Below are 95438 nucleotides of genomic sequence, written 5' to 3' on the forward strand. Positions count from 1 at the left end.
CAGGGCGTGGTCATTGCCCAACTCGGCGGCCGCCGAGGCACGATGACCAGGATGGTGAATCACGGGAGCGGCCGCGTCCGCATGGACTTCGAGATTCCCACCCGCGGCCTGATTGGATTCCGCTCGCAGTTCATGACCGATACGCGCGGCACGGGCATCCTGAACCACCTGTTCCACGGCTGGCGGCCGTGGTATGGCCCCATCCCTGCGCGGCAGACCGGCGCGCTGGTGTCCGATCGGGCCGGCCAGGCCACCTCCTACGCCATCTACAATCTGCAGCAACGCGGCGAGATCTTCATCGAGCCGGCGACCCCGGTCTACGAAGGCATGGTGATCGGCGAAAACGCCCGCTCCAACGATCTCGACGTCAATGTCACCAAAGAAAAGAAGCAGACCAACATGCGGGCGTCAACCGCGGACGAGGCCATCCGGCTGGTGCCGCCCCGCGTCCTCGGCCTGGAGCAGGCCATCGAGTTCATCAACGACGACGAACTGGTTGAAGTGACGCCGAAGTCCATCCGCGTGCGCAAGCGGATCCTGGCGGCCAACATGCGTCCCAAGATCAGGTCTTGACGACCAGGAACGGGCCAACGGAGCTCGCGAAGAGAATCGACAGCCAGGGAATCCACCACAGCTGGTAGTTTCCATGGTCGACCGGGCCAAGCAGCGTGGTCCCCATCGTGACGACGACGATGAGCAGGGCTCGCCCGCGAAGATCCGGCTTCGCCCCCCACCTGACCAACGCGACCGAGCTGAACAACGCGGCCAGTCCGACCGTGGCGGCCGTCCGCCACCAGTTCGGATGTTCGAAGAGCCAGCTGGTGGAATCCGCCGGACGCGAGAGGTTGAAGAGCAGCACATTACTGATCAGATCGCCGGGCGCCCACAGCAGGTACGCCAGCGACGGCAGACAGCCGCAGATGAACCCCGACCAGTAGCGGCGTCCCGGGCCCGGGCGCCAGGGAGGCGCGGCCGGGGCGATGATTGCCGCAACCGCCGCCGCCGGGACGAGTTTGGCGGACAACGACAGGCCGACCAGCAACCCCGCCAGCCAGGCTCGCCGGTCCGTCACAAGAAATGCCACAAGGAGCGGCACGACGGCCGCGTAGTCGGTCACGCCGGGAGTGAACATCTGCCGTGGCACCAGTGACAGCCACAGATAGAGGATCAGGCCGAACGACGCCGCCAGCGAACCTGCCAGGATGCGAGCCGCCGCGAAGATCAGGACGGCCGTCGCAATGTGCAGGCAGGCGTTGATGACAATCACCCCCCGCGCGCTGTCCAGCAACGCCGCGGGCGCGAACGCCACCGCCATCATCGGCAGGTACTTGAAACCGTCGTAGTTCCTGCCCTGTTCGGCGCTCTCCGCGCGCGGATCCACCGGAGTCGAATACGGATTGCGGCCGGACGCCATCACCCGCGCGGCGGCCATGGTCGTCAGCGGAATGTCATTCAAGTGCGGGGCTTTGAACCGCGTGACGCCGAGTTCCACCTGGGTTCGCAGCGCGGGCAGACACGCGGCGCCCACGAGGATCGCCGCAACGAGGCCGATCGCCGGTCGGGTCGATCCTGTTCGCCGGCGTGTGCGTCCCGCGATCGCGGCAAAGGTCATCGTGAGGACCAGGAGCGCCACGGTCACGAGCGCGCGACGGTCGCCGGCGCCCCAGCTGGCATCCTCGATGACGGAGATGAGGAACCAGGTTCCAACGAGCATCGCGATCGCGAACACCCAGGAGGCGACTCTGACGGCACGCCTCGCCACAACAGCTTGTCCAACTCCTGGTCCCATCGGCGGCCATTGTGTGGTGAACGTCCCCGCCCTTGTCAAGCCGCACCGACAGCAAGCTATACTCTGTAAGCTTCGCGACAGCTCGCGTGGCCACCACTGAAAGGCGCATCGTTCGAGCATGAGGGCCGTAGCCGAAGACCGCATAAACGCACCCGTGCCGTGGTGGGCCACGTGTCTGGACCTGCTCACCGTCGCGCTGTGCGTGGTCGGCGTCATGTTGGCGACCAGCGGCGGCCTCCGCTTCCGGCTGGGCCCCGCGATCGTGTCGATACGATCGCCATGGCGCCTCTTCTTGTGGGCCGCCGGCGTCGCGGTGCTTCGCCACCTGTTGTTTCGCAAACAGCCGTTGCCAGTCCTGATCTGGACGGCGATTCGCCGCGCCGCGCACTCGGCTTTCCAATGGCGGCCTCCGAACCCGCGGACTCTGTGGGTTCGGTTCGTCGGTCTCAGCCGTTCATCCGCGGTGAGGGGAGCCGTTTTCCCCTTCGTCGCGAGCCGGGGCGCCGTCCTGCTGGCCGGCTACCTGGCGGTGGTTGCCATCGGCTATCCAATCGATCGCGAACGGCCGCGCCTCGCGTCGAACGAGGCCGTCAACGTGATGGCGAAATGGGACGCCGAGTGGTACCTCGGAATCGCGTCCGAAGGGTATCAGTGGGATGGAACGCTGCGTCATCAAATGCGGTTCGCGTTCTTTCCGGGATACCCGATGGCGTCTCGGGCGGTCGGCTGGGCGGTCGGCGACGTCGCGACCGGTGCCGCGCTCGTCTCGCTGGCATCGTTCTTCGGCGCGCTCGTCTACCTGTTCCGCCTGGCCCGCGAGGAACTCGGCGCCGAGCAGGCTGAAACTGCGCTGCTGCTGCTGGCCTTCTCGCCCTTCGCCGTGTTCTACAGCGCCATCTACACCGAGTCGCTGTACCTGCTTGCGACGGTCGGCGCGTTCTATCACTTCCGCCGATCTGAGTGGGCCAAATCGTCGGCGTGGGGTCTGGTGGCAGGGCTGACGAGGCCAAACGGGTTTCTGCTGACGGCGATCCTCCTGACTTCTGCGGCCCTCAGTGCATTCAAAGCGCGGCGCGCGTCCCGCGCTTTGGGCGCCGCCCCGGCACCACCGGCGCGTCTGGAACTCCAGCCTCGCGCGTGGGCGCCACCCGCAGCCGGCGTGCTCGCGGCATTGATGCCCCTTGCCGGGATGGGCGCGTACTCGGCGTTCGCGTACTCCCTGACCGGAGATCCATTGACGTGGCTTCGGCTCCACGAGATGTGGGGACGGGGAAAGACGGGCGTGTGGGACCTATTGGTGACGCACTATGACTGGGTCACCCAGTTCGGCCTGCAGGGGTACGTGACGTCCATGCCGATCGACTTCATCAACACCGTCGCCGCGCTCCTCGCGCTGGCGGCGGTCTGGCCCGTCGCCCGGAAGCTGGGAGTGGTCTACGGCGTATTCATTCTCGTCAACGTTGCCGCGCCACTGTCGTCGGGCACGACGTTATCGCTGGCGCGACTGACCTCGACCTTGTTTCCGGTGTTCCTCTGGCTCGCCACCCTGATCCCCGCGAAGCATCGATCGTCGTGGATTGCGGCATTCGCCGTGCTTCAGGGTTTTTCGGCGGTGATGTTCTACACGTGGCGCCGGCTCTATTGAAGGGGCAGCACAGATTACCCATCAGGTCTCCGCGCTTCGGCGCTGGCTCGGATCTTCGGCAGGCCTCACGGTGGCCGCAGCCTTTGCCGTTTCCCGGGCCGGACTCCTGTTCTGGTATGCTCCGCATCCCAGCGATATTCGCATCTACTTCGGCTGGATCGTGCAGGCGGCTGCCGGGCGGACGGCGTTCGTGGACTTTCCGATCGAGTACCCGCCGTTGGCCTGGTGGGTGATGCAGGTGCCGGGGACCGTTGATCGGCTGGCCTATTACTTCCGCTTTCGTGCGCTCATGGCGACAGCCGACATCGTGTCGTTTGCGCTCCTCGCCTGGATCGTGTCGAGAAGGCGGCCATCGCTTCTGACGCCCTTCGCGTGCCTCTACATCGGCGTCACACTGATCCTCGCACATGAGCTGTACGACAGGCTGGATATGGGCGTGCTGCTCTTCGCGGCGACGGCGCTGGCGGCCTGGCTCGTGGCCCGTCCCGGGAACGAGGTCGTCGGCACGTCCGAGGTGGCACGGGCTCAGGGTGCGGCGGACACCTCGAACCACGAAGGTCTGAATGTTCGGAAGGCCACGAGTCCGGACGCGAGCTGGTGGCTTGCGGGTGCGTACGTGGCCATCGGACTGGGAACCGCCTACAAGCTGTTCCCGGCAGTCGTGGCGCCCCTCTTCGTGATGAGCGAACTGCTCACGCGCACCCGATTCCGATCGGTCGTCCTGCGCGTCGCACTGTTCCTGGCCGTGGCCGTTGGGCCGGCGGCCCTGGTCTACTGGCGCGTCGGCAGCCCCGCATTCACGTTCCTCGGCTACCACGGCGCCCGGGGCCTCGAGATTGGGTCGACATGGGCAAGCGTCATGTGGCTGCTCTCGCTGGCGGGTTACCCAGCCGGCGTCGTGATCCGTTTCGGCTCGTGGGAGCTTGCCGGTGAGGCGGAAGCCGCGGTCATGGGGGCGGCATCGCTGTCCATGGTTCTCGTGCCGTTCCTGTTCGCCGCGTGGGCGCTCGTGCTCCGCGGGCGCTTCGATGGAGAACGATCGTATGCACAGGCGACCCTGGCGCTGGCCGGCGTCGTGGTCGTGTCCAAGGTCTTCTCGCCTCAGTTCCTGCTCTGGGCCATTCCAGTGATGGCGCTCGCCGCGGTGGAAGCCTGCGCCACGACGCGCCGCTTCTTCGCCGTGGGTGCGTGGCTCCTGGTCTGTGCGGCTCTGACGCTGCTGGTCTACGAGGGAGGCGGGAGTGCGGAGCTCAACATCATGAGCACGTGGGTCATGGTTGCGTTGCTCGCGCGAAACGTGATGTACGTCTCGCTGTGGGTCTGCCTGGTGGGCGCGCTCGTCAAGCGTGACTGGGGCCGGCGCCCCGCGTAATCGTGCCGGTCACCCGCGTCACCTATGGCTTCGGGATCATCCAGGGAAACAGGTACGCCTGAGCCAGCACGATCAACCCCATGATCACGGCCAGCGCCAGGCTGTGCCAGAACACGGCGCGCAACAAGGTGCCCTCCTGTCCGGGCTGCCCGGTGGCCGCCCCAGCGACGACAATTGTCTGCGCGTCGATCATCTTGCCCATCACACCGCCTGTGCTGTTGGCCGTGGCGATCAAGACGGGATTCAGGCCGAGTTGTTCGGCCGTGATTCGCTGCAGGCTGCCGAACAGCACGTTCGAGCTCGTATCGGAACCGGTGAGCGCCACTCCCAGCCAGCCGAGCATCGCGGCGAAGAACGGGTACATCACGCCGGTCCCCGTAAACGACAGCCCGAGCGTTGCGTCGGTGCCTCCGTACCTCGTCACGAAACCAAGGGCCATCATCAGGCTGATCGTGAGCAACGACCGCCGCATCTGCTTGATCGTGTCGCGAGCGACCTTGACGACGGTCCGTCTCGGAATGCGCAGCAGCCATGCGGTCGCCAGCGCCGCCAGTGCGATGCCGCTGCCAGTGGCCGACAGCCAGTTACCCGTGAACACCGCCGGTTCGGCGTGGCGTTGCTGGTATGCGGCGTCGTTGATTCGCGCGGTCTCGACTGGGGACGGCACGACCGGGTATTCCCTGAAGACACGCCTGTGCAATCCAGGCACATCGAGTTGGGGCGCGAGCCATCGCGACACCGAAACAGCCGCTCGATCTCCCGGCGACCAGGATCCGGTGGTAAGCATCCGTTTGACGGGGGTCAAGCCCCAGATCGTGACGAATACACTCAGCAGGATCCACGGCAGCCACGCGCGAACCAGCAGACGACGGGGAATGGGCTCGACGCGACTCGCGTCGGCGGCCCCTGCGTGATCACGTGGTTGCCATTTCACGCACAAGAGACCCACGCAGGCGATCGAGACCAGCCCGCCGGCGATGTCCACCAGTTCGGGGCCGACGCAGTTGCTCCAGACAAACTGCACGACCGCGAAACTGCCGCCGCACACCAGGACAGCGGGCCACACGCTGCGTAGCCCGCGCCACCCGCTCATTACAACGACCAGCCACGCCGGAATCAGCACCGAGACAAGCGGAAGCTGGCGGCCGGCCATCGCGCCGAGTGTGAACGCCGGCAGTCCAGTGACCGACGCCAGCGTGAGGATCGGCGTGCCGATGGCGCCAAATGCTACGGGCGCGGTATTGGCGATCAGCGAGAGCGTGGCGGCGTGGTACGGCGTGAACCCCAGGCCCATCAACAATGCCGCCGAGATGGCCACCGGCGTGCCGAATCCGGACGCGCCTTCGATGAACGCACCAAACGAGAAAGCCACCAGCAGCGCCTGGATGCGACGATCAGACGATAACCGGGCGACCGACTGTTTCACGACGGCAAACGTCCCTGACGTCACCGACAGGTTGTAGAGGAAGATGGCGGCGACAACGATCCAGCCGATCGGGAACAGTCCGTAGGCCGCCCCGTAAAGCGTCGTCTCGACGGCGATGCGGACCGGCATCCCGAACAGGCCCACCGAGACGACGAGCGCCGATCCGAGCCCCAGCAACGCCGCGCGATGGGCCGGCCATTTCATCAGCCCAAGCGTCGCCAGCAGCAAGACGATGGGCAGGGCCGCGGCGATTGTGCTGAGCCATGCCTGTCCGAACGGGTCGTACACCTGAACCCAGGCCATGCCGGTTGTCCTCCCTCGCCGCGATCGGCGGCGGGTATGCCGCGCGGCCAAGACGATACCTCATTGGCGGGCGGGTTGCTCCCCTCGTTTCTCCTTGACAGGATCCGAGGTCTGCGGGATGCTGCGAATTGGCCCCTGCAGCGGGCGAGTGTCTTCACCGCTGTCGGCGGTTCGGCCCCTCGGTCCGGTTTCAAGGACAGGTTTCACCCTACACGCGTGCCGTCGACTTCCCGGGTGCGGTTTTAGAGGACCAGGGTCAGGCGAGGCTTACAGTCCGTCAGGAATGGGACCACTTCTTCGATGACAGGCGTGACTTATGCCAATACATGGACATCTTCCCAAGGCCATTCCGGCCGACCAACTCCTCGCCAGCGCGCGGGCTGCGATGGCGGCTGTCGAACCACCACCGGGGTGTGACATGGACGCCGTGCGCCCCGCGCCGGCATCCCTGGTCAGTCACTGGCCCGCGTGGGTGACACGCGCCGGAGCCCTCGTCGGCGACGGTGTGTACTGCCTGTGGTGTCAGCCGCATCCCGATCCGCGTGAGACGTTTCCCTCGCAGTTGATCTTGAATGTGCCCGCCGGGCGGTACATGGTGGACGTGCTGGACGTGTCGCGAGCGGCGTGGACATCGAGCGAATCGGCCGCCGGCAAGCCGCTCGTGGCTGGTTTGCCGTACACTGCCGGCGACCTGCTTGTGTGGATTCGGCTGGTTGAGCGGGCCGCCCAGACCGAGCACGCCGTGATCGTCGAACCGGAACCCGTCGCGACGGGTTGATCGCAGGCCGAACGCGGTAATCGCGTCGTTCGCCGTCCCCGTACCGCTTCAGCCACAACCGAGACCGCGGGGCTGCGTGTATGCTGGTGGCCGACACTTGGTCCAGCGATCAACGTTGTGGAGGCGCCTCGCGATGGACACCAATATTTGGAACGACATCGTTGTCCCGGGCATTCCCATTGTCGACAAGATTCTGCGCCCGATCATCGTGTACCTGTTTCTCATCGTCGGGCTTCGGCTGGCGGGCAAGCGCGAGCTGGCGCAACTGAATCCGTTCGACCTGGTCGTGCTCCTGACCATCTCGAACACCGTCCAGAACGCCATCATCGGCGCCGACAACAGCGTGGTCGGCGGCCTGATCGGCGCGTCGACGCTGCTGGTGGTGAACTATCTGGTCGTCCGGTGGACGTTCCGTCATCCGCGACTTGAGCGCCTGGTCGAAGGCACTCCGACTGCGCTCATCCAGGATGGGGTGGTGGACACGCAGGCGATGGAACGGGAACTCATCACGGTGGATGAACTCACGTCCGCCGCCCACAAGCAGGGCTACCTGTCGCTCGAAGACGTGGATCGGGGCGTGCTTGAGCCCGGCGGGTCGGTCACCTTCTCGCCCCGGACAGCCACGACGCGGGTTCGCCGTCACGATGAACTCCTGGCCAAGCTCGATACACTGCACCGCCTCGTCGAAGACCTGCGCCGCGAGATCGCGGCGAGGCCCGCTACGGCGCCGTAAGCAGATCGATGACGCGGCTGATGGCCCGCCGGCACACGCGGCAGAATCCGACCTTGTCCCGCGTGAACATGATGCAGTCCGCCTCGGGCCGGTACAGGCCCTTCGGCTCGTAGGCGGCGCCTTCGAACGCCCCGACCTTGCCCGAGAACTTCATCGACGACAGGAACTTCGTGTCCCACGTTTCCAGCGCGAGAAAGAGCGTGTCCATCTCGGTCTCTGGCGCACTCGTCGCGCGCAGCCGGCGCCGCTCGGCCTGGTACTCGATCTCGTGCTTCTCGTAGGCACCTTTTTCCCATGGCGTCGGCAGCGGCGTGCCCGCCTCGACCAGGTCCTTCCACTTCAGCGCGGCGGGATTGTGCAGGGCCGTGATGTTTGGTTCCCACGGCTCGATCTTCTCGGCGGACCCCGTTTCGAATGCCACGTCAGACGTGTAGTACTCGTCGCCGAGGCCGGCAAAGTGGTGGCCGAACTCGTGCACGAAGATGTAGTCCGCCGAGCCCGAGTCGACCGCCACCGTCGCGTGATCGTTGAAGATGCCGCCGCCCCCGTAGTAGCGGTTGTTGATGAGGATCTCCACCGCATCGTACGGCGCCGCCGACGCGATGTCGCGCCACGCCCGGTTGTCCATGGTCAACGCGTACCGTTCGCTGTCGAAGATGTTGTAGGACGTGCCAAGCGGCGTGCGCCGCGCCGTCCCCGTGCGCGGGTTATGGATGCCGCTCTCGGTCGTCGGCACCGCCAGCGCGCGCACGTTGAAGTCGCTGCGACGGCTCTTGTACGGTTCGACGGTGAACATCGTCTCGGCCAGACGCCGGGCGTCGGCAATGAACTTCGGCATCTCGGCTTCCGTGTAGCCGTCGCCGAGCAGCAGCAGGTCAACTTTCGTGGCGGCGGGGCCGTTTTCCCACAACGTCACGACCTTGCCCATCGGCGCGAGGCGCGCCCTGTTGACGAGTCGCGAGTCCGGATCGACCAGCGTCGACCACAACTCGTGGAACGCGTTCAGGCGATCCCGCTTCTTCAGCACGACCTGCACTGGGTGTTTCGGCCACGGGAACCGCAGGGATTCCTGAAACGTCCCGTAGCTGTCTTTGGCATCGCCGGTGGTTTCCCACTCGCCGAAGATCGAGGCGAATCCCCGCGAGTAGATCACCTGGTTGGTGTCGCGGTCGATGACCTCGAAGAGGTAGTTGCCGAGGTTGGTGTCGTCGACGAGCCGCGTCCGGTTTCCGGGCCAGGCGCCGTCATTCAATATGCGGTCGAGCGCCACAATCTCGGTGCCGCGCCCGCCGCTGTGGAAGTAGTCCAGGCGCATCGTGTCGACCGTGAACCACGCGTCGAACGGGGAGGCCGACTGCACGCGCCCGGCCGGGGCGAGCGTGATGAAGACGCAGGCGGCAAGAGCGACGGCGATGCGGCGCATAATAGGCTCCTTACGCGGGGCGGGAACCGAACCGACGAACCGCAGTATACCGCCCGCCCCGTCGAATGTCTGGCGACAGACCAAACCGAAAGCGGTGCGCCGGTGTCTAAAGCCCGAGTAGCGCGTAGTGTGTCTCAGCCTCCGCGAGGATCCGAATGACCCGAGCCGCCCTGTGTGCGCTGTCGCTATGGCTGCTATTTTGCATGACGCTCCTTCCGTCCAGCGCTGAGGCCCAGGTTCCGCCCCCCGGATCTCCGCCTCCCGCGGCGCCGCCTGCGGTGCGAGACGTCGATGGCCGCGTCAAGGTGTTCATCGACTGCAGCGGGTTCTGGGATTGCGACTCCGAGTACTTCCGGACGAACCTGACCTACATCGATCACGTTCGTGACCGAACGGTCGCCGACGTGCACATCCTGATCACTGGCCAGAGCACCGGCTCGGGCGGCAACCAGGTGACGCTGGCCTTCATTGGCCTTGGTCCCTTTGCGCGGGTGGACGATCGTCTCCGTTATGTGTCGCCGCCGGACAGCACGAGCGACGCGATTCGATCGGGCCTGGTCCAGAAGATCAAGCTCGGCCTGATGCGATACGTGGCCCACTCGTCGGCCGCCGATTCGCTGACCGTCGGCGCGACCGCATCCGCGAAGGGCGGCCTGGCGAAGAAGCCCACCGACGACGCCTGGAACTTCTGGGTGATGCGGGTATCGTTCAACGGGAGCGTGTACGGCGAGGAATCGTCGAACAGCCAGTCGTACTCGGGCAGCGCTTCGGCCAATCGCACGACCGAGGCCTGGAAGGTGAGTCTCTCGTCCAGCGCCTCGTACCGGCAAAGCAGCTACGACCTCGATGAAGGGGAGACCTACAAGAGTGTGACGCGCAGTTCCAACATCGGCGCTCTCGTGGTGAAAAGCCTCGGACCGCGTTGGTCGGCTGGCGGACGGGCGTCGCTGCAATCGTCGACGTACACCAACCAGAAGCGGGTCGTCAGCGCGGCGCCTGCGATTGAGTACAACTTCTTCCCGTATGCCGAATCGACCCGGCGCATCATGACGCTGCAGTACTCGCTCGGGGTGACGTCGTTCGCCTACGAGGAGATCACCCTCTACGACAAAGTGTCGGAGACACTGCCCAATCACAAGCTCAGCCTGAACATCGAGGCACGCCAGCCGTGGGGGCAGGTGAGCTTTCAGCTGGACGGATCACAGTACTTGTCACAGCTGGACAAGTACCGGCTCGAAGCGTATGGCGGTGTGTCCCTGCGGCTGGGCAAGGGTCTGTCGTTCAATATCAACAGCTGGTCGTCGTTTCTTCGGGACCAGCTCTACCTGCCCAAAGGTGAGGCAACAACCGAGGAGATTCTGGTGCGCCAACGCCAGCTGGCGACGTCGTTCCAATACTCGGTGTACTTCGGGATTTCCTACACCTTCGGATCGATCTACAACAACGTCGTCAATCCACGCTTTGGCGGCAACTACTGACGGGCGCGCCGCCTGCGGGGAACCGGGCCTTCACAGGGTATGATCTCCAGGAGAGGGGACATGCTCGGACGAAAGACCAGCGGCTCGGTCGTGTGTACATCGTGCGGCAACCTGGTGGGCGTCAGCGACGCGGTTTGCTACAACTGCGGACGCCGGAACCCCGGATTGTGGGGCTACGCGCCGCTACTGAGGCGGCTGGGCAACGATCTCGGATTCGTGCCGCTCGTCATCTGGGGATCGAGCGGCCTCTACGTCGCGATGCTGCTCATGTCGGGGCCGAACATCCGGATGGGCGGGCTGTTCTCGTTCCTCTCGCCGAGTTCCACGGCGCTCTTCCTGTTCGGGGAGAGTGGCGGCCTTCCGGTGTTCGGAGCGGGACGCTGGTGGACCGTGCTCAGCGCCGGGTGGCTCCACGCCGGCCTCCTCCACATCCTGTTCAACATGCTATGGGTGAGGCAGCTCGGACCCGCGTGCGCCGAGATGTACGGCGCGGGCCGCATGGTAATCATCTACACGATCGCAGGCGCTGTTGGTTTTGCCGCGAGTTCCTGCGCGTGGGTCGTGCTCGGAGGCATCCCGATCCTGGGCGGCGCGGGATTTACCGTCGGAGCCTCAGCACCCATCTTTGGCCTGCTCGGTGCGCTCATGTACTACGGCCGCCGATCGGGCAGCAGCCTGATCCACGGCGAGGCGCTGCGGTACGCGTTGATGCTCGGGGTGTTTGGATTCATCATGCCCGGCATCGACAACTGGGCGCATGCCGGCGGGTTTGCCGGCGGCTACCTGATGGGGAAGATCCTCGACCCTCTCAAGCCGGAGCGTCTCGACCACATGCTCATCGCCGTCGGCTGTGTCCTGGCCACCCTCGCGGCGATCATCGCCTCGATCCTGCACGGGCTGCCGCCCTTCGGGGGAGGGTAGCAGAGCATGGTGATGTCGTCGGCGGAACGACGGTTTCCTCCGCGGCCCCGCGCAGCCGGCTTCGGCAAACGCCTCCCGAACCTCGCTCTACTTCACGTTCCCCAGAATCGCCAGCAGGAAGTTCCAGTACTTCTCCACCGTATCGATGTAGATCTTCTCGTCGGGCGAGTGCACGCCTTCGAGCGTCGGCCCGAACGACACCATGTCCATACCCGGGTACTTCTCGCCGATGATGCCGCACTCGAGCCCGGCGTGGATGGCCTTGACGGCCGGCTCCTTGCCGGAGAGCTGCTTGTAGGTGGCGATGGCGGTCTTGAGGATGGCCGAGTCCAGATTCGGCTTCCAGCCCGGATAACCGTCCGACCCTGAGACCGTCGCGCCTCCCATTTCGAAGACCGCCCGGACGCTGTCGGCGATCTCGACAATCTCCGATGCCACGGAGCTGCGCTGGCTGGTCGCCAGCGTGACAGTCTTCTTGCCGGTCGTGATGACGGCGACGTTGGTCGAGGTCTCCACCAGCCCGGGGATATCGGCGCTCATCTTGATCACGCCGTGCGGCAGGCCCGCGATGACCTGCGTCAGCTTCTTCTGGAGACTCTTCTTGAACACCTTGCCGCGGGCCTTGATCACGGCGGCCGTGATCTCGAGACCCGGCTCAACCGTCGCCAGTTCGGCGCGGCACGTCGCGTTCAACTCCGCGACGATGGCGTTGGCGTCGGCAAGCCTGGCTTTCGGCACGAACAGCAGCGCGACCGCATCACGCGGAATCGCATTGCGCTTGTTACCGCCGTCGATGCGCGCCAGGCGGCCGCCGACCGCACCGAGCCTCATGACGACCCGGTTCAGGATCTTGAGCGCATTGCCGCGGCCCTTGTCGATCTCGAGGCCGGAGTGGCCTCCGCGCAGACCGCCGATCTTCACTTCGAGCGCCACCGACCCGGCCGGCGCCGCGTCGGTCTCGAGCGTCCATGTGCCGGCGGAATCCTTGCCGCCCGAGCACCCGACGTAGACCGCCCCCTCCTCTTCGGAGTCGAGGTTCATCAGCGTCTTGCTCTTCAGGAATCCGGGCTGGAGGTTGTTCGCGCCATTGAGGCCCATTTCCTCATCGATCGTGAAGAGGAACTCGAGCGGGCCGTGCACCAGCGTCTTGTCTTCCATGATCGCCAGGTTCGTGGCGACGGCGACCCCGTTGTCTGCGCCGAGCGTGGTGCCATCGGCCATCATCGTGTTGCCCTTGCGCACGAGCGTGATGGGATCCTTCGCGAAGTCGTGGACCTTGTCGGGCCGCTTCTCGCCCACCATGTCGAGATGGCCCTGCAGGCAGATCATCGGCACGCCAGCCCGTCCTGCCGATGCCGACTTGCGGACGACGACGTTGCCGACGCTGTCCTGCTGACAGTCGAGCCCGAGCTTCTTGGCCGTATTGAACACAAATGCCGCCGCCGCCGCTTCATCTGTGGAACAACGGGGGATCTTCGCGAGTTCAGCAAACCACTTCCAGAGGCCGGCCGGTTTCAGTCCATCGATAGCATTAGACATCTGAGGCTCCTTTGCCTGCGGGGCTTTGGAAACTGTAGCACAGCCGCCTTCGCTGCCGCTGGCAGCTTCGGCGCCCCAGGGGCGTCCTCGCGTCTGTCATCGAGTAGAATCCGCCTATGATCATCTCGTCCGCGCTTCATTCCGCTGCCCTCATCGCCGTCCGTGACTGCATGGGCGTTCGCTCAGGCGAGCGCGTCCTGGTCGTCACCGACGCCCCGCTCAGGACTATTGGCTACGCCATGTTCGAGGCTGCCCGGGAGCTCACCAGCGAGGTGCTCCTCATCGAGATGACGCCGCGCCAGAGCAACGGCGCCGAACCGCCCGCGGAAGTGGCGGCCCTGATGACGCAGGTGGACGTCGTGCTCTGTCCGACCTCCAAGTCGCTGACGCACACCGATTCGCGCCGCGCCGCCAGCGCAAAGGGTGTGCGCGTCGCGACACTCCCGGGCGTCACCGAAGAGGTGATGGTCCGCTGCATGAACGCGGACTACAAGGAGATTGCCGCCCGCACGATTCGCATCTGCGATCTGATGCGCCAGACAAAGGTCGTCCGCGTGACCGCGCCGGCCGGAACCGACGTGACGCTGCCGATCGAGGGCCGTGAGGCCCACGCCAGCTCGGGCCTGTTCCGCGAGAAGGGCCTCTGGGGGAACCTGCCGACCGGCGAGGCCTACCTTGCGCCCGTCGAAGGCCTCTCACGCGGCATCGTCGTGGTGGACGGGTCGATGGCGAGCGTCGGCATGGTTGACGAGCCCATCCGCATCACGGTGAAGGATGGATTCGCCACCGACATCACCGGAGGCGCCTCGGCGCGGCGGCTGGTCGAGTTGCTCGAGCCGCACGGAAAGGATGCCCGCACAGTGGCCGAATTCGGCGTCGGCACAAACGACCGCGCGATCCTCACGGGCGTGATTCTCGAAGACGAGAAGGTGATGGGCACGATCCACATCGCCTTTGGCGACAACAAATCGATGGGGGGGAGCGTCCGCGTCGCGAGCCACCTCGATGGATTGATCAAGCAGCCGACCGTCTGGTTCGACGATCACAAGGTGATGGAGGGGGGACGGCTGTTGGTGTGAGGAAAGTAGACCGTAGACAGTAGTCGGTAGACGGTCGGTAGACAGGATTCGAGGGGATCTGCGGGGACGCGGAGGAACCGTCGTTCTGACGGAACCACGGAGGATATAATTCCCCCGCCCCTCACGCGGGGCGTGTTTGGAGGTCTGCATGAATCACGACGAGAAGGACAAGGAGGCGTCGCCGACAACCGGCGTCAGCCGTCGCGGCTTCATCGCGTCGGTGGGAACCGGTGCTATCGGTGCCGCCGCCGCCGTCACGATCGCCTCGGCTGCGCCGGCCGAGCCGCCCCCGATAACCGAGATCCCCGCTGGTGAGGTCAGCACGATCGCCCTCACCGTCAACGGTCGCCGCCACAAGATGCTGGTCGAGCCGCGATGGTCGCTGCTGTTCGTGCTGCGCGACCAACTCGGCCTCACTGGCACAAAGGTGGGCTGCGAGCGCGGCGAATGCGGCGCGTGCACGGTGCTGATCGACGGCAAGGCCCGGTACGCCTGCATGACGCTCGCCGTTGAAGCCGACGGGCACGACATCACGACGATTGAAGGCGTGATGAAGGGCGAGGAACTGGGCACGACGCAACAGGCGTTTGCCGACGAAGACGCGTTCCAGTGCGGGTATTGCACGCCGGGCCAGGTGATGGCCGCCGAGGGCCTCCTGCGCGTCAACCCGTCACCCACGATCGACGACATCCGCCAGGGGATGGCCGGCAACATCTGCCGCTGTGGCGCGTACGCGCATATCTTCAAGGCGGTCGCGAAGGCGGCCGACCTGAAACAGCAGGGGAGGTGAGCCATGAAGCTCGATGACACCTACTACTGGGACGGGCCGCTCCCCGAAACGCAGGCACCCGCGTCGCCCCCGGAGCCCTGGGGCGAGACCAAGGTTGTCGGCAAGCCGATCGTCCGGATTGACGCGTTCGACCGCGTGAGCGGCAAGGCCGTCTTTCCGTCGGACGTCGTGCTCCCGGACATGCTGCACGCCGCGATCCTGTCGTGTCCGCACGCCCACGCGATGGTCAAGACCGTCGACACGAGCGACGCCGAGAAGATGCCGGGCGTCCAGAGCATCCTCAAGGATGGGGTGGCGGGAACCAACATCCCGTGGTTCAGCGGCGGCGGAGGGTTCGCGAGCCGGTTGTTCGATTCGCATGCCCGATACCAGGGCGACGAGATCGCCGCCGTCGCCGCCGACACGATCTACCAGGCATGGGACGCGATTCGCGCCATCAAGGTCGACTACGACGTACTCAAGCATGTGACCAGCGTCGAGGACGCGCTGAAGCCGGATGCACCGGCGGTTCGCGAAGGCGGCAACAAACCCCAGGCTCCCGCGGCGTACCAGCGGGGCGACGTGGCGGCTGCCTTCAAGACGGCCGACGTAGTGGTCGAGTACTCGTTCAGCACCCCGTATGAACTGCACAACCCGATGGAGCTGCACGGCTGCGTGGCGAAGTGGGATGGGCACCACCTCACGATTTGGGAATCGACGCAAGGGGTCTACGCGGTCCAGGCCACGATGGCGCGAGCGCTGGGTCTGCCGTTGGCCAATGTGCGGGCGATCGGCCACTACATGGGCGGCGGATTTGGCGGCAAGCTCGACGCGGGCAAGTACAGCGTGATGGCGGCACTGCTCGCCCGGAAGACCCGGCGGCCGGTCCGGCTCTTCGTCACGCGGGAGCAGGAATGCCAGTCGATGGGTAACAGACCCGGCAACACCATCACGCTCAAGGTGGGCGCGAAGAAGGACGGCACTCTCGTCGCCTTCCAGTCGTCGGTTGTCGGATCGGGCGGGGCGTATTCGGGCAGCGGCACGGGCGGCGTCGACTTCGTCATCCGTGAACTCTACAAGTGCTCGAATGTCCGCTGCGAGAACCAGAGCGTCTACACGAATGCCGGGCCGCAGCGGGCGTTTCGCGGGCCGGGGCATCCGCAGGGGGCGTGGGCGTTGGAGATTGCCATCGATGCGCTCGCCGCGAAGCTCGGGATGGATCCGCTGGAGCTGCGCCGGAAGAACTTCACGTCCTTCAGCCAGTCGCGCGATGGGAATCCGCCGTACACCTCCAACGGCCTGGTGCGCTGCTACGACGAAGGCGCCAGGGCGTTCGGGTGGACGGAGGCGCGGGCGCGCGTGCCACAGACCGGCCACATCAAGCGCGGCGTCGGCGTGGCAGCCGGCATGTGGCAGGGCGGGAATGGCGGGCCGCCGTCGACGGCGATCGTCAAGCTCTTCTCCGATGGCAGCGCCAATCTGAACCTGGGTGCGAGCGACAATGGGTGCGGCACCAAGACATGGGGTGCCCAGATCCTGGCCGAAGAACTGGGCGTGCCCGTCGATCGCATCTCGATCGAGCATGCCGACACGGGCACCACGCAGTTCGCGACGCCGAGCGGCGGCAGCAAGACCGTGCCCACCGAGTCGCCGGCCATCCGCGCCGCGGCGCTCGATGTGAAGCAGCAGTTGCTGGCGATGGCGGCCGATCATCTCAAACTGCCCGCATCGGATCTCGAATTGCGAGGCGGTGAAGTCGTGTCGAAGAGTGATTCGTCGAAGAAGGCCGCCCTCGGTCAGATTCCGGCGTTCAGAAGCCGATCGCTGCTGGTGGGCGTCGGCTATCGGGGACCCAATCCCCCCGGCAAGGCGATCAATCCCTTCGCGGTCCAGTTTGCCGAGGTCGAGGTCAACACCAAGACGGGCGAGATCAAGGTCCTGCGTTTCCTGGCGGCTCACGACAGCGGCCGCGTCATGAACCTGAAGACGTTCCAGAACCAGGTGTTCGGGGGCGTGACGATGGGGATTGGATTCGCGCTCACTGAAGACCGGGTGATGGATCACAAGCAACTTGGCCGGATGCTGTCGGCCAACCTGCACGATTACAAGTTGCCGACAGCGCTCGATGCGCCGGCCGATAAGACCATCGTCGTCGTCGATCCGCACGACACCGAGTGCAATTCGACGGGAGCGAAGGGCGTCGGCGAGCCTGCCACGATTCCAACGGCGGCCGCGGTGGCCAATGCCGTGTTTCACGCGACAGGCCTTCGGCTGACCGAGGCACCGATGAATCCGTCGCGCGTGCTTCAGGCGCTCGCGGCTCTGAAACCGGCCTCAAAGGGCCAGAAGGGAGGAGAGTGATGCTCCGGTCCTTTGCCTACGTTCGGGCCACGTCGCTCTCCGACGCGTTCAAGCAGCTCGACGGCCCTGCCGCTCGAGTCCATGCCGGAGGCACCGACCTGCTGGGATGCCTGCGCGACAACGTGATGACCGCACAGAAGGTCGTGAGCATCGGCGCCATCGCCGATCTTCGCGGCATTGGCCCTGCGGCTGATGGCGGTTTGAGGATCGGCGCGCTGACGACGATCGCCGAACTGGCGGCGCATCCCGTCATCAAGCAGAAGTACGCCGCACTGGCTCGGGCGGCATCCGTCGTCGCGAGTCCTCAACTGCGGAACCAGGGCACGCTCGGCGGAAATCTCTGCCAGCGGCCGCGCTGCTGGTATTTCCGCGGCGATTACCATTGCACGCGGAAAGGTGGAGACACCTGCTACGCGATCGGCGGCGAGAACCAGTACCACGCCATCTTTGGTGGCGGTGCGTGCTGGATGGTCCATCCGTCCGACACGGCGCCGGCGCTCATCGCGCTGGATGCCAGGGTCCGCATCGCCGGGGCAAAGGGCTCGCGTGTCGTCGCGCTGGAGAAGTTCTACGTCCTGCCCGACGACAACGTGCAGAAGGAAACCGTGCTCGAGCCGGGCGAGATCGTGGCCGAGGTGCTGCTCCCACCCGTTGATCCGGCGATGATGAGTTCGTACCGAAAGGTGCGGGCCCGCGGGTCGTGGGATTTCGCGATGGCGGGATTCGCGCTTGCCATCTCGATCAAGGCCGGCAAAGTCGATCGCGTGCGCGCCGTGCTGTCGGGCGTGGCCCCTACGCCATGGCGATCGCCGAACATCGAACAGGCGCTGCTGCAGAAGAATCTGGATCAGGCGACGATCGCCAAGGCGGGCGCCGCCGCCATCGTCGGCGCCAAACCGCTGGAGCATAACTCGTACAAACTCCAGATGGTGCGGGGCGTCGTGGAGGAGGTGTTGGGGGCGGTCGCCGGGAGCCAGCCGTCGGCGACACGTCGGGATTAGGGGGCCGTGTAGCGCGACTGGCGTCTGCCCTGGGATCGCCGGGCTCCCCGACTTCGCTCGTTGAGCTTCGTCGAGGTCTCGCCGTAGCGCGGAGCGCGGAGGCGGACAGCCCGGCCCGCGTCTTGGCCACGTTGGAACGTGGCGATCGAAGGGGAGTCGTGTAGGGGCACGGCATGCCGTGCCCGCACCTTCGCCGTCACGCCGCGACGAGGGCCCGTATCCAATCGACGATCCGGTCCTGGATTGCGGCGTAGACCGCGTCCTGCGGAATGCCCGACCGCTTCGGAACGTCGAACGAGTGGCCGCCCTGGTCGACTGCGTAGATCTCGCAGGGGGCCGGCAGGACGTTTACGAATGTCTGCAGCTCCGCCGGCGTGCCGAACGCGTCTTTCGCACCCTGCACGAAAAGCATCGGATGCGTGATGGCCGGCAGGTGCGATACCCGCACCTGCTGTGCCCGCCCGGGAGGATGCAGCGGGTAACCCAGTAGAACCAGTCCGCGCAACCGTGTCGGCCAGGTCGACGCCGATCCGGCGTCGATGGCCAGCGAGGCCGCCAGGTGGGTGGCCATCCGCCCGCCGAGCGACTTGCCGCCGATGAACAGCGGCCGCCGCCCCAGCCGACGATCGCCCGAGACGTCCGCGAGCACGGCCCGGTAGCACTCCTCGAGCACCGGTTGCGGGTCCGGCAGCTTCCTGCCTCGCTCAGTGAATGGGAAGTTGAACGTGACAACATCGAGCCCGCGGGCTGCCAGGCCGCTGGCAAAGCCAACCATGAAATCGCTGGATTGATGGCTTCCCGCACCATGCGCCAGCACGAGCGTCGCGAGTGCCTGGGTTCCTGCCAGATAGGCCAGCGCCGTCACGCTGGTTCCGCCCGCCGCGAGGATGCTGCGCGTCTCGGTCATGCCCGTCCCCTTGAGTCTCTTGTGACAGGCAGCATACGCTATCTACGCGAAACGAATCGCGGGGGCCGAGCAATCTGGGCGAATCCTGAATCGCAAACCCCGAATCCCGAGAAGGTGAACTCCCGGGTTCGGTGGCGCTAAGTTACTGAAGAAGAGGGTCTTAATGGCGGCGCAGTATATCTACACGATGAAGGGGCTGGGGAAAGTCTACCCGCCAGACCAGACGGTTCTGAAAGACATCTGGCTGTCATTTCTGCCGGGCGCAAAGATCGGCGTGCTGGGCCTGAACGGCGCAGGCAAGAGCACCATCCTGAAGATCATGGCGGGCATCGAGAAGGACTTTCTCGGCGAAGCCTTTCGGGCCGAAGGCACGACGGTCGGCTACCTGGAGCAGGAGCCGCGACTGGATCCTGCCAAGACGGTGCTGGGCAACGTAGAGGAGGGCGCAGCCGAAACCAAAGCCCTGCTGGCCCGTTACGACGAGATCAACGGCCGGCTTGGAGAAAACCTGAGTCCCGAGGAGATGGACAAGGTGCTCGAAGAGCAGGGGCGCCTGCAGGACACTATCGACGCGGTCGGCGCCTGGGATCTCGATTCGAAGCTCGAACTGGCGATGGACGCCCTGCGTCTGCCGCCGGCCGACGCAGATGTCACGACGTTGTCAGGCGGCGAACGCCGTCGCGTGGCACTCTGCCGTCTGTTGCTGCAATCGCCAGACCTGCTGCTGCTCGACGAGCCGACCAATCACCTCGACGCGGAATCGGTGGCGTGGCTCGAACAGTTTCTCCAAGCCTACGCCGGCACGGTCGTCGCCGTGACGCACGACCGGTACTTCCTCGACAACGCCGCCGGCTGGATTCTTGAACTCGACCGCGGCGCCGGCATCCCGTGGGAGGGCAACTACTCCTCGTGGCTTGAACAGAAAGAGAAGCGTCTCGAAGTCGAGGAACGGCAGGAAGCGCGGCGGCAGCGCACGCTGCAACGCGAACTCGAGTGGATTCGGATGTCGCCGCGCGCCCGGCAGGCCAAGGGCAAGGCGCGGCTGAACGCGTACGAGGCGATGCTCACCGAGGAAGGGCAGCAGCGCATCGATCGCGCTGAGATCTACATTCCGCCAGGGCCCCGCCTCGGCGATATCGTCGTCGAGGCGCGCGGCCTGCGAAAGGGCTACGGCGACCTCGTGCTGATGGAGGGCATGGACTTCACGCTGCCGCGCGGCGGCATCGTTGGCGTCATCGGGCCCAACGGCGCGGGCAAGACGACGCTGTTCAGGATGATTACCGGTCAGGAACAGCCCGACGCCGGCACGCTACGGATTGGGGAGACGGTGCAGGTCGGATACGTCGACCAGTCCCGCGACGCGCTCGACCCGAACAAGAGCGTCTGGGAAGAGATTTCCGAGGGCCGCGACGAGGTCCTGCTCGGTAAGCGCGAGGTGGCATCGCGCGCCTACGTCTCGTGGTTCAACTTCAAGAGCCGCGATCAGCAGCGCAAAGTCGGCACGCTCTCGGGCGGCGAGCGCAATCGCGTGCACCTGGCGAAGCTGCTGAAGAAGGGCTGCAACCTGCTGCTGCTCGACGAGCCGACCAACGACCTCGACGTCGACACTTTGCGTGCGCTCGAGGACGCCATCCTCGCGTTCGCCGGCTGCGTCGTCGTCATCAGCCACGACCGGTGGTTTCTCGATCGCATCAGCACGCACATGCTGGCCTTCGAGGGCGACAGCAAGGTCGTGTGGTTCGAAGGCAACTACCAGGATTATGAAGTTGACCGCCATCGCCGGCTTGGCGCCGAGGCCGACCGGCCGCATCGGATCAAGTACAGGAAGATGACAAGGTGATGCCAGGGGTGGGCCCCCGTGCCCCCCCCTGACACCGGGGCAACCACAGGGGGTTGCCTCTACGGTAGACCCTCGGCGATGGGTAGGGGCGCGATTCATCGCGCCCGGCATATAATCCTTCAGCACTGGGCACTCATCACGCATCATTCATCCCCGAGAGGTTCCTTATGCGACGACCTGCAGTTCTTGTCACCGGCGCCAGCGGCGAAATCGGCCATGGGCTGATTGCCCGCCTGGCCGCGGGCGGCTCGACCACCATCATCACGCTTGACGTCCGGGCGCTCGACGCGTCGCTCGGCAAACTGGTGCATCGCGAGGTCATCGGATCGATCACCGACAACGCGGCGCTCGATCGGATCCTCGCCGAGTTCGACATCGACCACGTCTACCATCTGGCGGCCTACCCCTCGACGCGGCGCGCGTTCACGCCCGTCACCGCCCACCGGGTCAATGTCGAAGGCACGATGAACCTGCTCGAATTCGCCCAGAAGCAGAGCGAATCGCACGGGCGCCCGGTCGTCTTCCTGTACCCTTCGTCGATTGCCGCTTACGGGATGCCAGACCTTGAGACCAAGGCCAAGGCGGGACGCGTGCTCGAGGACGAGTTCAATCATCCGACGACGATGTACGGGTGCAACAAGCTGTATTGCGAACATCTTGGGCGGTACTACGCGCGGCACTACAAGCAGCTGGCTGCCGAGCCGCTCAGTGGCAGAGTCGATTTCCGCTGTGTGCGGTTTCCTGGACTCATTTCGGCGCTGACAGAGCCGTCCGGCGGAACCTCCGACTACGCGCCCGAGATGATCCACGCCGCGGCGAAAGGTGAGCCGTACGCCTGTTTCGTGCGGCCGGATACGCGCATCCCGTTCATGGCGATGCCCGACGGCGTCGAGGTCCTGCTCAGGCTGGCGGCGGCGCCGCGAGAGAGACTGTCGAAGACGGCGTACAACGTGGGCGCCTTCAATCCATCGGCCGAAGAAGTGCGGCAGGTCGTGCTGAAGAGTTTCCCTGGCGCCGCCATCACCTACGTCAACGACGTCAAGCGTCAGGGCATTGTCGATTCGTGGCCGGCCGACGTCAACGATTCGGCCGCGCGATCCGACTGGGGCTTCGCACCAACCTACGACTTCACCCGGGCGTTTTCGGAGTATCTGATCCCGACGATCCGGGAACGGTACCGGTGACCCTGGACCTCGGTTCGAACCGTGATCCTGGCGGGTGTAACCAAGTACAGCCCGCCTGAATCTCTTATCCGGCGGATCCGTCCAGCTCCCAGGGCGGATCGTTCTTGGCCCCCCCAGGTCGATCGCCGCCATGCCCTGATCGGCCCGAACGGACGAGGGTTTCCGATGAGTACTGCCGACATCGAGCCGCCCAGCCTGACTGACGAGACGCGCAGCCGCCTCGAGGAAGTCGCTGCATGGTCGGCCGTCAGTGCGGCCTTCGGATCGCTCGGCCGCGCGTTCATCTGCGCCGACGCCGACTTCCGGATCATCCACGGCTCGTACGTGCTGGACGAACTGTTCGGTGACGGAGCCGCCGCGCGCATCGAAGGGCGGTCACTCGAAGAAATCTTCGGCCGGGATCTGTTCGGCACATCCGGCACCCTGCGCCAGGCGCTGACGGCTGGTGAACGCCGCGAGGGCTGGCGCGCTCAACTGAGCATGGCCGATGGGGAAGCGCGCCTCATTTCCCTGAGCGCGGCACCGTTTCCCCAGAACCTGCGGTTGGCCTGCAGCCTCAGGGTGAAGTACGTCGTCGTGCTCCGCCCATCAGAACAGGACCGCGACGATGTGCTCGGGGCGCCGGTCACGGTGGGAGGGCTGGTGGCTCGCTCGCCGGCGATGGCCAGAATCTTCACCCTCGTCGAGAACCTCAGGCACACGGAAGCGACCGTCCTGATTACCGGCGAGAGCGGAACCGGCAAGGAACTGCTGGCTCGCCTGATTCACGACCAGTCGCCACGCCGACAGGGGCCCTTCGTCGCCGTCAACTGCGGCGCCCTCCCTCACGAACTGCTGGAGGCCGAGATGTTCGGCCACGCGCGCGGCGCGTTCACCGGGGCCGTCCGCGACCGGATCGGCCGCTGCGAGGCCGCTTCAGACGGCACGTTGTTTCTCGACGAGGTCGGCGATCTTCCGCTGGCCTTGCAGGTGAAACTGCTCAGGGTATTGCAGGACGGGACATTCGAGCGCCTTGGCGAAAACCAGACTCGGACCAGCCGCGCCCGCGTCGTGACGGCGACCCACGTGGATCTGTCGAAGTCCGTCCGAGAAGGCCGCTTTCGCGAAGACCTGTATTACCGGCTGCGAGTCGTCCCCATCGAGATCCCTCCGCTGCGACGTCGCCGCGAGGACATTGAACCCCTCGCGCAAGTGCTGCTTGCCCGCGTCTGCGCCCGGCACGGTCGCGCGCTCCGATTCTCGCCTGACGCGCTCCGGGTGCTGCTCGGGCACGACTGGCCCGGCAACGTCAGAGAGATGGAGAATGCCCTCGAGTACGCGGTGACGGTCTGTCAGGGACAGACTATTCACCCCGAGGATCTTCCTGAATTGACGGGAGACAAACCAGGTACCGGAGTTGCGCTTGCCTCGCCGCCTTCCCCACGCGTCGGATCGCCCGATCGGGGCACGGGGGATTATGAGCATCTGCGAAGCGTGCTCGACGCGCACCACTGGCGCCGCGACGAGGCGGCCCGGGCTCTCGGTATCAGCCGCATCACTCTGTGGCGGCGGATGCGGAGATACGGAATGCTTCACGAAGAAACATAACGTGTCAGGCATGACGAAACATATTGAAACACCATGCATCACATATTCAGTCTCACCGTAGTGTCACATTGGCCAAATTATTAGTAATTTGGCCCATTCTCCAATTGGCACGACCTAAGCATATATTGCATTGGCCCCAGTGCGTGAGCTTCGCACAGCGAAGCCAGCGATTGTTCTACCCAAGGAGTGCCGATGCGCAAGATCATCCTCGTCGCGACCGCAGCAATCATTCTGACGATGACGACGGCCAGACCGGTGTCGCTACTCGCGAGTGACGGGTACTTCAGCCAAGGCTATGGGACCTGCTCCCAGGGCATGGGCGGCGCAGGCGTCGCCTTTCCGCTCGGCCCGTTATCACCCGCAACCAACCCGGCATCGCTGGTGCTCTCGGATCCTGGATGGGAATTCGGTGTCGGGCTGTTCAATCCGAATCGCCACTACGAGGTGATCGGCGACCCGTCTGGTTATCCCGGCACGTTCGGTCTTGCTCCGGGCCTCATCGACAGCGGAAGCCGTCTGTTTCCGGTCCCGCATCTGGGGTTTGCCCGCCCGCTCGGGTCCAGCGCGTCCATCGGGATCGCGGTCTTCGGCAATGGCGGGATGAACACGAACTACAGCGCTCGCACGTTTGGTTTCTCGCCGACGGGCATCAACATGTCGCAGTTGTTCGTCGCGCCGACCTACTCGATGAAGCTCAACGCGCGGAACGCCGTCGGCGTGACCGCGCTCGTGGGCTACCAGATGTTCAAGGCCGAAGGACTGCAGGCATTCAGCGCTTTCTCGAGCGATTCGAAGAACCTGACCAACAACAAGACGGATTCGGCGTTTGGTTTCGGCGTCCGTGTTGGTTACGTTGGGCAGCTGTCCAAGTCTGTTTCCGTCGGCGCGGCGTACCAGTCGAAGGTCTACATGAGTCGCTTCAAGAAGTACGCGGGCCTGTTCGCCGAACAGGGCGGATTTGACGTGCCGTCGAACTGGACAGCCGGCGTTGGCATCAAGCTGAACGACGCATTCGACCTGGCATTCGACGTCCAGCAGATGCGTTACAGTGACGTCAAATCGGTCGGCAACCTCATGTTGCCAAACCTGATGCAGGCGGCGCTTGGCGCGACGGGCGGCGCGGGCTTCGGATGGAAGGACATGACGGTCGTGAAGACGGGCCTGCAGTACCGCGTCGGCGGCGGCTGGACCTGGCGGGCCGGCTACTCGTACGGGAAGCAACCGATACCCTCGAGCGAGGTGCTGTTCAATATCCTGGCTCCGGGAGTCATCGAGCACCATGCGACCTTTGGCATCAGCAAGGATCTGGGTCGCGGACGCGCCTTCGATGTGGCCGTGATGCGCGCGTTCAACAAGACCGTGTCTGGTCCCAATCCGCTCGAGGCACCGGGCCAGCAGACGATCACGCTCGGCATGAATCAGTGGAATGTCACCATCGGCTACTCGATCAGGTTGAAGTAATCGTGGATGCCCTCTCCCGTCGTCGATTCCTGAAGATCTCTGCTGCCACGCTGGCCGTCACCTCATCGGCGGCCGGTGTGGCGAAGTTCGCCGACACCGCCCTTGGCAACGGGGTGCCGCCGCGCGGCGTGCAGAAGATCCCGACCTTCTGCGACATCTGCTTCTGGAAGTGCGGCGCGGTGGCCTACCTGCGTGATGGCCGGCTCTGGAAGATCGAAGGCAACCCGGCGGATCCACTCAGCCGTGGCCGCCTATGCCCGCGCGGCACGGGGGGTATCGGGGCGTACTTCGACGACGACCGGCTGAAAGCGCCACTCATCCGGAGGCGGCAGCGTGGGGAAGACGTGTGGGCCCAGGTGACGTGGGACGAGGCGCTCGGACACATCGCCGGGAAGATGCAGGCCATCAAGGCAAGGTACGGTCCCGAAGCCATCGCGCTGTTCTCGCACGGTCTGGGCGGCACGTTCCTGAAGCACACGGTGAAGGCGTTTGGCACACCGAACATCACGGCACCCTCCTTCGCGCAGTGCCGCGGGCCGCGCGACGTGGGTTTCCACCTGACGTTCGGCGAGGAGATTGGATCGCCCGAGCGCACCGACATCCGGAACAGTCGCTGTCTGGTGCTCATCGGATCGCACCTCGGCGAGAACATGCACAACTCACAGGTGCAGGAATTCGCCGAAGCCATCGGCAACGGCGCCAGCATCATCGTCGTCGATCCGCGATTTTCGGTGGCGGCCAGCAAGGCGAAACACTACCTGCCGATCAAACCCGGCACAGATTTGGCCTTGGTGCTGGCCTGGATGAATGTTCTGGTCTCTGAAGGGCTGTACGACAAGGAGTACGTCGCGCAGTACGGGTTTGGCTTCGAGGCATTCGCTGCGTCGGTCGCCGGTTTTACGCCCGAGTGGGCCTATCCGGAGACCGGCATTGAGGCGAGCCTCATCCGTGAGACCGCCCGGGAGATGGCGCGCTACCGGCCGGCGACACTGGTGCATCCGGGCCGGCACTCGACATGGTACGGGAATGATACGCAGCGAAGTCGAGCCATCGCCCTGTTGAACGCGTTGCTTGGGAGTTGGGGCCGCAAGGGCGGGTTCTACGCCCCGGCCAGCATGGACGTTCCCGGCTACCCGTACCCGCCCTACCCGAAATCCGAGAAGGGCAAGGTCGACAATCCAGGCGCGAAGTACCCGTTCGCACTCGAGCCGATCACCACCGGGATTCGCGAGGCGACGATCACCGGTCACCCGTACCCGATCAAGGGCTGGTTTACCTACGCGACCAATCTGATCACGGCGCTGCCCAACGAGCCGGAGACGATCAAGGCCATTCGGAATCTGGACCTGCTGGTCGTCGTCGACGTGATCCCGACCGAGATGGCCGGCTGGGCTGATGTCGTCTTGCCCGAGTCGACCTACCTCGAGCGTTACGACGACGTGAACGTGGAACTGTTCCGCGAGCCATTCGTGGCGCTGCGGCAGCCCGTCGTGGCGTCACCGCATGACCAGAAACCCAACTGGTGGATTGCACGAGAATTGGCGCGAAAGCTGGGCCTCGAATCCTATTACCCCTGGAAGACCATCGAAGAGTACCTCGAGTTTCGGCTGACGAAGGCTGGCCTGAGTTTCGCGGAGCTCAAACAGAATGGCATCATCCACGGAGCGCCCCAGCCGAACTACTTCGAGGACGGGCTGGAGCCGAAGTTCCCGACCGCGTCAGGCAAGATCGAGTTCTACTCGACGGTTCTCCGCGACAAGGGGTTTGATCCCGTGCCGACGTACGCCCGGCCAACCGAGCCTCCTCCGGGCGCCTTCCGCCTGCTCTTCGGGCGAGCACCGGTGCATTCGTTCGGCCGCACACAGTCGAATCCAATCCTCAACGACATGATGGACGAGAACGAGGTCTGGTTGAACGCGGACATCGCCGCGCGTCTCGGTTTCGCCCACGGGTCGTATGTGAAGCTCCGCAACCAGGACGGGGTGATCAGCAACCGGGTGAAGTTGAAGGCGACCGCGCGCATTCGTTCCGACTGCGTCTATATGGTGCACGGCTTTGGTCACACGGCCGTGAGGCTGCGGCGCACGGTCGGCCGGGGGGCAAGCGACGCGCAACTCATCACCCGCTACACGACCGACCCGCTGATGGGCGGCACGGGGATGAATGTCAACTTCGTCACCGTCGAGGCGGAGGCGTAGACGTGGCACGCTACGGCATGGCAATCGATACCCGGAAGTGCGTCGGGTGCATGGACTGCGTGGTTGCGTGCAAGACCGAGAACGGTGTGCCGGAGGGACTCAACCGCGACTGGATCGCCTATGAATCGGCAGGGAAGTTCCCGACGATTCACATGGAGATTCGGTCCGAACGGTGCAATCACTGTGACAATCCGCCGTGCGTGGCGTGCTGCCCGACCGGCGCCAGCCATGTGGACGACCTGGGTCACATCGTCCTTGTCACCCACAACGCGTGCATCGGATGTAAGGCGTGCCTGGCGTCCTGCCCGTACGACGCGCGGTTCGTGCATCCGGACGGATACGCCGACAAGTGCACGTTCTGCGCGCACCGCGTCGGCGAGGGCCTCGATCCTGCGTGCGTCATGGTGTGCCCGACGCGCTGCTTTACCTTCGGCGATCTCGATGATCCCCAAAGCGCGATCACTCGCGTGCTCGAGTCGCGCAGGGGACATGCTCTCCTGACTGACGCCGGCACCGGGCCGCGCATCTTCTACCTGGACTGACGTGGTGATCCATGACGCCTGAACTGTTCATCACGCGGCATAACGAACTGGTGGACCCGTTCGTCCAGGTCTGGAGTTGGCAGATCCCGGTCTATCTGTTTCTCGGCGGGCTGGTGGCTGGCATGATGATCATCACCGGCTTCTCGCTCGTGAAAGGGCGCTATGGCGAGCGCTCGTGCATCTGCTCGGCGCTGCCGGGTGTTGGCCTCGTGATGCTCAGCCTTGGCATGCTGGCCCTGTTCCTGGACCTCGAGCACAAGTGGTACGTCTGGCGTCTCTACACGACATTCCAGCCGTCCTCGCCGATGTCGTGGGGCGCGTGGATTCTCGTGCTGGTCTATCCCGTGCTCATCGCAAGCTGGCTTGTCCGGCCTCCCGCTCTGCTTGAGGATCTCAGCCAGACCGTCGAGCGCGCGTCGGCATGGCTGCAGGCCCGGCCGCAGGCCGTTCGTGCGATGGGTGCGGCCAGCCTTGGGCTCGGCGTGGCGCTCGGGATCTACACGGGGATCCTGCTGAGCTCGCTTGGAGCCAGGCCGTTGTGGTCGAGCGGCATTCTGGGCCCGCTCTTCCTCGCCTCCGGGCTCTCGGCGGCCGCCGCGTTCACGCACATGGTGGCCCGAAACGAGCACGAACGCATCGAGATGGCGCGCCTGGACAACGTGGCGCTCACTGCCGAATTGGGCATCCTGGCGCTGCTGATGCTCGGCCTGTTCTCCGGCAGCGCACCACAGATGGCGGCGGCGGGCCTGTTCATGGGAGGCGCGTACACGGCCCCGTTCTGGGTGTTCGTTGTCGCGCTCGGCATCGTGATGCCGCTGATTATTCAGAACCTGGCCGTGGCGCACCGAATCGCGCACACACCGCTCGCACCGTTGATGGTGATGACCGGAAGCCTCGCGCTGCGGTTTGTCTTCGTTCAGGCGGGGCAGATGAGCCACTGGGCGCACGGTGTGTTGGGGGTCATCAGGCATTGAGGATTGGGGATTCAGACCGAAAGGACGTACATGACGACAACAACTGGTGATCGCCGGCCGCAGGCGTACACGAATCCCTATCTGGCCGGGATCGGCCTCGGCCTGGTGCTGCTCTCCTCGTTCGTCCTCGTGGGACGAGGCCTGGGAGCATCGGGCGCGTTCAATTCGGTCATCGCTTGGGCCGTCAACGCAGTCGCTCCGGCTCATGCGAGGAGCAACGAGTTCATCGCCGGCTATCTCGGTGACGGCAGCGCATCGCCGCTCAAGTCGTGGCTGGTGTTCGAAGTGATTGGCGTGTTCGCCGGAGCCATGCTGTCGGGTCTGCTGGCCGGCCGCACGAAGGTCATGACCGAAAAGGGCCCGCGCGTGTCGGTCCGCATGCGGCTGGCGATGGCGTTCGCCGGCGGCATACTGATGGCGTTCGGAGCGGCGCTGGCTCGCGGATGCACGAGCGGTCAGGCGTTGACCGGTGGCGCCCTGCTGAATCTCGGCAGTTGGGTGTTCATGATGATGGTATTCGCCGGGGCGTATGCCGTGGCGTATTTTGTCAGGTGGCAATGGCGATGATGGCACCCTTTTTCAAGTACGGGCTGTTCGGCGACCAGACGAGCCTGGTTGTCGCATTCTTCATCGGCATCGGTTTCGGGTTCTTCCTCGAACGCGCAGGGTTAGCCAGCGCACGCAAACTCATGGCGCAGTTCTACCTGACCGATCTCGCCGTGTTCAAGGTGATGTTCACCTCAATCATCACCGCCATGCTTGGCCTCACGTATCTTTCGTGGCTGGGCTGGCTGGACCTGTCGCTGGTGTACCTGGTGCCCACCTACCTGATGCCGCAGGTTGTCGGTGGCCTGGTACTCGGTGCGGGCTTCGTCACCGGGGGATACTGCCCCGGCACGTCGGTTGCCGCCACGGCGACAGGACGCGTCGATGGCCTGGTGTCAATCCTCGGCATCACCTTCGGGATGTTCGTCTTCGCCGAAGCCTTCCCGCTCGTGAAGGGGTTTTACCTGAGCGGAGCAGGGGAGGCGATGACCATACCGAAGGCCTTTGGCTTGCCCTACGGGCTCGTTGTGTTCGCAGTGGTCCTGATGGCGCTCGGGGGGTTCTACGGGGCGGGAATCCTCGAGAAGAAGATCGCGGCTCGATCCGGGGAGTGAACGATGCGCAAGTGGATCTCGACGCTCACCCTCAATAAGACCCTTGCGCTCGTGGCGCTGACCCTTGGTGCGATTGCCGTCTTCGCGGTGCCGGTGCCTGGCGGCACGATCACGCTGGATGCTAAGGAACTCGCCCTCGTCATCGGCAGGGAAGCCGATCATGTTGATCCGCCCGAGCTGGCGTCGTGGATCATCGAAGCCCGTGCCGACTATCGCCTGATCGACCTGCGCGGAGAAGCCGCGTTTGCGCAGTACTCCATCCCTGGCGCGATCAACGTGCCAACGGCGAGGCTGATCGACGCGGGACTTGGTCGTCCCGAGAAGCTCGTCTTGTACTCTGACGACGGCGTGGGTGCGGCTCAAGCCTGGATGCTGCTTAGAGCCCGGGGCTACAAGGCGGTCTACATGCTCAAGGGCGGCCTCGACGGATGGAAGGACCAGGTGATGTTTCCGATCGTCGCCGATAACCCCACCCCTGATCAGCGGACCCGCGACGAACGCGCGCGTTCGGTCAGCGCGTTCTTCGGTGGCCGGCCGCGCAGTTCGTCAACCGTTGCGGCTGGAGGATCGGGGTTCGCGATGCCGACAGTCCCGACCCTGCCAAAGGTGGCCGCGCCAGCGTCGCCAACGGGCGGAGCAAAGCCCACGGCAAAGAAGAGGGAAGGATGCTAGTGGCGCGCTCCGTGATCGCGGCACCGTCGGTGCTATGATCGCTGCGTGGAAGCCTCCGACATCCTTGCCTACGTCCACCGGGACTGGCAGCGCGTGGCCGACGCGAAGACAGCGTTTTGGCTTGAAACCAAGCGTGGCCTTGCGCCCGACGACGCCCTGACAATCGGCGGCCTGCTCTACAAACAGGTACGGCGTGCCCGCCCGGACTGGTTGGGCGAAGCCGACCGTTCCGCCGACCTGGCGGTTCACGTTCGCGTGACAGAGGCCCTTCGTGCCGTCTTCAATCGGCCCGTCTGATCTGCTCGCGGCACTCTCTCGCACCCTCGCGGGCCTCAACGTGCCCTGGTACGTGTTCGGCGCGCAGGCTGCGCTGATCTGGGGCCGGCCGCGCATGACGATGGACGTCGATGTCACCGTGCGGTTGGGAGACACGGACAGCGGCACGTTGGTCAGCGCATTGCAGGCAGTCGGGTTTGACCTCCGCATCGTCGCGACGCAGGACTTCGTGCAGCAGACCCGGGTACTGCCGTTCAGCCATCGACCAACCGGCCTCGCCGTCGATGTCGTGCTGGCTGGCCCTGGTCTGGAGGACGCTTTTCTTTCCCGGGCCGTCGTGCTGGAGATTGGCGGAACGAAGGTCCCGGTGATCAGCGCCGAAGATCTGATTGTCACGAAGATTCTCGCGGGACGTCCCAAAGACATCGACGACATTCGCGGCGTGCTCCAGGAGCGCGGCGGCGGCCTCGACATCGATCAGATCCGAAGCACTATCGAGATGCTGGAGCAGGCTCTAGGACAAAGCGACCTGCTGCCCATCCTCGACACCGAGATCGATCGGTGGCGCCGGCACGGCTGACACCCTGCCGCTCGCCGCTCACCACGGGCTGCTAGGGCAGCGGTCGTCCCGCGGTCTGCCAGGCTTTGATCGCGTCGAGTGGATGTACCAGCATGATGATGTTCAATGTCAGGTTGTCACGCACCCACAACGCCGTCCCGACTTCCATCGCGACCATGACGAGGATGGTCACCCACACCCGTGCGCGCCTGGCGATGACGAATCCGAGGCCGGCGAAGAGAATATCGCTCAGCGAATTGAAGACGCTGTCTCCCACATACCCCAGCGAGATGGTCACCTCGCGGTAGCGGTCAATGATGATCGGCGAGTTCTCGAGAACCTCCCACCCGGCTTCCAGGGCGAGCGCGCAGACAAAGCGTTGACGGACGGGCGCTGTCGGCGCGACGAACCAGAGAAACGCGTAGAACAGCATGCCGTGGATCATGTGGGAGAACGTGTAGGGATCGGCGAAGCGCTGCGACTGCTCGCTGCTCCAGATGTTGCCTTCCCAGAATCCCATCCTGCCATCCGGCCCGAACGGCAGCCGTCCCATCCAGAGTTCCACGGCCGCTGTCACGGCCATGATGGCGATGCCGGCGACGACAATCGACGCGTACTGACGATAGCGGGCAGGCATCCTAGCTCCAGACCGGCAAGACACACCGCGGGCTGCGCCGTGCCAACAGGCGTTCGAAATCCCGCACGGAGTCGCGCATGACGGCCGAGCTGGCCTTGTGGCACGTCAAACACGCACCCACCCTGAGAATCCGGCGCTGTTCTTCGATACTGAACGGCCGGACGTCGTCTCGCGTCGAGACCATGTCGTGGCGCTCGCCGAGAAACGGGATCCACGCGTTGGCTGGAAATCCGTCAGACGGCAGACGCTCCGAAGCGGGGGTGAACCGCCATCGCCCGCCAGCCGGCGTTGGTTCGTAGCGCAGGTCGCCGCGACCATAGCCGAGCGCGGTCGGGTTGTTGTGACACGACTCGCACGATCGCACCTCCCGCCTCGTCGTGTGCGGCTCGATGCGTGCGTAGAGCCGGCGGAACAGGAGATCTGACGGACGCCCCGCCTCGCGCTTGCGTTCAATGGTGAGGATCATCGCCGGGACAAACGTCTCGATCACCTCCCGCCGCGCGCCAGTTCCTTCGGGAAGACGCCGAATGCCGAGTGTGGGGAGGTCGGCAGCAAACGGGCCGGCCTTTTCACTCCAGGCGCCGCGGACATCGGCGTTGTCGATCCAATCGTAGGCAGCCGCCGAGGCGTCAAACGACGTGTGGCACGTCGGACAGCGGGGTGCCCACGCGGTGTGGCAACTTCCACACGAGAGCCGCGTGTGGCCAGGGCCTTCGAGGCACACGGGGATCGCCGGCTTGAGGTCTCTCCGCTCGCCGGTCCGCTTGCGAACCATGCGGGGCGTCCCCGTCGCGTCGATCAGCGCATTGACGAGGACGTCACCCTTCGGCGTCCTGACATAGTGACTCGGCTTGGGTCCAGGCCAGTTTCGCAACCCAAGAATCCGCTGCGATTCCGGGTCAATCCCGGCGGCCGCGACAACAGCCAATCGGGTTCCGGGAAGGGCGTGGCAGTCCTCGCACGCGACCCTGAGTTGCTCGCTCTTGCGACCGTGCGCGACGCCATCTCCCATCACTTCGGTAGACGTGTGGCAATCGATGCAGTCGAGACCCCGCTGCTGGTGGATATCGGGGATCAGGCGCTTGAAGATGCGATCATCCTCTATTCTGCGAAATCCCGACGGCACGGGCCGGGACCGATCGGATGCCTCGGTGGGGGCATCATTGATCTCGGTCCAGCCTTCGAAACTCGTTGCGATGCGGGCCGATCGACTATGGCAACCAAGGCACTGCCCGTTGCCGACGTCGAGCGACAGCGCCGGATGGACAGAGGGCGCCGCCGCTGCGCCCCGCATCTTCTGGTTCTCATAACGGGTCAACTCCGCCAGCGCCGCCGGGCTGTACGTCAGATGACACGCATTGCACCCGCCTCCGCGCGTCCCCTCGCCGTTGGGTCCCAGCGCGACCTTGGCCATCCCGAGGTGGCATCCCGCGCAGAGTTGCCTCATGTGCGTGTCAGCCGCCGTCCGGCCGAGATCCCGCACGTGGACGGGGCCATTCTGTCGACCGGCGCCTTCCTCGCCGAAGACGCGACGGTTGATGGCCACGATGCCGCTCATCGTGGCCATCAATGACCCCTCGACACGGGGGACAATCGAGGCGTGGCATGCGGCCTGGCCGCATCCGCGAATCGCCCTGGCCAGATTGCCCGCGATGACCTCCATGCCGGCGTGCGCACGCCGTTTGTCGACGGTGAACGGGTCGCCGCCGTGACACGACGCGCACCCGATGGCCTCGGGCCGGTGTGCGTTACCGAGTCCGGTAACGCCTCGATGGCAGATCAGACAGCCTTCGGGCCGCCCCATCACAACTGGAAGGGGTGCCGGAAGCGGAGAAGGCGCGTCGGGCGTCGCGGCGAGTAACCAGCCCACGCGCACGTTTCCGGCCCCGGTCGGCCAGCCGGCTTTCCACGACCAGTTCTCGCCGCGCAGAAAGCTTCCAACGCCGCACAGCCCGAGGTACGTCACTGCCAGAGCCAGCAGGATGCCCTTCGTCCAGCGCGCACCGGTCGCCGGGGCTGCCTGCACCGCATAGATAGCGCCCACGACAGCCGCACCTGCCGCGACGACGACAAGAGGCCACGGGGTCCAGTGCAGGATCTCCTGGAGACCGAGGAAGTACCACGGTCCCTTGACGACAGGTTCCAGGCCATCGTGCAGACCGGGAGACATGACGAGCGAGATGCCGCTGGTGACCAGCAAGACCGCCAGAAAGGCCGACCAGCGAGGCCACACGCGGCGTGCGTGCTCAATGACGAAGAGCCACACGATGATGGTCGCGGTAGCTGCATGCTGCACGTAGATCACGTCGAGGCGCTCGCCCGCACCGAAGAGCAACGTCGCCATCAACGGCCCGAGCATCGGCACCTGCGAGGTGGCCTCGCTCAGGATTCGCATGGCCTGCCGTCCCTCGGCGTCGCCGCGCAGCATGAACCCCGAGAGCATGATGAATGCCAGCAGTGGCAGCGTCAGTGCCAGACGAAGCCACACGCCCCGGCCCACGCGCTGTTCGGTTCGCGCGCGCAAGTGATCCCACATGTGGAGCAGCGTCAGCACCAGGCACAACTGGCCGGCCCAGTAGTGCGTGTTGCGAAAGAACGCCCCCGCGGGATTGCCGAGCATTAGGGCAGCGATCGAGCGGTAGCCGTCCTGTGCGTCGTACGGCACGGCGACGGCCGCGCCGGAGACAGCGGCGATGACAAATGCCGCCGTCGCGCCATCGCCGAGGGTACCCCATCGAAAGGCGAGAATGGGTGCGGGCTCGCCGCTGTCAGGAGACACGGGCAGTCCACCCTCCGGAGACCGGATCCGGTTCGATGTTGAACGGCTTGAGCGGACGCGTCGCGGGTCCGGTCGAAACCGTGCCGTCGGCGCGATACCGCGACCCGTGACAGGGACAGACCGCCTCGTCGCCGACAATCCGGTCGATACGGCAGCCCAGATGCGTGCAGCGCGCGGAAAAGACACGGATGGTGCCGTTGTCGGCGCGGTCGACAATGACCGCATCGAGCACGGACAGACCGACGGACACATCAGGCGGGATCGTGATTGTCGCGGGGACGCTCGCAGTCTGCTCGCGCCGCAGCATGGCAACAAGCCCGCCCAGGAAGGGAAGCGTCAGTCCAACGCCCATGAGACGCCGCAACACTTGCCGGCGTGAACGGCGAACCTCGTCACCTGGACCTTGCGCGGGAGCGGCGAACTGCCTCCTGGGTACCATCCTTGGAATTCTACCGTGAGCGGTCGGGATCCGGGTCTGTCGCCGGTCATTCAGGTCGAACGGGCTCGGTCGGTCCGGCGATGTCAGCCGGATGGCCAGTCTCGTCGTCGTGCTGCCGGTCCCAGACTCCTTCTTCCGCCTTCACGATGGTCCACCACTTGAAGTGATGGCTGTAGGCATACAGTTCGTTGACCGTCCCCGTGATCATCGAGAAGAAAGCCGGCTTCTCTTCGGGGAAGACCGCACCCATGTAGACGTGAATCATCAGGCCGGACACAACGAGTCCCGCCGCGCCAAAGTGCACCACCACGGCCCAGCCGACCACCTGCGTGCCGAACAGGCGAAACGCCATCACCACCCCGCTCGCCATGACGACGGGGATCATTGTATAGACCAGGAAGGCGAACAGCTTCTGTCCCGCATTGTAGATGCCCTGCGGAGGAAGAGGTTCGCTGGTCCATCCGAGAATCCGCTGCGTGCGCACAATCAGCCATCGGACATCGTCGCGATCGAGTGCGATTTCGTGCTGGAGCACTTCCCTCGACAGGTACGTACGAAATCCGAAGATGCCGTAGACGAGGTACACGCCGATCCACGAGAGTCCCAGTGCCACGTGAATCTGTAATACATTGGCCCGGCTGCCGAAGATGCCTTCGACAAGGGATATGTACCAGCTCGGTGCGACGCGGAAGAGCGGCGAGGAAATCAGCGCCAGCCCCGTCAGCAGTTCGGAGCCCCACACGAGGGCATTGAACCAGTGCAGCAGGATGATGGCGATGTGGTGTTTCTTGACGTGCCGCTGGAGCATGGCTTCGGCCTGCTCCGAGGTGAGCGGCAACGGACGCACGGGAACGGCGTCAGTCCTCAAAATCCTTCTCCCCGTTTCTGAGCTGGTTGAAGAACGCCACCGCCTGTCCGACAAACGTCGCCCCGACAGCCGCCAGGACGAGCGGTTTCAGCACCCGGCTCCATGCTTCTCCGGCGGCCAGCAATCGGGGCGGTCGGGGCGGGAACGCGGCCATGACCAGATCCGCGCGCGCCTGTTCTCCGGCGTAATAGACATTCGGGCCGACCCTGACCCGGCTGGTCTCCATGCGGCGTGCCCCCATCGCGTAGACCATCTTGAAGACGTCGCTGTGCCGGTCCTCGAGATCGCCAAAGTACTTCGCGTGGGCCGTGCAGGTGGTCACGCATGCCGGTTCCGCCCCGCGTTCGAGGCGCGCCAGGCAGAAGTCGCACTTATCAACCTTCTTCGTGACGGGGTTGATGTAGCGGGCGTCGTACGGACAGGCGTCGAGACAGAACCCGCATCCGATGCACAGGCTCTTGTCCACCTCAACAATCCCGTTCGCACCCTGAGACGTGGCGCCAGACGGGCACGCCTCGACACACGGCGGTCGGTCGCACTGGTTGCACTGCGCCACATAGACGCCGGAGGCCAGGTGAGGGAACGTGCCACTGATCGGGGTTGAGCGAACCCGTGTCCGGGCGTACCCGGCCGGCACGCCCCATTCGGCGTTGCAGGCCACGGTGCAGGCCTGGCAGGCCACGCACTTTGTGAGATCGGTCACCATGGCGTATCGGGCCACTGATCCTCCTAGATCCCGGTCGTCTGCTTCACGACACGGACGAAATTCACGCGCATGCCGGTGCCCCCCATCAGTGGATCGACCTTCACGCGGGTCATCAGCCCGGTGTCCGAGGCCCCTCGTTTGAATGCGCGATGAAGGCCCTTCGATCGCTGACCGAAGCCATGCACGAGGTACGCGCAATCTTGGCGGATGCCTTCGGTCACCTTCACCCGCACAGGCAGGCTTCGGACGCCGTCGGTGTTCTCGAGCACGACCCGATCGCCCTCGCGCAGCCCCAGGTCTGTGGCGGACCTGGTGCTCAACCAGGCTTCGTTCTCGGCCATCAACGCGTTCAGCACTTCGTTGTTCTGGGTTCGTGCGAACGAGTGCACCGGCGCGCGGCCGTAGATGAGGCGGAGGTACCCGGCTGGCGGATCCTCCACCGGCGTGTAGCGAGGTAGCGGGTCGGCCCCGAGGTTCTCGAGTTCCCGGGAGAACAGCTCGATCTTGCCGCTGCCCGTCGGGAACGGCGACTCGCTATCCGCAGCCCGGTCGTCCAGATACGGCCGCCCTGGAAATGCCACGGCTCCCCGGGCCCGGAGTTCTTCGCCATTGATATCCATCGGCGCGATGATCGTCGCCAGGTGCTCGTCGGGGGTGTTCCAGGGGAACCACGCATCGAGACCCAGCCGTTTGGCCGTCTCCTTGGCGATCCACCAGCCCGGCTTCGATTCGTAAAGGGGGTCGCAGGCCGGGAAGCGCACCGAGACGAATGGCTGCCGGGCTGTCGTGACGATCGAGGGGGAGTCGTAGCGCTCAAGATAAGTCGCTTCGGGCAGCACCAGGTCGGCGTAATTGATCTGCTCGACCGGAAGAACGTCGACGACAACCATCAGATCGAGTGCGTCGATCGCCTTCAACGTCTTCTGCGGCTCGGGGATGCTCTCCAGGACATTTTGCCCGTACACGATCCAGGCCTTGATCGGGTACGGCTTCCCAGTGACGGTTGCATCGACCAGTCCGTTGGTGACGCCCAGTTCCTCCGACGCCAGCGGGTAGCGAGTACCAGCGCCGTCGGCTCTGCCGCGCGGCGGGTCCGGGAAGGGAGGCAGATCAAAGGCCCCCTTGGGGATTGGCGTTGGCAGAAAGATGCCGCCCTTGCGCCCCCAGCTGCCAAGCAGTGCCGTCAGAATCGCCATGGCGCGCGCGCGTTGCGTGTCGTCGCCATACCAGGTGACGTGCCGGCCTGGGTGGACCACCACGGCCGGCTTCGCGGCCCCCATCGCCCTGGCGGTGTCCCGAATCTGTGCCGCCGGCAGTTGCGTGATCGCCGCCGCCCATTCGGGCGTGAACTCGCGGACGTGTGTGGCGAGCTCGTTGAACCCCTGCGCGTACCGGGTGATGTACTCCTGGTCATGCAGACCTTCCGCGATCAGCACGTTCATCCAGGCCAGCAGGAGTGCGATGTCGGTGCCGGGCCGGATCGGGAGCCACCAGTCCGCCTTGGAGGCCGCCGTCGAGAACCGCGGGTCAACGGCAATCACCTTCGCGCCACGTGACAACGCCGTCGCGAACGCCGTGATCTGGGACGTGAACACGTTCTCGCCGAGGTGGCTGCCGATGAGGACGATGAGCCGTGATTCCTCGAGATCGAGAGGCTCAGGCGATCCGAGTTCCCGTCCGAACGTGAGCGTGTAGCCAACTTCCCTCGGACCCCGGCACTGCGCGAATGACGGTTCGGCGCTGTTCGGCGTTCCGTACGCCTTCATGAGGGTGCTGAAGAACCGAGCGCTCAGCCCGTGGGGAAACAACGCGACGCTCTCCGGGCCATGCTCGACAGCGATAGCCTTCAGTCTCGACGCGAGAAAGTCGAGCGCCTCGTTCCAGCTGATGCGCCTGAACTGTCCCTCGCCTCGCTTTCCCGTTCTGAGGAGGGGGAACTTCAGTCGATCGGGGTCGTAGAGCAGGCTGGTTCCGGCATTGCCGCGCGCGCACAGCCTGCCCTTGGTCAACGGGTGATCCGGGTTGCCTTCGAGCCTGACGACCTTGCCGTCGGCCACATTGGCAAGGACGCCGCACCGCCAGAAACACATTTCACACGTCGTGGCGATCTTCTCGACGCGCTGCGTCCCACTCCATCCCGGGGGATGGTTCTCGGCGTTCACCGCGGTCGACGTGGCCGCGGTGCCCGCGCCGACTGCGGCGATCGTGCCAAGGAATCGTCGCCTCGAAACCGTGTTGTCCATGACGGGGAGTCCCTCTGTCGGTGGCATGCTCCTCGAGCGCCCAATGCCCGCCGCGCCAATATGCCGTGTCGATGCGGATCGAGCGCCCGAAGAGCGTGCGCATATCGAGCGCGCGGACACTCGCGCTAGCAGCCGGCCATCGAGTTGCCCTTCTGGAAAGACACGGCTTCGCCGACCTTCATGTCGGGGGCCTTCGGCGTGGTGACGGTGATGGTGACCGGGGTGACCTTGGGATCCGAGACCTCCACGACCTTCCCGTTGCCGACCTTGAACTTCACCGGGGCGTTCTTCTTGATCCAGTCCGGTTTCGCACCATCGATGGCGATTTGAACCTTGTTTCCGTCAATCGCCAGGATCTTGCCGTTGGTCATCGCCGGGGCCGCCGCAGCCGAGGACAGGGCGAATGCCGCCAGAACCAGTACGAGCGCCAGTGCAATCTGCTTCATCATGAGTGGTGTCTCCTGTCTGAATTCGAGCCAGCGTCTAGAACACGCCGATCTGCGCCATGATTCGGAACGAATTGTATGAGGTCAGTTTGTCGAGCGGGGCAAAGGTGACCGGGTCGACGCGAGCGCCCACGAACCCCGTTTCCTTGGCGAATGTCGTCTTGAGATATTCGAACGTGAACCGGACGTTCTGCTTGTGCACGTAGTAATTGAGCCCGACGCCCTTCTGCGTGATCCCCTGATCGTTGATCCCGAGCAGATGTGCGAACTTCCAATCCTCGTAGAGGACGTAGGGCTGCAGCAGCCCCTCGGCCCCGACCTTGACGGGGAGCAGGTAGGCGCCCTTGGCAAACCAACCATGCTTCTGTCCGTTGAGGCCGGCGATGTTGACGAGGCGGTCGCCAGCATTGAAGTTGGTCAGGTACGCGTTGTCGAAGTCGACCTTCAGGTACTGGGCGGTCGCGGTGACCGTGCCCGCCGTGGTCGGGTACTCAAAGAGAATGTCGGCTGCGTACGCCTTGTAGTCGACCGTCGCGTTGTCGAGGACAGCTCCTGTCGAGGAGACGTTTCTGTAGACGGCGTGAGGTTCGTACGCCATCCCGCCGCCGATGGTCAGGACTTTCAGTTCGCCAAGGTAGGAGCCCGAGTATCCGGCGCCGGGCTCCGCGTCGAGAAACGCGTAGTGCAACCGGCCGACATACTCCAGCGAGCTCTGAGGCTCGATTGACGACTTGACCGTGGCGCCGGAGAACGGATGAGTCGTGGCGGTGATCCCTTCCCGTCCCTGGAACGCGCCGGCGAAGTACTTCAGTTTGTCGTTCTGGAAGCCGCCCCATGCCACCACCCCGAAATCGCGGCTGAACTTGGCCGGCGACGTGCCGTAGGCGCTGTAGACGAAGAATGAGCGATCCTGCGACAGGGGCGCAAAGCAGTCGTCCAGATTCGCGCGAGTCAGCGGAATCTTGGTGAGACCGATCTTGAGATTGGCCTTCTCCGAGAAGTTGGCAATGCCGTAGCCGTCAATGAGCCGGATATCCCGGTCATTCCAGTCGACGTCCTGGGCGGTCAGGCCGTATCCAAGGGCGCCCTGTTTGGACGTGCCGCAGTTGCCGCACGTCTGGAACTTGAAGCCCCACACCTCGTTCAGCATCGCGGTGACGGTCAGCCGCACCCGCTGGAAGTGGATGTCGGTGCGGGTCCCCTGACGATCCTGGCCCGACCCGAAGTCGGTGGTTTCTGAGAAAATCTGTCCCTTCACTTCGAACTTGAAGGTCGGTTCCTGTGCGCGAGCCAGCGTGGCCGTGCCGACGATGGCGACGGTAACAGCCGCACCAACCATGGCGCACATGCGTGGGGTGATCATGTTCAAGCAGCCTCCAGACAGTAACGTAGGGATGAAAACGCTCAACCATGCTTGGGGGCAACGAGGATGAGGGGAGCCGCGTGGCGTGCACTGGGGGCGGTGTGGTCGGTGAGCCGGCGCCGGTGTCCGACGGTGCGTCGTCCGCCGAACGCCGGGCCGGCACGCGCCCCGGCACGCCTGACAGGGCACTCCTGCATGGTCGTTCGGAGCCGGTCTGAAGTAAACTGAGACTCTGTCATGCGACCCATAACTTCCCGTTATGGGGCCCACGGATTGGCGGTAGCGGTGGAATCCCTGTACTTGAAGACGCTGGTGGAAGTGGTTAGGACCGGCAGCCTGTCGCGGGCGGCGGAGATCCTGCACGTGACCCAACCGGCGGTGTCGAAGCGGATCAAGTTCATGGAGGACCAGTACGGCTGCGCGTTGCTGGACCGCTCGGGTGCTCACCTGAGGACTACCCCTGCGGGGCGGCTGGTTTACGAGAAGGCGGAATCCGTCCTGGAGATCGAGGCCGACCTGGTGTCGGGGCTCCATGTGCTCAGTGGGAAGACCCGGATCGCCTTCAGTTGCACGCCGTCGTTTGGCATTGCCCATCTGCCCGCCATCCTCAAGGAATTCATGCTGGCGTGCGCCGACGGCGCCGACCTGAAATTCATGTTCAATCCTCCGCAACAGATCCTGGAGGGACTGACGAAGGGGCGATTCGACCTGGCCGTGATGGAACTCTGCGAGTGCTTCGACCTCTCAGACCATGAGGCCTTTCCGCTGCCCGGCGACGAGATGGTGTTCGTGAGCAAGCCGGCGCTCGGCATTCTCGCGCCCGACGCCTCAATCGACGCGCTCCGCGCCGTTCCGCTGTTCACCAGGCACGAAGGCTGCTGCTCACGCATTCTGCTGGAGGACAACTTGAAAGGCGTCGGGCACGAACTGCGTGACTTCCGGAACGTCATCGTGCTCGACGACTTGCACCTCATGGTGCAGGCGGTCGTCGACGGCGAGGGGATAGCGTTTCTTTCGCGGGACGTGCTCGGCGAGCATCTCGCCGCCGGGCGGCTGGTGGCACACCACGTGGCCGGGTTCAGACATGCTCGGCAGCGCGCCCTCGTGCTGAACCGCGGCAGCGCCCTCGACGGCCCGTCGGCCGATTTCGTCACGGCGCTGTTCAATCACTTCGACGTGCGGGTGCCGTCGTCGCTGTTCCCCGGTCGGCGGGAGGCCGAACCCGAGCCCGGACCCGCGTGTGAGATCGCCTCCCGTCGAACTCTACGCGCGAGAGTGCCTGCGGTCCGCAACCGCCGCTGACCCGCGTGCGTTCCCGCTGATGAATCTGCCTGATCGGGCGCCCGGTCCTGCCGTCACGCCTTACCGCGCCGTTATATCGAGATATTACGAAATATAGTAGCATGCGGGTGATGATGATCCGCCGCCGGTTGTCGTACGCGCTGGGGGGCCTGGCCGCAGCGGGCGCCTGGGTCGCGATCTACATCAATCTCGCGGGGGGTGCACGGTGGGCGACCTACACGATTGCCGGACTTGCCCCAGGCACCCATCTCGCCTCGGCCCTCGAGTTCTTCATTTTCGAAGCGCCCAAGGTGCTGATGCTGCTGGTGCTCGTCGTGTTCGGTGTCGGCATCGTCCGTTCGTTCTTCACGCCCGAGCGCACGAGGCGGGTACTGGCGGGTCACCGGGAATCGGTGGGCAACGTCCTGGCCGCCCTGCTGGGCACCGTCACACCGTTCTGCTCCTGCTCCGCGGTGCCGCTCTTCATTGGCTTTGTCACGACGGGTGTCCCACTGGGCGTGACCTTCTCGTTTCTGGTCTCGGCGCCCATGGTCAACGAAGTGGCGCTCGTGCTCTTGTTCGGTTTGCTGGGCTGGAGGGTGGCCGCGCTCTACATGAGCATGGGCTTGCTCATCGCCATCTTCTCAGGGTGGACGATTGGGAAGCTCAACCTTGAGCGGTTCGTTGAGCCATGGGTGTTCGGCATCCCGTCGGCGGCGGCCGACGAGTCCGACGCGCCGTCATCGTGGGCGGACCGCGTGCACGCCGGGGCCGATGCCGTGGGCGACATTGTCGGCAGGGTGTGGCCCTACGTGCTGGCGGGCGTCGCCGTGGGCGCCGGCATTCACGGCTACGTCCCTGAGAACTTCATGGCGAGCCTCATGGGCAGGGGCGCGTGGTGGGCTGTTCCTCTGGCAGTTCTGATCGGCATCCCGATGTACTCCAATGCCGCAGGCATCATTCCGATCGTGCAGGCGCTGCTGGCGAAGGGCGCGGCGCTCGGCACCGTGCTGGCGTTCATGATGGCCGTCATCGGACTGTCTCTGCCGGAGACGATCATCTTGCGGAAGGTGCTGCGGCCCCAATTGATTGCCGTGTTCATCGGCGTGGTGGGGACAGGAATCCTCATCGTGGGTTACGTGTTCAATGCCATTTTCTGAAGGAAAGACGATCATGGTCATTACCGTGTACGGTCCGGGATGCGCGCGGTGTCACGAGACCGAGCGCGTCGTTCGCAACGTGCTGGCGGAATTGCAGCACGACGCGGATCTGCAGAAAGTCACCGACTATCAGGCGATGGCGGCGGCGGGTGTGCTGGCCACCCCGGCGGTCAGCATTGACGGCGTCATCAAGCTGTCCGGCCGGATTCCGAAACCCGACGAAGTCAGAGCCTGGCTCCGGTAGCGGGGCGGGTTCATTACGGCGGTGTACGGCCTGCGAGCCGTCGGAACGGACCATCACCATGACTCACACCACGCATGCCACGCTCCCAGACGTCATTGACGCGGTGAAGGCGCTGGCGCACCCGGGCCGCCTGCGCATCCTCGCCATGTTGCGCGGCGGCGACCTCTGCGTCTGCCAGGTGACAGCGGCGCTTGGGCTTGCCGCCTCCACCGTCTCGTCACACCTCAGCGATCTCCGCCGCGCCGGGTTTGTGACCGAGCGCAAGATCGGCAAGTGGGTCCGGTATCACGTGGTCGCCGAGGGCCCCCTCTCCGACCTGGCTCGTCAGGCGTTACGGCTTGCCGAAGCAGACGAACAGGTGGGGAAGGACGTGCGGGCCGTGCGCGCGCTGCGCAAGATTCCCCTCGAGGTACTCTGCAGCACGGGATTCGATCGGAAGGCGGTGGGAGCCGTACCAGCGCCCGCACCGAAGCAGTCCCGTCGCCACGTCGCACCCGCTCGGAGGTGCGCATGAGACAGGCACACGCAGGCGTCAGTGGGAAACTGTCGTTTCTTGATCGCTATCTCACGCTCTGGATTTTCCTGGCGATGGCGGTCGGCGTGGGTGGCGGGTACCTCGTGCCGGGCGTGGTCCCGTTTCTCAACAAATTCAGCGTCGGCACCACCTCGATTCCGCTGGCCATCGGCCTCATCCTGATGATGTACCCGCCGCTCGCAAAGGTCCGCTACGAGGAGATGGGGCAGGTGTTCCGTAACGGGAAAGTCCTGGCGCTGTCGCTCGTACAGAACTGGGTGGTGGGCCCCATCCTGATGTTCGCGCTGGCGGTGATCTTCCTGCGCGACAAGCCGGAGTACATGGTCGGGTTGATCCTGATCGGATTGGCGCGCTGCATCGCCATGGTGATCGTCTGGAACGAACTGGCGAAGGGCGACACCGAGTACTGTGCCGGACTCGTGGCGTTCAACTCGGTGTTCCAGGTGCTCTTCTTCTCCGTGTACGCCTGGGTGTTCATCACCGTGGCTCCGGCCTGGTTCGGCCTTCAGGGCGTGGCGGTCAACATCACCATTGGCGAGATTGCCCGGAGCGTCTTCATCTACCTGGGCATTCCGTTCATCGCCGGAGTGCTGACGCGCTTCACGCTGATCAGGCTTAACGGCAAAACGTGGTACCACCAGCGATTCATCCCGAAGATCAGCCCGATCACGCTCGTCGCGCTGCTGTTCACGATCATCGTGATGTTCTCCCTCAAGGGCGAAACGATCATCCAGTTGCCCTTCGATGTCATCCGCATCGCCATTCCGCTCCTGATCTACTTCGTGGTGATGTTCGTCCTGTCGTTCTTCATGAGCAGGGCCGTCGGCGCGAATTACAGCCAGTCGGCGACGTTGTCGTTCACCGCCGCGTCGAACAACTTTGAACTCGCGATTGCCGTGGCCGTCGGGACGTTCGGCATCAATCACGGGGCGGCGTTTGCCGCCGTCATCGGCCCGCTGGTCGAGGTGCCGGCCCTGATCGCTCTCGTCAATGTGGCGCTCTATTTCCAGCGGCGGTATTTCACGGTCGGTCGGTCTGACGTCGACCTCACCGCCGCCGGTGTGCGATGAGCGCCTGTGGCATTCGCGCGAGCGTGCGCGTCGAGATTCTGACGTCTGGCGGCTGCCCTCACGCGGAGGCCGCGATCACGCTTGCGCATCGAGTCGCCGGCCGGCTCGGCCCCGGCATTACCGTCGACCGTGTGAACGTCGAGACGCCCGAACGGGCCGCTGAGACAGCGTTTCTGGGGTCACCGTCCATTCGCGTGAACGGCGTGGATATCGAGGGGAAGACGACGGCCGCGGGCAGTCTGTGCTGCCGGACGTACGAGGGAGACTCCGGGATCCCTCCTGAGTGGCTGGTCGAGGCTGCGGTCTTGCGGGCACTCTCCCCGCGTGGCGTGCTGTTTCTCTGCGTGGCCAACTCCGCACGCAGCCAGATGGCCGAAGGCATCGCCCGGTCCCTTGCCCCGCCGGACGTCACGGTCTGGTCGGCCGGTTCAACGCCCACGCGCGTACGCCCTGAGGCCGTCGCCGTGCTTGCCGAGATTGGCATCGACATCTCGCATCACCGGTCTAAGGATGTCTCCGAGATACCGGCTGCCGAGGTCGACACGGTCATCACACTCTGCGGTGAAGAAGAGTGCCCGATGTTTCTGGGTCGCGCGCGGCGCCTGCACTGGGCCCTGCCGGACCCTGCCGGTGTGGACGGTTCCGAAGCCGACAGGGCCGACGCGTTCCGGCGAACCCGCGACCAACTGAGACGACGACTGACAGTGGCGTTCAGTCGGAATGCACCGAACGGCGTTCGGTCGTAGAACGTGGGTCCCGGTCGTTCTAGCCCGGCAGACGGGGACAGCACGCGTCTGGGCCGCGCTCCCACTGCAACGTCGTGTGCTCGATTCCGAATCGCTCGTGGAGCGTCCTGGTCGCGTCGGCGATGATCGCGTCGTCGTCTCGGGTATCGTGCTTGACCAAGTGTGCCGTCAGCGCCGTTTCGGTGGTACTCATGGCCCAGATATGCACATCATGTACGGCCGTCACGCCAGGCAAACCCATCAAATAGGCTTCAACGGCCTGCGGGTCAATCCCCTCGGGCACCGCGTGCAGGGCCAGATTGACCGATTCCCGCAACAGCCCCCACGTGCTTCCAAGAATCACGGCGGCGATGAGCAGCGTGACCACCGGGTCAATCCACGGCCAACCGGTCACGAGGATCGCCATGCCTGCCACAGCCACGCCGGCTGACACGGCCGCGTCCGCAGCCATGTGCAGGAATGCCCCGCGGATATTGAGGTCGTTCTTGCGTCCTCTCATGAAGAGCAACGCCGTCGCCGTATTGACACCCACCCCAACGAGGGCCACCCACGCGACGATGCCGCCACCAACCGATTCCGGCGTCCCGAAACGCTGAATGGCCTGCCACGCGATGCCGCCAGTGACGACTAACAGAACGACCGCGTTAACCAGCGCGGCCAGGATAGAGGAACTGCGCCACCCGTACGTGCGGCGGGCCGAGCGCGGCCTCCGCGACAGACAACTCGCGCCCCACGCCAACAGAAGGCCCAGAACATCGCTGAAGTTATGTGCGGCGTCCGCCAGTAGAGCCGTTGAGCCGGCGATAACGCCAAACACAGCCTCGGTGACCACAAAGATGATGTTGAGCCCGACTCCCAGGGCAAACGCGCGATCGTAGGTCGCCGGGACGTGATCATGATCGGCGGTCATGATGGCACCTCTCGACTAGCATCGCAGCGGCGGCTGGCGACGCCCCCGCCAATCTAACGCTTGACAATGTGGCCATATCGCCACATGATGGCACGCGAGGGTCAGGAGGTCAACGTGACCAGACACGCCGGGGACATCTTCAAGCGGCAGGCGCAGGTGCTGAAGGCCCTGGCAAATGAGTCTCGCCTCAAGATCGTGGCCCGGCTCGCCAGGGGAGAGTGCTCGGCGGGCGAACTGATCAATCTCGTCGGCTCGGATCGCACGACGGTCTCCAAGCATCTGGCGGTACTGCGGGCGCACGGCATCGTCGCCGATCGCCGGGAAGGCAACTCGGTGTTCTACACGCTGCTGACGCCGTGCGTGGTCAATTTTGTTTCGTGTGCGACCCAGGTGATGAAGGAGCGCGCGTGAGCGGTGGGTGTGTTTTTTGAGCCGAGGGTGCCAATGTGGCCACATAGCCACTCACGAGGACACCGGTCAACGAACAGGCCATGAAAGGACTCAGGACATGAACAACGACACACCTTGGGTGCCCCCGCCACGGGGGCCGACACAAGGAGAACGACCATGACTGATGTCGTCCGCTACGCGCCGCCCGATTGTGCCTTCACGTTCCATGGCCACCGCTGCCCGTTCATGCCGCTGGGCTAACTCATGGGCCTGCTCGCACTCGAGCACCTCAGTTTTGCCCGCGAGCAAGACCATGCGCTGCACGTCATCTGCGAACTTGGCGAGGGCCATCCTCAGACCTGCCTGATGGACGGGATCCAGGTCGCGACCGGCGCGACCTTTGGCAAGGCCCTGATCGAAAAGGTCTACTGGGGCAAATTGGCGGCTACCTTCTGGTATCCAAAGCTCACACCGGTCCGGTACGTGCTCAAGACGTCGTTCCTCGATGCGTTTGGCGCCGCGGAGTTTTTCGCACACCGCAAGCGCGGCATCGAGCCCTCGCAGATTCCGCAGGACGTCACCGACGCCGCCATCGCGTGGACGCTGTCGCAACCAGACGACGACGTGTTCGCCGTGGCCGATTGCCCTGATTTCGCGTACGCTCCGCCACGTGGATCGTTCAATCGACAGACGTGTTCGGTCTGTGGAGAGATCGTGTTCGAACGGTACCTCCGCACCGGCGACGGCAAACCCGTGTGCCAGGGCTGTTCGGAGTATGGACGCTGATGGGCGGAAGTGCGTGCTGACTTCTGTGCGGCTGGTCGTCGTGGTCGCACTGGCGGTGATATGTGCAGGCGATCTTTAAGACCGGCCTGCACTCGACCACCGACGACCGCGTCTACCTTCAGGACGCCTACCTGGTCGTGCCTGCCGGGACGCTCCAGGTGAAGATCGGTCAGTTCGTGCCGCCATTTGGGCTGGAGCGGTTCCAGCCGGATGCCTTCCTCCCATTCGTAGATCGGTCGGCCGCAACCAACCGCCTTGTTCCGAATGGGGCGCTCGGCAGGAGCTTTTCCCGTGACTACGGCGTCGAGGCTGGGTGGGGGAAGCCATGGGCTCGACGTGTTCGGCGGACTCTTCCGCGGCGGTGGCGCCAATATGCCGGGCAATGGCACCGGCCCACTGGGCGTGCTCCGCGTACGCGCCGCGCCGCAAGGGATTCGTCCGTTGGGAATCGCGTGGCAGGCTGGGTTTGCAGTCGCTGTGCGGCACGGCGAGCATCTCGATCTCTCCGCACAACAGCCGACGTTGACCAAGTCGCTCCTGGCGGGGTTCACCGGACGGGATCTCCGCGTCAATGGCTTCGTCACGGCTCGGTGGTCGCGGATCGAGACTCAGGTGGAATTGTTGCGCGTGTGGCTCGATCCCGACGATGGTCCGAGACTCGCCGCGCGCGGTGTCGTGGCGCAGTTGTCCGTTCACGTCGTGAAAGGCGTCACGGTGAGTGGCAGGTACGAACACATCGAGGAGACCCGCCAAGCGCTGGCTGCCTCAGGGCGGTGGGTTGTGACCGGGGCGACCGCGGTGGATGTGCCGCACACTCCCGTTCGCATCGTGATCGACAGGACCCTTGGTGGCGGTGCCCCGGCTTTGATCCCGGTCCCGACGTGGCGGATCCAGACGCAGGTCTTGTTGCTGAAGAGCCCCTTCCTTCCGCCGCTCTCGGTGATAGGGCAGTGAACTGCCTTTCCGGTTGCGGGTCACGTGGCAGGGCCAGGGGCACTGATGTCCACGACCCGAAAGGCCCGAAACGACTGTAGGAGACTTCGATGACATCCTCGCAATCTCCCATCCATTGGCGCGGGTACGCTGTTATCGCCACACTCGGCTTGATCCTGCTGACCATCGCTGCCGCTGTCACGCGCATCTGGGTGTTGACGGCGATTCCGGTGGGCTTCCTGTTTGGGTTCTTTCTCCAGAAGGGATCCCTCTGTGGTGCGGCGGCCTTGAGCGAAGTGGTCGTCTTTCGGGATCGCACGAAGGTCGTTGGGATCTGGATCGCCATCGTGGTGTCGATGATCGGCTTCGCCGCAATCGAGGCGGCGGGGTGGGTCCAACTCGCGCCCAAGCCGATGATCTGGGTCAGCGCCCTCGTCGGGGGCGTGCTCTTCGGCGTTGGGACGGTGCTGGCCGGAGGCTGCATCAGCGGTTGTCTCTTTAAAGCGGCCGAGGGGAATCTGAACTCGATGGCGGCGCTCGGCGGCATTGCTCTGGGTATCGGCATGGTGGAGACCGGTCCGCTCCATGGCGTGCACGTGGCCATGCTGGCCAACGTCGTGACGGCAGCCGGTGGGAGGCCGGTGACGCTCGCGAGCCTCACGGGCCTGCCGTACTGGCTGCTCGCTCTGATCATTGCCGGAGCCACGGGCGCCGCCGTGATGTGGCTACGCCAGCGTCGTCGCCAGCCAAACCGCGTGCAACCAGACGCGGTCCCGAAGACGTTGCTCACGCGCTCTTGGAAGCCCTGGCAGGCGGGACTGGCGATCGGAATCCTGGCGGTGCCCGCGTACCTCTCTTCAGCGGCGACCGGCCGCAACTATCCGCTGGGCGTCACACACGGCGTGCTGCAAACCTACCAGGTGCTCACGGAAACCAACCTCAAGCATGTGTGGCGGGCGCCGGCAACGCCGGCGGCGACACCTGTCGCTTCGCCTGCTCCAGCGCCCCAACCGCCGCGTCCGCCAGCCCCGCCGTCGAAGGTCATCAACTGGTGGCTGGTTTCCGTCGTCTTGTCACTTCCCCTCGGCTCCTGGGCGTCCGCGAGGATGAGCGGGGCCGTAACGCTGCTGCCGCGTCCACCAGAGCAGACGGTCATCGCATTCTTCGGTGGGGTACTCGTCGGCATCGGAGCGGCGTTCGCCACGGGATGCGTCGTGGGGAACATCCTGTCGGGCTGGGCGCTGATGAGTGTAGGGATGCTGATCTTCGGCGTCGCGACCGCGCTCGGGAATTGGGCCGCGAGCTGTCTCTATCTGATAGGGTGGAACCCCTTCCAGTCGTAAGGGATGGCCTCCGTGTGTCACACTCGCATCAACTGAACCGTCGCCCGAAAACCACCCATTGAACAGGGGAACACCGATGTCGCCATATGAGACCATGTCGCGCGAGGACCTGCTGCTGGCGCTGAATGCGTTCGCCAAGAACTGGCTGGCGCATGACGGGTGCTGGTTTCTCGCCGCCGAAGAACGCCTGGGTATGGAAGCCGCGATCGATCTGGACGCAGTCGCCTGGAGACGGTTCGCCGCCGCCGAGGCGAAGCGCCTCATCGAGGTCTTCGGCATCCCGCACGGCGGGGGTCTTCAGGCGTTGGAGCGCGCGTTGTCGTTGCGCATGTACGCCGTGCTCAACGAGCAGCACGTGGAGTGGTCCGACGATGGCCGCACGCTGCGCTTCGTGATGGACGGGTGTCGCGTGCAGGACACGCGTCGCCGGAAAGGCCTGTCTGCCTTTCCATGCCGGCCCGTTGGAGACGTGGAATTCAGCACGTTTGCCAGCGCGATCGACCCGCGAATTGCGACGCGCTGCATCCACTGTCCGCCGGATCCCAATCAGGCCGGCGCCTGCACGTGGGAGTTCACGCTCAGCGAATGAGGCACGGTCCGACCCGCGGTCACCCGACCTGTTTCAACAACAGACCGAATCGACTTCGCCACTCGGGTGACCGCAATCCCAACTTGTCTGTCGGAATCTGCTGACATTGATCTCCGCCGCTACACCACGAGCAATGCTGCCGCGACCGCTGTCAGCAACGCGATCCACCACCAATCCGGCGCCGATAGACGCGGCGCGGCGGGACGGATGCGGTCGGGGGAAAAGGCCCGGGCCTGGGCTGCCGCCACCGTCTCATCCGCTCGGCGCAACATCGTGCTGACCACTGTGACCAGCAACAACCGGCCATCACGCCACCAGGTCGTGCGGAAACCGCCTCTGAGCCGGAATGCCTTGGCTGTCGTCATCCAGACATGGTGGGAGTGCTGCACACTGTGGACGGCCACGCCCAGAGCGAAGCCCAGCCCCCTCAGTCCCGCGGCCTCAAGCAGATCGGCCAATTCGCGAATCGAGACGGTGGTGGAAAAACCCGCTGCGGCCACGGTGATCACGATCGCCCGCACCACCATGGACAGGCCGAGCGTCACGCCCGCGCTCGACGCCGTGAGCCCACCGGCGAGAGGGAGATCGCGCGGCTCGATCAGGAAGAGAGGCAGGACCAGCAAGGCAACAAGGCTGAACCACAGTGCGGGCCGGCGCAGCACACGCAGACCACTTGGCCGAACCATGGCGGCCAAGGCAAGTGTTCCAGCGAGCACCACTCCAAGCTTCCAGCCAGACGAGACGACTCCCAGCACCACCGACCACATGAGCAGCCCCAAACGCACGGCTGGCGCGGGCGTCGCCATAGCCCGTGCGGTCCCCGTCATTGGCGACGGCTTCCGCTGGTCCATTCGTGTCCTCTCGCTCGCAGTGCGGTCCCGACGTGCCACGCCATCATTCCTGCCAGGACGCCCGCTGCGGCGTGCATCGCGACCAGCAATCCGACGATGGCGAGGCCAGAGGCCGGGGTCAACCCAAACAGCTTGCCACTGAGGCGGAGCACCCCGTCGTAGACTCGCCACACCCCGGCTCCTCCGAGCAGTCCCTGTGTGACAAACGGCTGCACCAGTGGCCACAGCGTCGCCATGGCACCACTCACCGCGAATCCCGTACGCGATAAACGAAACAGCAGCAGACCTCCTTCGGCCAGGACTCCTTCCATCAGGATGCCGACGATCGGCGTGACCACCACGCCGCCGACACTGAACATCTTCAGAAACGCCGTGGCCACGGCCATGAACAGTACCGATCCCGGGCGCGGTACGTACAACCGCCCGACCAGGACGATGGTCAGTCCCGAGGCGGCGAGCAGCAACCCCGCGAACGGCATGCCAAGCGCGTGCAGCGCCGAACCGGCGCTGATCTCAACGGCGCCCCAGAGACCGCCGAACACGCCGACGTAGACCAACTCGCGCACGTTATATCGCATGAATATCCTGGGCCTCATCAGCCTGGCCGGTGGCCGGCACGCCGTCGGCGGCAATACGTCCATCGCGCAGCATGACGATGCGACTCGCGTGTCGGTGGATCAACTTGAAGTCGTGACTGATGAGCAGCACGGCACAGCCGCGCCGATTCATATCGGACACCACCGTCATCAGGCGTTCCAAGTGACGCCAATCCTGGCCAATCGTGGGCTCGTCAAGGATCAGCAACATGGGCTCGAGGGCCAGCACGGCACAGAGCGCGGCCCGCTGCTGCTGACCTGCCGATAGCGTGTGCAGGGGACGGTCGGCCGCCTGCTCCAGATCGGCGGCGTTCAGCAGGCGTGACACCAGGGGTGAAGAATCGAGGCCGAAGTTCGACGGGCCAAGCGCGACCTCGCTCGCCACCGTGTCGCAGAACAACTGCCAGCGGGAATCCTGGAGCAGAATGCCGACGTCTCGTCCCGGCACCGGCTTCCCGTGCGTCCAACGCACGACGCCGGTCTTCGGACGGAGTATGCCGGCCAACACCTTCGCCACGGTGGACTTGCCGCTGCCATTGTCGCCGACAAGCGCGACGAACTCACCCTCGTGAATGACGAGGTCGAGCCCCCCAAGCACACACTGCCGGCCATGCCACGCCTCCACACCTCGCAACTCAACAATCGGAACTCCACCGGGTGTCGCCATTGGACCGATCAGCTGTTCCCACGAAGATTGGGACGCCGACGTCGGCCGGCGCAAACCGAGGTCGCGCAACAGCGCCCGCTGATCCATAAGGGTCGCGGTCCGCCCGTCGGCTACCGCCCGGCCATCGTCCAGCAAGACGGTGCGGGACGCCAGTTCGGCACCTTCTCGGAGTCGATGTTCGGCCACAACCACAGTCGTGCCGGTTGAGCGGGACAGGTCGTCCAACGCGCCAATCAGACGCCGGCTGCTCTCGACGTCCAGGCTGGCCAGAGGTTCATCGAGCGCCAGAACGGCAGGGCGCATCGCCAGAACGGCCGCAATGGCAAGCCGCTGTTGCTCACCCCCTGACAGCGTTCTTACGTCCGCTGCTTCTCGGCCCGTGAGCCCTGACACTGACAGCGCCCACTCACTTCGTGCGCGCACCTCTCGACTCGTGAGTCCGAGATTCAGTGGGCCGAACGCCACCTCCTCTCCCACAGTCAGGTTGAAGAGTTGGACAGCTGGGTTTTGGAACACGAGCCCGACTGTCTGGGCCAGTTCGCCAAGAGGTGTCGAGGCGGTGTCTCGACCGGCCACGGTGATACGGCCGGTGATGTCTGCCGCCACTGCGTGGGGCACGATGCCTGCAATGCAACGCAGCAGCGTGCTCTTGCCACTGCCGGACGCCCCCGCCAATAGCACTCGTTCGCCCGCCCCGATGTGCAGGTCGATGTCGTTCAACACCGGTTGCTGGCCGAACCCGACCGAGAGCCGCCGGATATCGATCATCCCAATTCTTCGAGCATCGTGATGACGCGGCCAGGAAGGTCGTTTCGCAGGTCCGTGGTGACCTCGACGGTCCGGAGTGGGCGTCCGGCGACACGCCCGCGAAACGCCTCCATCAGCCACGGCCTGACCACGACCAGCGATGGACCGGGTCGATCACGGAGGGGACCGATGGCCTCGATCCATCCAGCGGAACGGAGGAGCTCCAGGGGCCCGAACTCATCGATCACCAGCAGACCATCGGATCGGGCAACCGCGCAGCACCGATTGCCAAACTCCAGACCAGCTGGGTGAAAGCGCCACTTTCCGACAACAGGCCCGTCGGTCTCACCCGTCACCTCTGCCAACGGCCGGCGTACGCCTGTGGCCAGACACATCACGTCCAAGCCGACAGGCGCCCCGTTCTCCAATCGCGGCACGGTGACGATGCCCTCGACGGGCTGACAGCGGGCGCGCGCTGCCACGGCCAGACACACGGTTGTCTTGCCAGATCCGGAGGCTCCCGTGAGCACAACGATGGCTGGTTCGGAAGGTGGCATCCCCTGGATCTTACCCTTTCAACGGCGATGGGTTTCCGTGTTCACGCGCAGATCGTGCAGATGTCCATTCCCAGGACCCGAGCCGAGGCCCGCTGTAGTACGATTCCGGCGGCCCGCCCACGGCGGGATGCCGGTCATCGTCTCACGGACGACGCAACACTATGGGGATCCTTGACGACCTGCTTGCCAGCTTGACGGGGGACTGCGCGGTGCGGCACGTGCTGGTCGGCGCTCACCTGACCGCCGTCTGCAGTGACCGCTGTGGCTTGGCCGCCACGGTCATCGACGACCGACCTCACCAGCGAACGGTGAGGGATGCGGGACGGCTCCACTTGAAGAGCGCGCGCGAGTTGGCCGAGTACGCCCGCTCGGATGACCCGACCGAGGCCAGTATCGGCGTAGCCGCGATCAACTCTCTCATCGTGGTCGATGAAACCGCCATCACCCTGATCAATGCCTTTGACCTGATCGCCAGACGAGGGGCCGGAAAGTGCGTGGCCGTGGTCGGTTCATTTCCCTTCGTGCCGCGACTGCGCAACCTGGTTGGCGAACTGCTGGTGATCGAGCGTCGACCCGCAGACGGCGAATACCCTGCCAGCGCCGCCGATACGCTGATTCCCCGCGCGGAGGTGGTCGCGGTGACCGCGTCATCGCTCATCAACCATACACTCGATCATCTGTTGTCGCTCTGCAAACCGGGTGCGTTCGTGGTGGTGCTCGGTCCGACGGCTCCACTTTCGCACGTGCTGCTCGATCACGGCGCCACCGCGGTGGCCGGCTCAATCGTCACCGACGAGATGGGCGCCATTCGGGCCATCGAGCAAGGTTCGTCCTTTCGACAGTTGCCCGGCATTCGGCTTGCGGCGATGACCGTCGGCCCTCACGGGCATGGGATCGATGGCCATGCTCGAGTCTGAGCCCATGACCTGCCATGTGACCATGTCGCGCGAGGAACTGCTGCAGGCGCTGAAGGCGTTCGCCAGGAATTGGCTGGCGCATGACGGATGCTGGTTCCTGGCTGCGGAAGAGCGGCTGGGCCCGGAGGCCGCCATCGGCCATTGACGAGCGCCTCGGCAGTGCCACGGAGGAGATCCGATGCACCCGGCTACAGAAACCCCTGGAATAGAGTCGCCTCGCGTCGTGCCCGCATCGGCCAAGGCTCCCGACATCGCATCCGCGTCGGTTCCCGACACGCTCGCGATGCTTCACGTGAATCCCGACGTTGGGCTCACGTCCGCCGAGGTGGACGTCCGCCGGAAGGCGCAGGGCTACAACGAAGTGGCCGAACAGCCACAGCACCCCGTCCTCATGTTCCTGCGGAAGTTCTGGGGCGTGTCGGCGTGGATGCTCGAGCTGATCATGGTGCTGTCGGCGGTGCTCGGGAAACTCTCCGATCTCGTGGTGGTGGGCGCGCTGCTGGTCGTCAACGCGGTGCTGAGTTTTATGCAGGAGCATCGGGCAGCAGGCGTGGTCGAGACGCTGCGGCGCCGGCTGCAGGTCAGTGCGCGGGTACGCCGCGAGGCGAGCTGGCAGGTCATTCCCGCCCGGGATCTGGTCCCGGGCGACATCGTCCGCGTGCGCGCAGGCGACATCATTCCAGCGGACGTGAAACTCCTCACTGGATCGTTGAGCGTCGATCAGTCGGCGCTCACCGGCGAGTCAAAGGACGCCGACAAGGCGCCCGGCGACGTCGTCTCGTCAGGATCCGTCGTCCACCGGGGCGAAGGCAACGCCGTCGTGATGCTGACCGGGGCGAAGACCTTCTTTGGACGCACCACCGAACTGGTGCAGCAAGCGCGACCGAAACTCCACATCGAGGCGGTGGTGGCCAAAGTCGTCCGCTGGCTCTTCGTGATCGTCGGCGCGCTGTTGGGCGTCGTGATTGTCCTGTCGATCATCCGCGGTGTACCGCTCCTGGAGATGGTTCCGCTCATGCTCGTGCTCTTGATGAGCGCGGTACCGGTCGCTCTTCCCGTCATGTTCACGGTCAGCATGGCCGTCGGGGCGAAGGAACTGGCGAAGCGCGGCGTGCTGGTCACCCGCCTCAGCGCGGCGGAGGATGCCGCGACGATGGACGTGCTGTGCGTGGATAAGACGGGCACGATTACCATGAATCAACTGGCCGTCACCGGCGTGATCCCGCTGGCGCACGCGACAGACGCCGATGTGTTGTTCGCCGGCGCACTTGCGTCTCAAGAAGCCAACCACGATCCGATTGATCTGGCGTTCCTCGCCGCGGCACAGGAGAAGCACGTCTTCGACGGCAGGCCAGGCGCGACGCCCGTCTCCTTCGCGCCGTTTGATGCGAAGAACCGGCGGACCGAAGCCGTCGTCGAACAGAACGGACAGCGGCTTCGCGTGATGAAGGGCGCCGTTCGAACCGTCGCCGAGGCGTGCGGTCTGACGCCCCCGGAGATCGAGGCGTTGGAGGCGCGGGTCAGCGAATCGGCCCTGAAGGGATATCGGACACTGGCGGTCGCGCGAGGCCCTGACCAGGCGCCTTCGTCCAAACCGGTATTGCTCGGCTTGATGACGCTTTATGATCCGCCCCGGCCGGAGGCCAGACAGCTGATTGCCGAACTCCGGGACTTGGGCGTGTCGGTCAAGATGCTCACGGGCGACGCCCTGGCGGTCGCGAGCGAAATCGCAAGCGGCGTCGGGTTGCCCACGATCCGGCGGGTGGCGGACTTGAAGGCCGCGCCCCCGCAGGCCGGAAGCGGGGCGGGTGACGTGCTGGCGGGCGCCGACGGGTTCGCCGAAGTCTATCCGGAGGACAAGTACATCGTCGTCCAGCGCCTGCAGGCCGCAGGGCACGTGACCGGGATGACGGGCGACGGCGTCAACGATGCTCCCGCGCTGCGTCAGGCCGAAGTGGGCATCGCCGTCAGCAGCGCGACCGACGTAGCCAAAGGGGCCGCAAGCGTCGTGCTGACCGAGGCGGGTCTCACGAATATCGTGGCACTGGTCGAGCAGGGGAGGACCATCTATCAGCGCATTCTGACGTGGATCATCAACAAGATCAGCCGGACGATCCTGAAGGCCGCCTTCGTGGCTATCGCATTTGTGCTGACCGGCAAGTTCGTGGTCTCCGCGTTTGCGATGTTGCTGCTGGTCTTCATGACGGACTTTGCGAAGATCGCCCTGGCTACCGACCACGTTCGACCCTCCCGGGAACCGGAGACGTGGAACATCGGGGGCTTCGTCATGGTGTCCGTGGTGCTGGGCGTCGTAATGGTCGCGGAGACCCTCGTCCTCCTGTGGGTGGGGTGGTCGCGCTTCGGTCTGGCGACCAACGACAATGCCCTCTACACCTTCAGCTTTCTGACGCTGCTCTACTTTGCGGTGTTCTCGATCGTGTCGGCGCGGGAGCGCCGCTGGTTCTGGGCGACGCTGCCGAGCAAGACGTTCCTGGCGGCGCTCGTCGCCGACGCGGTGGTGGGCACTGTCCTGACGTTCGTGGGTCTGCCGGGACTGATGCCACTGCCGGGGTGGCTGGTGCTCACGATATTCGCTTATGCGATGGTCTCGTGCCTGGTTGTGAACGACGTTCTCAAGGTCGCGATGATCCGCTGGCGCGTGCCGAAAGCGGCCGCGTAGGAGCGACTCACGCCACCATCAGGCCTCGGGCCAGCGCGGCGATGTGGCCGCCATCCGTGCCGCAGCATCCGCCCAGTACGCGCAGACCGAACTGCTTTCGCAGCGAGCACATCCCCGACGCGAACGCCTCCGGGGCCTCTCCCGCCAGTTCCTGAGAACCCTCCAGTTCCTCGGGGCTCCTGGAGGACGTGTTGGCCTGAAGGCCCAGGAGCCGGCCCGAGTCCAGCGCTCGCCGGCCGGCCGGCGCACCGAGGGCTGACTCCAGGACCGAACTGTGGACGCAATTCACCAGGTAGCCAAGGGGACGCGGAGCCACCTGGTCGTCGATGCTCGCCAAGGCGTCATCAAGCGGCGTTTCGTCCAGCAGGCAGCCGGAGGGACGCACGATGAAGCTCACCAGGTATGGGCAACCGGTGGATGCAAGGGCGTCCGCGATGCCGAGTGCCTCGTGGATCTCGGGCATGGTCGAGGCCATGAGGTAGTCGGCCCCCGCGCCAGAGAGTGCCGCGGCCTGGACCGCGTGAAACGCCCGGGCCGATTCCCTGCTGAGGGCCTCCTGAGGCTTGTAGGCATCGCCGCGGCAGCCCATGAGTCCGCCGATGTACACCTGTGCCCCGTAATCGCCAGCGGCACCCCGGATCTCCTGGAGGAACCGTACGGCGTCCCCGTTGAGATCGCGTCCCGCGAAGGCGGACGCGGCCAGTCGATCTGGGTTGGCGCGCCATGTGGGCGCAAGGCTGAGGAGGGGAAAATCATGCGCCCGCCCGATGTCGATGTAGTCCGTGTAGATCTCTCGCAGCAGGGCGCGGCCGGCCTCGCCATAAATCAAGGGCGCGTTCGCGAGGAGAGGGTCAAACAGCGCCGGCGCGCCGCGTCTGACGCGCTCGACCACCGCGCCTTCCATGAGCACAGGGACGTCGGCCGCGAGGAGTTCGCCGATGGGACGCCGGTCGATCACGATGTCTCCAGTCTATCCTCGAACGCCGGGTGGCCCGCAACGCGTTTCGCGGTACAATCGCCCTCGCTGTGGCGAAATCAGGACGCTCGGATGCCCCCGGTCTGACCCATGTCCGGTCGGTCCGTGCGATCCTCAGTGAGCAGGGTTACCCATGCGCGCCTTGATCGTCGAAGACGATGCGACGATCGCCGACTTCGTGGCTCGGGGTCTGCGCGAGGCCGGCTTCGCGGTGGACGTGGCCGCCGATGGCGAGGCCGCGCTCGATCGCATGCGGCAGCGGACCTACGACGTCGCGGTCGTCGACCTGATGCTCCCCAAACGCCACGGCCTGTCGGTGATCGACCAGATGCGCCGGCACGCCATCGACACGCCGGTCCTCATCCTGAGCGCCCGCCGCTCGGTCGACGACCGCGTGAAGGGGCTGCAGGCGGGGGGCGACGACTATCTGACCAAACCGTTCGCGTTTGCCGAACTGCTGGCGCGGGTGCAGGCCCTGGTCCGGCGTGCCACCCGCGCGCCGGATCCGACGACGTTGACCGTCGATGACCTGGTGCTCGATCTCCTGTCGCGGCGCGCCGCGCGTGGAGGAACGCCGATCGACCTCCATCCGCGTGAATTCTCCCTGCTCGACTATTTGATGCGAAACGCGGGGCGCGTCGTATCGAAGACGATGATTCTGTCGCACGTCTGGGAATACAATTTCGATCCCCAAACCAACATTGTCGACGTGTTGGTGAGCCGTTTGCGGGAGAAGATTGACCGTCCGTTCGGGAAGAGGCTGCTGCATACCGTGCGCGGCGTGGGATACGTGCTCAGGGCCGAGCCGTGACGACCGAGACGATCGTGGCGAGTCGCCCCCATCTGCCGGCGTTCGGCCTGCGTCTGGCCCTCTGGTACGCGACGCTGTTTGTCGGCGGATCGGTGGTCATCGTGTTCATGACCTACTGGCTGACCGCCGCGTCGCTGGCGCAGCGCGATCGCGAAATCCTCGGCTCCAAGCTGGGAGAATATGCGGCGGTGTATCAGCGGGGAGGGCTTCAAGCGCTCACCGACACCGTGCAGGCTGAACAGCGCACGGCACCCGAGCGTTTGTTCGTCCGCGTCGTCGACCGGGGGGCAGAGGCGATCGTCTTGAGCCAACCCGAAGGCTGGGATCTCCAGCGGTTGGAGACGGCCTCGCTCGGCCTCGCGGACGGGACGTTGGTGCAGGTGGGGAAGAGCACCGACGCGCGCGAGGTTCTGCTCGCCCGGTTTCGCGCGGCGCTCGGCCTCGTCACGCGGACGGTGGTCGTCTTGGCGCTCACCGGCGGTTTCATCATGACGCGTTCCGCGATCCGGCCGATCCGGCGGCTCACGCGCGCGGTGTCCCGGATCATCAGTACGGGCCGCACCGATGAGCGTGTCCCGCTGTCGGGCGACGGGCACGGCGACGCGATCGACGAACTGACGCGGCTGTTCAACGCCATGCTCGACAAGATCGAAGGGCTCGTGGCCGCGATGCGCGGATCGCTCGACAACGTGTCGCACGACGTGCGGACCCCGCTGACGCGTCTGCGCGGCACGGCCGAAATGGCGCTGGTCTCGGCGCCCGATCTCGATCGCTATCGCGAAGCGCTGGCCGATTGCGTGGAGGAGTCGGATCGTGTGCTGGTGATGCTCAACACGTACATGGACATTTCCGAGGCCGAGAGCGGCGCCATGCGCCTGCGCCGCGAGCCCGTTCACCTTGGCGCCGTCGTCGACAGGGCTGTGGATTTGTACCGGTACGTGGCGGACGCGAAGGGGATTGTCCTGACGGCGCACACGCCCGACGACGTGGTGGTCGAGGCAGATGCCACCAGACTCGAGCAGGTCGCCGCCAACCTGATCGACAACGCGCTGAAGTACACGCCGGCTGGCGGGCGCGTGGACGTCGAGGTGCTGGCCGGCGGTGATCGCGCGCGGCTCCGGGTCCGGGATACCGGCCTCGGCATCCCGCCTGACGAGTTGCCGCGCATCTGGGACCGGCTGTTCCGCGGCGATACCAGCCGTACCGAGCGGGGGCTCGGCCTCGGGCTCAGCCTCGTCAAAGCCGTCGTCGAAGCACACGGCGGCACGGTAGACGTCGAGAGCGAGCCGGGCAGAGGGTCCGCGTTTTCTGTATTCCTGCCTGTTCAGAGGTCCGCCTCAGTAGTCCCGCCAACCGCCTTCGCCAAGGCTACGGCGGTCCGCCAGAGCTTCAGCGGCGGCGGAAGCCAGACGCCGCGCCTGTAGGCCCTCAGCCCGCCTCCTGCCGGTTTCTTACACAGATGTAATGCTCACGTCACGTCCTCGACAGGGGAGATGGCGTCTATATGGATAGAGCGGAGCCACCGATCCGCGATTGGAACGACTCGACATTTCAGAAAGGGAACACGGCCATGAACTCAGTCTCCAGCTTCACCCGGCGCGCAGAGCGAGCCGGACTCGCCCTCGTGGCAGCTGCCGCACTGGTGGCGGGCGGGGCGTGGTACGGCGCTTCGGTCCACGCGCAAGCCGCCTCATCGAAAACCACTGCGGCATCGACCATCACCCATTCGATCCCTGGATCCCGCGACTCCTACGCCGATATCGTCAACGTCGTCGCACCCGCGGTCGTCACGATTCGTGTCGAGAGCAAGGCGAAGATATCGCCGACCCAGTTCAGCGATGGCGACGAACTGTTTCGCCGTTTCTTCGGCGATCCATTCGAGCAGGGACAGCGCCAGCAGACGCCGCCGCAGATGCGGCCAGTGCCCAGGCAGCGCGGCCTTGGTTCGGGCGTGGTCATCAGGCGTGACGGCTACATCCTGACGAACAATCACGTGATCGACGGAGCCGACAGCATCAGCGTCGAATTCACGGACGGCCGCACGCTGTCGGCCACGCTGGTGGGCTCGGATAAGGCGAGCGACGTGGCACTGCTCAAGGTGAAAGCCGACGCGCTTCCGGCCCTCACGCTGGGCAACTCGGACGCCGTCCACGTGGGCGACGTCGTCCTGGCGATCGGCAACCCGCTCGGCGTGGGCCAGACCGTGACGATGGGCATCATCAGCGCGAAGGGCCGGGCTACAGGCACTGGCGACGGCAGTTACGAAGACTTTCTGCAGACCGACGCGCCCATCAACCATGGCAATTCTGGCGGGGCGCTCGTCAACACGAAGGGCGAGCTGGTCGGGATCAATTCGCAGATTCTCTCGAATACCGGCGAGAACATCGGGATCGGCTTTGCCATTCCGGCGAACATGGCGCGCCACGTCACCGACCAGCTCCTGAAGGACGGGAAGGTCCATCGTTCGCAGCTGGGCGTGACCATTCAACCCGTGACCTCGGACATGGCCGCGAACCTCGGTCTGAAGGAGGTCGGCGGCGTGATCATCGGCACGGTCGACCCCGGCAGCGCGGCGGATCGAGCCGGCCTCAAGCAGGGTGATGTCATCGAGGCGTTCAACGGCCAGACCGTCAAAGACCTGAACGCTCTGCGGAACCGCGTGGCCGACACCCCGCCCGGATCGAAGACGACGGTGACCATCGTCCGTGACGGCGCGACGCGCGACGTGCCGGTGACACTCAGCGAAGCGGTGGCGAGCAAGACCTCCGAGAAGGGCGAGAGCGACTCGACAACGACCGAGGATCGATCGGCGCTCGGCATCTCGGTGGCGCCCCTCACCCCGGAGCTTGCCGACCGATTCAACCTGCCGAACGGCGCGAAGGGCGTTGTCGTGCAGGACGTGAATCCCGACGGCCGCGCCGCCGGCGCGGGCCTTCAGGCGGGCGACGTTATTCAGCAGGTCAATCGGCGGCCGGTCCAGACGGTCGAGGAGCTGCGGACGGCGGTTCGCAGCAACGCCGACAAACCGACGCTGCTGCTGATCAGCCGTGACGGACGGAACCTGTTTGTGACCGTCCGACCGAACGCCTGACTGCGATAACTACCGGACGACCTCATGTTCCATAAGACCGTCGGTCGGACGCACGCTCCGATCGACGGTCGCTGAACGACCGCTCCACATCGACGATGCGCAGACGGGACCCCGATGTTCACGGACGGCATGGTCGTCGGGGCCAATGAACTGGCAAAGCACGGCGTACTGCCCGCCCGCCGCGGCGCCGCTGAGGAATCGGCGACGATCGACGTGTTGGCGTGGAGACAACCTGGCTTGGTTGAAGCCGGAAGAAGCCAGTGCTATGCTGGCCGCGTTGGGTGTTGGAGTTCACCCTGAACCGCCCTGACCCGTTATTTCGCCAGGGCAGATGACTCCTACGAGCGACGGGCTCGGGGAGTGTCTGCCACCCCCCGATCTCCGCCGATACCAGACGACTCGCCGCGCACCTCTGGCGCCGAACGCTACGTGTCAGGTGATTGGTCGGCGCCATTCAGACAAGGGGTAGAAATGAACTGCTCAGGATGCACGGGTCGCACAATCGATTCCCTCACCGCGCTGGAGATCCTGGATTCTCGGGGCAATCCGACGGTGCGCGTTGTCGTGACGCTGGCCAACGGTGTCAGTGCCGCCGCGTGTGTTCCCTCGGGAGCATCGACGGGTGAGAACGAGGCCGTCGAGTTGAGAGACGGCGACAAGACGCGCTACCGGGGAAACGGGGTCCTGAAGGCCGTTGAGCACGTCAAGTCCATCATCGCTCCCCGCCTGGAAGGCATCGACGCGACGCGCCAACCCGAGGTCGACGCGATTATGAAGGAACTGGACGGGACGCCCAACAAGGCCAAACTCGGTGCCAACGCCATCCTGGGCGTGTCGATGGCGGTCGCCCGTGCGGCCGCCGCCGCCAGTGACCTGCCACTCTATGCGTACCTCGGAGGTGCGGGCGCGGTGCGGCTACCCGTACCGATGATGAACATCCTCAACGGCGGCAAACACGCCGACAACAGCGTGGACTTCCAGGAGTTCATGGTGATGCCGGTGGGGGCGTCGAGTTTCGCCGAGGCGCTGCGCGCGGGCGCGGAGACGTTCCATGCCCTCAAGATGATTCTCAAGAAGCGCGGCTACGCGACTGCTGTCGGTGATGAAGGGGGCTTTGCGCCCAATCTCAAGAGCAACGAAGAAGCCTGCGAGGTCATTCTCGAGGCCATCCAGGCGGCCGGCTACAAGCCGGGCAAAGATGTCTCGATCGCGCTCGACCCTGCCGCATCGTCGTTCTATGAGGACGGGGCATACAATCTCGCCAAGTCGGGACAGGGCAAGAAGTCACACGCGGAGATGACTGAACTCTATCGGGACTGGATCGCGAAGTACCCGATCGTGTCGATTGAAGACGGTCTGGCGGAAAACGACTGGGACGGGTTCCGGGCGCACACGGAGACGTTGGGAGATCAGATCCAGATCGTTGGCGATGACATCTTCGTGACCAATACCGAGTTCATCGCGCGGGGTATCCGCGAATCGTCGGCGAACGCCGTGCTGATCAAGCTCAACCAGATCGGGACCGTCACCGAGACGGTCGAGGCCATCGAGATGTGCCGGCGAGCAGGCTGGGGATTCGTGATTTCGCACCGGTCGGGCGAGACCGAAGATGCGTTCATCGCCGACTTCGCGGTGGCCATGGGGGGCGGTCAAATCAAGACGGGGTCTGCCTGCCGGAGCGAGCGAATCGCCAAGTACAACCGCCTGCTCGAGATCGAGGCCGAACTTGGTCGGTCCGCCGCCTTCGCAAGTCCGTTCGCGCGGTAGGCGACCATCGACGGGAGTGCGCCGCGAGCGTCCGGCGTGCGACATGGGGAGATCGAGATGACAGATGTCTGGGCTCGCGCGGCGTTGTGGCTCGGGTTGGCGCTGGTCGCCACGCTGCTCTCGATCCGGCTCCGAGTGGCAACCGCCCTCTCGGAGATCGTTGTCGGCACCGTGGCGCAGCTCCTCATTGGGGCGTTCATCGGCAAGGCGCTGCTCGGAACCTCTGAGGCCTGGATCACCTTCTTGTCGGGCACGGGCGCCATCCTGCTCACATTCCTGGCTGGCGCCGAACTCGATCCCACGATCTTCCGCGCCAAGTGGAAAGAGTCGCTCGGCATTGGCTTCGTGAGTTTCTTCGCGCCGTTCCTGGGATGTGCGGCGTTCGCGGCCTGGGTGTTGCACTGGACGCCGCAAGCCAGTTGGCTGGCTGGCGTGGCGCTATCGACGACGTCGGTGGCCGTAGTTTATGCGGTGATGCTCGAACTGGGTCTCAACAGCACCGACTTTGGCAAGGCATTGCTCGCGGCGTGCTTCGTCACCGATCTGGGCACGGTGCTGGCACTGGGGCTCATCTTCGCGCCGTTCTCGCTGCGAACGGTCGCCTTCGTGGGCGTGGGCGCCGTGGCCGTCGTGGTCCTTCCCTGGCTGACACCACGGTTCTTCCGGGTCTTCGGCGGCCGGCCATCCGAACTCGAAGCGAAGTTCCTGCTCCTCGTGCTGTTCGGCCTGGGCGCCCTCGCCACCTGGGCGGATAGTGAAGCCGTCTTGCCCGCTTATCTGGTTGGCATGGTGCTGGCCGGAACCGTCGGCAAAGATCACGCGCTCATCCGGCGCCTCCGGACCGTGACGTTCGGCCTGCTTACGCCGTTCTACTTTATTCGTGCTGGCTCGTTTGTATCGGTGCCCGCACTCCTGGCGGCGCCCACCGGCGTGCTCGGCTTGCTCGCGGCGAAACTGGCGACCAAGACCGTCGGCGTGTGGCCGATGGCCCGCCTGTTCCGCTATCCGCGCACGGAAGCCGCCTACACGACGTTGCTGATGTCAACCGGGCTGACCTTCGGCAGCATCTCGGCCCTCTTCGGCCTCACCCACGGCATCATCACCCAGACGCAGTACTCGATCCTCATCGCAACGGTCATCCTGAGCGCGGTCGTCCCAACGCTGGTTGCCAATGCCTTCTTTCTTCCGCGATACTTGCTTCCGCCGCCTGCGCCGTCGCGGCCAGAATCGGCCGACGTCGCGCTGGGAGGAGGAGAATCATGACGCAGCAGACGGACAGTGTCAGCCGCGCGGGCATGATCCCGAAGCGAATCCTGGTGGGCTTCGACGGGTCGCCCTTTGCCGAACAGGCCTTTGAGATGGCGCTGAGCTTGGCGGCACTCGCTGGCGCCCGGCTGGGCGTCGTCTCGGTGGCCACCCTTCCTGAACCACCCGGGGAGGTTGAGACCCAGGCGACCCTGGAATCAGCCGCCGAGCACTACGAAGCGGCCTACGAGAATCTGCGCCGGCGTGCTGAGGACCGTGGCCTCACTCTGGAGACGCGCATCCTCGTCGGACATCCCGCCGAGCAGATCATCCGGCTCGCGGCCAGCACGCAGGTGGATCTGATTGTCGTTGGCCATCGCGGCCGGTCCCGTATCAGTGAATGGATATCCGGTTCCGTGTCGAAGCGGGTCGTCGGCCACGCGCCGTGCTCCGTCCTGGTGGTTAGGAGTCGTTAGCCTGGTCCTCGGCCTCCTCGCCGTGCGGGCGGGCCTGGTGGTGGCGAAGTCGTGGATGGTCGGATGAGAGAACCATGAAGCTCGAAGCCGAACAAGTGCTGTGCCGGTTCCACCTGTCCAACTTCGTCCGTCATCGTGACGAGCCGTTGTACCAGTGGATTGTCGAGGTGGCCCGGCACGATGGCTTGCAGGGAGCGACCGTGCTCAAGGGCATCATGGGGCTTCGGCCAGACGGGTCGATTCTGCAGGAGACCCGATGGGCGCTGTCCCAGGAACTCCCGGTGATCGTCGAGGTGGTTGACGGACCGAAGCGCGTGGAAGCGCTGCTCGCACGCGTTGAGCCCGTCTTTACCGAAGGCGAGATCACCCTCGAACGGGCGCACGTCGTGCTCTATCGCGGCGAGGGAGACAAGAACGCGGGCGTGATTCCAGTCGCGGATGTGATCGCGTCGGTGGACGACAGCGCGGCGTGGGAGGTGAAGACGATGAAACTGCCCGAACAAGGCGTGTTGCTCAGGATCTTCATGGGGGAGGCGGACCGCGAGCCGGGACGAGACCGGCCCCTCTACGAGGCGATCGTGCGACGCGCGAGGGAAGCGCATCTGGCTGGCGCGACAGTGCTTAAGGGCCCACTGGGCTACGGCAAGAACTCACGGGTGCACTCCGCGAAATTGCTGGAAGTGTCGACCGATCTGCCCATCGTGATCGAAATTGTCGACGCGGAGGACAAGATCAAAGCGTTCCTGCCGGTCGTCGACGAACTGGTCACCGAAGGGATGGTGACGCTCGAGAGCGTGCGGGTGCTCAAGTATGTCGCCTCACCGGCCAGACGCTGAGGCCGGCGACACCTTCAGCGTCATGGAGCAGCCCTCGTGACAGACATCCCTGGCCAGACATCGAAACCTACCAGACAGGACGGGGCGGACGCTCCCACAGAGCAGGATCGCAACGTCGTGGCATTGGGCTGGGTTGCGTTTTTCGGCGGGTTTGGGCAGGACATGATCCAGCCGATCCTGCCGTTGTTCTACTCCTCCGTGCTTGGTCTGAACAAGGAGTTCATCGGACTGATTGAGGGCTCGTTGATGACGGTCGTCAGCCTGATGAAGATCGCGGCCGGCTATCTCTCCGACTTCCTCGGAAAGAGAAAGGCTATTGTCTTCGTCGGTTATGCGCTGTCGGCGGCGGCGCGGTTCTCGCTGGGCCTGGCGGGATCGGGGGCGGTCGTGTTTGGCCTGCGGCTCACGGATGGTGTAGGTAAAGGCCTCAAGGATGCCCCACGCGACGCTCTGGTGGCCAGTTCGGCGGGAACGAGGAAGCTGGGGTTCGCCTTCGGCGTGCAGCGAACTCTGGACACGCTTGGCTCGGTGGCCGGTCCTCTGCTGACCTTCGGGTTGCTGCGGCTCTGGGTCAACCGTCCGGGCAAGTACCAAGCGATATTCTTCCTCGCCGGCATCGTTGCCGCCATGACGTTGCTCATCATCGGGCTGGTGGTGCGAGAACGGCAAGCGGCCGTGAAGACGCAGCGCATCTCGCTCGCCGTGTTCCGAGGGCCGTTCGCCGGCCTTCTCGCGGTGATGCTCCTGTTCACGCTGGGCAACTCGTCTGATGCGTTCATCATTCTCCGCGCCCAGGACGTGGGCGTCGGCGTCGTGCTGATCCCCGTGGTGTATGCCCTGTTCAACCTCGTGTCCGCCGCCGCCGCCATCCCAGCCGGCAGGCTCTCCGATCGGATCGGCCGCCGCCGCGTGATCGCCTGCGGATGGGCCGTGTATGCGATGGCCTACCTGGGCTTTGCCCTGGCCAGCAGTCCCTGGATGATGTGGGTGCTGTATGCCTTCTACGGCCTGTTTTATGCGCTCAGCGAAGGTGCGGCCAAGGCGATGGTCGCCGAACTGGTGCCAGAGGAGAGCCGAGGCACGGCGTACGGACTGTACAATGCCGCGGTTGGCGTGATGGCGCTTCCGGCGAGTCTGATCGCGGGCCTCCTGTGGCAACGGATTTCACCGGCTGCCCCATTCGCGTTCGGCGCCGCGCTGGCGGGGCTGGCGCTCGTCGGTTTGTCGTTCGTGCCGCCGGCAACCGCAAGTCGTCATGCGCCATCCACCTGAGACAGACGCGATGCCGCGTCGTAACTCTGACGAGTTGCGGGAAGAGCGACGCCATTCGAGCGGTCGCGAGTCGTGGATCTATCGCGCCAACCGGCCGGATGACCTTCGTGGACGCCATGCCGATCTGCTCGGGTCCGCGTTGGGTCCGGACGAGCAGTTCCATTATTTGCTCTATGCACCGATCTTCGACGGTGTGGGAGGTCCCTTCAACATTCGCGCGACGCCCGCGTCGCACGCCGTCGCTGTCGTGCAAGGGCGGCTGATCATTACCGCCGATACCCATTGCAAGGGCGTGCCCGCCGATGTCCATACGGTGCCCTTCACCGGGATTCTGTCGGTGGAACTTGGCGCCGCGCTGCTGCTTGGTTGGCTCAAGGTCTGCTACGTAAACGCCGGCCAGGTGACCTCGACCGTGGTGAGCTTCAGCACGACCGGTAGCCATCACTTCGAGGCAGTCGTGCGTGCGTACAGGGCGTTGACCGCTCGTCAACCGACCCAGGAGGGAGGCGCCATCCCGAGCGCGGACCTGTGGCGGTCGACGCCGCCCTATCTTCGCAGCGCGACCGAACCGCTGCTCCTGGAGGACGAGTCTGTCGTCTCTGCCACCGAGTGGAGGGAATCGTGGCAACCGCGTAAGCATGGATGGAGTCGCGTCCCTTCGTGCGCGTCCACGCCAGGCCTTCTCCTGCTCACTCGTGCGGGGCTCCTGTGGGCGTCGAGCGAGCCTCGTGTGCGGCCGGACTTGGTGAGTTACGGCGTCAACGTCACGTCCATCAATTGGCAGGCGCTCCGCTCGGTATCGGCCGAGCACGCCGAAACGAGTGGGGCTGCAGCACGACTTCGCCTCGTGCTGGAACGACAGGGCGTCTCCACACATATCGAGATCCCGCTCGACGATGACGCGGGTCAGTCAGCCGACGCTGCGGTGGACATGATGGAGCGGTTGCGGGCATCGGCGAACGCGCCGGCGCGGCTCCATCGCGGCCCGTAGCGCCCAAATCGATTACCTGATCACCACGCGGTCCAGCACCTCGAGTGTCTCCGGATTGACGGTTTCGAGACGCACGCGCGGCCCCTCGACATAGAACAGGCAGATGGCGTGCTGCGTCGAGAACGCTCGCACGAACGCCGACCAGGGTGTCTGCTCCTGCGCGTAGTAAGGCGCGCCGGCGGCACCGTTGTTGATCTGGAAGAATGGCCGCTGCATTCGGACCCGCGGCTTGTCCCAGCCCTCGGGGCAGATTGGCACCGAACTGTCCAGTCGCAGGCGGTTGTAGTTGTGCTCATCGCCTGTCAAGACAGCCAGCCCTCCGGGGTGGCCGTGATGTTGGAGTACACCCGCGGAATGGGCGTCGATCCCACCGTGGGTGCTTGCGCACCGATCTGAGATTGCGGCGCGGCGAGCGTCTGATGCGTACCGAGGGTGGTTATGATCGCCGCAGCCACACCGATCGACACGGCCGTCGCGAGCATGACGAGGTCGCCGCGTGTCACCGTGCCGCGCAGGAGCGGCGCGCGGATACCGCCCATGTTCTCCATCGCGAGGTCCACATTGAAGGTGTCTCGAAGGGCATCGGCCATCAAGTTGTACTCTGCGAGATCGTCGCCCCGGCTGCTGAACTCGCCGGCAGCTTGCCCCATGACCTCGGCGTACCTCGGCGAGATGGGCTTCCAGAACTCGCCGACGACGGCGGCGACGCCGGCATCCTCGGGAATGTCGGCGGTGACCGGGATCAGCCGGGCTCGATAGCGTTCCACGTGCCAGACGCCCTTCTCGTCTTTGTCGAACAGGAGGTCGAGCCGCCCAGTTCGCCGCCCCACTGGTGCGCTTGCACGATCACGGTTCCGTTGACAGCCCTCGCCTGGAGATCCTCCGAGTGCCAGATGAGTTCCCCCGACGGCAGGCGCGAGTGCGAATGGCTACCGACGATTACGTCGATGTCCGGGACCTGCTCGGCCAACCGCTGGTCGACTTGCTCGCCGGCGTGGGAGAGGAGGACGATGATGTCCGCTTGCGGGCGGAGCGCTGCGACCGCCTGTCGGGCACTGGCGATCTCATCCCCCACCTCGATGGCTTCCTTGCCGGCCGGGTAGGTGGCCGATTCGTGGGCGAGCAGGCCGAAGACGCCAATTCTGAGCGACCCCAGCGTCTTGACAACGTAGGGGGGCACGAGTGGTTTCCCGCTGGCGCGATCGGTCGCGTTCGCACACAAGAGTTGGTATTTGGTTGCCCCCACCAGTTTCCGTAACTGTGCTGCGGTGTTGTTGAACTCGTGGTTCCCGAGCGTCCCCATGTCGTAGCCGGCTGCGTTCATGGCCGCCACGTCCGCCTCGCCGTGGTATTCGCTGGAGAACGGTGTCCCGTCCGAATAATCGCCGAGATCCACAAACCAGACGGGCGTGCGTCGTGAGTCGAGTTCCTGTCGGATGCACTTGGCAATGGTCGTCCGGCGGGCAATTCCCCCGATGTCCTTGTAGACCCGCAATCCCTGCAGCGCTGCTCCTGATGCCGACGAAAGCGATCCTGGCGCAGGATCGCTACAGAGAAAGTAGAATCGCCAACCAGAGCACAATCAGAATGCACGCACCGCGAACCCAGTGTCTCCAACTCGGAGCCGTTCGGTTCAGGCGCACCCAGGGATACAGCGCGATCCATGCTGCACCGGTCGCTGCAACGAGGCACGCCATCATGAGGAGCGCGAGGTCCCCGGACGGGCTGGTCGACCGCCGAGCCGGAGCACCGTCTTCGCACCTCGACGGTGAGACAACCCGTCGCGCCCGCCCGCGCCGCAAACGACGTTCGTCGATAAATGGCAACACATGACCCTCCCTGCGCCCGAGATCGAGCGACGCGAGGTAGGAGTCATCGGTCCTGCACGCAGGACAGTTCAGGCGAACTCCACCGCCATACGGACGACCACCGGCCCGCACCTGGCGCGACACGCCCGCTCGTGTGACACGAACGGGAAGACCAGAGAGCAGACCCGCCAGAGCCACATCACAAGGCCCGTGCTACTGCTGGATGTTGTGGAGGATGATGGGAGGGCGTCAACCGATGAGTCTCCCACCCATAGCCTCCGGGCAGGAGTCATCAGCCGCAGACGCGGCAGTTAAAAGGTGAACTCCATCACCTAAACGATCAAGTGTCGGTCGCAGTATACGCGGTCGCGCACGGCGGCGCCACCGTTGAGACACCGCGTTGAGACACTGCGACCGACCCTCGGAAGCCTGTGCCCGCTCGTGGTGTGACTTTCCGCCCGTGGTCCGGCGCGAAGATGAGGAAGCACTGGTCATACTGACGCACCTCGCGACGGGCCGGGCAGGTATGAGAGCAGTTCCGGGAGTTCGCGCAGGAGTAGCGTCGCACCGGAGAAGTCGGTATCACGAGTGACGTCGCATGGCACAATCACGCATGGCATGCCCGCCGCCCGCGCGGCCGCGAGGCCCGCAGGGGCATCCTCGACCACAAGGCAGCCGCTTGGCTCCACGCCTAGCCGAATCGCGGCCTCGAGAAACACGTCAGGCGCGGGTTTGCCGCGAGGCACTTCCGCGCCAGACACGACGAGGTCAATGCTGTCTCTGAGGCCGACACGGTCCAGCAAGGCACGGATAGACCCGTGGTCGGACGACGACGCCACGGCCACTAGATAGCCCCGTCGCCGTAACTCCAGAGGTACGTCCGGCACGCCGGGCATCTGCCGTGGGCCCTCTCCCACGCGCCCAGCGACGGCAGCCGCGTTTCGGCGGCAGAGTTCCTCCTCGCTCTCCTGCAGACGATGCCGTCGTTTCAGCACGCGGAACATGTCATAGTCGGTCACGCCGCAGAACTCCACCCGATCGTGTTCGTCGTAGGCCACGCCAAACGCCGCCAAGACCTGGCGAGTCGCCGCTGCATGAATGCCCTCGGTATCGACGAGCAGTTCATTCATGTCAAAGACGACGGCGCGAACTCCCGCCAGGCGAGCCCGTGCGTGAGACGGCTGCGGCCTCGCGTCATGCCGACTCATTGGAGTAGCGTCGTGCCGGCCACCTGGAGGCGATGCGACCGTCTTGGTGAGCACGTGGCCTGCGCCTGCCAGGCCGTCTTGCCACGACACCACAAGCGCCAGACGGGGCGGGAGCAAGCCGCGGTCGTCCCGCCACCGCGCCGCCACCGCATGGGCCACTGCCACCGCGCGGCCTGGCACCCCTTGCGTCGCCTTCACCGCATCGGACAGCCACGACTGCGAAACCGCCGCCCGCGGCACGCCGCCGGCTTTCAGTGAGATACGCAGCAGCGTGCTGATATCTCGAGCGGCAAGGGGCTCGACGCGTACGGCCTCCATCCGCCACAACACACGTCTCACCGCGCCAAGATCCGCTGCCTTGGCGCTTCGCCCGGCGGCCAGCACGATTCCGTCCGCCTCCATCACGCGCCGAAGCCTTGCCGCCAGCGGCCTGGATACGCGATCGAAGGGGTCGGCCACGACCAGCCCTTGACGGGAGACGGCCGCCACAATCGCGCTCTTGCCAATGCCCGGCGGCCCGAACAGCAACACGCTGCGCCTCGCATCGAGGAGGTTATTGACCCCCGCCACGAGCGCCTTCCGGCCAATCAAGCCATGTGTGGCCCCACCATTGTCGTCACGACTCACGGCCCTTTCTCCACTTTGTCCACCGCGAGCAGGCGCTCGATGTCGCATCGCAACCCGTCGAGACGTTCCAAACGTTCGCGCACGGCTTGCTCCCCGGCAGCCTTGTGCTGGTACGCGCGTTCGAGAGCCCGGCCGACCGACTCGAGCAACGCCGACAGACGGCTCCGGATCTCGCTTTCCAGACCGCGGCGGCTCTCGAGCACGCGCTCGCTCAGATCGTTGGCGACCCGCGCGCTGTTGGTGGCGATCAGGTGGCGCACGTACTTCGCGGCACTCGACTTGACAGCCGCGATCCTCAGGCGCCGCGGCAGCGCCCAATCGGCCACCCACGCCACGGGACCGGGTTCCGCCAGACGCAGAAGCTCTGCGAAGTGGAACTCGCTTGCCGCTCGAAAGCCTCGTTCCTCAATCAGGGCGGCGCCATCGGCGAACGCTTCCCCGGACGACGTCGCGATGCTTGCCATGAAGCCGTTGGCGAGATCCGCGAACCGCGTCATGGCCCGTCCATAGAGTGCCTCCGCTTCAGACTCCACCCCGCTAGCCCACTCGAGAATCGCCTCGGTCGCCACGTCCAGCGCAAAGTCCATGGCCTTCGCGCGATATGCCGGCCCGCGGCGATACGGCTCGGCATCAATGCGCTGGTCGAGCGTGCGCAGCACGCCGGGCATCGCGACGGCCATGAACTCCCGTCGGGTCTGCACGAAACTCGTTGATAGCTCCGCCTGTTCCACGCCAAGCAGGGCGGACAACTCACGCAATGCCTGCCCTGCGCCGGCGATGGTCTAGCGCAGGTGGCTCAACCGGCGTTCTGAATCGGCGAGGGGCTTGGTGAGTGCCGTGCGTTGCTCATCGATGTCGCGCAAGAGCTCACGAGCCAGCCGCGCGGCCCCGCGCAGGGCGGCCGCCGCCAACAAGTCGCTGGACCTGCCGGCCAACGCTCGCAGTTGGTCCTCCAGTTCGGTCCAGTCGCGCGAGCAGGAGCCCGCGAGCCGCTCAGCCGCGCTCACGAGCAGGGGCGGACCGATCTCGCGACCGAGCCGCCGGGTGATGACCGACTGCGCAAAGTCAGCTGCTTCCTGCAGATCGCCAGCGGGTCCCTTGTCGGCCTTGTTCAACACGATCAGCAGCGGATCGAGACGACTTCCCATTTCCTCGACCAGCGCCAACTCGTCAGCTGAGACGGGCGGGTCGGCCCCGAGCACGACTAGCGCGGCATCGATCTGCGGTGCAAACGCGCGGGTTACCTCAGTGCTCGCCGCGAAGACGGACCCGAGCCCCGGCGTGTCAATCAAACACAAACCCAATGCCAACAGCGGACTCGGGACGCACAGCTCAACGGCTGCGACCCTCTTGGCATTGCCGGGATTGCGAGCCTCGGTGACGAAATCCGAAATCAACGCCGCATCGATGAGGTGGCTCGTTCCATCAAGCAGCTGCACGCGCGTCGTGAGCTCCGCGCCATACCGAAGCACGGTCACCGCCGACGTCATCGGCACCACGCCCGTCGGTAGCAGCGGTTGCCCAATCAGGGCGTTGAGCAGCGTGGACTTGCCTCGCTTGAACTGACCCACGCACGCCACAAAGAAACGGCCCTCGGCGAGTCGATCGGCGAGTGCGGCCGCCTCGTTGGCGATGGACTCCGCGCCCGTGTTGCTCGCGGATTCCGCTATGACGCGCAGCGGGGACGTGGTGCCTTCAGCCGTGGCGTGGCCATCGGTCATAACACGTTCCTCGCCTGGTCATCTGGCTGCTCGTCGCCATATACGCGATCGAGCGCGGCCAGCTCTTCCTGAATGGCGTGGGCATCGGTCCCGCTGGAGTCGGGAGAATCGCGGATCATAAAGCGCTGCCGTTCGATGGACACTCGCAAGGGTTCCGCGTATTCGTGAAATCCGTTCTGCACCGCGGTGACGGCGTCGCGCATCCAACCACGCAGGCCGACGCCAAACGCCGAGAGTGCTTCCGCCAGCGACTGGCCGATCTGGGCCTCGAACTGGCGTTCGATCGCACGGATACGCAAGGACCGTGTGATCGCTGAGATGCCCGGTGCCGTGAGCGGCGTCGTGACCTCCGGCAGGACCAGGGCCGGCAACTCGCGTACGCGCCCCAGCAACTCGGTGACCGTGAGTGTCTCAGGACGTCCTAACAGGTCGGCGGCCCGTGCCAGAGATGCCGCCAAACCGGCCGCGAAGCGTCCCAACGCGATCCGAAGCTCCTCAGCCTGTGCGCCCACCGTGTCCCTCGCGGCTCGGCCAAGCGCTGACCTCGCGGCCTCCATGGTCAGTCCCGCCCACTGAGCGTCATTCACTAGGAGGACCGCGGCTTGCCGGAGAACGATCGATACTCCGCCGGCCACAGCTTGAGCCGCCTGTTCGCCCAGGGGACTGACATTTGCCGCCAACGCGCCGGCGCGGCGGAGTTTCGTCTCGGCATCAGCCTGGGATTCAGCGCTGACGAACACACGCCCCGCACCACGATCGGCGCTTGCTTGCAGGCTTGCGCGCACCGCATCGCGCAACAAGACGATCTTCCGATGAATCGAATGCCACGCGCCATCCTGGTGCCGCTGACACATCGGCGCGATCTCCGCGGCGAACCACGCGTCGGTCAACGTGGCGTCCGCCCCCACGGCACTGACCGCGTGCACGGCGATGTCGAGGCCCACCTCGGTGCGCAGGTGTTCCGCGATGTATGTCGGCCTCAACTCCTCGACCGCGTTGTCGGCGAATGTCAGAGCCGTGCGGATGGCGAAGAGCGTGTCGACCTGCGGCGGCGGAATCGGGATCCCCTCGCGTTCCAGGACGCGCACCAGCCGGCTGCGGATACGTGCCAGGTAGTTTGCGGCCAGTCGCGCCTGGACCGGGGTCAGGGCCGTGCGATAACGGGGGAACGGCGACGATGAGCGTGACGCCGACAGAACTGCTTCGATGCTCGACAGCAGCGTGTCGATGTGCTGGCAACTGACCAGCAGGTGGCGCTGCTGCGGTTCGTTGAGACCGACCCGACCCGCGTCGGCAGACTTTGCCGTCATGCTCACCTGAGGCCACGGCGCGTCGCCACGGCGCAAAAAAAGACCCCTACCGGCATTTGCCCAGTAGGAGTCATCTGTTCCGCCCTCCGGAACCTTCGGAGCGAACTCCAACGCACGATCGCAGAATGATTATACTTCGGAGTCTCTCGCCATGCGCGCCGCGGAGACCGGCCGAAATATCGACGTGAATCTCGCGTAGTGCTTCTGAGCCCACGCCAGGAGGGCGATACCGAAGGCCCGCTGCGACGAACCGTCATCGCAGCTGGTCAAGTACCCACCAGAGCTCCAGCCAGCGCGGCGATGTGGCTGCCCGACGTTCGCCGATGGGCAGTCGCTCGATCATGCTATCTCCAGTCTATCTTCGGACGCCGGACGGCCCGCTACGGGCGGGCAGTCTCACGTCGGCAGGTGGGCAGGCCGTCGTTAGCCGAACAGTACGTTCCGCAGCACGGACTCGACGATGGCTGCCACGCCGAATGGCGTCGTGACGAGCGCGATGAGACCGAAGATCGCTTCGCTGAGCGGTACCTGAAGCTGCGGGACGAAGTACACCGCCGCCATGATGATGAGCAGGCCGAACCGCTCGAGCCGGCGATACAGCGCGAGGGTTTCACCGGAGAGGAAGTACTGCACGACCCTCGATCCGTCCAGCGGCGGGATCGGGATCAGGTTGAAGACGGCGAGCAGCGCATTCAGAAAGATCCCGACTGCGAGGATTTCCGTCAGACTCGAGGACGAATCGGCCAGCCCCACCAACACGGCGACCGAGAGCACGGCTGTCAGCGTGGCGGCCATGAGCACATTCATCGCCGGCCCCGCCGCTCCCACGAGCGCCCAGTCCCGCCGCGGGTTTCTCAAACGCGAGACGTCGACAGGGACCGGCTTCGCCCCGCCGAAAATGAAACCCGAACCGGAGAGGATGAGAAACAGCGGCAGCAGGATCGTGAAGAACAAGTCGATGTGAGGAATCGGGTTCAATGTGAGCCGCCCCCGCTCACGCGCCGTGGGATCGCCCAGGCGGTCGGCTACGAATCCGTGGGCGGCCTCGTGGCTGGTGATGGAGACGATCGCCAGAGCCGCCACGCCGATTACGGTCACTGCATTCATCGCGCGTTCTCCTCCGGAAGTCCTCAATCGTGATGGCGGGCGATGTCGACGTGTCTACTATGGTACACGACGCGGCGGGCCGGTCATCCGGGGCCCGGACATCTTCCCCCTTGTCACCTTTTCTTCACAGGTGTATCATTGTGAGTGATGACTCACTCACATTACGTCACCCAGGCACGGTCCACGCCTCGCCGGCCGTCCGCCAGACGGCGCGCCGCCGGCATGGCCTCCAGCATCCGCCAGGAGCAGATCCTCGACCGGGCAGTGGAACTGGTGGCGAAAGCCGGCCTCGCCAACCTGACGATGAAGAAGATTGCCTTGCGGGTCGGCTTCTCCGAGGCCGCCATCTACCGCCACTTCTCCACGAAGCAGCGCCTGCTGCTCGGCCTGATGGATCGGCTCGAACATCTGCTGCTCGACCCGATCCGCGCAATCGCCGCCGACGCCGGGGCCCTGCCCATTGATCGCCTGTCTCGCATCCTGACGCACCATCTCCGCATCGTCCTCAACCACGACAGCCTGCCCATCCTGCTGCTCGCCGAAGCGTCGGCGTCGGGCGACCCGAAGCTGGTTCAGCGCATGCGCGACATCTTCTCTCCGTACCGGGCGCTCCTGTGCGAACTGCTGACGCAAGTCACGCCGACGGGCCGCACACGGCCAGCGGGCGTGATAGGGTCCGACGGAGGGGAGATCGCGATCGGACCGGACGCGCTGGCGTTACTGCTGCTGGGCGTGCCAGCCGCCCTCGCCATCCAGCACCGGCTGCAGCCACATCGCGCCATTGAACAACGGGCCATCGCTGAGGTGGCGCCGTGGCTGCTCGCGGCCATCGCGGGCCGGCGAGCGCCAGCCCCGTCGAGGAGGGCACGACGATGAAGGTACGGCGTACGACCACCTGGGTGGTGTGTGCCTGTCTGGTGGCGTCCCGGGCCATCGCTCAGACTGCGATTCCGACGCCCGGGGCACAGGGGCCACATCTCACACTCGAGGCGGCGGTGACGGAGGCGTTGGCCAACGCACCCGGACTGCAGGCTGCCGCCGCGCAGGACCGCGCGGCACGGTGGAACGCCACAGCAGTCGGGCGCACCCGGTTTGGCCAACTCGACGGCGTCCTGAGCTACTCGCGCTTCCAGGACGACCAGATTCTGCGCCCCATGTCGAAACAGCTGTTCGGAGCCCAGGGCTTCCTCGGTCTGCCGTGGGACAGCGACCAGGTCCATTACGGCATCACGTTCCAGGTGCCGGTCTATACGGGAGGCCGACTCTCGTCGTCGATTCGGATCGCGGCACTCCAGGCCGAGCAGGCGTCACTCTTTACGGACGGAACACGATGGGACATCCGCGCCAACACGACCGCGCTCTACGCGGCCGTGCAGACGCTGGACGCGGTGACGGTGGCTCTCGATCGGTCTATTGAGGCGCTCGCCGCGACCGACGGCCGGCTGACCCTGATGGTCGAACAGGGCAGGCGGCCGCGGCTCGATCTGCTCAAGGTGGAAGAGGAACTCGAGGATGCTCGCGGCCGGCGCGCCGGGATCGTGGCGGACCGAACCCGCGTCGGCGCATTGTTGCTGGCCGTGATTGGACGCGATCCGGCGTCACGGTTGGATGTAAGCGCGCTTCCGGAGATCAACCTGACGTCGACGCTCGGCGGATCCGATGTGGCCACCCTGGCGCGGGCTACCTCGGCCGTGCGTCGCGCAGAACTCGGGGCCGAACAGTCCCGCGAGGCCGTGGCGGCGGCGCGCGGCGCCCGGCTGCCGAACGTGGTCCTCCGCGGGAACCTGATGGGCAATGTGGGCCTGTCGATCGGTGACCAGCTCAGGACCTGGGAGCTGTCGGTTGCCGTCACGGTGCCGGTGTTCGACGGCGGCGCACGTGCGGCAGCTGCCGCGTCGGCCCGCGAGTTGGCCGTAGCGGGACGCGCCGCGGCGACCCGGGCGCTGCTCGATCGCGAAGCCCAGGTGGTGGACGCACAGGCCCGGTTTACGGCGGCGGGCGACAGTCTGAAAGCCGCTCGCGCGCGGGTGGCGGCGGCCGCGGAGGCGGCGCGGATAGAACAGGTGCGATACGACACGGGCGTCGGGACGGTCGAAGACCTGCTGCGGGTGCGAGCGCGCGAGTTCGCGGCGGCCAGTGCGCTCGCCCAGGCGCGCGGCGACCAGATCACGGCTGCGGCCAGGCTGAATGCCCTGAGTGAAAAGGAGATCGTGCAATGACCGTCAAACGCGTGATCGGAATCGTGGTGGTCGTCGTGCTGGTGGCCGGTCTTGCCGCGGTCCGTCTGATGCGAGTTCGCGACAGGGATGCGGCGCCGGTTATGGTCAGAAACCCGGTGGTCGTTGAGGTGGGCACTGTCAGGCGTGGCGCCCTCCAGAATGCGCGACAGTTTCTCGGGGAAGTGGTCGCGGCAGAAGACACGCCGTTGTCCTCGCGCATCCTTTCACAGGTCGTGCGGGTGGCGGTGCGCGAGGGGGACAGTGTGCGGCGCGGTCAGCGCCTGATCGATCTCGACCCGCGCGAGCTCGACGACGCCGCGGCGGCGTCAGAGGCCGGCGTCGGGGCGGCGCGCGAAGCGGTCACGGCCGCCGACCTCGCCCTCACCGTCCAACGCGCCGTCACGGCGCGCGACAAGGTGCTGGTCGACGCCGGGGCGATTGCCCGCGAGGAATGGGAACGCTCGCAGTCCACCGTCGCGGCGACCAAGGCCCGGCTCGAGGGCGCGCGCGCGCAGTTGACACAGGCCGAGCGGGCCGTGGACACGGCCCGCACGAGGCGCGGGTACGCGCGGATCGATGCGCCGTTCGACGGCATCGTCTCAGCAAAGTTCGCGAACGCCGGGGATCTCGCCGCGCCGGGCAAACCCCTCCTTACTCTCGTGCAGCCGGACGCGCTGCGCGTGCGCGTGCGAGTGCCCGCCGAGGTGTTCGACGAACTGGGAGCGGGCCGGGAAATCGGGCTGACGGTCGGTGGCGCCCGTCAGACCATCACGATCTCGCGCGTGTTCCCCGCTATGGATGCCACGCGCCTCGCGACGTTCGAAGCGGACCTGCCCCCGCGTGTGTCCGGGCTGATGCCAGGATCCACGGTGAGCGTCGATCTGCCCCGAGCCGGTGCGTCAGGCCTGGTCGTGTCCTCCACCGCGCTGCTCGAGGGCGAATCGCGGCGCGTCGTCTTCGTTGTCGCCGGCGGGAAGGTGCATGCAGTGAGCGTGCAGGTGATCGACCGATCGCCCGAGGAAGTGGTGGTGCGGGGCGCGTTGCAGGAACGGGACCAGGTGGTGGTCGCCAGCGCGTCGCGCCTGATGATGCTCGCCGATGGGGCGCCCGTCGACGTGGCGCCGCACGGATCCAAGTAGCAGGCCGGAGTTGTGACGCGGGGCGTCGCCCCCGCCGTAGACGGAGACATCCCATGTCGATGGTTGACGCCTATCTGAAGCGTCCGCACCTGCTCACCTCGCTCGTCCTGCTCGCCGCGGTGGTAGGGCTGGTCGGGTACCGCCAGATGCCGGTCAATCTGTTCCCCGACTCGGAGCGGCCGCAGACGGCGGTCGTGACGGTGGTCCCCGGCGCGTCGGCCGAAGATGTGGAGGCCGACGTCAGCCGCGTGATAGAGAAGGAGCTCTCGAGCATCGAACAGGTCCGGCGCGTCTCCTCTGTGAGCAAGGATGAAGTGTCCACCGTGAACGTCGAGTTCGAGTATGCGAAGGGGCTCGATTCGGCCGCCACCGACGTGGCCAACGGCCTGCAGAAGATCCGGGCGTCGCTGCCCGACGCGGCGCGCCCGCCGATGATCTTCAAGGTCTCCTCTGCCACACCCGCCGTGCTCACGCTGGCCCTGCGCCCGAAGGCGGGATCCGCGCTCGATCTCGCCATGGTTCGCCAGGTGGCAGACAACGCCGTCAAGGAGCGTCTGCTCCAGCTGCCGGAAGTGGCCAATGCCGAGGTCTTCGGCGCGCATCAGCCGATTATTCGGGTCGATCTCGATCGCGATCGGCTCGAGCGCTATCACCTCACGCCCCTCGATGTGCGCCAGGCGCTCGTCGCATTCAACGCGAATCAGCCGATCGGTCTGCTCACGACCTCCGACCGGCAGGTACTCGTCCGGCGTGTTGGTGCGTTCAGCAATCCGGCCGACGTTGCGCGGGTGCCGGTGGCGCAGCGTCCCGGCGGCGTGGTCCACGTGGCGGATGTGGCCGACGTGACACCGGGCGTGCAGGAACCGCAGAGCGCGTATCACGGGGATGGCCAGCCGGCCATCGCGATCAACATCCAGCGTGCGCCAACGGGCAACGCCTTGCGCACCATTGCCGACGTGGCGGCATTGCTGCCCGCCCTCGAACGCGACTACCCGGGCATCGCGTTCTCGATTCCCGACAGTCAGTCCGAGCTGATCGACCGGGCCGTGGGCAATATGCTCGACGCGCTGCGCGACGCGATCATCATGACCGTGCTTGTCATCTTCCTGTTCCTCGCAGACTGGCGCGGAATGACGCTCGCGGCCGTCTCCATCCCGTTCACCTACCTGCTGACGTTCGCGGTCATGTGGCTTGCCGGCTTCGAGTTCAACATGGTGACGCTGACGGCCATCATCGTCGCCGTAGGCATGCTCCTCGACGATGCGATCGTCGTGCTCGAGAACATCGAACGGCACTATCACGAACTCGGCCAGGCGGTGCGCGGTGCTGTGGTGGCGGGCACCGAGGAGGTGATGCTCGCAATCTTCTCCGGCACGTACGCCACCATCATGGTGCTGCTCCCGATCATCTTCATCGGCGGCTACGTGCAGACCGTGCTTCGGCCGCTGGCCGTCAGCCTGTCGATCGCGCTGGTCGCCTCCTACGTGGTGTCGGTGACGATCATCCCTCTGCTGGCGCCCCTGCTGCTCCGGCGCACCACCGCCGGCCGTGGGTGGTTCGAACGGCTCATCTTCCGCTTCGACGAGAAGGTGATTGTTCCCATCCGCGAGTTCTACGTGCGCCTGACGGCGCTGGCGCTCCATCACCGGCTGGTGTTCGTCGTCGTCGGCCTCGTGCTGTTCGTCGTGTCGGCGCGCCAGATGCCGCTGGTCGGTCGCGATCTGATGCCGCCGATGGATTCGGGCATCATCAAGGTGGCGTTCGAGATGGATGCCAACGCGTCGCTCGGCGCCGCCGAGGCAGGGTTGACGGGACTGGAGGCCATTGTCCGGAGCCGACCGGAGGTGCTGAGCGTCTCCTCGGTTATCGGGTCCGAGCCGGCCGTCATCTCGTTCGGCGGGGGACGCTCGCCGCAGCAGGGGACCATCACGATCCACCTGCTGGACCGGTTCCACCGCCAGGCGTCTGTGTGGGAGATCGAGGCCGACCTGCGGGCGAGGATGGCGCGCGTCGCTGGTATTCGGGCGGTCGACGTCTTCGACTTCGGAGCCACGCCGCTGTCGACAATCCGCGCACCAATCGACGTGATGATTTCGGGCCCCGATCTGGGCACGCTCGATCGGCTCGGTGCCGACATCGAACAGCGCCTGCGGACGCGCGTACGCGGCGTGACGTCAGTCTCGCGGTCATGGCATCTCGACAGCGTCGAGACCGCGTTTTCAGCCGACCCGGAGAAACTGGCGCTGTACGGGCTCTCGCCGGCGGTGTTGACATCGCAATTGCAGGGCGCCGTGCGCGGCATGCCCAGTTCGACGTTTCGCATCGCCAACGAGGACGGGCTGCCGCTCTGGGTGCAACTGCGTGCGCCGCAGCGGGCGCAATCCGCCCAACTCGAAGACTACCCGATCGTCACGCCGCGCGCCGTGGTGCCGCTTTCGGCACTCGGTCGGCTCGAGCCTCGGCCGTCCGCGTCAATCATCACGCGGCAGGGGCTGCAACGGACGCTCGACATCCAGGCGTACCGCGTCAAACAGCCCATCTCGCACCTGCAGGAAGACGTCGAGGCCGCGCTTACGGACCTGAGGCTGCCGCCCGGATACATCGTCAGCCAGGAGGGCGAGGTCACGCAGATGGACGACTCGTTCCAACGGCTGGGGCTCGCCCTGGCCCTGGGGCTCGTGCTGCTGTACTTCTCGCTTGTTCCGGCGTTCAAGTCGTGGCTGCATCCGCTCACAATCATGTCGGCAATCCCGCTGGCCCTGATTGGTGCGTCCTGGAGCATGCTCGTCGCCAACAAGCACGGCTGCATGCCCTCGTTCATGGGGCTGATCCTGCTCGCCGGGATTGTGGTCAAGAACTCGATCTTGCTGATTGACTTCATCGAAGAGGCCAGACGCCGCGGCGATTCCGTGTTCGACGCGCTGGTGGGGTCGGTCCGCGTCCGCACCCGGCCGATCCTGATGACAGCCGTCGGCACCTCTGTCGGCATGATCCCGCTCGCCGCCGAGTGGGCGATTGGTCTCGAGCGTCTCTCGCCGCTCGCCACTGTGGCCATTGGGGGCCCGATGGTCTCCACGTTTCTGACGATGGTCTACTCGATGACCTGCAGGCTGCCGTGCGCCGGGCATGGGGGGCAGGGCCAGCGGCCGTGCCAGCACCGATCAACCAGTGAAGGGCACCGCCGATCTTCGAGACTTGCCGGCCTCCATCTCTGCCGCTGCGCGGCTGGATCGTGCATCGAGGTCCTCGTGAACGAGCCGCATGGCGCGGCGTTCGCGCCGCCCGCGGCGCTGCAACCCGGGGGGGACCGTCGTTCATCTCCAGCCGGTCCCCCTGACCTCCTTCAGCCGAAGTGCGCGACTCGATGGTGCCACGTGCGCAGGAGCACGGCGCCGACGATCACGAGCCCGACCGCCAGCCCGGCCCACATGCCCTGCACGCCCCACCCCCAGCGGAAGCAGGCTGCGTACCCGAGCGGCAGCGCAATCGCCCAGTAGCTTGCCAGGGCGGTGATCATCGGGATCCGTGTTTCGCCGAGGCCTCTCAAGATACCGGTGCCAATGCTCTGTGTGCCATCGAACACGAGGCAGAGGCCAGCGATGCCAAGCAGCGACGGACCGACAGCCAGCACGGCCGAGTCGCGGGAGAACGCGCTGATAAGCAAGTGGCCGCCGAGCAGGAACACGATGGCCGCCGTCGTCGTCAGCGCCGCCCCGAGCGCGAGCGCCGTCCAGCCCGCGCGCCAGATACCCTGGCGATCGCCGCGCCCGACGGCCTGCCCCACGCGCACCGCGCCAGCGGCGTTCAGCCCGAGCGGAATCATGTAGGCCAGTCCCCACAGGTTGAGCGCAATCTGATGAGCCGCCAGCGAGGCTGCCGACAGGCGGCCGATCAACGCAGACGCCGCCGCGAAGACGCCGACCTCGAGCACGCCCTGGATCGAGGCCGGAACGCCGAGCTTCAGAAGATGTGAGATCGACGGCCAATCGACGCGACGCGCCGTCGGTCGACGCTCAGCTGTATCGCGCCGCTCGCGCCACAGGATCGCCACCAGCAGGACGCCGGCCATGTACACGCGCGACGCCAGCGTCGCCCACGCCGATCCGGTCGCGCCGAGCGCTGGCAGTCCCCACTTGCCGTAGATGAGCACCCAGCCAACAGCCGCATTGATCAGGTTGGCGGTCAAGAGTGCGAACGTGATCGGCCGGACGCAGTTGGTCGCCTGCAGGTAGCGCCGGAACGTCGCGTAGAACAAGAGGGGAATGACACCTGGCGCGAGCACCTTCAGGTAAGGAGCCGCAAGCGCCAGTACCGACGCATTGAGCCCCCACCAGGAAATCGTGGCGATCAGGAGGTAGGTGGCGAGCGTCAGTGGGGCCGCGATCAGGAGGCTGAGGAAGGCGCCCTGCACCAGCCAGTGGTGGCATCGATCCAGACGCCCAGCCCCATACGCCTGCGCGATCACCGTGTCGAGTCCGAGCAGCAACCCCGTGCCGAAGATGCCGACTGCCAGAAACACGACGCTCCCGAAGCCGACCGCGCCGATGGTTGCGGGTCCGAGGGGCCCGACCAGGAGCGTGTCGACCAGGCCCATCGTCGTCCACCCCACCTCGGCCAGAATCACTGGCACGGCGAGCGTGATCATCGGTCTGAGTTCGGCCCGGATCGCGGAAAGCCTGCTCGGCTGCTGGCCGGTGTTCAAGCGCCCTCGGCAATGGTTCGACGGGACCGGCACCTACTTGACTGGACCCGCAAGATAGTCGACCGCCACGCTCGCGAGTGCCCGCACGCCGGTGATGAGCGCGGATTCATCGGGATTGAATCTCGGTGAGTGGTTGGCGGCCCACGACGCTGGTGCTGTGCCCTTCGGTGCGATCCCGAGGAAGAAGTACAGGCCCGGAACCTGCTTCTGGTACGCGGAGAAGTCTTCAGCCCCGGTGGTGACCTGCGCGTTCGGATTGAATGTACCGGCGGCCACGCGCCTGAGTGATGGGGTCATGCGATCGGTCAGGGCGGGGTCGTTGTACGTCACCGAATTGCCGATCGTGATCGTCACCTCGGCCTTCGCGCCGGCGGCCGCGGCAATGTGTTCAACCGTGCGGGTGATGCCTTCGTGGATCTTCTTCTGCATGTCCGCGTCGAACGTCCTGATCGTACCGGTGAGGCGGACTTCGTCGGGCACGATGTTCGATCGGTTCCCGCCCTCGATGGTACCCACGGTAATCACCGCTGGCGCGGTCGTCAGATCGGCCTGTCGGCTGATGATGGTCTGGAGGCCGAGCACGATCTGCGCCGAGACGACGATCGGATCGACGCCGGCCCAGGGCATGGCGCCGTGGGTTGATCGGCCGTGCACGGTGATCGAGAGTGAGTCGCTGGCGGCCATGATGCCTCTTGGGCGGAACGAGATCGACCCCGCCTCGAGCGGTGTAATGCCGACGTGCAGGCCGAAGATGGCGTCAACCTTCGGATTCTCGAGCACGCCCTCTTTCACCATCAGGTCTGCGCCCCCTTCTTCGCCGGCGGGAGCGCCCTCCTCGGCAGGCTGGAAGATGAGCTTCACCGTCCCAGGGAGATCCGCCTTCAGACCTGCCAGCACCTCGGCCGCGCCCATCAGCATCGCCATGTGGAAATCGTGACCGCACGCGTGCATCACACCGACCTCACGCCCGTTGAACTGAGCGCGCTCGGTCGAGGCAAACGGGAGTCCGGTTTCTTCGGTGACCGGCAGCGCGTCGATGTCTGATCTCAGCGCCACCACGGGCCCAGGCTTCCCGCCATGCAGTATGGCGACCACGCCCGTCTTTGCAACGCCCGTCTGAACCTCGTAGCCCAGCGCCCGCAGGCGATCCGCCAGCAGCTTCGACGTCTGCACCTCGCGGTTGCCCAACTCGGGATGCTGGTGGAGCAGCCGGCGCAGGGCCACCACCTTCGGCAGCACCGCGTTGGCATCCTGATCGAGGCGCTGGTGCAGCGCTTCAAGCGTCGCGGTCTTCGGGATCGGGGCTTGGCCGCTGTTGGTTTGCGCGGCGATGGCGACCGTCGACGCGGCCGCGAGCAGTGAGGTGGCGATCACGCGCAGGGGAAGTCTCATGGGTCGGTTCACTCCAGGATGTTCGAGTATACCGTGACCCGAGTGTTCAGCCGTCATGGGGCGGCGCGCGGTAGTGGTCAAGTTTCACCGGAGGCGCAAAATGTCCGGTGACGCGAGGCTTTACCACCATGGCCGGCCGGGAGTAGGCTCTGCCGCATGGGATGGAAACAACTCTCAGAAGATGCTCAGCACTGGGCGTTCTGGCTCACGGCGGGAAGTGGCATCGTGATAGCTGCGATGACCGGTGCCGTCTGGGTATGGTGGTCGTACTTCTGGCGTCTCTCTCCGCCGATTCGTGGCTTGGGTTTCCTGGTGGTGTTCACTTGCGGCATTTGGGCGTTGTATGGAGCAATGCGAATCAAGGATCGCTACTTCGGCGCAAAGCGGCACGGAGATGCCGCGCTAAGCGGGTCTCTCAGCATCCACCACGCCCGATGGGTGTCGACCCGCAATCGAGACGTGACCGAAGAGGCGCGCGCCAGGGTCCAACAGGGCCGACTTGATCTACCAGTAGATCCGCACGAACTCGGTCCCGACCCCTGGAAACACCAACCCAAAGAACTGGTTGTGACCTACTCGGTTGGGGATGGCCCGATCCTGACCATTTCCGCGAAGGACTACGACCGACTTCAGATCCCCTAATGTGGGCTGGGTCAGCCCATGTGATATTCTTGAACTGTAGGACTTGACACAATATACCGATAGGCTTAGTGTCTAGATAGCCCACAGCAACGTCGGTCACTTGAGGCCGAAGGGCGTCCGGGCGGTGACGACTGACGAACCGGATATGTTGCATGGCCCCGACAACCGATGGCTGTCGGGGCTGTCCTTTATTCGGGCGGGAATTTGGCTGTTTCCGCTCTTTGCGCCTCACGCCAATCTCTTTCGTTGACCGGAAAAGCAGACAGGCAAGTCCAGACGCCTTTTCGGCCCTTCTGCAATATCACTCGCATGTATTGTCCGTTTAGCAGACGAGGGCCATGCAGCACTCGTCGCTGGGCGTCCCGTGTCTTTCCCGGCAGCGATACCGTGAATAGTGAAATGGCGCGGAGAATCTCATCCATCAACCGGGCTCGCGCCAGACTGAATACCCGGACTTCGAAATGTCCGCCCGTCTTTGGTTGACTTAAGACGTGGGCTCCGGACGACAACGGACTCGGAGCAGCCACCGAATAGAAGTGGATAATATCGTACAGAAAACCGACTTTTACGGACTTACCGTGACAGGCGATCTTGTGGGTACCGACAAGCTTCAAACGATAGTACGCCTTGGCGTCTTCGGGCGTACAGATTAGTTCGGCGCGTTCGACAGGCACTGGGGGATTGTAACTGCCAACCTAGAGCAATCCGACGATTTCTTCGAGGGTCCACACATGATCCGCAAGGCCCGCCTGCATCGCCGGAGTGACGCGGAGCGTCTGGTGAATCCGGGCGAAGTTATAGTGCATATAGTGAATGGCAACCGCCGCCGTGTGATTCTCAACCTTCTTTGAAAAGCCATTCGTCAGGCGGGTGAACCGGCGCATCGACATCCGCATCGTGAGATTCTGGCGCTCCACGTACGACGTACTGATGTGCTTCGGATCGGGGTCGCCGGTAATCGTATCGCAGCGGGTTCCGATGCACTGAGCAGGGCTGTATCGCTTCTCTGCTGACGGATCGGAGCCGTAGAGTTTCTGGAGCATGGCGTAGTCGATGCCGCCGCCGAACGCATCCTCGACGGCCGACAGATAGGGCTTGTGGCCGTCCGTGGTGAGCTGTACGCGATTCCGGAGTCGGCTGGCTACATCCCGCATGAACATGTAGGCCGACCCAGCGTCCCGCCCAGCGACGAGCCACGACACAATCAACTTCGTGTCGGCGTCAATCGCAACCCATGTCCAGACATCCCCGTACCCAAACACGCCTTGCTTTTCAGCCGGGACGTTCTTCGCCTTGGCGTAGCAGAACTGCCAGATTTCGTCGCATTGAATCCGGCGAGCGCGGACGTTGCGGATCGCTTCATCCTGGTACCGAGCACACGCCGCGCCCAGGTCGGCAATCAGTTTCAGAATCGTAGGCTTCGACACGCCGGTCATCCGGGTCGTCGCGCGAACGCTATTGCCTTCGACCAGCGCCGCCACTACCGTCGCACGCTTCGCCGTGCTCAATTGATTCATGTACATAATATATGCTTGAGCGGTCAAGCTGTCAAGAATAATCGCACGCATTAGTAGTCTGTTGACCTCGCATGCGTGCGTACAGTATCATGCAGGCATAAACCTGTCGAGAGGAGGGTGTGTGAGCAAAGACGACACCGGATACGAAATCAAAAGAGTTGGGGTAAGGGGGGGGTTGGCGCGCGCTGCGGCCATGACTCCGAAACAGCGAAGCCATTCGGCACGAATCGCTGCTGAAGCACGGTGGGCCGGTGATTTGCCGCAGGCCACACACGACGGCCCACTGCAACTTGGAGACAGGACATTGATCGCGGCAGTGTTGCCCAATGGGAAGCGCCTACTTAGCCAAGGCACCTTCCTCCAAGCGATTGGGCGTTCAAGGACTCCCAAGGCTGGAACCGGAGCGCTAGGGAGTGTCGACGGGATACCCTTCTTCTTGCGAGCAGAACAGCTTAAAGCGTTTATTTCTGAGGAGTTACTACTGTCGACGACTCCGATCTTTTTTCGCCTCAAGAATGGCAAGCGAGCGGTTGGTTACGACGCCATGCTGCTCCCCATGGTGTGCGAGGTGTACCTTAAACTGCGGGATGAGCGCATGGATAAGGAAAAGCCGGTTCCGGGGCAGTATAAACACATTGTTCGCGCGTGCGACATGCTCACGCGCGCTTTCGCCAGAGTCGGTATCATCGCCCTGGTCGACAGCGCCACTGGATACCAAGCCGACAAGGCCAGAGAGGATATTCTCAAAATACTTGAGGCGTACATCGCGCCACATCTCATGCCATGGACGCGACGTTTTCCACACGAGTTCTTCCGTGAGGCGTACCGAATCCTGGGATGGGAATACAAGTCTGGTTCCGTGAAACATCCGAGTTATATGGGCAAGTTCATCAATAAGTACGTCTATGACGCGCTACCGGAAGGAGTGCTTGATGAGCTCAAGCGTCGACTGCCTAAGAACGATCATGGCAACCGTAGGGCGAAGCTCTGGCAACTCCTAACCGTCGATACGGGTATCCCGCACCTCGACAGGCAGCTGACTTCAACAATGACGCTCTTACAGATTGCCGATGGCAAGGACGACTTCGACCGGTATTACCAGACGCTTCATGGGCGACAAGGAAGACTACAGTTCGGTGAACCGCCGAAACGCTTAGAGGCTAGCGTTTCCAGCGGGCCTCTGCCGCGCGCCTAGCGATTGCTGTTCGCTTGCGGGCCGAGAGCTTCTCAGCCCTCGCCTTGCCGCCCTTGAGCCCGCCTAGGCGCCCCAGGGCGACGGCGGCGGGGTTCTTTTTTGGCGTGGGTTCGGGCTTCGCCTTGGGCTTGCCTTCGGTCTGTTCGATGACGTGCTGGACGGCCGCGAATGCTGTCAGATTCGGATCAAATGATGGCTTGCGCTTGCTTGACTGCTTAGGCATGCCTCCAATATCGCATTGGTGAGCGATTCGCGCAAGGGGCAGCCAATTCAAACTTGACCACTACCCGGCGCGCTCGTCGCCGCAGGGACGGGCCAGCATGCCTGCCCCGCGATCCGTCCTTTTCTGGCGTCAATCGTCTAAGTACTGAGACCCGTGGTGCCGGGCGGACTGTTCGCCTCGGTCCTTCTGGCGACGGCGCGCAGCCGCGACTGCCGGCGGCCGACGGTGCCGGAGTCCACTACGCGGTCCAACGGCACAACACCAGCGTTCTGTGGTAGTCTGCCAAGAGGTTTCGAAACGGAGAAGTGCATGATCTGGTCCCGATTGCGCGGTGCGGTGTTGTCTCTGGCGCTGGCTGGCCTGGCGCTCGCGACCGGTGCGTGTCAGAGCAACGCGAATAACCCCTACCTGCAGCTCGGGCCGACGCCGACCATCACGACCAGCACGTTCACGGGAACCCTGACGAATTCGGCAGACGCCCCGGTTCTGCGCCTCACGCATACTTTCACGACTACCTACTCGGGCACGGTGACGCTCTCACTGACCGCGAATCAGCCTGACGCGGCGCTCGTCGTCGGATTCGGGATTGGTGCGTGGGACTCCGCAACGTCCACGTGTGGGCCACTGCTTGCCTGGAACAACAGCGCGACGCAAGGCGCGACGATTATCGGCAACGGGTTGGCTGGAAACTTCTGCGCTCAGGTCTACGACGTCGGCAACCTTGCCGTCGGCGCTCAGACTACCTACACGCTTACTGTCACTTATTATTAGGCGATAGGCGATAGGCGTTAGGGAAGAACGCGGTTCTGCCCCTCGCGCCTATACCGTAAATACCTTCAGCACTTCGTCCCCGTAGTGGTTGATCACTTTCACCGCGATCTTTCCGGTTGAAGGCGGCGCGAAGGGGCGGCTGATCGTCGCGTAGAGCGTCGTCCACGCGGCCTCGTCTATCTCGACCCGCAGCGCGCGCTTCAGCTTCTCGTACGGCTCGTCGGCGCCCGTGAAGTACGCGTGCCGCACGAAGAAGCTCTCCCCGTTGTAGTCGGTATCCACGAACCAGCACGCCACATCGTCTGTGGAACTGCTCCGGACCGCGCCCGTCGTCGGGTCGTAGATGTCCAGGCCGTGCAGCTCGACGCGCAACATGCCCTCGTCGCCCACCGGATGGATGTCGATGTCGGGCTCGCCAAACACCATGAAGAGGTTGCCCGCGCCGGTCTTCTTGAGCAGATCGTCGCCCATGGCGAGATCCGGGTTCATGCGCGTGACGAGCACCGTGAGATTCCCGTATCGCTTCGCCTCCTCGGTGACGTGCGGGTCGAACGCGAAGCCGCAGACCACGAGGACGTCGTGGCCCAGTCCCTGGACGGCTTCCTTGGCCGCCTCGCGGATGTGAAGCGGGCCCACCGTGCCGTGCTCCGGACCAATCGATACCGCCACGCGCTTGAGCTTCTTGTCCGCATCCACGTACTCGCCATGCGCGTGCACCCAGGCGCCTGCGAACGGATCGAGGCGGTCGAACACCAGGCGCTCGTTCTTGCGCGTGTTCTGCACGCCCGCCTTGCGCAGGTTGTCGAGGATCATCGTCTCGAAGGGCACCGCCGCCGGCGACCGCTGCGCCTCAGACTCGGAGGCGGGGCGCTCCTCATCTGTCGACAGCACGCGGTGCGGCGACAGGCTCTCGACCGTGAACGGCCCGGTGACGCGAATGCGCTTCGTGTCCTCGTACGGCTTGTCATAGAGGAGTTCGGTGTCGGCGTGCTTCGCGATGGCGGCGTCGATCTGCTCACGCGTCATGCCCTCGTGGATGTCGGGATTGTTCGCAATCGACTTCAACGTCACATGCGGCACACGCTTGTAGACGAAGCCGCGGCGGATGTCGTTATCGGTCCTGTAAGCCGGGGGGGCCTTGCCCGTGGCCTCCGCCTCCTTCTTCACACCTTCGGGTGAATCAGCGAGCAGGTAGAACGGGAACTTCGCCGCCATCAGACGCGTGCGGGCCAGCGCCATCGCCACCCGGCTCGTATCAACGGTGATCCATCGCCGTCCCCACTGCTCGGCCACATACGCCGTCGTCCCCGACCCGCACGTGGGATCGAGAACAAGGTCGCCGGGGTCGGTGGTCATGAGGATGCAGCGCTCGATGACCTTAGTGGATGTCTCGACGACGTAGGTCTTGTCTGAGGCACCTCCAACGTCGCTCCACACATTGTTCAGCCCGTAAGCAGGGAAGTCGTCAATGAATCTCACGTAACGCACGGCGTGCTGCTGGGCCATGATTCTGCCGGCGACAAGCAGGCGACGCACGCCTTCCTCGTTGGTCTTCCATCGACTCTTCTCACTGGGAAGGAAGGCCCTATCACCTAACTTGATCGGAAACCAACAGGCCGCTCCTTCTCCTTTCTCGCGACCCATGGACGCGGACTGGAGATCTCCCGCGGTGAACAGCCGCGCCCCGTCAGGCAGTGGGCGTAATCCCTGTTTCTCGTCCGCCGTGGCCGCTCGACGACTACCGTCGCCGAGTTGCACACCGTTGTAATGTTGAGATCCTCCGCCGCCAGTGTCCTTCGCGAGGTACAGCTCTCGGTACTTCGCGTTCTCCTTTTGCTTGGCATACCACAGCAAGTAATCGGCGACGAGCGGCAGGTAGTCGTTTGTCGCGCTCGTCGTCTTCTGCACGGTGATCTGGCCTACACAGTTCTCACTCCCGAACACCTCGTCCATCACGCATCGCACCAGATGGACGTTTTCGTCGCCGATCTGGACGAAGATGCTGCCCGAGTCGGTGAGGAGGTCGCGGGCCACCGTGAGGCGATCGCGCAGGTAGGCGAGGTACGAGTGGATGCCGAGCTGCCAGGTGTCGCGGAACGCGCGAATCTGTTCTGGCTGGCGCGTGGCGTCTTCGACCTTGCCGTCCTTGACGTCGCGTTTGCGCGTCGAGACCTGCCAATTCGAGCCGAACTTGATGCCGTAGGGCGGGTCGAAGTAAATCGTCTGGACGCGGCCCTTGAGGCCTTCTTTTTCGGCGAGGCTCGTCATCACGGTGAGCGAGTCGCCGAGAATCATCCGGTTCGACCAGTGCGGCTGGGTGCCGGCTTCGTGGCTGTAGAAGTCCACGCGTTTGTCGAGGGCGTCGGGCAGACCGTTGAAGTTCGAAAAGAGCAGTTGCTCGGGTTCCGGCTCGCCCGCCTTGGCCGTATCGCGCAGGTTCTCGATGAGCGCCTGCGGGTGAATCTTCTCCTGGATGTAGATGGGCACTACCGGCACCGCAAGTGATTCGGCGTCCTGTGCGTCCTTGCCGCGCCACACCAGTTGCGGATCGAGCGTCGGGTCGCGCGGGTAGAGGACTGTGCGCGGCTTCGCCTCGTCACTGGCCACAAAGTCGCGCAGTTCCTCGGTGGGGATGTTCACGCGCGTGTCCTTGTGGCGGATCGCGTCGATGGGCATCGGGCCGGTGGGTTTCTTCTTCGACATGGTTCACTCAGGCGTCACTTGGATTCATGTGGTCCGTCGGCAGGGATCAGCGGCGAGAGGCGGTCTATGAGCGCCGGAAGTTCGGCGAGGGCAATGCCCCAGATCCGCTTCAAATCAACCTGGTCGTAGTCGTGAGTGAGGATTTTCCGGAGATTGCCGATCTTGACCCACGGCACGTCACGAATGCTCGTCCGAAATGCCACTGAGAGACGCTTTGAGGCTTCACCGATGATCAACATCTGATACAACACGGCGGCCTGCAGCATCTTGTCGGCCAGGAACCCGTCCAACGCGACGTCTTCGAGAAACACGAGGACCTGGCGTGAGAACCTGACGATGTCAATTAGGGCGGCATCGTCACGCTGCATAGATCACCCGCTGATTTTCCAGGATGTGGCGGCGTCGAATCCAGTTCGGGCTCTGCTCAACAGCGGCTCTTTCAACCAGATCGACCCGTCTGCCGAACAACTCCGCGAGTTCGTCTTTCATCTCCATCAGGTCGAAGAGGGACCACGTGTCGTCTGGCTCGAATTCGACCAGTACGTCCACGTCGCTGTCGGGGCGGAAGTCATCGCGCAGCACCGAGCCGAAAAGCGCCAGTTCCCTGACCTTCCATCGTCGGCAAACGGTGGCGATCTTGTCGGCAGGAATCGGCAGCGCCGGAGCGGTTAGGAGTCTGCCGAATTCGCTATTGTTCTGAGCAGAGGGCTCACCGCCCCAGGGTTCAGCGGCCTCGCGAACCTCTCCTGGAGCGGGGATGCCGCGACCGTACTCTGTGCTCGCGTGGATGGGCGGCCCGTCGCCAGCCGTCGCCGCCTTTTCCCGAACCGCTGCTGTCGATGGCGGCTCCACGGCCGCGGTCAGGATCGCCAGCAACTCGCCCTGCAGCGAGCGGTGGCTTCGCTTGGCGCGGGCACGCAGCGCCTTCGCCACGCGGTCTGGGACGTTCTTGACGGAAAAACTCACCGGCATTGGCTCGCCTCAATGGTTCCAGTATAGCACCAATGTAGAACCATGTACTAATCGCTGAGATCGAGTGAGTTCTCTGGACCCGCAGGCAATGGAAGTCCCTGGATCCCGGGTGCCTAAGGGCCTGTCAGGAAATAAGTGACCTATAGTTCACGTACGGTCTCCGGATGGATGGTGTAGTTCCAATCGCCGTGAAACCGATGCCGTTCGAGCCGGACCGTCGCCAACTGCGCGTCGGTGACGGCGACGCCGCCGGGATA

Annotated in this window: 87 protein-coding genes, 2 pseudogenes and 3 riboswitches (1 of these 92 cut by a window edge); of the genes and pseudogenes, 54 read left to right on the plus strand and 35 right to left on the minus strand. The window is 65.0% G+C overall.

All coding sequences use genetic code 11. The annotated features are described in order from the left end of the window. Positions 1-573, plus strand: the 3' portion of a protein-coding gene (typA, locus tag NTV05_03125; protein ID MCX6543389.1) for a translational GTPase TypA. Its footprint begins 1266 nt before the window's first position; the window shows 573 of its 1839 coding nt (coding positions 1267-1839); its start codon lies off the left edge, out of view; the stop codon is at positions 571-573. On the opposite strand, the gene NTV05_03130 is transcribed toward typA, so the two are convergent. After that, positions 563-1762: a hypothetical protein gene (locus NTV05_03130; GenBank protein ID MCX6543390.1), complete on the minus strand. Its 1200-nt coding sequence runs from the start codon at positions 1760-1762 to the stop codon at positions 563-565. The genes typA and NTV05_03130 overlap by 11 nt on opposite strands. A gap of 145 nt (positions 1763-1907) precedes the next feature. Between NTV05_03130 and NTV05_03135 the strand changes: the two genes are divergently transcribed. Further along, entirely contained in the window at positions 1908-3434 is a 1527-nt protein-coding gene (locus tag NTV05_03135) for a mannosyltransferase family protein (GenBank protein MCX6543391.1), read from the plus strand. A 70-nt stretch (positions 3435-3504) separates the two neighbouring features. Beyond that, a complete protein-coding gene (locus NTV05_03140) occupies positions 3505-4806 on the plus strand; it encodes a hypothetical protein (GenBank protein MCX6543392.1) in 1302 nt (433 codons plus the stop codon). Positions 4807-4828: 22 nt separating this feature from the next. Here the strand turns inward: NTV05_03140 and NTV05_03145 are convergent, their stop codons facing one another. Further along, on the minus strand, positions 4829-6535 hold the full coding sequence (locus NTV05_03145) for an L-lactate permease (GenBank protein ID MCX6543393.1): 1707 nt from the start codon (positions 6533-6535) through the stop codon (positions 4829-4831). Between the two features lie 316 nt (positions 6536-6851). Between NTV05_03145 and NTV05_03150 the strand changes: the two genes are divergently transcribed. Further along, on the plus strand, positions 6852-7313 hold the full coding sequence (locus NTV05_03150; protein ID MCX6543394.1) for a hypothetical protein: 462 nt from the start codon (positions 6852-6854) through the stop codon (positions 7311-7313). 133 nt (positions 7314-7446) lie between these two features. Next, positions 7447-8046, plus strand: coding sequence for a DUF421 domain-containing protein (locus NTV05_03155; protein MCX6543395.1), 600 nt, complete (start codon positions 7447-7449; stop codon positions 8044-8046). On the opposite strand, the gene NTV05_03160 is transcribed toward NTV05_03155, so the two are convergent. Next, positions 8033-9469, minus strand: coding sequence for an IgA Peptidase M64 (locus NTV05_03160; GenBank protein MCX6543396.1), 1437 nt, complete (start codon positions 9467-9469; stop codon positions 8033-8035). The genes NTV05_03155 and NTV05_03160 overlap by 14 nt on opposite strands. 155 nt (positions 9470-9624) lie before the next feature. On the opposite strand from NTV05_03160, the gene NTV05_03165 reads away from it, so the two are divergent. Together NTV05_03165 and NTV05_03170 are read left to right on the plus strand one after the other, a co-directional pair. Then, positions 9625-10947 carry a hypothetical protein gene (locus NTV05_03165; protein ID MCX6543397.1) on the plus strand — a complete coding sequence of 441 codons (1323 nt, stop codon included), beginning with the start codon at positions 9625-9627 and terminating at the stop codon, positions 10945-10947. A 60-nt stretch (positions 10948-11007) separates the two neighbouring features. After that, complete coding sequence (locus NTV05_03170; protein MCX6543398.1) at positions 11008-11868, plus strand: rhomboid family intramembrane serine protease; 861 nt, start codon at positions 11008-11010, stop codon at positions 11866-11868. Between the two features lie 87 nt (positions 11869-11955). On the opposite strand, the gene NTV05_03175 is transcribed toward NTV05_03170, so the two are convergent. Continuing rightward, positions 11956-13407 carry an aminoacyl-histidine dipeptidase gene (locus NTV05_03175; protein MCX6543399.1) on the minus strand — a complete coding sequence of 484 codons (1452 nt, stop codon included), beginning with the start codon at positions 13405-13407 and terminating at the stop codon, positions 11956-11958. A 116-nt stretch (positions 13408-13523) separates the two neighbouring features. On the opposite strand from NTV05_03175, the gene NTV05_03180 reads away from it, so the two are divergent. The 4 genes from NTV05_03180 (at position 13524) to NTV05_03195 (ending at position 18617) form a co-directional block, all read left to right on the plus strand. Continuing rightward, entirely contained in the window at positions 13524-14486 is a 963-nt protein-coding gene (locus tag NTV05_03180; GenBank protein MCX6543400.1) for an aminopeptidase, read from the plus strand. Positions 14487-14634: 148 nt separating this feature from the next. Next, entirely contained in the window at positions 14635-15276 is a 642-nt protein-coding gene (locus tag NTV05_03185) for a (2Fe-2S)-binding protein (protein MCX6543401.1), read from the plus strand. A 3-nt stretch (positions 15277-15279) separates the two neighbouring features. Beyond that, positions 15280-17616, plus strand: coding sequence for a xanthine dehydrogenase family protein molybdopterin-binding subunit (locus tag NTV05_03190; GenBank protein ID MCX6543402.1), 2337 nt, complete (start codon positions 15280-15282; stop codon positions 17614-17616). Beyond that, the gene (locus NTV05_03195; protein ID MCX6543403.1) at positions 17616-18617 is read left to right on the plus strand and encodes a xanthine dehydrogenase family protein subunit M; all 1002 of its coding nucleotides are present in this window, start codon (positions 17616-17618) and stop codon (positions 18615-18617) included. Before NTV05_03190 ends, NTV05_03195 begins: the two co-directional genes overlap by 1 nt. A gap of 196 nt (positions 18618-18813) precedes the next feature. Here the strand turns inward: NTV05_03195 and NTV05_03200 are convergent, their stop codons facing one another. Then, a complete protein-coding gene (locus tag NTV05_03200) occupies positions 18814-19524 on the minus strand; it encodes an alpha/beta fold hydrolase (GenBank protein MCX6543404.1) in 711 nt (236 codons plus the stop codon). Between the two features lie 163 nt (positions 19525-19687). Here NTV05_03200 and ettA point away from each other — a divergent pair, with 163 nt between their 5' ends. The 12 genes from ettA to NTV05_03260 all read left to right on the plus strand — a co-directional run bounded on the left by ettA (position 19688) and on the right by NTV05_03260 (position 31998). Continuing rightward, on the plus strand, positions 19688-21364 hold the full coding sequence (gene ettA, locus NTV05_03205; protein MCX6543405.1) for an energy-dependent translational throttle protein EttA: 1677 nt from the start codon (positions 19688-19690) through the stop codon (positions 21362-21364). A gap of 167 nt (positions 21365-21531) precedes the next feature. After that, positions 21532-22548 carry an NAD-dependent epimerase/dehydratase family protein gene (locus tag NTV05_03210; protein ID MCX6543406.1) on the plus strand — a complete coding sequence of 339 codons (1017 nt, stop codon included), beginning with the start codon at positions 21532-21534 and terminating at the stop codon, positions 22546-22548. Positions 22549-22713: 165 nt separating this feature from the next. Continuing rightward, positions 22714-24135, plus strand: coding sequence for a sigma-54 dependent transcriptional regulator (locus NTV05_03215; GenBank protein ID MCX6543407.1), 1422 nt, complete (start codon positions 22714-22716; stop codon positions 24133-24135). 192 nt (positions 24136-24327) lie between these two features. Next, positions 24328-25596 carry an outer membrane protein transport protein gene (locus NTV05_03220; protein ID MCX6543408.1) on the plus strand — a complete coding sequence of 423 codons (1269 nt, stop codon included), beginning with the start codon at positions 24328-24330 and terminating at the stop codon, positions 25594-25596. 2 nt (positions 25597-25598) lie between these two features. After that, positions 25599-27794 carry a molybdopterin-dependent oxidoreductase gene (locus tag NTV05_03225; protein MCX6543409.1) on the plus strand — a complete coding sequence of 732 codons (2196 nt, stop codon included), beginning with the start codon at positions 25599-25601 and terminating at the stop codon, positions 27792-27794. A 2-nt stretch (positions 27795-27796) separates the two neighbouring features. Beyond that, positions 27797-28336, plus strand: coding sequence for a 4Fe-4S dicluster domain-containing protein (locus NTV05_03230; protein ID MCX6543410.1), 540 nt, complete (start codon positions 27797-27799; stop codon positions 28334-28336). Between the two features lie 11 nt (positions 28337-28347). Continuing rightward, positions 28348-29310 carry a polysulfide reductase NrfD gene (gene nrfD / locus NTV05_03235; GenBank protein MCX6543411.1) on the plus strand — a complete coding sequence of 321 codons (963 nt, stop codon included), beginning with the start codon at positions 28348-28350 and terminating at the stop codon, positions 29308-29310. A 30-nt stretch (positions 29311-29340) separates the two neighbouring features. Beyond that, a complete protein-coding gene (locus tag NTV05_03240) occupies positions 29341-29877 on the plus strand; it encodes a YeeE/YedE thiosulfate transporter family protein (protein MCX6543412.1) in 537 nt (178 codons plus the stop codon). Continuing rightward, the gene (locus tag NTV05_03245; protein MCX6543413.1) at positions 29874-30470 is read left to right on the plus strand and encodes a YeeE/YedE thiosulfate transporter family protein; all 597 of its coding nucleotides are present in this window, start codon (positions 29874-29876) and stop codon (positions 30468-30470) included. The genes NTV05_03240 and NTV05_03245 overlap by 4 nt, the downstream gene beginning before the upstream one ends. Positions 30471-30473: 3 nt before the next feature. Next, positions 30474-31142, plus strand: a complete 669-nt coding sequence (locus NTV05_03250) for a rhodanese-like domain-containing protein (protein MCX6543414.1) — start codon at positions 30474-30476, stop codon at positions 31140-31142. A gap of 45 nt (positions 31143-31187) precedes the next feature. Further along, a complete protein-coding gene (locus NTV05_03255; protein MCX6543415.1) occupies positions 31188-31439 on the plus strand; it encodes a hypothetical protein in 252 nt (83 codons plus the stop codon). Then, complete coding sequence (locus NTV05_03260; GenBank protein ID MCX6543416.1) at positions 31414-31998, plus strand: nucleotidyltransferase; 585 nt, start codon at positions 31414-31416, stop codon at positions 31996-31998. Before NTV05_03255 ends, NTV05_03260 begins: the two co-directional genes overlap by 26 nt. Positions 31999-32029: 31 nt before the next feature. On the opposite strand, the gene NTV05_03265 is transcribed toward NTV05_03260, so the two are convergent. From NTV05_03265 to extI, 8 genes are all read right to left on the minus strand, one after another. Then, positions 32030-32614 (minus strand): DUF2585 family protein, encoded by a 585-nt coding sequence (locus tag NTV05_03265; protein ID MCX6543417.1) that lies wholly within the window; start codon positions 32612-32614, stop codon positions 32030-32032. Between the two features lies 1 nt (position 32615). Further along, entirely contained in the window at positions 32616-35393 is a 2778-nt protein-coding gene (locus NTV05_03270) for a hypothetical protein (protein MCX6543418.1), read from the minus strand. Next, on the minus strand, positions 35383-35745 hold the full coding sequence (locus NTV05_03275; GenBank protein ID MCX6543419.1) for a Rieske (2Fe-2S) protein: 363 nt from the start codon (positions 35743-35745) through the stop codon (positions 35383-35385). Before NTV05_03275 ends, NTV05_03270 begins: the two co-directional genes overlap by 11 nt. A 133-nt stretch (positions 35746-35878) precedes the next feature. Next, positions 35879-36700 carry a cytochrome b/b6 domain-containing protein gene (locus NTV05_03280; protein ID MCX6543420.1) on the minus strand — a complete coding sequence of 274 codons (822 nt, stop codon included), beginning with the start codon at positions 36698-36700 and terminating at the stop codon, positions 35879-35881. Continuing rightward, on the minus strand, positions 36690-37421 hold the full coding sequence (locus NTV05_03285; protein ID MCX6543421.1) for a 4Fe-4S dicluster domain-containing protein: 732 nt from the start codon (positions 37419-37421) through the stop codon (positions 36690-36692). Before NTV05_03285 ends, NTV05_03280 begins: the two co-directional genes overlap by 11 nt. 8 nt (positions 37422-37429) lie before the next feature. Next, on the minus strand, positions 37430-39649 hold the full coding sequence (locus NTV05_03290; protein MCX6543422.1) for a molybdopterin-dependent oxidoreductase: 2220 nt from the start codon (positions 39647-39649) through the stop codon (positions 37430-37432). Between the two features lie 125 nt (positions 39650-39774). Beyond that, a complete protein-coding gene (locus NTV05_03295) occupies positions 39775-40098 on the minus strand; it encodes a hypothetical protein (protein MCX6543423.1) in 324 nt (107 codons plus the stop codon). Positions 40099-40132: 34 nt separating this feature from the next. Then, a complete protein-coding gene (gene extI, locus NTV05_03300) occupies positions 40133-41458 on the minus strand; it encodes a selenite/tellurite reduction operon porin ExtI (GenBank protein ID MCX6543424.1) in 1326 nt (441 codons plus the stop codon). Between the two features lie 285 nt (positions 41459-41743). Between extI and NTV05_03305 the strand changes: the two genes are divergently transcribed. The 6 genes from NTV05_03305 (at position 41744) to NTV05_03330 (ending at position 46494) form a co-directional block, all read left to right on the plus strand. Then, a complete protein-coding gene (locus NTV05_03305) occupies positions 41744-42760 on the plus strand; it encodes a LysR family transcriptional regulator (protein MCX6543425.1) in 1017 nt (338 codons plus the stop codon). Between the two features lie 110 nt (positions 42761-42870). Next, the gene (locus tag NTV05_03310; GenBank protein ID MCX6543426.1) at positions 42871-43899 is read left to right on the plus strand and encodes a permease; all 1029 of its coding nucleotides are present in this window, start codon (positions 42871-42873) and stop codon (positions 43897-43899) included. Next, positions 43886-44143 carry a thioredoxin family protein gene (locus NTV05_03315; GenBank protein MCX6543427.1) on the plus strand — a complete coding sequence of 86 codons (258 nt, stop codon included), beginning with the start codon at positions 43886-43888 and terminating at the stop codon, positions 44141-44143. Before NTV05_03310 ends, NTV05_03315 begins: the two co-directional genes overlap by 14 nt. A gap of 58 nt (positions 44144-44201) precedes the next feature. After that, positions 44202-44657, plus strand: a complete 456-nt coding sequence (locus tag NTV05_03320; protein MCX6543428.1) for a metalloregulator ArsR/SmtB family transcription factor — start codon at positions 44202-44204, stop codon at positions 44655-44657. Continuing rightward, a complete protein-coding gene (gene arsB / locus NTV05_03325) occupies positions 44654-45748 on the plus strand; it encodes an ACR3 family arsenite efflux transporter (GenBank protein MCX6543429.1) in 1095 nt (364 codons plus the stop codon). The genes NTV05_03320 and arsB overlap by 4 nt, the downstream gene beginning before the upstream one ends. A gap of 305 nt (positions 45749-46053) precedes the next feature. Next, complete coding sequence (locus NTV05_03330; protein ID MCX6543430.1) at positions 46054-46494, plus strand: arsenate reductase ArsC; 441 nt, start codon at positions 46054-46056, stop codon at positions 46492-46494. A 19-nt stretch (positions 46495-46513) separates the two neighbouring features. Here the strand turns inward: NTV05_03330 and NTV05_03335 are convergent, their stop codons facing one another. Then, on the minus strand, positions 46514-47404 hold the full coding sequence (locus tag NTV05_03335; protein MCX6543431.1) for a cation diffusion facilitator family transporter: 891 nt from the start codon (positions 47402-47404) through the stop codon (positions 46514-46516). Between the two features lie 114 nt (positions 47405-47518). Between NTV05_03335 and NTV05_03340 the strand changes: the two genes are divergently transcribed. From NTV05_03340 to NTV05_03360, 5 genes are all read left to right on the plus strand, one after another. After that, entirely contained in the window at positions 47519-47815 is a 297-nt protein-coding gene (locus NTV05_03340; protein ID MCX6543432.1) for a metalloregulator ArsR/SmtB family transcription factor, read from the plus strand. A 243-nt stretch (positions 47816-48058) separates the two neighbouring features. Continuing rightward, positions 48059-48580, plus strand: coding sequence for an FmdE family protein (locus NTV05_03345; GenBank protein ID MCX6543433.1), 522 nt, complete (start codon positions 48059-48061; stop codon positions 48578-48580). Positions 48581-48871: 291 nt separating this feature from the next. After that, complete coding sequence (locus NTV05_03350; GenBank protein MCX6543434.1) at positions 48872-49534, plus strand: hypothetical protein; 663 nt, start codon at positions 48872-48874, stop codon at positions 49532-49534. Between the two features lie 89 nt (positions 49535-49623). Continuing rightward, the gene (locus NTV05_03355; GenBank protein MCX6543435.1) at positions 49624-50856 is read left to right on the plus strand and encodes a YeeE/YedE family protein; all 1233 of its coding nucleotides are present in this window, start codon (positions 49624-49626) and stop codon (positions 50854-50856) included. 76 nt (positions 50857-50932) lie between these two features. After that, positions 50933-51445 (plus strand): DUF6125 family protein, encoded by a 513-nt coding sequence (locus NTV05_03360; GenBank protein ID MCX6543436.1) that lies wholly within the window; start codon positions 50933-50935, stop codon positions 51443-51445. 119 nt (positions 51446-51564) lie between these two features. Here NTV05_03360 and NTV05_03365 read toward each other — a convergent pair whose 3' ends face one another. Genes NTV05_03365 through NTV05_03380 form a run of 4 tightly spaced genes read right to left on the minus strand, consistent with a single transcriptional unit; the run spans position 51565 to position 54863 of the window. Then, on the minus strand, positions 51565-52251 hold the full coding sequence (locus NTV05_03365; protein MCX6543437.1) for an energy-coupling factor transporter transmembrane component T: 687 nt from the start codon (positions 52249-52251) through the stop codon (positions 51565-51567). A 17-nt stretch (positions 52252-52268) separates the two neighbouring features. Next, positions 52269-52874: a hypothetical protein gene (locus NTV05_03370; GenBank protein ID MCX6543438.1), complete on the minus strand. Its 606-nt coding sequence runs from the start codon at positions 52872-52874 to the stop codon at positions 52269-52271. Further along, complete coding sequence (locus tag NTV05_03375) at positions 52864-54327, minus strand: ATP-binding cassette domain-containing protein (GenBank protein ID MCX6543439.1); 1464 nt, start codon at positions 54325-54327, stop codon at positions 52864-52866. The genes NTV05_03370 and NTV05_03375 overlap by 11 nt, the downstream gene beginning before the upstream one ends. Continuing rightward, positions 54324-54863: a hypothetical protein gene (locus NTV05_03380; protein MCX6543440.1), complete on the minus strand. Its 540-nt coding sequence runs from the start codon at positions 54861-54863 to the stop codon at positions 54324-54326. The genes NTV05_03375 and NTV05_03380 overlap by 4 nt, the downstream gene beginning before the upstream one ends. A gap of 161 nt (positions 54864-55024) precedes the next feature. On the opposite strand from NTV05_03380, the gene NTV05_03385 reads away from it, so the two are divergent. From NTV05_03385 to NTV05_03395, 3 genes are read left to right on the plus strand one after another with little or no spacing between them, the layout of a single operon-like run. Beyond that, positions 55025-55780 (plus strand): DUF364 domain-containing protein, encoded by a 756-nt coding sequence (locus NTV05_03385; protein MCX6543441.1) that lies wholly within the window; start codon positions 55025-55027, stop codon positions 55778-55780. A 4-nt stretch (positions 55781-55784) separates the two neighbouring features. Further along, the gene (locus NTV05_03390; protein ID MCX6543442.1) at positions 55785-55925 is read left to right on the plus strand and encodes a DUF6125 family protein; all 141 of its coding nucleotides are present in this window, start codon (positions 55785-55787) and stop codon (positions 55923-55925) included. A 33-nt stretch (positions 55926-55958) separates the two neighbouring features. Next, positions 55959-58460 (plus strand): plasma-membrane proton-efflux P-type ATPase, encoded by a 2502-nt coding sequence (locus tag NTV05_03395; GenBank protein ID MCX6543443.1) that lies wholly within the window; start codon positions 55959-55961, stop codon positions 58458-58460. Between the two features lie 7 nt (positions 58461-58467). On the opposite strand, the gene NTV05_03400 is transcribed toward NTV05_03395, so the two are convergent. After that, positions 58468-59418, minus strand: a complete 951-nt coding sequence (locus tag NTV05_03400; GenBank protein MCX6543444.1) for a homocysteine S-methyltransferase family protein — start codon at positions 59416-59418, stop codon at positions 58468-58470. Positions 59419-59569: 151 nt separating this feature from the next. On the opposite strand from NTV05_03400, the gene NTV05_03405 reads away from it, so the two are divergent. The 10 genes and pseudogenes from NTV05_03405 (at position 59570) to NTV05_03450 (ending at position 69925) form a co-directional block, all read left to right on the plus strand. Continuing rightward, positions 59570-60247, plus strand: a complete 678-nt coding sequence (locus NTV05_03405) for a response regulator transcription factor (GenBank protein MCX6543445.1) — start codon at positions 59570-59572, stop codon at positions 60245-60247. A 14-nt stretch (positions 60248-60261) separates the two neighbouring features. Further along, entirely contained in the window at positions 60262-61671 is a 1410-nt protein-coding gene (locus NTV05_03410; protein ID MCX6543446.1) for a HAMP domain-containing sensor histidine kinase, read from the plus strand. Between the two features lie 146 nt (positions 61672-61817). Continuing rightward, positions 61818-63338 carry a DegQ family serine endoprotease gene (locus tag NTV05_03415; GenBank protein ID MCX6543447.1) on the plus strand — a complete coding sequence of 507 codons (1521 nt, stop codon included), beginning with the start codon at positions 61818-61820 and terminating at the stop codon, positions 63336-63338. 271 nt (positions 63339-63609) lie between these two features. Then, positions 63610-63686: riboswitch (Fluoride riboswitch) on the plus strand. Between the two features lie 123 nt (positions 63687-63809). Further along, positions 63810-65105, plus strand: coding sequence for a phosphopyruvate hydratase (gene eno, locus NTV05_03420; GenBank protein ID MCX6543448.1), 1296 nt, complete (start codon positions 63810-63812; stop codon positions 65103-65105). A gap of 57 nt (positions 65106-65162) precedes the next feature. Next, positions 65163-66368 carry a cation:proton antiporter gene (locus NTV05_03425; GenBank protein MCX6543449.1) on the plus strand — a complete coding sequence of 402 codons (1206 nt, stop codon included), beginning with the start codon at positions 65163-65165 and terminating at the stop codon, positions 66366-66368. Next, the gene (locus NTV05_03430; protein MCX6543450.1) at positions 66365-66826 is read left to right on the plus strand and encodes a universal stress protein; all 462 of its coding nucleotides are present in this window, start codon (positions 66365-66367) and stop codon (positions 66824-66826) included. Before NTV05_03425 ends, NTV05_03430 begins: the two co-directional genes overlap by 4 nt. A 74-nt stretch (positions 66827-66900) precedes the next feature. Continuing rightward, positions 66901-67200, plus strand: a pseudogene (locus NTV05_03435) (DUF190 domain-containing protein). Between the two features lie 111 nt (positions 67201-67311). Continuing rightward, on the plus strand, positions 67312-67662 hold the full coding sequence (locus NTV05_03440; GenBank protein MCX6543451.1) for a DUF190 domain-containing protein: 351 nt from the start codon (positions 67312-67314) through the stop codon (positions 67660-67662). A 45-nt stretch (positions 67663-67707) separates the two neighbouring features. Then, the gene (locus tag NTV05_03445; protein ID MCX6543452.1) at positions 67708-68934 is read left to right on the plus strand and encodes an MFS transporter; all 1227 of its coding nucleotides are present in this window, start codon (positions 67708-67710) and stop codon (positions 68932-68934) included. A gap of 10 nt (positions 68935-68944) precedes the next feature. Further along, positions 68945-69925 (plus strand): hypothetical protein, encoded by a 981-nt coding sequence (locus NTV05_03450; protein MCX6543453.1) that lies wholly within the window; start codon positions 68945-68947, stop codon positions 69923-69925. A gap of 12 nt (positions 69926-69937) precedes the next feature. Here the strand turns inward: NTV05_03450 and NTV05_03455 are convergent, their stop codons facing one another. The 8 genes from NTV05_03455 to NTV05_03490 form a co-directional block, all read right to left on the minus strand. After that, a complete protein-coding gene (locus NTV05_03455; protein MCX6543454.1) occupies positions 69938-70231 on the minus strand; it encodes a hypothetical protein in 294 nt (97 codons plus the stop codon). Further along, on the minus strand, positions 70228-70692 hold the full coding sequence (locus tag NTV05_03460) for a 5'-nucleotidase C-terminal domain-containing protein (protein MCX6543455.1): 465 nt from the start codon (positions 70690-70692) through the stop codon (positions 70228-70230). Before NTV05_03460 ends, NTV05_03455 begins: the two co-directional genes overlap by 4 nt. Continuing rightward, positions 70668-71420 carry a metallophosphatase gene (locus NTV05_03465; protein MCX6543456.1) on the minus strand — a complete coding sequence of 251 codons (753 nt, stop codon included), beginning with the start codon at positions 71418-71420 and terminating at the stop codon, positions 70668-70670. The genes NTV05_03460 and NTV05_03465 overlap by 25 nt, the downstream gene beginning before the upstream one ends. 364 nt (positions 71421-71784) lie before the next feature. Continuing rightward, positions 71785-71850: riboswitch (Fluoride riboswitch) on the minus strand. A 159-nt stretch (positions 71851-72009) separates the two neighbouring features. Next, positions 72010-72075, minus strand: a riboswitch (Fluoride riboswitch). 149 nt (positions 72076-72224) lie between these two features. Continuing rightward, positions 72225-73568, minus strand: a complete 1344-nt coding sequence (locus NTV05_03470; protein ID MCX6543457.1) for an HAD-IA family hydrolase — start codon at positions 73566-73568, stop codon at positions 72225-72227. Continuing rightward, on the minus strand, positions 73565-74326 hold the full coding sequence (locus NTV05_03475; GenBank protein ID MCX6543458.1) for a hypothetical protein: 762 nt from the start codon (positions 74324-74326) through the stop codon (positions 73565-73567). The genes NTV05_03470 and NTV05_03475 overlap by 4 nt, the downstream gene beginning before the upstream one ends. A 24-nt stretch (positions 74327-74350) precedes the next feature. Then, positions 74351-75289, minus strand: coding sequence for a dynamin family protein (locus NTV05_03480; protein MCX6543459.1), 939 nt, complete (start codon positions 75287-75289; stop codon positions 74351-74353). Further along, positions 75286-76599, minus strand: a complete 1314-nt coding sequence (locus tag NTV05_03485) for a hypothetical protein (protein ID MCX6543460.1) — start codon at positions 76597-76599, stop codon at positions 75286-75288. Before NTV05_03485 ends, NTV05_03480 begins: the two co-directional genes overlap by 4 nt. 423 nt (positions 76600-77022) lie before the next feature. Then, a complete protein-coding gene (locus NTV05_03490) occupies positions 77023-77706 on the minus strand; it encodes a site-2 protease family protein (GenBank protein MCX6543461.1) in 684 nt (227 codons plus the stop codon). A gap of 147 nt (positions 77707-77853) precedes the next feature. Between NTV05_03490 and NTV05_03495 the strand changes: the two genes are divergently transcribed. From NTV05_03495 to NTV05_03510, 4 genes and pseudogenes are all read left to right on the plus strand, one after another. Beyond that, positions 77854-78582 (plus strand): TetR/AcrR family transcriptional regulator, encoded by a 729-nt coding sequence (locus tag NTV05_03495; protein MCX6543462.1) that lies wholly within the window; start codon positions 77854-77856, stop codon positions 78580-78582. Beyond that, positions 78579-79925 (plus strand): TolC family protein, encoded by a 1347-nt coding sequence (locus NTV05_03500; GenBank protein MCX6543463.1) that lies wholly within the window; start codon positions 78579-78581, stop codon positions 79923-79925. The genes NTV05_03495 and NTV05_03500 overlap by 4 nt, the downstream gene beginning before the upstream one ends. Next, positions 79922-81064: an efflux RND transporter periplasmic adaptor subunit gene (locus tag NTV05_03505; GenBank protein ID MCX6543464.1), complete on the plus strand. Its 1143-nt coding sequence runs from the start codon at positions 79922-79924 to the stop codon at positions 81062-81064. Before NTV05_03500 ends, NTV05_03505 begins: the two co-directional genes overlap by 4 nt. A gap of 59 nt (positions 81065-81123) precedes the next feature. Further along, positions 81124-84141 (plus strand): annotated as a pseudogene (locus tag NTV05_03510) (efflux RND transporter permease subunit). Positions 84142-84407: 266 nt separating this feature from the next. On the opposite strand, the gene NTV05_03515 reads toward NTV05_03510, so the two are convergent. Both NTV05_03515 and NTV05_03520 read right to left on the minus strand, forming a co-directional pair. Then, positions 84408-85709, minus strand: coding sequence for an MATE family efflux transporter (locus tag NTV05_03515; GenBank protein ID MCX6543465.1), 1302 nt, complete (start codon positions 85707-85709; stop codon positions 84408-84410). Between the two features lie 90 nt (positions 85710-85799). Continuing rightward, positions 85800-87158: an amidohydrolase gene (locus tag NTV05_03520; GenBank protein MCX6543466.1), complete on the minus strand. Its 1359-nt coding sequence runs from the start codon at positions 87156-87158 to the stop codon at positions 85800-85802. 351 nt (positions 87159-87509) lie between these two features. Between NTV05_03520 and NTV05_03525 the strand changes: the two genes are divergently transcribed. Continuing rightward, complete coding sequence (locus NTV05_03525; protein ID MCX6543467.1) at positions 87510-87800, plus strand: hypothetical protein; 291 nt, start codon at positions 87510-87512, stop codon at positions 87798-87800. Positions 87801-88495: 695 nt separating this feature from the next. On the opposite strand, the gene NTV05_03530 is transcribed toward NTV05_03525, so the two are convergent. Beyond that, complete coding sequence (locus tag NTV05_03530) at positions 88496-89317, minus strand: DDE-type integrase/transposase/recombinase (GenBank protein MCX6543468.1); 822 nt, start codon at positions 89315-89317, stop codon at positions 88496-88498. 121 nt (positions 89318-89438) lie between these two features. Here NTV05_03530 and NTV05_03535 point away from each other — a divergent pair, with 121 nt between their 5' ends. Continuing rightward, positions 89439-90512, plus strand: coding sequence for a P63C domain-containing protein (locus tag NTV05_03535; protein MCX6543469.1), 1074 nt, complete (start codon positions 89439-89441; stop codon positions 90510-90512). Here NTV05_03535 and NTV05_03540 read toward each other — a convergent pair. Continuing rightward, a complete protein-coding gene (locus NTV05_03540; GenBank protein ID MCX6543470.1) occupies positions 90478-90735 on the minus strand; it encodes a hypothetical protein in 258 nt (85 codons plus the stop codon). The two genes, NTV05_03535 and NTV05_03540, sit on opposite strands and share 35 nt — an antisense overlap. Before the next feature lie 309 nt (positions 90736-91044). Between NTV05_03540 and NTV05_03545 the strand changes: the two genes are divergently transcribed. Further along, positions 91045-91506 (plus strand): hypothetical protein, encoded by a 462-nt coding sequence (locus NTV05_03545; protein MCX6543471.1) that lies wholly within the window; start codon positions 91045-91047, stop codon positions 91504-91506. 48 nt (positions 91507-91554) lie between these two features. On the opposite strand, the gene NTV05_03550 is transcribed toward NTV05_03545, so the two are convergent. From NTV05_03550 to NTV05_03565, 4 genes are all read right to left on the minus strand, one after another. Beyond that, positions 91555-94209: a site-specific DNA-methyltransferase gene (locus NTV05_03550; GenBank protein ID MCX6543472.1), complete on the minus strand. Its 2655-nt coding sequence runs from the start codon at positions 94207-94209 to the stop codon at positions 91555-91557. A 14-nt stretch (positions 94210-94223) separates the two neighbouring features. Next, the gene (locus NTV05_03555) at positions 94224-94577 is read right to left on the minus strand and encodes a DUF86 domain-containing protein (GenBank protein ID MCX6543473.1); all 354 of its coding nucleotides are present in this window, start codon (positions 94575-94577) and stop codon (positions 94224-94226) included. Further along, positions 94567-94860: a nucleotidyltransferase family protein gene (locus NTV05_03560; protein MCX6543474.1), complete on the minus strand. Its 294-nt coding sequence runs from the start codon at positions 94858-94860 to the stop codon at positions 94567-94569. Before NTV05_03560 ends, NTV05_03555 begins: the two co-directional genes overlap by 11 nt. A gap of 461 nt (positions 94861-95321) precedes the next feature. Continuing rightward, on the minus strand, positions 95322-95438 hold a 117-nt coding region (locus tag NTV05_03565; GenBank protein MCX6543475.1), incomplete at its 5' end, for a hypothetical protein.

This window comes from Acidobacteriota bacterium (genome assembly GCA_026393755.1).
Lineage (GTDB): Bacteria > Acidobacteriota > Vicinamibacteria > Vicinamibacterales > JAKQTR01 > JBAXOX01.

Excerpts from the sequence above, each read along its gene's own strand:
- NTV05_03390 (MCX6543442.1), top strand. The coding sequence starts at position 55,785 with ATGACCTGCCATGTGACCATGTCGCGCGAGGAACTGCTGCAGGCGCTG.
- NTV05_03505 (MCX6543464.1), top strand. The coding sequence starts at position 79,922 with ATGACCGTCAAACGCGTGATCGGAATCGTGGTGGTCGTCGTGCTGGTG.
- NTV05_03360 (MCX6543436.1), top strand. The coding sequence starts at position 50,933 with ATGTCGCCATATGAGACCATGTCGCGCGAGGACCTGCTGCTGGCGCTG.
- NTV05_03515 (MCX6543465.1), bottom strand. The coding sequence starts at position 85,709 with ATGATCACGCTCGCCGTGCCAGTGATTCTGGCCGAGGTGGGGTGGACG.
- extI (MCX6543424.1), bottom strand. The coding sequence starts at position 41,458 with ATGATCACCCCACGCATGTGCGCCATGGTTGGTGCGGCTGTTACCGTC.
- NTV05_03155 (MCX6543395.1), top strand. The coding sequence starts at position 7,447 with ATGGACACCAATATTTGGAACGACATCGTTGTCCCGGGCATTCCCATT.
- NTV05_03440 (MCX6543451.1), top strand. The coding sequence starts at position 67,312 with ATGAAACTGCCCGAACAAGGCGTGTTGCTCAGGATCTTCATGGGGGAG.
- arsB (MCX6543429.1), top strand. The coding sequence starts at position 44,654 with ATGAGACAGGCACACGCAGGCGTCAGTGGGAAACTGTCGTTTCTTGAT.
- NTV05_03555 (MCX6543473.1), bottom strand. The coding sequence starts at position 94,577 with ATGCAGCGTGACGATGCCGCCCTAATTGACATCGTCAGGTTCTCACGC.
- eno (MCX6543448.1), top strand. The coding sequence starts at position 63,810 with ATGAACTGCTCAGGATGCACGGGTCGCACAATCGATTCCCTCACCGCG.
- NTV05_03370 (MCX6543438.1), bottom strand. The coding sequence starts at position 52,874 with ATGCGATATAACGTGCGCGAGTTGGTCTACGTCGGCGTGTTCGGCGGT.
- NTV05_03170 (MCX6543398.1), top strand. The coding sequence starts at position 11,008 with ATGCTCGGACGAAAGACCAGCGGCTCGGTCGTGTGTACATCGTGCGGC.
- NTV05_03345 (MCX6543433.1), top strand. The coding sequence starts at position 48,059 with ATGGGCCTGCTCGCACTCGAGCACCTCAGTTTTGCCCGCGAGCAAGAC.
- NTV05_03395 (MCX6543443.1), top strand. The coding sequence starts at position 55,959 with ATGCACCCGGCTACAGAAACCCCTGGAATAGAGTCGCCTCGCGTCGTG.
- NTV05_03290 (MCX6543422.1), bottom strand. The coding sequence starts at position 39,649 with ATGGACAACACGGTTTCGAGGCGACGATTCCTTGGCACGATCGCCGCA.
- NTV05_03245 (MCX6543413.1), top strand. The coding sequence starts at position 29,874 with ATGATGGCACCCTTTTTCAAGTACGGGCTGTTCGGCGACCAGACGAGC.
- NTV05_03185 (MCX6543401.1), top strand. The coding sequence starts at position 14,635 with ATGAATCACGACGAGAAGGACAAGGAGGCGTCGCCGACAACCGGCGTC.
- NTV05_03195 (MCX6543403.1), top strand. The coding sequence starts at position 17,616 with ATGCTCCGGTCCTTTGCCTACGTTCGGGCCACGTCGCTCTCCGACGCG.
- NTV05_03545 (MCX6543471.1), top strand. The coding sequence starts at position 91,045 with ATGATCTGGTCCCGATTGCGCGGTGCGGTGTTGTCTCTGGCGCTGGCT.
- NTV05_03180 (MCX6543400.1), top strand. The coding sequence starts at position 13,524 with ATGATCATCTCGTCCGCGCTTCATTCCGCTGCCCTCATCGCCGTCCGT.
- NTV05_03550 (MCX6543472.1), bottom strand. The coding sequence starts at position 94,209 with ATGTCGAAGAAGAAACCCACCGGCCCGATGCCCATCGACGCGATCCGC.
- NTV05_03355 (MCX6543435.1), top strand. The coding sequence starts at position 49,624 with ATGACATCCTCGCAATCTCCCATCCATTGGCGCGGGTACGCTGTTATC.
- NTV05_03215 (MCX6543407.1), top strand. The coding sequence starts at position 22,714 with ATGAGTACTGCCGACATCGAGCCGCCCAGCCTGACTGACGAGACGCGC.
- NTV05_03200 (MCX6543404.1), bottom strand. The coding sequence starts at position 19,524 with ATGACCGAGACGCGCAGCATCCTCGCGGCGGGCGGAACCAGCGTGACG.
- NTV05_03210 (MCX6543406.1), top strand. The coding sequence starts at position 21,532 with ATGCGACGACCTGCAGTTCTTGTCACCGGCGCCAGCGGCGAAATCGGC.
- NTV05_03540 (MCX6543470.1), bottom strand. The coding sequence starts at position 90,735 with ATGCCTAAGCAGTCAAGCAAGCGCAAGCCATCATTTGATCCGAATCTG.
- NTV05_03375 (MCX6543439.1), bottom strand. The coding sequence starts at position 54,327 with ATGATCGATATCCGGCGGCTCTCGGTCGGGTTCGGCCAGCAACCGGTG.
- NTV05_03500 (MCX6543463.1), top strand. The coding sequence starts at position 78,579 with ATGAAGGTACGGCGTACGACCACCTGGGTGGTGTGTGCCTGTCTGGTG.
- NTV05_03520 (MCX6543466.1), bottom strand. The coding sequence starts at position 87,158 with ATGAGACTTCCCCTGCGCGTGATCGCCACCTCACTGCTCGCGGCCGCG.
- NTV05_03365 (MCX6543437.1), bottom strand. The coding sequence starts at position 52,251 with ATGGCGACGCCCGCGCCAGCCGTGCGTTTGGGGCTGCTCATGTGGTCG.
- NTV05_03310 (MCX6543426.1), top strand. The coding sequence starts at position 42,871 with ATGATGATCCGCCGCCGGTTGTCGTACGCGCTGGGGGGCCTGGCCGCA.
- NTV05_03135 (MCX6543391.1), top strand. The coding sequence starts at position 1,908 with ATGAGGGCCGTAGCCGAAGACCGCATAAACGCACCCGTGCCGTGGTGG.
- NTV05_03165 (MCX6543397.1), top strand. The coding sequence starts at position 9,625 with ATGACCCGAGCCGCCCTGTGTGCGCTGTCGCTATGGCTGCTATTTTGC.
- NTV05_03385 (MCX6543441.1), top strand. The coding sequence starts at position 55,025 with ATGGGGATCCTTGACGACCTGCTTGCCAGCTTGACGGGGGACTGCGCG.
- NTV05_03415 (MCX6543447.1), top strand. The coding sequence starts at position 61,818 with ATGAACTCAGTCTCCAGCTTCACCCGGCGCGCAGAGCGAGCCGGACTC.
- nrfD (MCX6543411.1), top strand. The coding sequence starts at position 28,348 with ATGACGCCTGAACTGTTCATCACGCGGCATAACGAACTGGTGGACCCG.
- NTV05_03450 (MCX6543453.1), top strand. The coding sequence starts at position 68,945 with ATGCCGCGTCGTAACTCTGACGAGTTGCGGGAAGAGCGACGCCATTCG.
- ettA (MCX6543405.1), top strand. The coding sequence starts at position 19,688 with ATGGCGGCGCAGTATATCTACACGATGAAGGGGCTGGGGAAAGTCTAC.
- NTV05_03490 (MCX6543461.1), bottom strand. The coding sequence starts at position 77,706 with ATGAATGCAGTGACCGTAATCGGCGTGGCGGCTCTGGCGATCGTCTCC.
- NTV05_03485 (MCX6543460.1), bottom strand. The coding sequence starts at position 76,599 with ATGACGGCAAAGTCTGCCGACGCGGGTCGGGTCGGTCTCAACGAACCG.
- NTV05_03265 (MCX6543417.1), bottom strand. The coding sequence starts at position 32,614 with ATGCCTGCCCGCTATCGTCAGTACGCGTCGATTGTCGTCGCCGGCATC.
- NTV05_03145 (MCX6543393.1), bottom strand. The coding sequence starts at position 6,535 with ATGGCCTGGGTTCAGGTGTACGACCCGTTCGGACAGGCATGGCTCAGC.
- NTV05_03525 (MCX6543467.1), top strand. The coding sequence starts at position 87,510 with ATGCGAATCAAGGATCGCTACTTCGGCGCAAAGCGGCACGGAGATGCC.
- NTV05_03295 (MCX6543423.1), bottom strand. The coding sequence starts at position 40,098 with ATGATGAAGCAGATTGCACTGGCGCTCGTACTGGTTCTGGCGGCATTC.
- NTV05_03160 (MCX6543396.1), bottom strand. The coding sequence starts at position 9,469 with ATGCGCCGCATCGCCGTCGCTCTTGCCGCCTGCGTCTTCATCACGCTC.
- NTV05_03480 (MCX6543459.1), bottom strand. The coding sequence starts at position 75,289 with ATGACCGATGGCCACGCCACGGCTGAAGGCACCACGTCCCCGCTGCGC.
- NTV05_03425 (MCX6543449.1), top strand. The coding sequence starts at position 65,163 with ATGACAGATGTCTGGGCTCGCGCGGCGTTGTGGCTCGGGTTGGCGCTG.
- NTV05_03495 (MCX6543462.1), top strand. The coding sequence starts at position 77,854 with ATGACTCACTCACATTACGTCACCCAGGCACGGTCCACGCCTCGCCGG.
- NTV05_03335 (MCX6543431.1), bottom strand. The coding sequence starts at position 47,404 with ATGACCGCCGATCATGATCACGTCCCGGCGACCTACGATCGCGCGTTT.
- NTV05_03220 (MCX6543408.1), top strand. The coding sequence starts at position 24,328 with ATGCGCAAGATCATCCTCGTCGCGACCGCAGCAATCATTCTGACGATG.
- NTV05_03405 (MCX6543445.1), top strand. The coding sequence starts at position 59,570 with ATGCGCGCCTTGATCGTCGAAGACGATGCGACGATCGCCGACTTCGTG.
- NTV05_03530 (MCX6543468.1), bottom strand. The coding sequence starts at position 89,317 with ATGAATCAATTGAGCACGGCGAAGCGTGCGACGGTAGTGGCGGCGCTG.
- NTV05_03430 (MCX6543450.1), top strand. The coding sequence starts at position 66,365 with ATGACGCAGCAGACGGACAGTGTCAGCCGCGCGGGCATGATCCCGAAG.
- NTV05_03190 (MCX6543402.1), top strand. The coding sequence starts at position 15,280 with ATGAAGCTCGATGACACCTACTACTGGGACGGGCCGCTCCCCGAAACG.
- NTV05_03275 (MCX6543419.1), bottom strand. The coding sequence starts at position 35,745 with ATGGGCGTTGGACTGACGCTTCCCTTCCTGGGCGGGCTTGTTGCCATG.
- NTV05_03380 (MCX6543440.1), bottom strand. The coding sequence starts at position 54,863 with ATGCCACCTTCCGAACCAGCCATCGTTGTGCTCACGGGAGCCTCCGGA.
- NTV05_03175 (MCX6543399.1), bottom strand. The coding sequence starts at position 13,407 with ATGTCTAATGCTATCGATGGACTGAAACCGGCCGGCCTCTGGAAGTGG.
- NTV05_03240 (MCX6543412.1), top strand. The coding sequence starts at position 29,341 with ATGACGACAACAACTGGTGATCGCCGGCCGCAGGCGTACACGAATCCC.
- NTV05_03150 (MCX6543394.1), top strand. The coding sequence starts at position 6,852 with ATGCCAATACATGGACATCTTCCCAAGGCCATTCCGGCCGACCAACTC.
- NTV05_03320 (MCX6543428.1), top strand. The coding sequence starts at position 44,202 with ATGACTCACACCACGCATGCCACGCTCCCAGACGTCATTGACGCGGTG.
- NTV05_03315 (MCX6543427.1), top strand. The coding sequence starts at position 43,886 with ATGCCATTTTCTGAAGGAAAGACGATCATGGTCATTACCGTGTACGGT.
- NTV05_03250 (MCX6543414.1), top strand. The coding sequence starts at position 30,474 with ATGCGCAAGTGGATCTCGACGCTCACCCTCAATAAGACCCTTGCGCTC.